The following is a 110,134-nucleotide window of genomic DNA, read 5'->3' on the forward strand; positions in this document are numbered from 1 at the left end:
GCATCCTGCGAGTGGCCGGCCTGCCCGAACTGGCCGGCCAGAATGATCGCGACGCCGGCGATGCCGGCCAGCGACGCCCACACCGCCTGGCGCCGGATTCTCTCGCCCAGCAACAAGGCTGCGAGAAAAAGCGCAAACAGGGGCGCGACAAAGCTGAGCCCGATCGCCTCGGCGAGCGGCAATCTGGCGAGACCCCAAAAGAACGAGACCAGGACGATGCCGACGACCGCGGCGCGCAGCGCATGCAGCCCCAGCACCGGAAGAGCCGGCTTCGAGCGCGGCCCCGCCGACCAGGCGGCGCCCGCGATCAAGGTCGAGACCAGGCTGCGCCACAGCACGGTGTTGTACACACCGACCGCGATGACCAGGGACTTCATCGCCGCGTCCATCCCGGACAAAAGGAAGATCGCCAGTGCGCATACGAGCACCGGGATCATTGGCGACACGGCGGCGCCGGTCAGGCTGGATCTCTTCACGGCTTGGCCCATGTGACGGTTGCTGCCGGATATCCCGGAGCGAGCGGCTGAACCAGATGGCAGCCCCGTCGATATGGCGGTCCAGCCCCGATCGACCTCGTTCCCGCCGCAATCGTCCTCAGTCGAGCTTCAGCGCCGCGACCGCGCCTTCGTTCATCAGCGGAACATAGATGGTCGAGTTGCCGTCGGTGCCGATATCGGCGCTGCCCGGCTTGAAAGTGGCGATCGCTTCCGGCGCGCCGCCGCCCTTGTAGCGATAGAGCGTGCCGGTCATGTAGGCGGTGGCATAGATCGTGTCGCCGATGGCGATGACGCCGTCGAGGTCGGCAAAGTTTTGCGCGCCCGGCAGCGGCGTCACCTTCTTGCTGGCGAGGTCGACGGCCAGCAGGCCCCCCGGCGCCGCCGTGCTGAAATCGGGCTTGATGCCCCTGCCCCAGGACGCGACGATCAGCCGGTCGCCATCGGCGAAGACGCCATTGGGCGAGGCGAGCAGCGCATCCTTGATGAACAGCTCCGGTTTGTCGCCGTCGATACGGTAGATCGTGTCGGCGAGCATATCCGTAAAATAGACCTTGCCCGAGGCATCGGCGGTCATATCGTTGAGGAAGACGGCGCCGGGCACATCGATGGTAGAGACCAGCTTGCCGCTGGCGAGGTCGACGACGCGCACCTTGGTGATGTCGGCGGCGTAGAGCTTGCCGCCGGCAATCGCCATGCCCTTGGGCGCGTCCATGCCGTCCACCCAATGGCGGCTGATGACCTTGCCGTCCAGCGACAGCAGCGACAAATAGCCGTTGCCATCAGCTTCGCCCGGATTGCCAACGATGTTGGAGACGACGATGCGCTTGTTGGCGGCATCGACCAGCGCCGATTCCGGCTGCTCGAAGCCGCCGGCGCGCCAGATCTCGCCGGCCTCGGCGGTGGCAGCCGTTGCGATGCCGGCGATGGCGAGAAAGGTCGAAGCGATGAGGTTTTTCATGATGCTCTCCTGTGTTGACGGCCAAGAGCTAGGTTTTTCGATACTTTTCCGGAAGCCAGTTCGAGCGTAGTATCGAGGAGCGATGCGAATTCGCGCAAACGAGGTGCATTCCATGAACGGGCCGATCTTCGAGGCGCTGAAACGGACATTGAAGGCCAAGGGCCTGACCTACCGGGCGCTGGCCGAGCGCATGGGCGTTTCCGAGCCGACAGTGAAGCGCATCTTTCATGAGCGCAACTGCAAGCTCGATCGGCTGATACAAATCTGCGCCGCTGCGGACGTGGAACTGGAGAATGTGCTGGGCTCGATGAACCGGGGACCGGGACCGGCCAACCACGTCGCGCCGGAGATCGAGCGGAAGCTCGCCGCGCGGCCGGCGCTGCTCTTCGTCTTCATCATGCTGTCCGAAAAATTCACGCCAGAAGGCATCATGCGCTCACAGGGTCTCAGCGAAGCATCTATGTTCCTCTACCTGCGCGACCTGGAAGAGCTTGGGCTGGTGGCGCTCGGGCGCGGCCTGTCGGCAAGATTGCTGGTCGAGACACCGATCCAGTGGGATTTCGAGGGGCCGCTGCGGCCGCATTTCGAGACGACCAACAAGAATTTTGTCGGCTGGGCGATAACCCATCTGGAACGCGAAGCGACCTTCGTCAGCTTCTCGCGGCGCATGCGGCCGGAAACGGCGGAGATGGTGCGGCGCGAGGCGGAGGAGCTGGCGGAGCGCGCCAGGCTGCTTGCCCATCACGACCAGCACACCACGCCGGAAGAGCAGCTCATCGGCTACAAATGGACCTTCGCCTTCGGCGCGACGCCGTTTCCGGCGATCATGCCGATCGGACCGCATCCGCGCGATGCCGGCGCTCGGACGGATGCCGGGGCGAAAGCAAGGCGGCCGCTGCCGGCATAGGCGTCAGGCCGCGACCGGGCCGGCTTCCTCATGCGGCGGCGCGAGGTCGTCGCGAGCCTTGCGCGCGAGCTTTCTGGCCGAGCGCTTGGGGCTGTCGCCGAACAATTCGGCGGCATCGGCAAGACAGGTCTTGCTGAGGCTTTTTTCCGCACGCTTCAGCAGCTTGCGCAGAAGCCTGGTGTCTTCGGGCGGACCGAGCGGCTCGCCAGCGGCGACGAGCAGCGCGCGCATGACGAAGACGTCATGCAGCTCGCCCAGCCGTTCGCCAAGCTTGTCAACCGCCTTGCGGCGCGCCTTGATCGGCGCCGGCCACAGGCGGCCGAGCAGCGACAGATGCATCGAATGCGTCTTGCACGCCTTGCGCAGGTCGTGAAAGTCATCGGCCTCGCCGCGCGAGCTCGCCTTATCCAGCGCCTTTTTCGCCCGCCGCAAGGCGGCGCGGGCGCCTTCGGCCAGTATGTCGGCCGCCTGCTCGGGCTGATCGGGGAGCGACAGCCTGTCGATACGCTCCAGCCCTTCCCGGCAGGCAGTGACCGCGGCGTTTATGGCAGCGTCGAGACCGGGGCCGGCATGGAGCTCGTGCTGGCGCAGCACCAGCCGCTCGCGGACGGGATCGAGCTCGCCGGCCGCGGTTTCATCCGGAAAAGCGGAGCCCAGACGGTCGATGGTCTCGATGAGAGCGGTCGCCTCGCGCGGGCCGGCAAGCAGCGCCGACACCTGCTTGTAGCATTCGTTCTCGGTCTGGCAGAACGGTTCGTCTCCGGAACGAACCAGGCGCAACAAGGCGCGCACGCCCTTAAGCCGCTTACGGCACTTGTGCAGTCCCTGCTCCGGCTTGTCGCGCGCCGTCTCGAGTTGGCCAAGCGCCTTGCCGATCTCGTCAGCCAATATGCGCCTGACCTCGCCGGTCAGCGGCAAGCGCGGATCGATGCGAAAGCTCATGCGGCTATCTCCGGAATCCCGCCGAGGGCCAGCGACGCGTTGTAAAACCTCAACTCACCGGTGACCTCGCGACCGAGCCAGTCGGGCAGCATTTCGTCAGGCACGTCCTCCGGCGTCTCCAACTCCGCGACCACCAGCCCCGAGAGCACTCCGCCGAACACATCGACTTCATAGAGATAGCCGCGGTGCCTAACATGGTGACGTGTCTTCTCGATGACACGCCCGATCGCGAAGGCCATCAATTCCTCGGCCTCGGCGAGCGGGATCGGATATTCGAATTCGTCGCGCTCGCGCGCCTTGTTGCCGAACTTCAGCGTCAGCGCGGCGGAGCCTCCGTCGCTGATGCGTACGCGAACCGTGCGTCCAGGCTGCGCGGCGACGTAGAACTGACGAATGCGGATATGCGCCTCGACCAGGCTGCGCCAGGCGGGATCAGCGACCAGGAACTTGCGCTCGACTTCCTTGCCCATGGCCGCGCACTAAAGCCCGCCCGCAGGAAGATGGCAAGCCGCGTTGGAATTCAATTTGACTTTAATCAATCGATTGATTAAATAGATGGGATGAGCAAACAAACGAACGCCAAAGGGCCGCAACGCGAAGCCTCTCCCGCCGATCAAACGCGCGCGGCGCTGGTGCAGGCCGCGCTGAAGCTGTTCGGCCGGCAGGGCTTCGACGGCACCTCGACGCGCGAGATCGCGGCCGAGGCCAAGGCCAATATCGGCTCGATCGCCTATCATTTCGGCGGCAAGGAGGGGCTGCGCGCCGCCGCCGCCGACTTCATCGTCGAGACCATCCAGGGGATCGCCGGCCAGGCGCTCGGCGCACCCCAGCCGGCGGCCCCTTCGAGCCCGGAAGCCGCCCGGGCGCAGCTCTTTGCCGCGCTGGCGCGGATGGTCGGCTTTGTCGTGGCAAGTCCCCAGGCCGGCGAGATCGTACAATTCGTACTGCGCGAGCTCTCGCATCCGACGGCGGCGCTCGACCGCATTTATGCCGGCGTGTTCGAACCGACGCATCGCCGGCTGTGCCAGATCTGGGAGCAGGCGACCGGCGAACCGGCCGAGAGCGAGGCCACGAGGCTCACCGTGTTCACCATCATCGGGCAGGTCATCTATTTCCGCATCGGACGCGAGGCGGTGATGCGCAGGATGGGCTGGCGCGAGATCGGCGACAAGGAGGCCGCCAAGGTCGTGGCGGTCGCGACCGACAACCTCAGGGCAATGCTTGCGGCGCGCGACGCAGCCGCCGGCAGGAAGGTCAAATCATGAGCTTACTCTGTTCGCTGCCGCTCGCGGCCCAGCTGTTCGGCGCCTGCGCGCCGGCCGCCCCGCTTGCCGTCGGCTATGTCGAAGGCGAATATGTGCTGCTGGCGCCGATCGAAGTCGCGCAGGTCGAGACCGTGACGGTCAAGCGCGGCGACCGTGTCGAGTCGGGCGCGCCGGTGGTGACGCTGGAAAGCGCCGATGCCAAGATCGCCGTGGCGCAAGCCCAGGCCGCGCTCGCCCAAGCGCAGGCGCAGCTTGCCGACCTCAAGGTGGGCAAGCGGCCGGAAGAGATCGCCGTGCTCAAGGCGCAGGTGGACATGGCGAAGGCGCAGGCTGCCGACGCCAAACGCAAATATGACCGCGCCAGCGATCTCTACAAGCGCGGCACCGGCACCCAGGCCGATTACGACACGGCCTCGGCTTCGCTGGAGACCGCCAACGCGCAGGTCGGCCAGGCGGAGGCGAACCTTGCCGTCGGCGGCCTGCCGGCGCGGGCCGAAACGATCAGAGCTGCCGAGAACCAGGTCAAGCAGGCGCAATCGGAATTGGGGCAGGCCGAGTGGCGCCTGTCCAAGCGCGTGCTGGCGGCGCCTTCGCCCGGCCGCATCGACGACGTGATCCGCAATCCCGGCGATACGGCCGGACCGACCGCGCCGGTGATCTCGATGCTGCCCGACGGCGCGGTAAAACTCAGCGTCTATGTGCCGGAGACGGCCTTCTCCTCGGTCAAGGTCGGCACCCTGCTCAGCGTCCGTTGCGACGGCTGCGGGCCGGATTTGAAGGCACGCGTCAGCTATGTGTCGCCCGATCCCGAGTTCACCCCGCCGGTGATCTACTCGCTCGAGAACCGGCAGAAGCTGGTCTATCTCGTCGAGGCGCGGCCGGAGGGCGATGCCCATCCGCTGCAGCCCGGCCAGATCGTCGATGTCGACCTGGCGGATATTGACAGATGAACGTCATCGACGTCCGTGGGTTGGTCAAGCGCTTCGGCGACAAGACCGTCGTCGACCATGTCACGATGGCGGTTGCCGAGGGCGAGATCGTCGGTTTCCTCGGGCCGAACGGCTCGGGCAAGACGACGACCATCCGCATCATGTGCGGGCTTTTGACGCCGGATGCGGGCGAGGGCACGGTGCTCGGCTTCGACATCCTTACCGACGCGCTCAAGATCAAGCGCGAAGTCGGGTACATGACGCAGAAATTCTCGTTCTACGAGGATCTGACGATCGGCGAGAATCTCGAATTCGTGGCGCGGCTCTACCAGCTGAAGCCGGTCGAGGAGTATGTCTCGCAAACGCTGCAGGAACTCGGCCTGACGACGCGCCGCAACCAGCTCGCCGGCACGCTTTCCGGCGGCTGGAAGCAGCGGCTGGCACTCGCTGCCTGCATCATGCACAAGCCGAAGCTGCTGCTGCTCGACGAGCCGACGGCTGGCGTCGACCCGAAGGCACGGCGCGAGTTCTGGGACGAGATCCACCGCCTGGCCAGCGGCGGGCTCACCGTGCTGGTCTCCACCCATTACATGGACGAGGCCGAGCGCTGCCACCGCATCAGCTACATCTCCTACGGCAAGATGCTGGCCACCGGCACCGTGGACGAGGTGGTGAGGAATGCCGGCCTTACCACCTTCGTGCTGCAGGGACCGCGGCTCGACCGCGTGGCCGAGGCGCTGCAGGGGCGTCCGGGCGTCGACCAGGTGGCGCCGTTCGGCGCCACGCTGCATGTCGTCGGCTCCGACAAGGCAGCCCTCGAAAAGGCGCTCGCCGATGTCGAGAAGGAGCACAAAGGGGTGACGGTGGCGCCGGGCGAGACCAGCCTGGAAGATGTCTTCATCCAGTTCATGTCCGGCTCGAAGGACAACATGGCATGAGAGATGGCGTGAGAGCGATCTTTTCCTTCTCGAGACTCGGCGCGCTGCTGATCAAGGAATTCATCCAGATGCGGCGCGACCGCATCACCTTCGCCATGATGCTGGGCGTGCCGCTGATACAGCTGGTGCTGTTCGGCTATGCCATCAACAACGACCCGAAGAGCCTGCCGGCAGCACTCGTCGCGACCAGCAGCGATCCCTACACGCGGGCGATGGTCTCGGCGCTGCAGACCACCGGCTACTATCGCTTCGACCATGTGGCGCAAAGTGCGTCGCAAGCCGAGTTCCTGATGTCGCGCGGCGACGTCGCCTTCGTCGTCACCATCCCGGCCGATTTCGCGCGACGGGTGGAGCGCGGCGACAATCCGCAGATCCTGATCGAGGCGGACGCCACCGATCCGGCGGTGGCGAGCGGTGCCATCTCGACGCTGAGCACCGTCGCCGGCCAGGCGCTGCTGAGAGCGCAAGGCATGCAGGAAGCGGCGAAGGAGGCGGCGCGCGGCCAGCTCAATGTCGTCGTGCACCGGCGCTACAATCCGGAAGGCATCTCGCAATACAACATCGTTCCCGGCCTGCTCGGCGTCATCCTGCAGATGACCATGGTGATGATGACCTCGATCGCGCTGACGCGCGAGACCGAGCGCGGCACGATGGAAAACCTTTTGGCCATGCCGTCCAGCCCGCTTGAGATCATGCTGGGCAAGGTGCTGCCTTACCTGGTGGTCGGCGCGGTGCAGGTGGTGGTGGTGCTGGCAGCGGCGAAGCTCCTGTTTTCCATTCCCTTCATGGGATCGCTGTCGCTCCTGCTCTCGGCGGTGCTGGTGTTCGTGCTGGCGCTGGTGCTGCTTGGCTACACGATTTCGACGATCGCGCGCACGCAGATGCAGGCGCTGCAGCTCACCTTCTTCTTCTTCCTGCCCTCGATCATGCTGTCGGGCTTCATGTTCCCCTATCGCGGCATGCCGGGCTGGGCGCAGATCCTTGGCGAGATCTTTCCGCTGACGCATTTCTTGCGCATCACCCGCGCCGTCATGCTGAAGAGCGCGGAACTGCCGGCTGTGGCGACCGAGATCGGCTGGCTGGTGGTGTTCGTGGCGTTGTTTGCCGGCGTTGCGCTGGTGCGGTTCCGGCGGACGCTGGATTGAGCGGCGACTGACCGATCAGGCCGCCGCCGCCATGATCTCCGCGTAGGTGCCGAAATCGACATTGCCGCCGGAAAGCACCACCGCCACGCATTTGCCGGCGAGATCGATCTCGCCGGACGCGAGCGCCGCGAGCGCAACGCAGCCGCCGGGCTCGACCACCAGCTTCAAGTACGCCATGGCGTCGCGCATGGCTTGCGCCGTGGCCTTGTCCGAGACGGCGATGGCGCCGGCGAGGTTTTTGCGGTTGATCTCAAAGGTGATGGCACCGGGCTCGGCGGTCAGGATCGCATCGCAAATAGAGGTGTGGCCGGGCTCATTCGAGACCCGGTCACCCTTGGCGAGCGAGCGGCGCGTGTCGTCGAAATGCTCCGGCTCGACCGCCCAGACTTGCGTCTGTGCCGAGGCGTCCTTCACCGCGACGGAAATGCCGCTCGACAGACCCCCGCCGCCGCAGGGCACGACAACTGCGTCCAGGCTGACGCCCAACGCCTTCGCTTGGCGCACCAGCTCCAGCCCGATGGTGCCCTGGCCGGCAATGATGGCCGGATCGTCGAAAGGCGGCACCAGCGCCATGCCCTTCTCGATATAGGGGCGAACGATGGTCATGCGGTCGTCCTTGAAGCGGTCGAAAGGCACCACCTCGGCGCCCATCTTGCGCACATTGCCGACCTTGAGCGCCGGCGCGTCCGCGGGCATGGCAATGACCGCCCTGACGCCGAACATGGCGGCCGAAGCGGCGACGCCCTGCGCGTGATTGCCGGACGAAAAGGCGACGACGCCGCGGCTGCGCTCTTCTTCGCATAAGCACGACAATTTGTTGTAGGCGCCGCGGATCTTGAAGGAACCGGTGCGCTGCAGCGTCTCCGGCTTGAACAGGATGCGGCCGCCATAGCGCTTGTTGAGCTCCGGCGATTCGATCAGCGGCGTTTCGACGATCAGCCCGGAAAGCCTGGCGGCAGCGGCGTGGATGTCGGAGATGCCGGGGAGGGCGGTCATGGTGGGCCTCGTGAGAATGATGCACATATGCTGCACGGAAAACGCCGCGGCGCGCCAACGAAAAAATGTGATGGAGACAATATTGGCGATGATAGCGTCGACGGCCGTCACCTTCGTCAGTCTCAGTCGGAGCAAGGAGCGAAGCGACGCGGGAATCCATGTCGGCACCTTCGCGATGCGGGCAGCCGAAGCAGAACGGACACTCTTCGCAGGGTCCTCCAGAGCGCGCTCTCGCTTCTGCATTCCGTGATAGCGCTCGCGGCATGATCCTCGGGTCAAGCCCGAGGATGACGAAGCGAAGGGCGGCCGCTGCTCACCCCAGCAGCGCGCGCGTCCGCTTCTTGCCGCCGAGCTTGCGCCAGCTGTTGAAACGATGCGTGGCGGCAGCAAAAGAGATCTTCATCTGCTGGGCGACCGTGTAGCGCGACTTGCCGTCGTCGAACATGCGGTAGCAGCATTCGACGCCTTCCTCGGTCAGCTTGCCGTCCAGCGTCTTGTTGTGCGGATTGGCGGGGTCGAATTTTTCGGCCTGCTGCTCGACCAGGCCTTTGAGCCGCTCCAGGTCGGCCTCGATGCTGGCGATGAGATCGAGAACCGGCTTTGGATCGAATGCGTGCGGGGGCTTCTTGTCCGTCATCCCGTGTTTCCTTCGTTTTTGGCTAATGCGTTCCATATAGGTGAACATTCGGCAATAATGAAGGGTGCGAGCGGAAAGCTGGATCGACGAATTCTGCCTGTCCCGCGGCGTTCGCGATTGACCCTCGGCAAACGATTCCCTAGTTTAGAATCGTTCTAAACTAAGGTGATTTTCTCATGCTTTCCCGTGTTTTCGGCTTTGGCCGCCGCTCCTTCGATTCGCTGTCGGAGCAGGAAATCCTGGCGCTGGCGATTTCGTCGGAGGAGGACGACGGACGCATTTACCGGGCCTATGCCGACGGGCTGGCACAAGAGTTTCCACAATCGGCCAAGGTGTTCGAGGCCATGGCGGAGGAGGAAGACGGCCACCGCGATTCCCTCATCGAGCTTCACCGCAAGCGCTTCGGCGAGCGCATCCCGCTGATCCGGCGCGAGCATGTGCGAGGCTACTACGAACGCAAGCCCGACTGGCTGGTGCGGCCGCTCGGCATCGAGCATGTGCGCCGTCAGGCCGAGGACATGGAGCGGCAGGCTTATCGCTTCTATGTCGAGGCGGCCAAGCGCACCACCGATGCGTCGACCCGGAAGCTGCTCGACGAGCTGGCGGCGGCGGAACTCGGCCACGAGAACTCCGCGCATGAACTCGAACAGGAGCACGTCCCGGGCGAGGTGAAGGAGGAGGAAGCGACAACCGAGCAGCGCCAGTTCATCCTCACCTATGTGCAGCCGGGGCTGGCCGGGCTGATGGACGGGTCGGTGTCGACCCTGGCGCCGATCTTCGCCGCCGCCTTCGCCACCCATGCAACCTTCCAGACCTTCCTCGTCGGCCTCGCCGCCTCGATCGGCGCCGGCATCTCGATGGGCTTCACCGAGGTGGCTTCCGACGACGGCAAACTTTCGGGGCGCGGCTCGCCGGTGAAGCGGGGGCTCACCGTCGGCATCATGACGACGCTGGGGGGACTCGGCCACGCGCTGCCCTATCTCATTCCCTATTTCTGGACGGCAACGATCGTTGCCGCGATCGTCGTGTTTTTCGAACTGTGGGCGATCGCCTTCATCCAGAACCGCTACATGCAGACGCCGTTCTGGCGCGCCGCCTTCCAGGTGGTGCTGGGCGGCGCGCTGGTGTTCGGAGCGGGTGTGCTGATCGGCAATGCGTGAGGGCCGACCCTCCTTCTCCCCTTGCGGGCCAATTACGCATCAGGCCCACAAGGGGAGAAGGGAGAGCCGCGTTTCACCCATTCACCATGCGGCTGTCTTCGGGCGCTTCAGCCCTTTCATTTAGCCCGTAATCGCGCACCACATGGGCGATGCGCAGACGATAGCCGGCAAAGATGCCGCCACGGCCGGCCTTCTGCGCCTGCCGGTGCTCCTCGGTGTTGCGCCAGGCCTTGACGGCTTCCTCGTCGCGCCAGAAGGACAGCGAGAGCACGCGCCTCGGATCGGTCAGGCTCTGGAAGCGCTCGACCGAGATGAAGCTATCGATGCCGTCGAGCAGGGGCTTGAGCTCGGCGGCGATGCCAAGATAGGCGTCACGTTTTCCCTCCGCCGGCTCGACTTCGAAGATGACGGCGATCATGCCTCTATCCCTTCTTTGACCGTTACGTCGGTGCGAAAGACCTGCCTCGGGCCATGCGGTGCCGAGACCAGTTTCAGGAAGATCCGGTCTTCCTTGAGAATGAATTTCTCGCGCCGCGCGAACTCATAGTTTGCCTTGCCGGCCGGGTCGGCGGCAAGCCGCGCGCGATAGGCTTCGTAGGCCGCGAGGTTCTCGATGTTGTAGGCCGCGTAAGCCGTGGTGGCCGAACCCTCATGCGGCGCGAAATAGCCGATCAGCTCGGCGCCGCTGCGCGGAATGGCCTGACCCCAGGCGCGCGCATATTGCTCGAACGCGGCCTTGCCGAAAGGGTCGATCTCGTAGCGGATGAAGCAGGTGACGGTCATTTCGGTCTCCTCGTCGATTGGCTTACTGGGTCGGTGGGCTTGCTGGCGGCGACGGTTCGACCACGGTCGAAACATCGCTTCACCGGCTGTGCTAGACGTTCTGGTGTCAGCAGCGTTTGCCGAGCTCCTTGAGCTCGCCTGAGAATAGTGCTTCCCTCACGGGAATGCTTCGATGAGGATCGAACTATGCGTGAAGGACCCGATATCGCCCGCATCGCCAGCCTGGTCGGCGACCCGGCCCGCGCCAACATGCTCAACGCGCTGATGGGCGGCACGGCGCTGACCGCGTCGGAGCTGGCGCTTGAAGCCGGCGTGTCGCTGCCCACCGCGTCCTCGCATCTGTCCAAGCTGATGGACGGCGGGTTGCTGACGCTGGCGAGCCAGGGCCGGCATCGCTACTACGGCCTTGCCGGCCCGCAGGTGGCGGGCATGCTCGAGGCGATCATCGGCGTCGCCGAGGCGGTCGGCCCGAAGCGGGTGCGGCCCGGCCCGCGCGACGCGGCCATGCGCGTGGCGCGGGTGTGCTACGACCATCTTGCCGGCGAGCAGGCGGTGGCGATGCTCGACCGTCTGGTCGACCGGAAGCTGCTGCTGCGCCAGGAGAACGAGATCAGGCTGTCGCCGTCAGCCATTTCGCATTTCGCCGCGCTCGGCATCGAGATCGACAGCAAAGCGAAGCGGCCGATCTGCCGCGCCTGCCTCGACTGGAGCGTGCGGCGCTCGCATCTGGCCGGCGCGCTGGGCGCCGCCATCCTCGACAAGGTCATCGTCAAAAAATGGGCGCGGCGCGACAAGGACAGCCGCGCCGTGGTGTTCTCGCCGAAGGGCAAGCAGGAGTTCGAGAGGGTATTTCTGGCGTGACGGACTGGCCGGCTCGGCTGTTGGCTAAGCCCGCTTGAGCGGTTTGCCCAGCTTGAAGAAATCCGCCCACGGATCGGCCTTCTTCAGCTGCTTTAGCGTCGTGGCGTCGCCGAGCGGAAACGCATTGGGCGGCAGGCCCTTCTCGATCTCCGGCCAGGTCACCGGCATCGACACCGTCGCGCCCTTCTTGGCGCGCGAGGAATAGGGCGCGACCGTGGTCGCGCCGCGGCCGTTGCGCAGATAGTCGACGAAGATCTTGCCGGTGCGCGCCTTCTTCGACAGCGTCGCCGTGTAGCGGTCGGGCGCGGCCTGCTCCAGGGCGCGGGCGAAATTATGGGCGAAGTCCTTCACCTCGTCCCATTCGGCGGAGGGCTTGAGCGGCACCAGCACGTGATAGCCCTTGCCGCCAGACGTCTTGACCAGCGTCGGCAGCGACAGGTCGTTCAGCTTGGCTCGGATATCGAGGGCGGCGGCACGCACCGCCTCGACCCCGATGCCCTCGTCCGGATCGAGGTCGAAGATGATCTGGTCTGGCTTTTCCAGTTCGTCGACGGTCGAGCCCCAGATATGAACCTCGACGACGCCGTATTGAACAAGGGCTGCAAGCCCGTCGAAATCCCTGATGAACAAGATCTCCTCGCCGTCGGTCGGATCGTTCATCCTGGCGATCTTGTCGCTCATGCCCGGTGAGGCATGTTTTTGGAAGAAGCGCTGGCCATGGATGCCGTCGGGCGCCCGCACAAGGCTGAGCGGCCGGTTGACGACGAATGGCTCAATTCGCGGCCAAACCAGGGCGTAGTGATCGAGGAGATCCTGCTTGGAGACCTTTTCGTCGGGCCACAGCAGCTTGTCGGGATGCGACAGCTTCACCGAGGTCTTCGCCGTTCCGGCCGAGGTTTTTGTCTCGGTCCTGCCGCTGCTCGCCTTTGCTCCGCTTTTTGTCTTGCCGTCGGCTTGCTTCGGCTTTTCCTGCACCACGTCCTCCGCCGGCTTGTCCTCGCGCAGCCCCTGGAACGAGGCGTGGCGGATTATATGGTCGGATGTCCAGCTGCGGAACTCCACTTCGCCGACAAGCTCGGGCTTGACCCAGACGAGGCCCTTGCCCTTCGGCACGGCGGCAGAAAAAGGCGACTTCGTCGTCTTGAGGCTGTCGAGTTTTTTCTTGAGGTCCGCAGCCACCTTGCCGGAAAAGCCGGTGCCGACGCGGCCGGCATAGTTGAGCTTGCCGCCTTCATGATAGCCGACCAGCAGCGAGCGCAGGCCGCGCCCGGTCTTGTCCGAGGGCAAGTAGCCGCCGATGACGAATTCCTGGCGCAGCGTGCACTTCGACTTGATCCAGGTGAGGCCGCGGCCGCTGCGATAGGGCGCGTCGGCACGTTTCGACACCACGCCTTCGAGACCCATGCGGCAGACATGCTGCAGCATGACGCTGCCTGGTTCCGCAAAATGATCGCTGAAGCGGACGGCGGATTGCTCCGACCGCTCGCCGAGCAGTTCGGCCAGCGCCTGCTTGCGCTCGACCAGCGGCTCGCGGCGAAGGTCCTCGCCATTGAGCCGCATCAGGTCGAAGACGTAGTAGATGAAGCGGTCGGTGCGGCCGGCCGAGAGATCCGCCTGCAGCATGGCGAAGGAGGACACGCCGCTGTCGGCCAACACGACGATCTCGCCGTCGATGATGGCGTCGCGGCATTTCAGTCCGGCAAGCTCGGCCACGACCGGACCTTCGAACTTCTTCGTCCAGTCAAGGCCGGTGCGGGTCAGCAGCCGGACATCGCTGCCGGCGATCTGCGCCTGCATGCGGTAGCCGTCGAACTTCACCTCATGCACCCATTCCTCGCCGGAAGGCGCATTCTTTTCGAGCGTCGCCAGCTGCGGCTCGACGAATTCGAGGCGTGGGGATTTTGCCTTGCCTGCAGCCGGCTTGTTGGAATGCCAGACCCTTGGTTTGGCGCCCTTGGCCGTCTTGCCTTCGCCGATCTCCTCGATGGTCAAGCCCGACTTTACCGATTGCGGCGCCTCTCCAAGTATGTCTTCACCAGGGCGGGCGGCGGCGTCATTGGATTTGATCAGCAGCCAGTTGTCGCGCTTTTCGCGCGGGCGCGGCTTCAGCCTGACCAGATGCCAGCGGCCGTTGAGCTTCTGGCCTTCGAGCTCGAAGTCGATATGGCCCTTCTTCATCCCCTTGGCCGGATCGCCGTCGGGGATCCACCGGCCTTCGTCCCAGACGAGGACGGAACCGCCGCCATATTCGCCCTTCGGAATGGTGCCCTCGAAAGACGCATAGTCGATCGGGTGGTCCTCGACATGCACCGCCAGCCGCCTCTCGTGCGGGTCGAGACTCGGTCCGCGCGTGACCGCCCAGCTCCACAACACGCCATCATGCTCGAGCCGAAAGTCATAGTGGAGCCGCGTCGCGGCATGCTTCTGGACAACGAAGATGCCGCCGGCGTCGGTCTTCTTGCTGGGCGCGAGCTGGCCGGCCGGCTCCGAGGTTTTCCGGAAATCGCGCTTGGCGTGGTATTGCTCGAGGCCGGCCATGACATCGTGCTCCTATGCGGATCTGCGCCTGGACGTAGACGCCACGGCGACCTCCCTGGCAGGCGGGTGCCATCGCAACGGCCAAGGCTCCGCTTCGGTTCCGGGCAGGCGAAAGCCGGCGGCTGTCCGCCGGCCTTTCGGGCTCACAACTAGCTATTCGGCAGCCTGCAGGTTGACCTTGCTTTCCGCGATCTCGGTGAGCTTGCGATCGGTCGCCTCTTCTTCCTTGAGGTTCTTGGCCAGCACATTGGCGCAGTCGCTGCGGCCGAGCTGCTTGGCCCAGGCGATCAGCGTGCCGTAGCGCGTTATCTCGTAATGCTCGACGGCCTGAGCCGAGGCGATCAGCGCGGCATCGAGGACCTCCTTGTCCTCCACGTCGCCGCTCACGTCGTCAGCCTCCTCGAGGATGCCGTCGATGGCGGGGCAGTTGACGGTCTTGGCCTTGACGCCATGCAGCTCGAATACCTGCTCGACCCGTTCGATGTGGCCCTTGGTCTGCGCGAGATGCTTCTCGAAACCGGCTTTCAATTGCGAATCCGTCGCCTTGTCGATCATCTTCGGCAGCGATTTCTCGATCTGTTTTTCGGCATAATAGATGTCGCGCAGCGTGTGGACGAAGAGGTCGTCCAGCGTCTTGATGTCCTTCGAAAAGAAACCCATGGCGGTTGCCTTCCATGTCTGGTGTTGTCTGGAAGTTGCGCGGCCGGTCCGCCGCCAACGCGGCCGGGTTCGGCCCCGGCCTTGATCGATCAACGTCACCGCGCAGGGCAGGTTCCTGCCGGCGGACGACGCCGCACGGAAATTTCAAGCCACCTTCGATGCGTGAAACAGAAGCGCGCCCAAGCGACATAGAGACGAAACATATGTGATGCAAAAGTCACACGAGCCGGAAACGCGACAAAAGGCGTGGAAAGACCGCGAATCAGCCGCATTCCGGCCACGATGCAACGCGTTTCGGACCAGAAATTAACATGGCGTTCACCGACTATTCACGCCTCGAGGCTATGATCCCCGCAATTCGGAAGGGACATCCGAAAACGGGACAGGGACAGGGAAAATGAACTTCTGGAACCACATCGCCGGCTATGCCGCCGCCATCCGCGAATTCGTCGCGCCGACCTATCGGCCCGAGCGCTATTACATGCGCGGCCCGGGCCCGGCCTGCGCACGCCGCGGCAACCAGCTCGGCATCGGCACGCACTGACCACGATGCTCGACAGCCGCCACAACAGCCGGATCTGCAAGCCGGTCGCCGACACCCGCGCCACGACCTATCGTGACGAGCGCCCCGCCATCATCGACGGCAGGCGTGCGACAACGCCGCGACTTTGACGCCGCCGCCGGCTGGCTTAGTGTCCCCCTAGCTTAGTGCCTAGGGGCACAAGCAGCCGGGGCCGACATGACCGACCTGTCCGAACAGAAACGTCCCCTCCTCCCAGGCCAAGCTTACGATGCCCGCCAGCCGCTGCTCGTGTTCGACGGCGTCTGTGTGTTCTGCTCGGGCTTCGTCCAGATCGTCCTCAAGATCGACCGGAACAAACGCTTCCGCTTGGCCACCGCGCAATCGCCGCTCGGCGAGGCGCTGTTTCGTGAGCACGGCCTGCCGACCGAGGATTACGACAGCAACCTCGCCATCATCGACGGCGCCGCCTTCACGAAGCTCGACAGTTTCGTCGCCGTCATGGCGGCGCTCGGCTGGCCGTGGCGCGCCGCGAGATTGCTGCTCGTCCTGCCGCGGCCGCTGCGCGACTGGCTGTACGACCGCATCGCCAAGAACCGCTATGCGCTGTTCGGCCGCAAAGACAGCTGCGAGATCCCCTCCGCCGAGCTGCGGCAGCGGCTGATCAGTTGAGATCGGAGGGTCGGATGAAGCTTCTGATTGTCGGCGGTTACGGCACCTTCGGCGGACGCATCGTGCAGTTGCTGGAGAGCGAGCCGCGTCTGACCTTGCTCGTCGCCGGCCGCTCGCTCGCCAGGCCGAGGCCTATTGCAAAGGACGAGGCGGTACCAAGGCCAGGCTCGTGCCGGTGATTTTCGATCGCGACGCGGATTTTATCGCGGCTGGCTCGAACCGGCGCAGGCTTCGAGCGCGACCGTATCCCCGGCCGTCCCGCCAAGCTCGCGACAGCCCTTGGCCGTGCACAAGGTCCAGCCTCCCCCGGTTGCGCCGGAGGCCGCGAGCACCAGCCGCGGCTGTGGCCCGATCCGTGGCGCATAGACCCACCATCCGTCCCGCAGCACCGAGCCTTCCGGCGGCTCCATGCCGGCGCCGGAGCCCTTGACGCGCGCTTCGACGACGCGCAGACCTGCCGGCGTCACCTTCCAATCCTCTTGCCAGCGCGTCCGTTCCACCGAATGCGTCCAGGACAAGGTAAAGGCGGCAACGGCAAGCGTCACCGTCTTGCCGGCTGCGAGGATGCACAGGCTCATGCAGGGCCGGCCGCGGATGCCTGGCGCGCGCGCCAGCAGTGCCAGCCGATCCAGAGCAGCGCCAGCGCCCAGCCGGTTTCGTCGGTGAGCGGCAGCGCCGCCACCAGCAGCACGCCGGCGGCGAAGGCGACCAAGCGCTCCCACCAGGCCATGCGGCGAGCGAGGAAGCCGACGGCGGCGGCGCCCCAGAGCACGATGCCCATGCAGGCTTTGGCGACGACGTAGGCGACCTCGACCGGATAGCCGAACGAAGCCGCGATCGGGCCTGCATCCTGCAGCATCAGCGCCGGCGTGTAGACGGCCATGAACGGCACGACGAAGCCGGCGATGGCGAGCTTCGTCGCCTGAATGCCGATCTTCAGCCCGCTTTCCCTGGCCATGGGCGCCGCGGCGAAAGCGGCGAGCGCCACCGGTGGGGTGAGATCAGCCATGATGCCGAAATAGAAGACGAACATGTGGCTGACGATGAGCGGCACGCCGAGCGACAGCAGCGCCGGGCCGGCGAGCGAGGAGGTGATGATGTAGTTGGGGATGGTGGGGATGCCCATGCCGAGCACCAGGCAGGTGAGCATGGTGAGCAGCAGCGACAGGAACAGATTGTTCTCGCCGATGGAGATGATCCAGCCGATGAAGGTCGAAGCGATGCCGGTCAGCGTCAGCGTGCCGATGACGATGCCGACGATGGCGCAGGCGATGCCGACCGGCAGCGCGTTCTTCGCCCCTTCGGCAAGCGATTCGACGCAGATGCGCAGCGTCTCGCGACCGCCCTTGAAAGTGACGCAGGCGACAACGAGCGCCGCGATGACGAGGCCGAGGATGTTGACGCCGAAGCGCATGAAGGAGGCGGCGGCAAGGCCGAGCGCCAGCCAGAAGACGACGCGGAAGGCGAACGGTCCGATCAGCGCCGCCAGAGGCGTGCCGAGGATCAGCACGATGGTCAGCGCCAGGCCCATGGTGCCGGCGAAGATCGGCGTATAGCCGGCGAAGAGCAGGTAAACCAGCACGGCAAGCGGCAGCACCAGCGGCCAGTGCTGCCGCACCGCATCCCAGGGATTGGGCAGCTCAGACTTGGCCATGCCGTGCAGGCCGGCCTTGCCCGCCTCCAGATGCACCTGCCAGAAACAGGCGCCGAAATAGAGCAACGCCGGAATGATCGCCGCCTTCACCACCTCGGCGTAAGGGACGTTCAGCGTCTCGGCCATGATGAAGGCGACCGCGCCCATCACCGGCGGCATGATCTGGCCGCCCATCGAGGACGTTGCCTCGACGGCGCCGGCGAAGGCCGAGCGGAAGCCGAAGCGCTTCATCAGCGGAATGGTGAACTGGCCGCTCGCCACGACATTGGCGACGCCCGAACCGGAGATGGTGCCCATCAACGCCGAGGAGAGCACGCAGACCTGGGCCGGACCGCCGCGCCAGGAGCCGACCAGGCCAAGCGCGAAATCGTTGAACAGCGCGATCATGCCGGCGCGTTCGAGGAAGGCGGCGAAGACGACGAAGATGAAGATGTAAGCCGCCGAGACATAGACCGGCGTGCCGTATATGCCTTCGGTGCCGAAGGCGAAGGTGTCGACGAGCTGGGCGAAATCGTAGCCACGATGGATGAAGGGCGGCGGCAGGTGATTGCCGACGAAGCAATAGGCGAGGAAGATGAAGGCGATCACCGCGAGCGGCAGCCCCATCAGCCGCCTTGCCGCTTCGAAGACGAGCACCACCAGCAGCGTGCCGACGATCAGGTCCGGCGTGGTGAGGAAGCCGGAGCGGCGGATGAGGTCGGCGTAGAAGACCCAGTTGTAGAGGCCGGTGCCGAAGCCGAGCGCGCCGAGCGTCCAGAACGCGGCCTTCGCCGCTACGCCGGTGGCGCGCAGGTTGGCGATCAGGCCGAAGCCGAGCAGCAGCAGGAAGCCGACATGCATGGCGCGCACCACCTGGCTGGGCAGGCTGCCATAGGCGGCGATGTAGATCTGGAAAACGGAGAAGGCGACGGCAAGCAGGAAGGCCGCCTTGCCGGCGATGCCGCCGCCGAAGCCCGGCGGCAGGCCTTCGACCTGTTCTTCGGCGACAGGGAGATGAAAAGTGGTCGAATTGCCGTCGGTCGTTGTTCCAGACGTTGCTTTGCTCATCCGACGCGCTCCATAGCAGACTGCCGCGCCATCCTCGCTTACTTGATCAGCCCTTTTTCCTTGTAATATTTCTCCGCGCCGGGATGCAGCGGCACCGGCATGCCGTCCAGCGCCTTGGCCGGATCGATCGCCTTGGCGGCGGCATGGGCGGCGGCGAGCTGGTCGAGATGCTCGAACATCAGCTTGGTCATCTGATAGGCGGTCTCGTCGGAAACATCGGCCCGGGTGACAAGGAAATTGCCGACCGCGGCGGTGGCGACATCCTCGGTCTGGCCCTCATAGGTGCCCTTGGGAATGATCACCGAAAGATAGGGCGAGCCGATCTTGGCGACGTCCTCGGCCGGCACGGCGACGACGTTGATCGGCACCGAAGTTGCGAGATCGCGGATCGAGGCGACGCCCAGGCCCGCCGATTGCAGCGTGGCGTCGAGCTGCCGGTTCTTGATCAACTCGACCGACTCTGCGAATGGCAGGTACTCGACCCGTCCAAGATCCTCATATTTCAGCCCGGCGGCAGCGAAGATGGCGCGGGCGTTGAGCTCGGTGCCGGAGGCGGGCGCGCCGACCGACAGGCTCTTGCCCTTGAGGTCGGCGAGGGTCTTGATGCCGGACTCCTTGCTGGCGACGATCTGAATATAGTTCGGATAGATGGCGGCTATGCCGCGCAGCTTGTCGAGCTTGCCGGGGAAGCCGGCTTCGGTGTTGCCTTCGGCGGCGAGCTTGACGGAATCGCCGAGCGCGAAGGCGATCTCGCCCTTGCCCTGCTGCAGCAGGTTGAGGTTCTCGACCGATGCCTTGGTTGCCTGCACCTGAGTGCGGGCGCCTTCGATGCCCTTGCCGTAGATTTCCGACAGCGCGACGCCGAGGGGATAGTAGACGCCCGACGTGCCGCCGGTCAGCACGGTGATGAATTCCTGTGCCCCGGCCGACATGGCGCCGAGGCCGAGCGACAATGCCAAAGCGCCGGCGGCAACAAATTTCGTCCTGAAATCGAGCATTTTGTTTCCTCCTCCTGATGGTCGCGCCGCGCCGCCTCTGCCGGCGCGAAGCTCGGAGTTTAGACAGGAGACGCCAAATGCCAACCCGCAATTGCAGCCATTAGACGAACGATCGAGGGGTGGCGAAAGCGTCGGCTTGCGCTCGATTGCTTTGGAGGCGAAAGATTTTCGCGGCGCCTGTCGAAATCGGCCGTGGCCGCACGACATAGGTCGGCCCGCGACGACGCGGCCTTCGAGAAAACGGAGAAGACCATGCGATACATGCTTTTGATCTACAATGACGAAGCGGCAATGGCGAATGCGCCGCGCGACAAGACCGAACAGACGCTTGCCGCCTACAGTGCCTATACCGAAGCCTTGAAGAAGTCCGGCGCGTACCTCGCCGGCGAAAGGCTGCGTCCGACCCAGGCGGCCACTTCGATACGGCTCGCCGACGGCAAGACCAATGTGCTCGACGGTCCCTATGCCGACACAAAGGAACAGCTTGCCGGCTTCTACATGATCGAAGCGACCGACATCGACACCGCTATGGAATGGGGCGCGCGCTGCCCGGCAGCCAGCACCGGCACGGTCGAGGTGCGGCCGATCTGGGAAATGACCGACTACCGGTCCTAGCAATATGGACAAGCGCCCGGAGACGGCGCGGGCGGCGGCCGAGGCGGCCGCCCGGCAGAGCTACGGCAAGCTGGTTGCCTATCTCGCTGCTCGCATGCGCGACGTTGCCGGCGCCGAGGACGCGTTGGCCGACGCGTTCGCCGCCGCACTGGAGCGCTGGCCGAAGAGCGGCGTGCCCGAAAAGCCGGAGGCCTGGCTGCTGGCTGTGGCGCGCCGCCGCGACGTCGACGCCGTGCGGCGGCGGCTGACCGGCGAGGCGGCCCGCGGCCACCTGCAGCTGATTGCCGAAGAGGCGGAGGCGCGCATGACGCACGAGGATTTGCCCGACGAGCGGCTGAGGCTGATGTTTGCCTGCGCACATCCGGCGATCGAGGCCAGCGTACGCGCGCCGCTGATCCTGCAGACCGTGCTTGGCTTCGACGCCGCAACCATCGCCTCGGCCTTTCTGGTCTCGCCGACGACGATGGGCCAGCGCCTGGTGCGCGCCAAGAGCCGCATCCGCGAGGCCGCCATCCCCTTCCGGGTACCGGAGCGGGCCGAGCTCGGCGAGCGGCTCGATGCGGTGCTGGAAGCGATTTACGCCACATTCGCCGAGGGCTGGTCGGATCCGGCCGGCACCGAGACGCGCCGACGCAACCTGGCTACGGAAGGCATCTGGCTCGGCCGGCTGGTCGCGTCGCTGATCCCGGATGAGCCGGAAACGCTCGGGCTCCTGGCGCTGATGCTTTTCGCCGACGCGCGGCGCACGGCGCGGCGCAGTCCCGACGGCGACTTCGTGCCGCTGGCTGAGCAGGACGTGGCGCTTTGGGACGACAAGCTGATCGACGAGGCGGAAGCGCTGCTCAGGCGCGCCGCGATCAGGGGAACCATCGGCCGCTACCAATTGGAGGCTGCGGTCCAGTCGGCGCACACGGCAAGGCGGCGGAGCGGCCGCACCGACTGGACCGCGATCCGCCAGCTTTACGACGCGCTGATGGCGATTGCCGGCTCGCCGGTGGTGGCGATCAACCGCGCTGTCGCGATCGCCGAAGCCGAGGGCGCAGCCGAGGGTCTTGCCGCGCTCGACGAGATCGGCGGCGATAAGCGGCTTGCCGAATACCAGCCCTATTGGGCGGCGCGGGCCGAGCTCTTAGCCAGGCTCGGCAGGACGGCCGAGGCCGCCGAGGCTTACGACCGGGCGATCGGCCTCGAGCGCGATCCGGCCTTGCGCCATTTCCTGCAGGCCGAGCGGGGGAAGCTGGTCCGCAACTGAGGCGAGACGGCGGTTCCAGCAACTAGTCCTGCGGCCACATCTCATGAGAAAGGTTCAGTTTCCGCATGATCGCATGCTGGCGCAACTTGCCCCACAGCCGTTCGATGTTCGGCCAGGCTACGCGAGCGCTCTTGGTGTCGGGATGCCAGGCCACCAGCATCACGAGATAGATGTCGACCAGCGAAAGTTCCTCACCGGCCAGCCACTCACGGCCGGCGAGCGCGCTATCGAGAATGGCAAAGCCGCGATCCATTTCCGCGATAGCCGCCTCCTTGACCACCTGCACGCTATCGGCGTCGGCCGTGTAGCGGTAGGGGTAATAGAGCCTCAGGATCGCGGGATAGAGCGCCGACGACATGAAGGCCATCCAGCGCAGGAAATCGGCGCGGGCCGGCGAGCCCGCTTGCGGCGCCAGATGCGCTTCTGGATGACGCTCGGCGAGCAGGATGCAGATCGCCGCCGATTCCGTCATCGACCGGCCGTCGGGCAACGTCAGCGCCGGCACCTGGTTCAACGGGCTGATGGCGAGGAAAGCCGGATCGGGCGGATCCTTCTTCGGCACGTCGATCTGCCGGAAAGGCGCGCCGGCCATAGCCAAGGCCGCCTCGACGACGAATCCGCCGCTGCCGGGACGCGTGTAAAGCTTGTACATAAAATCCTCCCGCCGGCCGATTCGAGGCCGGCGGCGATTTGAACCGGAAGCGGCGCCTTCCTCAAGCCGGGCTCCGCTTGCCACAGACGCTTTTTGAGCGATCCAGCTTGCATCATCCCGGGAGTGCCGCTTGTCTGCAAGCTAGCAGTGGCGCTCCCGACTTCGTCATACACGGGCGGAGCAAGGAGCGAAGCGACGCGCGCAACCCCGAGGATCAATCCCGTGACGTCCCCACGTCACAAGCTTTGCAGGTCTTTCTGCGGAGGAACAGCGGCTCCGTTAATCTCGGATAAGACAGGTGGTATCCATTCTGGACCGTGGCATTTCCTGGCCACGGTCACGGCGTGGATCCCAGGATCGACGCGACGGAGTTTCGCTCCTGCTTCGCCCTGGGACTACGACCGTGAGGGGCTGAAGCCATTCCTCGAGGGATGAGCGCCTAGGCCCCCAGCCCGTCGAACAGGATCGTCGAGAGATAGCGCTCGGCGAAGGACGGAATGACGACGACGAGGTTCTTGTCCTTGTTTTCCGGCCGCGAGCCGACGACGATCGCCGCCTGCAGCGCGGCACCCGACGATATGCCGACCGGCACGCCTTCGAGGCGGGCGACGAGGCGCGCATTGGCGACCGAATCCTCGTTCGAGACCCTGACGATCTCATCATAGATCGTCGTGTCGAGGATCTTGGGCGCGAAGCCGGCGCCGATGCCTTGAATCTTGTGCGGGCCGGGCTGGCCGCCGGAGAGCACCGGCGAGGCTTCCGGCTCGACTGCCACCACATGCAGCGAAGGCTTGCGCTTCTTCAGCACCTGGCCGACGCCGGTGATGGTGCCGCCGGTGCCGATGCCGGCCACGAAGATGTCGACCTCGCCATTGGTGTCGTTCCAGACCTCCTCCGCCGTGGTGCGGCGGTGGATTTCCGGATTGGCCGGGTTCTCGAACTGCTGCGGGATGATGGCGTTGGGCAGCGTCGCGGCAAGCTCGTCGGCCTTGGCGATGGCGCCCTTCATGCCTTTCGGGCCTTCGGTGAGCACCAATTCGGCACCGAGCAGCGCCAGCATCTTGCGACGTTCGACCGACATTGTCTCCGGCATGGTGAGGATCAGCTTGTAACCCTTGGCGGCGGCGGCGAAGGCCAGCGCGATGCCGGTGTTGCCGGAGGTCGGCTCGATCAGCGTGGTCTTGCCCGGCGCGATCTTGCCGGCCTCCTCCAGCGCCTCGATCATCGAGACACCGATGCGGTCCTTGACCGAGGCGATCGGGTTGAAGAATTCGAGCTTGGCCAGCACGTTGGCGACGATGCCCTTCTCCTTGGCGAACTTATCCAGCCGCACCAGCGGCGTGTCCCCAATCGTCTCGGTGATCGAGTTGAAGATGCGGCCGCGGCCGGGGACACGCGCGGAGGTGACGGGCTTGTTCATTGGTTTCGCTCCCAAGGCAAAGGCATAGGCAAACAGAATAAGGCTTTCAGCCGCGCAAGATAGGCTGCCCGCCGAAAATATCCGAGTGGGGCGGCTGCTGAAAACCTCCCCGCGCCGGAAATGCATTTTCCGGATCGGCCCGTTTCAGGGATGCTTTCCCGGAAACGGGGGCCGGTTGAGAATGCGGCCTATTGACGGGCCGCGATGGCGGCTGCCGCTCCCATCATGAAGCTGGCGGCGGTGCGGTTCAGCACCTTGAGCGCGCGCGGCGATCTCAGGAACCAGCGCGCCTTGGCAGCCAGCGCCAGATAGGGGACCAGCACCACGAACAGGACGACAACGGTCAGCGCGACAAGGATGCCGTAGTCGGCCGGCGTGATCGTCTTCAGGTCGACGATGGTCGGCGTGATGGCGAGATAGAAGATCATCGTCTTCGGGTTGCCGAGCGTCACCGTCAGCCCGGCGATGAAGCTCGACGCCAGGCCGCTTCTGCCCTTGCGCGCCTCGACCGTCTCGGGCGAGATGCCGCTGGTCCAGAAGCGCCAGGCAAGGAAGGCGAGATAAGCGACGCCCGCCCATTTGATGGCGAGAAACACCATGCCGAAGGTCTGGGCGACGAAGGCGAGGCCGAGCACGACGGCGGTGAGGTAGGTAATGTCGCCGAGCATTAGACCGAACGACATAGCGAGCGACGGACGGAAGCCGGAGCCGAGCGCGCGGGCAACAAGCGCCGTCACGCCGGGACCCGGAATGGCGGCGGCGACGCCGAGGGCGGCGCTGTAGGCGAGAAATCCTGTCAGTGTCATGGTTTCAACCCAGCGCTATCCCGGGATCGGGATCCAGAGCGGCAGCCTCTTACCACGGTGCCGGGGCGGCGTTAATTGCCTTGCGGCCGGATTCGGTTGCACCAGCGCCGCTTCAGGACCGGCCGTCGCCGTAGGTGACGCGCCATATCGTGCCGTTGCCGTCCTCGGTCAGGATCAGCGAACCATCGTTCGCCACCGCGACACCCACCGGCCGGCCCCAGACCGCATCGTCGGCAATGACGAAGCCGGTGGCGAAATCCTCATATTCGCCGGTCGGCTTGCCGTCCTTGAACTTCAGCCGCACCACCTTGTAGCCGGTGCGGACATTGCGGTTCCACGAGCCGTGCAGGGTGACGAAGGCGTCGCCCTTGTAGTCGGCCGGGAAGTTGCCGCCCTCGTAAAAGGCGATGTTGAGCGGCGCCGAATGTGCCTGGATCAGCACGTCCGGCACCGTGACCTTGCCGGCGAGATCGGGCCGCGCGCCTTTGTGGCGCGGATCTTCGTTGTCGCCGATATAGTACCAGGGCCAGCCATAGAAGGCTCCCTCCTTGACGGCGGTCGCATATTCGAAAGGCACGTTGTCGCCTAGCTCGTCGCGTTCGTTGACGACGCACCAGAGCGCGCCCGTAGCCGGCTGCACCGTCATGCCCGAGCAGTTGCGCAGGCCGGTGGCGACCATCCTGCGGTTCTTGCCGTCAGGATCGAAAGCGAGCACATCCGCTCGGCCTTCCTCCGCGCCCCAGGTAGCGCCGAGCGGTGCCGATCTCGCCCATTCTTCGACGCCGCCCTTCGGCCTCGCTCCCATGCCCTCCGCGGTATTCGAGCCCGAGCCGACCGAGAGATAGAGCGTTTTGCCGTCGGGCGAAAAAGCGATGTCGCGCGTCCAGTGATGGCTCGACGGGATGTCCGAGACGATCGTTTCGGGCTCGCCGGAAGCTTTGAGGTCGCCGTCGCGATAGGCAAAGCGGACGACGCTGTTGCTGTTGGCGACATAGACCCATTGCGGCTTGTCGCCCGGCGGATAGAAGGCGATGCCGTAGGGCCGGGTCAGGCCTTTGGCAAAGACCGACTTCTCGGCGGGCTTGGCGCTGCCTTCGGCCAGTCGATAGACGCGGACCTGGCTCGCCCTGCTGTCGGCAACGAAGAGATCGCCGTTCGGCGCCGTGCGCACGACACGCGGGCTGCTGATGCCCGAAGCCACCAGTTCGGCCGAAAAGCCGGGTGGAAGGGCTGGCGTGGCATCCTCGGGGCGATCGGTGACACCGCCGCCGTTCGAGGCGGATTCGGCGACATTCGGCTTCGGGAGATCGTCGGGCCTGATGAGGCGCCGCACGCCGGGCCGGTCGGCCCTCCAGTCACCGAAGGCCTTTTTGCCGGTGAGCAAGGGCTGATCGGCCTGCTGCGCGACGGCGCCGGAGGCCAGGAACAAAGCGAGGGCGGCAAGGCCGGCAATCCGTATCATGCTGTTCTCCGTTATTCGCCAACGTGCATCAGCAACCAGACAGCGAATATCGGGCAGGCTTTCCAAAAGAGAAGCCGGGCATGCGGATTTTGACGGAAAGCGCCGGCAGTTCAGCTCTCTTCGATATCCAGATCGTCGTCGAGCTGCTTTTCCAGCGCGACCAGATCGGCCGGCAGCGGCAGGCCCATGGCGCGCATTTCCCTGAGCTTCTCGCGCAGTAGCTCCTGGATCTCGTGATCGTCTTCCGGTTGGTTCACCATCTCCTCGAGCAGCAGGCTGATCTGGGCCTTGAACGATTCCAGCGCCATTTCCACCCTCCTTGCGACGTTTCCCGCTTGCCTATCTCAGCATGCGCGAAATCAACTGGGCCGTATAGTCGACCATCGGGACGATGCGGGCATAGTTCAATCGCGTCGGGCCGATGACGCCGAGCGCGCCGACGACGCGCGCATCCTTGTCGCGATAGGGCGCGACCACGAGCGACGAACCGGACAGCGAAAACAACTTGTTCTCCGAGCCGATGAAGATGCGCACGCCCGGACCTTCCTCGGCGAGGTCGAGGAGCTGCAGCAGTCCGTCCTGCGTTTCCAGATCCTCGAACAGATGGCGCAGCAATTCGAGATCGGCCTGGGCGGTGACGTTTTCCAGAAGATTGGCGCGGCCGCGCACGATGAGCCGCGCCGGCAGGCCGCTTTCGGCACCGGCCCAGACCGCGAGGCCCTTCTCGACCAGTTCCTGCGACAGCGTGTCGAGAGCCGCCCTGGTCTCGTCCTTGATGCGCGCGATCTCGACCCGGGCCTCGGCCAGCGTGCGGCCGCGGATATGGGCGTTGAGGAAGTTCGAGGCCTCGTGCAGCTGCGAGACGGTGATACCGGCCGGCAGGTCGACAACGCGGTTCTCGACATCGCCGCTCTGCGACACCAGGACGGCGAGCGCCTTGGTGGGTTCCAACTGGATGAACTCGATGTGCTTCAGAGCCACCTCGTTCTTGGCGGCGAGCACCAGGCCGGCGCCGCGCGACATGCCGGAGAGCATCTGGCTGGCCTCGGTCAGCATATGCTCCAGCGTGGCGCCCGAGCCCGAGGCACGCACCTGCGCCTCGATGACGCGACGCTCGTCGTCCGACAGATCGCCCAGCTCCATGAAGGCATCGACGAAGAAGCGCAGGCCGGTCTGGGTAGGCAGGCGGCCGGCCGAGATGTGCGGCGCGTAGATCAGCCCCAGATGCTCGAGGTCGCTCATCACGTTGCGGATGGTGGCCGGCGACAGCGACGACGGCAGGATGCGCGACAGGCTGCGCGACCCGACCGGCTCGCCGTCGCGCAGATAGGAATCGACAATCCGCCGGAAGATGTCGCGCGAGCGCATGTCGAGCGACTGAAGCACGGGCGGCTGCGATGTGGGATCGACTGCCTTGTTCATTCCAGCGAAAAAACCTCCTATCGAAAGATATAGACTTAAGCCTCCCTGGCGCAACCCGGGGGCATTTTCGCTTGCGCCGTTTTCTTGGCGCCCCGTTTCCTTGGCGCCCTTTTCCTTTGCGCCATCCGCCGCATGCGTCTACAAGCCGCCGACGAATCCAAAACCATAGGAAAGAAGGCCGAATGCGCCCCTCCAAACGCCAGCCCGACGAAATGCGCGCCATCTCCTTCGAGCGCGGCGTCTCCAAGCATGCCGAAGGCTCGTGCCTGGTGAAGTTCGGCGACACGCATGTGCTGTGCACGGCGAGCCTAGAGGAAAAGGTGCCGGCCTGGATGCGCAATTCCGGCAAGGGCTGGGTTACGGCCGAATACGGCATGCTGCCGCGCTCGACGGGCGAGCGCATGCGCCGCGAGGCCTCCGCCGGCAAGCAGGGCGGCCGCACGCTCGAGATCCAGCGGCTGATCGGTCGTTCGTTGCGCGCCGTTGTCGACCTGCAGGCGCTAGGCGAACAGCAGATCACCGTCGATTGCGACGTCATCCAGGCCGACGGCGGCACCCGCACCGCCTCGATCACCGGCGGCTGGGTGGCGCTATACGATTGCCTGCGCTGGATGGAAGCGCGCCAGATGGCCAGCGTTTCCAAGGTGCTCAAGGACCATGTCGCGGCGATCTCCTGCGGCATCCATGACGGACAGCCGGTCATCGATCTCGATTATCTCGAGGATTCCTCGGCCGGCACCGACGCCAATTTCGTCATGACCGGCAAGGGCGGCATCGTCGAGATCCAGGGCACGGCGGAAGGCGAGCCCTTCTCCGAAGAGCAGTTCTCGGCGCTGATGGGGCTGGCCAAGAAGGGTATTTCGCGGCTGGTGAGCCTGCAGCAGATGGCGGTGGCGTAGGTTTTCGAATGCCGAGCCTAGGCACCCCCTCTGGCCTGCCGGCCATCTCCCCCTCAAGGGGGAGATCGGACCTCACCTCGGCCTTCGCCAATCTTCGCCGTCGAGACACTGTCGGTGGAGCTGCCAATCTCCTCCCTTGAGGGGGAGATGCCCGGCAGGGCAGAGGGGGGTGCTTCGTGACTCCCTCCGCGATTCTGGAATCAGCGCTCTACGTCACAGATCTAACCGCTGCCGAAGCCTTCTACCGCGACATCCTCGGCCTGGATCCGCTGGGCAAGGTCGAAGGTCGCCACGTCTTCTTCCGCTGCGGCAACGGCGTGCTGCTCATCTTCAATGCCGAGGCGACGAAAATTCCGCCGGCGCCCGACGCCAAGCTGAAGGTGCCGCCGCACGGCACCGTCGGCGAAGGGCATCTTTGCTTCACCGCGACTGCGGCCGAGATCGCCGAATGGCGCAAGCATCTGGCGGCCAAGAACATCGCCATCGAAAGCGATTTCGAATGGCCGCAAGGCGGACATTCGATCTATATCCGCGACCCTTCGGGCAATTCGATCGAGTTCGCCGAACCAAGGATCTGGGGTCTCTGATGCATTCTTTGAACGAACAAAAGATCGTCGTCGCCAGCCACAATGAAGGCAAGCTGCGCGAATTCGCCGACTTGATGGCCCCGTTCGGCTTCGAGGCGAAGTCGGCCAAGGAGTACGGCCTGCCGGAACCGGACGAGACCGGCACGACCTTCGAGGAGAATGCCTATATCAAGGCCTATGCCGCGGCCAAGGCCACCGGCCTGCCGGCGCTGTCGGACGATTCGGGGCTCTGCGTCGATGCGCTCGACGGGGCGCCCGGCGTCTACACAGCCAACTGGGCCGAGACGGCGGACGGCACACGCGATTTCGGCATGGCCATGCAGCGCACCGAAGTGGCGTTGCAGGAGGTCGGCGCGACCGAGCCGGCGCAGCGCACCGGCCGTTTCGTCGCCGTCATCTGCCTCGCCTTTCCCGATGGCGAGGCCGAATATTACCGCGGCGAGGCCGAAGGCACGCTGGTCTGGCCGCCGCGCGGCACGCTCGGCTTCGGCTACGATCCAGTGTTCCTGCCCAACGGCTTCGCCAAGACTTTTGGCGAGATGAGCGCCGAGCAAAAGCATGGCTGGAAGCCCGGCCAGGCAACAGCCCTGTCGCACCGCGCCCGCGCCTTCCAGAAGTTTGCCCAGGCCCGCTTGGATTTGGCGCGGCTGGATCTGGCGCGGCTCAGGTCAAAATGATCGGAACAGGCCAGACCATGCCGCTCGACCGCAGCCCCGGCTTCGGCGTCTATATCCATTGGCCGTTCTGCGCGGCCAAATGCCCTTACTGCGACTTCAACAGCCACGTTCGCCACCAGCCGGTCGACCAGGAGCGTTTTGCGCGGGCCTTCGAGACGGAGCTCAAGACGATGCGCGCCCGCACCGGGCCGCGCGAGGTGACCAGCGTCTTCCTCGGCGGCGGCACGCCGTCGCTGATGAAGCCGGAAACGGTGTCAGCGGTTCTGGAAGCCGTAGCGAAGAACTGGACGGTGCCTGCCGGGATCGAGGTGACGCTGGAGGCCAACCCGTCCTCGGTCGAGGCGGAGCGCTTCCGCGGTTATCGGGCGGCCGGCGTCAACCGTGTCTCGCTCGGCGTGCAGGCGCTGAACGACAAGGACCTGCGCTTCCTCGGCCGGCTGCACAATGTCGAGGAGGCGCTGCACGCCATCGGGCTGGCGCGGGAAATCTTTCCGCGGCTCTCCTTCGACCTGATCTATACGCGGCCCGGCCAGACGCCGGAGGCTTGGGCTTTAGAGCTTGAGGAAGCGATCGGGCACGCCGCCGACCACCTGTCGCTCTATCAGCTCACGATCGAGGAGGGCACGCCGTTCCATGCACTCCACTCAGCGCGAAAATTCGTCCTGCCCGACAACGACCATGCCGCCGACCTCTACGCGCTGACGCAGGAGGTGACCGCGGCGCACGGGCTTCCGGCCTACGAAATCTCCAACCACGCGCGGCCGGGCGCGGAAAGCCGGCACAACCTGACTTATTGGCGCTACGGCGAATATGTCGGCGTCGGACCCGGCGCGCATGGCCGCTTCGTCGAGAACGGCCGCCGTACCGTGACGGTCGCGGAAAAGATGCCTGAGACCTGGGCCAACCTGGTCGAAGCCAGGGGCCATGGCGTCAACGGCGGCGAGGTGCTGACGCGCGCCGAAGAAGCCGACGAGTTCCTATTGATGGGGCTGCGGCTGGCCGAAGGCATCGACCTCCAGCGCTACGAGACGCTTGCCGGGCGTAGTCTGGCGAGCGACCGATTGTCGGTGCTGCAGGAAGAGGGGCTGGTGGCGCCGGTCGGCAACGCCCGCCTCCGCGCCACGACCGCCGGCATGATCGTGCTCGATGCGGTGGTGGCAGACCTCGCGCGGTGAAAAAGGTTCTCTTCGTCTGCAGCCAGAACCGCCTGCGCAGCCCCACCGCCGAGCAGGTGTTTTCCAGGCGCCGCGACCTCGAGGTCGAATTGGCCGGCACCAATCACGACGCGGACAACCCGCTGACGCATGAACTGGTCGCGTGGGCCGAGATCATCTTCGTCATGGAGAAGGCGCATCGCGTCAAGCTGCAGAGAAGCTCCGGTCAAGCCTGATGCGGGCACGGGTGATCTGCCTCGACATCCCGGACAACTATGCGTTCATGGATCCGGAACTGGTGCGGCTGCTCGAGGCGAAGGTCACTAACTTCTGGGCTGAATGGCGTCAGGCGCCAAGCATGGCGCTTCGCTCCTCGCTCCGCCTGGGATGAGGCGAGAGATCGCGAAGGGTCGCAGCTGCTCTAGGCGTCGTGCTTCTGACGCTGCTTCCCGCGATCCTTTTCCGCATGCGCGTCGCCGGAACGGCCCTGCTTCAGGTCGGTCTTGTCGCGGCGGTTCCCGTGCTGGGCGGCGATCGGATGGGAAGGAATGCCCTCGCGGGCGGTCTTGCTTTCGAGTCGTGTGATGAAAATGTCGAAGCGATTGGGCATCGTCCGGTCAGTGCTCCGTCGTGCTTTCGGTTTCGGTCGAGGCGTCTTGAACCGCGGGGCTTGGAAGCGGCTTCATCGCTTCCTTGTCCTTTGTCCTGGCGGAGGATTCCCGATCCTCCGAACCGGCAACCTTCTCCGATCCGGCAAAGCGCTTGCAGCCCGAATAATAGGGCGTGAAAGCGTCTTGAATGATCAGGCTGTCCATCCTGTCCTCCTCCTCGGGAATCAGGGGTAAAATCCGCCTTACGCGGTTTGGTTCCGCATCGTGGCAAAGGCATGGCGATTCCCTTGCGTCGCCATCACGTTTTGCAACCGCAGATCAGCCGTGGCAAACAGTGGCGCGTGGGGAGGGCCTCAATTGACCGGCGACAAACGCAGCTATGTAATCGGGCAGACCGAAATTGCGGCGCGGCCGCTGGAGCCGGCGCTCTATCTGGTGGCGACGCCGATTGGCAATCTCGCCGATGTCACGCTGCGTGCGCTGGAGACGCTGGCCGGCGCCGACATCGTTGCCTGCGAGGACACCCGCGTCTCGCGCGTGCTGCTCGAACGCTACGGCATTCGCCGGCGCACCACGGCCTATCACGAGCACAATGCGGCCGAGGCCGGGCCGAAGCTGATCGAGTCGCTCGCTGCCGGACAAAGCGTGGCGCTGATCTCGGATGCCGGCACGCCGCTGGTTTCCGATCCCGGCTACCGGCTGGTCGGCGAGGCGCTGGAGCGCGGCATCCGCGTTATTCCGGTGCCCGGACCGTCGGCGGCGCTTGCCGCGCTGACCGCTTCCGGCCTGCCTTCCGACGCCTTTCTGTTCGCCGGCTTCTTGCCGGCCAAGGCGGGCCAGAGGCTCACCAAGCTCGAAAGCTTCAGGCAGGTACCGGCGACGCTCATCTTCTATGAATCGCCGCGCCGGCTGGCCGAGACGCTTGCTGCGATGGTGCAAGTGCTTGGCGGAGCGCGCAAAGCGGCGATCGGCCGCGAGTTGACCAAGACGTTTGAGGAGATGCGAACGGGGACGCTCGGAGAGCTTGCCGATCACTACGCGGCGGCCGAGACGCCCAAGGGCGAAATCGTGGTCTGCGTCGGCCCGCCGGAGGCGGCCGAGGACCAGCCGGCCGACATCGACCGGCTGCTGTTGTCTTTAGCCGCCGAAATGCCGGCCTCCAAGGCGGCGGCGGAAGCGGCGAAGATGACCGGCGGCCAGAAACAGGCGCTCTATCGCCGGCTAATCGAGCTGAAGGCGGACGGCGGTGGCTGAGCGCACCGTCGGTCATCGGCGAAAAGCCTATCGGCGCGGCCATCGCGGCGAATGGCTGGCGGCGTTGGCGCTGATGCTGAAGGGCTATCGCATCCTTGCGCGCCGCCATCGCACAAAGCTCGGCGAGATCGACCTGATCGCCAGGCGCGGCGACCTGGTGCTGTTCGTCGAGGTCAAGGCGCGGCGCACGCTGATGGAGGCGATGGAAGCGATCGCCCACGCCTCGGAACGGCGCTTCGAGGGTGCCGCCGACCTCTGGCTGTCGCGCCAGCCGGACTATGGCCGGCTGTCGGTGCGCTTCGACATGGTGGCGGTGATGCCCTGGCGCTGGCCAGTGCATGTCGAGAATGCATTTTACGGGCGGAATTGAGGGGCTTACCCTCCCAACTCGTGGGAGGATAAGCTCACCCCCAGATCATCAGCGCCGCCAGTCCGAGCCCGCCAACCACCAGCCGCCACCAGCCGAACAGCGAATAGCCCTTGCGCGAGACGTAATCGAGCAGGAAGCGCACCACGAAAAGCGCGGTGACGAAGGCGGCGATGAAGCCGACGGCGATGATCGGCAGGTCGGCCGAGGTCAGCACGTTGCGGTTCTTGAACAGATCGAAGGCGAAGGCGCCGACCATGGTCGGCATGGCGAGGAAGAAGGAAAACTCCGCCGCCGCGCGCTTGTCGACGCCCAAGAGCAGCGCGCCGACGATGGTCGAGCCGGAGCGCGAGGTGCCGGGTATCAGCGACAGACACTGGAACAGGCCGATCTGCAGATAAAGCCTGGTCGGGAAGCGCTCGACATCGCGGTAGACGGGCTTCAGGTTCATGCGGTCGACGGCGAGCAGCACCACGCCGCCGATGACCAGCATGATGCAGATCAGGCGCGGCGATTCGAACAGGAAGGTCTTGATAAAGTCATGCGCCAGCGCGCCGATGACCGCCGCCGGCAGGAAGGCGATGAGGATGCCGATGGCGAAATGCCTTGTCAGCCGGTCATGCGGCAGTTCGAGCAGCATCTTCCAGAGGCGGCGGAAATAGACGCTCAAGATCGCAAGAATCGCGCCGAGCTGGATCAGGATCTCGAAGGCCTTGCCGGTCGAATGGAAGCCGAGGAAATGGCCGGCGAGCAGGATGTGACCGGTCGACGAGACCGGGATGAATTCGGTCAGGCCCTCGATCAGCCCAAGCAGCAGTGCTTCGACGATGGTCTGGCTTTCCATGGCAACCTCTGCTTCGAGTGACGGCTAAGGGGAAGGGCTTGCTTGTCATGGCGCGGAAGTGCCCCTATAGGTCGCAACACATGACAGTCCCTGGAATCGGGCCGCCAAGACTTACCGGCGCTCACACCAATTTGCCAGTGCGCCCTATCATCGCGGAACCATGCTGACGCTTTTTCACCACCCGATGTTCGCCACCTGCCGGTTCGTCCGCCTCGCCTTCGGCGAGTATGGCGAGGAGCTGGCCTTGATCGAGGAGAAACCCTGGACCCGGCGCAAGGAGTTTCTGGCGCTCAATCCGGCCGGCACGCTGCCGATCCTGCTGGCCGAAGGCGATGTGCCAATCGTCGGCGCCATGGTCATTGCCGAATATCTTGACGAGACACGCGGGGTGCTGAAGCGCGACAGGCGGCTGTTTGCCGAGGACCCGATGCAGCGCGCCGAAATCCGGCGACTGACCGACTGGTATCTCAGCAAGGCCGAAAGCGAGGTCACCCGCCATCTGGTGCGCGAGCGGGTGCTGAAGCCGGTGATGCCGGAGACGGCGGGCGGCGGCTCACCCGATTCGGGCGCAATCCGCGCCGCGCGCGCCAACATCCGCCAGCACATGAAATACACCAACTGGCTGGCGGGCACGCGTCATTGGCTGGCCGGCAACAAGGTGACCTATGCCGACCTCGCCGCGGCCGCGACGCTTTCCGTGCTCGACTATCTCGGCGAGATCGACTGGCGCGAGCACGCGGCGGCGCGCGAATGGTATACTCGCGTGAAATCACGGCCGTCGTTCCGGCCGCTGCTCACCGATCGCGTGCGCGGCCTGTCGCCGGTATCGCATTATGCGGACCTCGATTTCTGACACGACGAAGCTGCGCGCGCTGATCGACGCGGAGGCGCGCCGCGCCGGCTTCGACGCCGTTGCCGTCACCCGGCCGGACGCGATCCCGCTGGCTCCCGCGCGCCTGGCCGAGTTTGTCGCCGAGGGATTTCACGGCTCGATGGACTGGATCGCCGAGACGATCGGGCGGCGCGCCGAGCCTTCGACGCTGTGGCCGGAAGTGCGTTCGATCATCGTGCTCGCCATGAACTACGGTCCGGACCGGGATCCGCGCGATGTCCTCGACAAACACGATCGCGGCGCGATCTCGGTCTACGCGCACAATCGCGACTATCACGACGTGATGAAAGGTCGGCTGAAGGAAATCGCGGGCAAGATCGTCGCGCGGGCCGGCGGCGACGTGAAGGTCTTCGTCGACACCGCGCCGGTGATGGAAAAGCCGCTTGCCGAAGCCGCGGGGCTGGGCTGGCAGGGCAAGCACACCAACCTGGTGAGCCGCGAGCATGGCTCATGGCTGTTCCTCGGCACCATCTTCACCACGGCCGAGCTTGAGCCGGACAAAGCCGAGATCGACCATTGCGGCTCCTGCCGCGCCTGCCTCGACATCTGCCCAACCGATGCCTTCCCGGCGCCCTACCGGCTCGATGCGCGGCGTTGCATCTCCTACCTCACAATCGAGAACAAGGGACCGATCCCGCGCGAATTTCGCGAGGCGATCGGCAACCGCATCTATGGCTGCGACGACTGCCTCGCCGTGTGTCCGTGGAACAAATTCGCCAGCGTCGCCGCCGAGGCCAAGCTTGCCGCTCGCGAAAATCTGCGCGAGCCGCGGCTGTCGGAGCTGCTGTTGCTCGACGATGCGACGTTCCGCTCCTTTTTCTCGGGCTCGCCGATCAAGCGCATCGGCCGCGACCGTTTCATCCGCAACGCGCTGATCGCCGCCGGCAATTCGGACGATGCCTCGCTGACGCCGATCGCGCGCGGCCTAATCGACGACGGCTCGCCGCTGGTGCGGGGTGCGGCAGTATGGGCGCTATCGCGACTGATGGAGCGGCGCGATTTTGCGGAGCTCGCCGCATCGGCCTTGCAGGCCGAAGGCGATGCAACGGTGCGCGAGGAATGGCTGTCAGCGCTGCCGGTTCCCGCAAAGGACCATTGAAGAAGAGGATTTAATTGATGGGCGAGAGACGCTTCTTCATTTTCGGCGCCGGCTATTCCGGCAAGGCTTTTGCGAGAGCCAATGAAGATGGCGCGCCGATCCTTGGGACGACGCGATCGCCGGAAAAATTCGAGGTGTTGCGGCAGGCAGGCATCAATCCGTTAAGCTTCGACGGTTCGTTGACGGCGGAAATCAGCGACGCGCTTCGGCACACAACACATCTCATCGTCTCGGTCGCCCCGGACGAAGCGGGCGATCCGGTGCTCAATGCGGTCGGCGAGGCGATCCGGGCCAAGATGCCGGCGCTCCAATGGATCGGCTATCTTTCCACCGTCGGCGTCTACGGCGACCATGGCGGCGCCTGGGTGGACGAGAGCGCCGAGTGCAGGCCGGTTTCGAAGCGCTCGGTAATGCGGGTGGCGGCCGAACAGGAATGGCTGGCTCTTGGGCGGGAAATCGGAAAGCCGATAGCGATCCTGCGGCTTTCCGGCATTTACGGCCCGGGCCGCAACGCACTGGTCAATCTCGAGGACGGCACCGCGAGGCGCCTGGTCAAGCCCGGCCAGGTCTTCAACCGCATCCATTGCGACGACATCGCCGGGGCCCTGTGGCACCTGGCCGATAGGAACCGCGGCGGCATCTTCAATGTCACCGACGACGAGCCGGCGCCGCCGCAGGATGTCGTCGCCTACGCCGCCGGGGTGATGGGCGTGGAGGCGCCGCCGGAAATTCCCTTCGAAACCGCGCAACTTTCGCCCATGGCGCGGTCCTTTTACGGCGAGAACAAGCGCGTCGCCAACGCCGCGATCAAAGCGGCCGGCTACAGCTTTCGTTTGCCGAATTACCGGGTGGCGCTGGAGCGGATGTGGGCCGACGGCAACTGGCGAGACGGACAGCCGCGCAGCCCGATGAAACGCTCGTGAGCGAAGCGACGTGCATGGCGTGATATGATTCGCGCCTGAACTGCGTCGCGAATCTTTCGGATCCGCTTCGTGCGCTCCAGGTTTGATTTTATGCATGTCTTTGTCCCGAAACCGGGTCCCACTTTCGGGAGACATGTTTTAGCATGCCGCCCGAGATTGCGTCGCGCCACTGGAGAGGGGACCCGACCTGATGACGTTGCGACCGCTGCCCGACAGGAAGCTGTTCCTGACCGCCGCGCTTGCCCTGGTGACCTTAGCCGGGCTGGCGGCGGCCGCGATCTCGGCCGAACCGCGCGCAAAAGACCTGTTCGGCGCCAAGAAGCTGCCGGCGGCGGCGCAAGCGCAATCCTTCGGCTTTTACTCAAGAGGCTGCTTCACCGGCGGCGTCGGCTTGCCGGTGGACGGGCCGAGTTGGGAGGTGATGCGCCCCTCGCGAAACCGACGCTGGGGCCATCCGGCGATGATTGCGCTGATCGAGAAGCTCGCGCGAGACGCCCAGGCGGATGGCTGGCCGGGGCTGCTGGTCGGCGATGTCTCACAGCCGCGCGGCGGCCCGATGACGACCGGCCACGCCTCGCATCAGATCGGCCTCGATGCCGACATCTGGCTGACACCGATGCCGCGGCGGCCGCTGACCATGGCGCAGCGCGAGAGCATGAGCGCGACGCTGATGGTCGACGAGAAGACGCATCTGGTGAAGGACGCGCTGTGGACGCCGTCCCATACGCGGCTTTTGAAGCGCGCGGCGAGCTACCCGGAGGTCGAGCGCATCCTGGTCAATCCGGGCATCAAGAAGAAACTTTGCGACACGGTCACCGGCGACCGCTCCTGGCTGCGCAAGATCCGGCCGTTCTGGGGCCATGACTATCATTTCCACATGCGCATCGGCTGCCAGGCGGGCTCGCCCGGCTGCAAGGCGCAGGAGGCGACGCCGGCCGATGACGGCTGCGGCAAACCGCTTGCCTGGTGGTTCACCGAGGAGCCGTGGCGGCCCAACAAGAACCCGGATGCGCCGAAAGCGCGCGATCTGATGACCATGGCCAATTTGCCGAAGGAGTGCCAGGCGGTGCTTGCAGCGCCGGACGCGCCTTCTCTGGAAGCGGTCACCTATCAGGGCGACGGCGCGGCAGCGGTGGCGGCGGCCAAATCGAAAGCGACCGAGCCGGCGGAGACGATCTCCAGCGATGCGACGACGCTGCCGGCGGCGGCGAGCTCCTTTGCGCCGACGCCCAAAATCGGCATCCCAGTGCCCCGGCCAAAGCCGGGGAACTGAGGGCCGCGCCACGGCGTCCAGATGGTCGAGGCCGGCGGCGCCCCACATCCGCCTGGCTGCCGCAATGCGGGCTTTCTTCTTGCGAAGCTGGCGATTGGCGAAACCATTGGCGACAGTGCCCCTCTCCCCGTCACTGACGGGGAGAGGATGCCGACAGGCAGGGGAGGGGCGGCGCCGACGCTCGAGATAGGCACCGAAGCCGCTTTCCCTTTGCAGGACCATGCGCTAGTCAGCGACGGAGCGGGAACGAACGGGACAAAAAGCATGGTTGGCGAAGACGATACAGCGCTGCGGTTTCCGGTCCTGATCGGTGATATCGGCGGCACCAATGCGCGTTTCTCGATCGTGCTCGACGCCAATTCGGAAGCGACCGAGCCGCAAATCGTCCAGACGGCCAATTTCAAGACCATCGACGAGGCGATCCAGGCGGCGGTGCTCGACCGCTCGTCGATCCAGCCGCATTCGGCGGTGCTGGCGGTGGCCGGGCCGGTCGACGGCGACGAGATCCGGCTGACCAACTGCCCCTGGGTGGTCAAGCCGCACCAGATGTTTGCCAATCTGGGCTTGAGCGAGATCGTCGTGCTCAACGATTTCGAGGCGCAGGCGCTGGCGGTGGTGGCGCTGGGCGAAGAGCATATGGAAAAGATCGGCGGCGGGACGCCGGAGCCGAATGCCGGCCGGGTCGTGCTCGGCCCGGGGACGGGGCTCGGCGTCGCGGGGCTGATCTACGCGCTGCGCCGCTGGATACCGGTGCCGGGCGAGGGCGGGCATATGGATATCGGCCCGCGCACGCCGCGCGACTTCGAAGTGTTTCCGCATATCGAAAAGCTCGAGGGTCGCATCTCCGGCGAGCAGATCCTGTGCGGCCGCGGACTGGTCAATGTCTATCGCGCGGTGGCCAGGGCCGACGCAAAGCCGACGCCTTTCACGACGCCGGCGGAAGTTACCGCGGCCGCGCTCGCCAAATCCGATCCGGTGGCACAGGAAGCGCTGGAACTGTTCGTCACCTGCCTCGGCCGCACCGCGGGCGATCTCGCGCTGGTGTTCATGAGCCGCGGCGGCGTTTTCCTGACCGGCGGCATCGCGCAAAAAATCGTGCCGGCATTGAAAGCCGGCAATTTCCGCGCCGCGTTCGAGGACAAGGCGCCGCACAGCGCGCTGATGCGCACGATGCCGGTCTATGTCATCACCCACCCGCTGGCGGCGCTTCTCGGGCTGGCCGCCTATGCCAGAACCCCGTCGCTGTTCGGCGTTCAGACCGCCGGACGGCACTGGCGGGCATGAGCGCGCCGGTGCGGGATGGCAATCGGCCACCGCGACGAAGTTTCGCCATAGGCAAGCCGTAGCCGGGGCGCTAAGAGGGTGCCGACATGCTCCGCGACCTTTGACGAGAACCCACGAAGCGCTGCCGATTTGACATTTCAAAATCCAAACAAGCTAAAGACCCGGCCCGGCGAGGTCACGGCGGTACTGCGCCGTATCATCGCCGAGAACGGCTATGACCATCGCTGGTCCTATGCGATCGTCATCGTCTGCTCGTTATTGGTTTCCGGCGCGACCGCCTTCTCGGCCTGGGTCATGGCGCCGATGGTCAATCAGATATTCTACGAGCGGAGCAGCGACGCCGTCTGGTGGATTTGCGCCGGCTTCATGGGCGCCTTCCTCGTGCGCGGCTTCGCCGGCTACGGCCAGGCGGTGATGCTGGCCACGATCGGCAACAATCTGGTCGCCCGCTACCAGAAGCGCAGCTTCGACCAACTGATGAAGCTCGGCGTCAATTTCTTCAACGACACGCGCTCGGGTCGACTGGCGGCGCAGCTGGACGAGAATATCGGCGGCATCCGCGACCTGCTGTCGCTGACATTGATTTCGATCACTCGCGACGCAGTGACGCTCGTCGGCCTGGTCGGCCTCATGGTCTACCAGGATCCGGTGTTGTCGCTGAGCTCGCTGCTGATCGGGCCGCCGCTGATCTGGGCCGTCGTCTACATCACGCGCCGGGTGCGCAAGATCAATCGGGAATCCGTGCTGATCAATTCTCGGCTGAGCGGGTCGGTGCAGGAGGCCACCCAAGGCATCGCCATCGTCAAGGCCTTCACCCTGGAGGACGAGCTTAAGCGCCGCATCGGCAGCATGGCCGACACGGCCGAACAGCGCAGCAACAAGATTGCCCGCGTCTCGGAACGGCTGTCGCCGATTTCGGACATGCTGGCCGGCCTCGCCGTGACCGCCGTCATCGCTTATTCCGGCTATCGGGCATTGTATCTCGGTCAGCCGCCGGGCGCGGTCTTTTCCTTCATCACCGCGCTGATCTTGGCCTATGATCCGGCGCGGCGGCTGGCGCGCATGCAGGTGGCGATGGAACGCGCGCTGGTCAACGCGCGCATGATCTATGAATTGCTCGACCTCGAGCCGAAACAAAGCGACGCGCCCGACGCCGCCGAAGCGAAGATCATTTCCGGCGAAGTGACCTTCAACAATGTGACGTTCGGCTATAGCGCCGACATGCCGGTGCTGAGGGATCTGAGCTTTACCGCCGCCGCCGGCAAGGTGACGGCGATCGTCGGCGCTTCGGGCGCCGGCAAGTCGACGCTGGTGGCGCTCTTGCAGCGCTTCTATGACGTCGACGAGGGGAGCATCGAGGTGGACGGCCAGGACATCTCGAAGGTGACGAAGCGGTCGCTGCGCCAATCGATCGCCTATGTCTCGCAGGCGCCGTATCTCTTCGAAGGCACGATCCGCGACAACATTCGCTACGGCCGGCTCTCGGCCACCGACGCGGAGATCGAGCAGGCGGCGAAACAGGCCGCCGCCGACGAGTTCATCCGCCAGCAGCCGCAAGGCTACGACACGCCGGTCGGCGAAGGCGGCTCGACGCTTTCCGGCGGTCAGCGCCAGCGCGTCTCGATCGCCCGCGCCATCGTGCGCCAGGCGCCGATCCTGCTGCTCGACGAGGCTACGTCGGCGCTCGACAACGAGGCCGAAGCGCGCGTCCAGGAAGCGCTCACCCATGTCATGGAAGGCCGCACCACCATCGTCATCGCGCATCGGCTGTCGACCGTGGTCAATGCCGACCGCATCATCGTGCTGGAAGAGGGACGGCTGGTTGAGGAAGGCACACACGCCTCGCTGATGGCCGACCCGCACAGCGTCTACGCCCGCTTCCACCGGGTGCAGGGCAAGAAGGGGCTGGGGCTTGTCGATGACGCCAAGACAACCCAAACTCCGCTGCCGCGCACGCGCGCGAAGAAGACCGTCGGGAGAAGCGCATGAGCGAAACGGGCGATATGGGCCTGGTGGTGGTGGGCGCCGCCGGCCGGATGGGTCAGACGCTGATCCGCGCCATCCACTCCATTCCCGGCGCGTGCGTTGCCGGTGCCGTCGAGCGGCCGGGTTCACCGCATCTCGGCAAGGATGCCGGAGAGCTCGCCGGCATCGGCAGCATCAATGTGCCGATCGCCGACGACCCGCTGCCGGCCTTCGCCAAGGCCGACGGCGTGCTCGATTTCACGGCCCCGGGCGCAAGCGTCGAATTCGCCGGCTATGCCGCGCAGGCGCGCATCGTCCATGTCATCGGCACGACCGGCTGTTCGGCCGATGACGATGCGAAGATCGCCGCGGCGGCGCGCCACGCGACCATCATCAAATCCGGCAATATGAGCCTCGGCGTCAATCTTTTGGCGGTGCTGGTGGAGCAGGCGGCGCGCGCGCTCGATGCGCAGGATTTCGACATCGAGATCCTGGAGATGCACCACAGGCACAAGGTCGACGCGCCGTCCGGCACGGCGCTGCTGCTCGGCGGAGCGGCGGCCAAAGGACGAGAGATCGCGCTCAATGACAACAGCGTGCGTGTGCGCGACGGCCATACCGGCGTCCGCAAGGCCGGCACGATCGGCTTCGCCAGCTTGCGCGGCGGGTCGGTGGTCGGCGAGCACAGCGTGATCCTGGCCGGCACCGGCGAGCGCATCACGCTCGCCCACCAGGCCGAGGACCGGGCGATCTTTGCCCGCGGCGCGGTCAAGGCGGCGCTCTGGGGCCGAGGCAAGAAGCCGGGCCTCTATTCCATGCGGGACGTGCTCGGCCTGGGCTGAGGCGGTTTTTTCTGCTTTTCTTCCGCAATTCCGGGCTGAAAACCGCTACACACTTTTCCTGGAATTGCTCAAATCCAACCACGTATCAGGAGCAAACATGTCGGGAACTCTCGTGCTCGTGCGCCACGGCCAGAGCGAATGGAACCTGAAGAACCTGTTCACCGGCTGGCGCGATGTCGACCTCACCGACCAGGGCAATGCGGAGGCGCTTGCCGCCGGCGAGAAGCTCAAGGCGCGCGGGCTGAAATTCGACATCGCTTACACCTCGGCGCTGAAGCGGGCGCAGAAGACCTGCCAGCACATTCTCGACGTGGTCGGCCAAAGCAAGCTCGAGACCGTCCGCGACCAGGCGCTCAACGAACGCGACTATGGCGATCTCTCCGGCCTCAACAAGGATGACGCGCGCAAGAAGTGGGGCGACGAGCAGGTGCATATCTGGCGCCGCTCCTACGACGTATCGCCTCCCGGTGGCGAAAGCCTGAAGGACACCGGCGCGCGTGTCTGGCCCTATTACCTGCACGACGTGCAGCCGCATGTGCTGCGCGGCGAGACGGTGCTGGTCGCCGCCCACGGCAATTCGCTGCGGGCGCTGATCATGGCGCTGGACGGCAAGTCGGGCGAAGAGATCGTCAAGCTGGAGCTCGGCACCGGCGTGCCGGTGATCTACAAGCTCAACGCCGATTCCACCGTGGCAAAGAAGGAAGTGCTGGAGGGGTGAGGGGTTCTATCGTTCCGGCCCCGCTCGGAACGGGTGGCCGTCTCGGGACAACCGCTTCAGCTCGGAATTCCGTCTCGCCGCATCCTCTCCCCGTATAGTGACGGGGAGAGGAAAGCTCCGGCCGCCGATTTCGCCAATCGCCAGCGTCTCAAGAGGACGCCAACGCCGCGGCCAGCCCTTCTCCCCGTCCTATACGGGGAGAAGTGCCCGGCAGGGCGATGAGGGGCGGGGCCGACGCCGACAATTGCCGTCCGTGCCTGAAATGAACCCCAGCTGCCCTCTGGTCAGTCTTGAGCTCCTCGAAAAAACCGCGTTGACACGCTTCGTTTGCCCGCTTACATGAGCGCCCACCAGCCCAGATGGCGGAATTGGTAGACGCGCACGGTTCAGGTCCGTGTTCCGCAAGGAGTGGAGGTTCGAGTCCTCTTCTGGGCACCAAATTCCCGTTTCAGACGATCTGACGCGATGAGCAAAAAGCCCGGATTTTCCGGGCTTTTTTGTGCCTGCAACTCGTCTCGGGTTAAACCGTTCCTATCTTGTCTGTTAAGCCGAGGTTCCGTGATGCCCGCGCCGTTCAAGGAGTGGAAGGTTCTGCCGCATGGCAGGCTCTCTCCTGTCGACGACGATATTCTGACGGTGACCGGCGACATACCGATGCCGGTCGGCAAGCTGAAACGGCGCATGACCGTGGTGCGATTGCGCGACGGACGGCTCGTCATCTTCAGCGCCATCGCGCTCGATGACGAACAGATGCGCGCGATCGAGGCCTTCGGCCAACCGGCCTTCCTGATCGTCCCTAACGACCATCACCGGCTCGATGCAAAGCCATGGAAAGATCGCTATCCCACCCTGCAGGTGATTGCACCGGCGGGCGCGCGCAACAGCGTCGAGAAGGTGGTGCATGTCGATGCGGCACGCGGCGACTTTGGCGATCCCGACGTCAAGCTCGTCACCGTCCCCGGAACCCGTGATCGCGAAGCGGCGCTGCAAATCGTCGGACCGAACGGCACGACGCTCGTTCTCAATGATATCGTCGGCAACATCCGCGGCGCATCCGGTTTTGCCGGCTGGGCATTGCGCATGATGGGATTTGCCGGTGATGAGCCGCGTATACCCTGGCCGGTCAAGCTGACGATGGTCGGCGACAAGGCGGCACTCGCAGCGCAATTGAGACGATGGGCTGACCTGCCGGCGCTCAAGCGCATCCTCGTCTCGCATGGCTCCGTCATTGCCGATGATCCGCAGGGGGCGCTGCGCAAGCTGGCGAGGTCGCTCGGATAGCTGACAGCGTAGCGGCCACCTGCCCTTCCGGCCAGTCCCTGAACAAACCGCTTCAAACCCGCTGCCGCGGACGCTACGGTCGGGTCATGGCCCCCTCCGTCAGCCCGACCATCGCCGCCCGCCGCGACCAGATGTTCCCCGTGCTCGCCAATGCGGACATCGAGCGCATGCGCCGCTTCGGCGTGCCAAGAGCCTACGGCGCCGGCGAGCATATCGTGACGGCCGGCACGGTCTCGCCCGGACTGGTCGTCATCCTGTCGGGCAAGGTCGACATCACGCAGGCCAGCGGTCTTGGCCCGCGCGAGGCGATCATCACCTATGGTCCGGGCAATTTCATCGGCGAGCTGGCGCAGCTTTCGAGCCGGCCGTCGCTGGTCAATGCCGAGGCGACCGAGCCGGTCGAAGCCATCGTCGTCCCCTCGCAGCGGCTGCGCGATCTGATGGTGCAGGAGGCGAATCTCGGCGAGCGCGTCATGCGCGCGCTGATCCTGCGCCGTGTCGGCCTGCTCGAGAGCGGCACCAGCGGGCCGATCGTCATCGGCCGTCCCAGCAATGGCGATGTGCTGCGGCTGCAGGGTTTCCTCACCCGCAGCGGCCTGCCGCACCGCGCGCTCGATTCCGACACCGATCCCTGCGCCAAGACGCTGATCGAGCGTTTTCATGTCGATCCGCACCATCTGCCGATCGTGCTCTGTCCCAACGGCAAGCTGCTGCACAATCCCGGCGAAAGCGATCTCGCCCGCTGCGTCGGGCTGCTGCGGCCGCTCGACGCCGGCAAGATCTACGACGTTGCCATCGTCGGCGCCGGGCCGGCGGGATTGGCGGCCGCGGTCTATGCGGCCTCCGAGGGGCTGTCGACCATCGTGCTCGACTGCCGCGCCTTCGGCGGGCAAGCGGGGGCATCCTCGCGCATCGAGAACTATCTCGGCTTTCCGACCGGCATTACGGGCATGGCGCTGATGGCGCGCGCCTACAACCAGGCGCAGAAGTTCGGGGTCGAGATGGTGATCCCCGATGAAGCCAAATTGCTCGGCGCCGCCGACAACATGGCCGGCTACCGGCTGGACGTTGGCGACGGCGAGACCCTGCGCGCGCGCACCGTGGTGATCGCCAGCGGCGCGCGCTACCGTCGCCTCGACATCGCCAATATCGCGCAGTTCGAGGGCACGTCCGTGCATTACTGGGCCTCGCCGATCGAAGCACGGCTCTGCCGGGACCAGGAAGTGGCGCTGGTCGGCGCCGGCAACTCGGCCGGCCAGGCGGCCGTCTTTCTCGCCAGCCAGGTGCGCAAGGTGACGCTGTTGGCGCGGCGCGACAGCCTTGACGCCACCATGTCGCGCTATCTGGTCGAGCGGATCGTGGCGCAGCCGAACATCGAGGTGCTGACGGAAACCGAGGTCGAGGCGCTCGACGGCCATGACGGCAACCTCGACCAGCTGTGCTGGCGCAACCGGGTCACCGGCGTGGCGACGACGCGGACCATCCACCACCTCTTCCTGTTCATCGGCGCCGACCCGAACACCGACTGGCTGGCGCGCTGCGACGTGGCGCTCGACGCTAAGGGCTTCGTGCGCACCGGACCGGATGTGGCGCCGGGACACGGCCCGATGGAGACGAGCCGCAGCGGCGTGTTCGCCATCGGCGATGTGCGCTGCGGCTCGACCAAGCGTGTCGCGGCCGCCGTCGGCGAAGGCGCTCAGGTGGTGGCCGCGCTGCATGCCTATCTTGCGCGCAACGGCGGGCGTGCTGCTCAGCCCGAAAGGAGACCCTGATGGACGAATGCAGGCATACGGACGACATAAAGGATGTGGTGCCGAGCGCCCTCGGCTGCGAGGAATGCCTGAAGAGCGGCTCCTGGTGGGTGCATCTCAGACTCTGCCGCACCTGCGGCCATGTCGGCTGCTGCGACGACTCGCCCAACCGCCACGCCACCAAGCATTTCCACGCCACTCAGCATCCGGTCATCGAAGGCTACGATCCGCCCGAAGGCTGGGGCTGGTGCTATGTCGACGAGGTGTTCATCGACCTCGGCGACCGCACGACGGCGCAGAACGGCCCGATCCCGCGCTTTGTCTAGCGTGCACGGAATACCGCGAGCCTCTTGCCGGGTCGCCTACTTCACCGAGCTGGTGACGGTCCGGTCGATGACGACGTGATCGCGGTCGTTGCCGGCAAGCGCGCCGATGATCAGCAGGCTGACGATGATCGGGACGAACAGGATCGCCACACGCGCCTGCACGTAGAAGATGGCGCGCCATTCATTGCGCTTTTCGGGGCTGTCGTTCATCGCGCTCACTCTGTCCTGCCTCCCGAAGCGGGACATAGTAGCGAAGCGTTAAGCAACCTTTTCCGCAAACGTTAACCGGCGGATTTCGAACAGGCCAATCTGCCAATCGGATCAGGCAATCGGCAACGCGAACAGCCGGCCGCCGGAAGGCACGACGTCGTCGATGCCGGCTAGCCGCAGGCAGTGCCAGGCCATGGCGTGGTTGGACGAGGTGACGGGAATGCCGATGCGTTGCTCCAGTTCCGCCACCGCCTCGGCGACGCGCAGGCTGGTGCAGGAGATGAAGATCGCTTCCACGCCGGGCGCCGCCGCCATGCGCTCGGCCGCGGCCTGGATCGAGGCGAGCGAGATGCGGGCCGCCTCGCGGTCGTCGCGCCGGTCGAAAGTAGCGACGGCGGCGATATCGAGGCCGCGTCCGGTGAAATAGGTGACGAGACCCTGGTTGATCTCGGGGGCATAAGGCGTCAGCAGGCCGATGCCCTTGGCGCCGAGCGCCTTGAAGGCGGCAAGCGCGCCCGTCACCGGCGTGGTGCAGGCGACGCCCGGCCGCGCCTTCCTGATCTCGGCGAAGACGGCTTCCTCGCCGAGCGTCATGGTGGCCGAGGTGCAGCCGAAGCCGACGACGTCGAGCGGGATGCTGGGCAGGATGAGGTCGACGGTCGGCGCGATGCGCGGGCCGATGGCGCGCAGCGTGTTGGGGGTGATGTCGTTGTCGTTGAAGAGGCGGGCCTCGTAGAAGGCGACGCCCGGAATGCGCACCAACGCGCGGAACTCATGCTCCAGCGTCTGGTCGGTGGCGAGGATCGCAAGCCCGATCGCCGCGCGCGAGGCAAGGCCGCCGTCGAGTTCGGACGGAAGCACGCCCAGATCGACCGGCTTGGGATCGACCGGTCCCGAAGATTGAGGGCGGGTAGCAGCCGCGCTGATGGACATGACATTCCCCTTTTTTGCCCGATCCCCCGGGATCATGCTCTCAATTCAAAAGACCGTCCATCGAGATGGCCGGCTTGCGGCCGGCGATCAGGTCGGCGGTGATGCGCGCCGAGCCATGCGACATGGTCCAGCCGATATGGCCGTGCCCGGTGTTGAGATAGAGATTGCCGAGGCGGCGGCACCCGAATTCGGGCAGATTGTTCGGCGTCATCGGCCTCAAGCCCGCCCACATCTCGGCGCGGTCATAGTCGGCGCCCTCGGGATAAAGCTCCTGCGTCACGCCCTTCATGAAGGCGAAATCGGCCGGCCTGTGGCTGATGTCGTAGCCGGCGAATTCGGCCGTGGCGGTGACGCGCAGCCGGTCGCCGAAGCGCGACACGGCGACCAGATTGTGCTCGTCGATCGCCGCGATGGCCGGCGGCCGAGGCCGGTTGCCGATCGGAATGGTCAGCGAATAACCCTTGATCGGGTAGATCGGCAGGTTGATCCCGACGGTCTTCGCGATCAGCGGGCTGTAGGAGCCGAGCGCCAGCACATAGGCGTCGCCCTTGACGCTGCCCTTGTCGGTCAGCACCTGGGTGACGCCATCGCCCGAGGTCTCGATGCCGATGATGGTCGTGCCGGTGCGGATTTCGCCGCCGCGCTCGACGATCTTCGCGGCAAGCGCCCGGGTGAACTTCGCCGGGTCGCCGGTCTCGTCGGTCGGGGCAATGGATGCCGCCGGCGATCTTTTCCCGCGCGGAAGCCAGCGACGGGTCGAGCGCGACGATGGCGTCGCGGTCAAGCACCTTGATCAGCTGGCCGTCCGATTCCAGCAGCCGCATATGCTCGACGCCTTTATCGAGCGCCTGCTGGCTGCGATAGAAATAGAGGATGCCACGACCGTTGCGGTCGTAGTCGATCTGCTCGTCGGCAATCACCTCGTGCAGCACGCTCTGTGAATAGACGGCAAGCCGATGCTTGAGCAGCGTGTTGCGCCTGGCCTTCTCGGCCGTGCATTCCATCAGGAACAGCCATGACCAGCTGTAAAGCCTCGGATCGGCCGACAGCTTGAAGCGCAGCGCCTGATCCTTCAGCACCAGCGATTTCAACAGGACCAATGGCGCCCTGGGCGACGACCAGACGAAGGAATGTCCCGGCGCAATCATGCCGGCATTGCCCCAACTGGTCTCGGCGGCGACTTGGCTCTGGCGCTCGAGGACGACCACCTCGTGCCCGTCCTTTTGCAGCTGATAGGCGGTGGTGACGCCGACAACGCCGCCACCCAACACGATCACGCGCATCACGCCTCCGGAGATCGCATGTTGGCAGGCAGTTTAGTCGGTGGATTGCGGTCTGCAATGGCACAGGCACCGAGATGTCGCCGGGACAGCGCCCCTCTCTGGCCTGTCGGCCATCTCCCCCTCAAGGGGGCAGATCAGATGTCACGGCGGCTTTCGCAAATTACCGGCGTTGCAGCAAGGGTGAGGCGATGAAACAGCCAATCTCCCCCTCGTGGGGGAGATGTCCGGCAGGACAGAGGGGGGCGCGAAGGATCACAACGATTGATCCTCGAAGGCACTCACCCCCGCAACGCCTGCTCCAGATCCGCGATCAGATCATCGCCATCCTCGATACCGGCCGACAGCCGCACCAGCGAATCCGATATCCCGATCGCCCCGCGCTTTTCCGCGGGGATCGAGCCGTGCGTCATCAGCGCCGGATGCTCGATCAGGCTTTCGACGCCGCCGAGGCTTTCGGCGAGCGTGAAAAGCTGCGTGCGTTCGAGGAAGCGTTTGGTGCCGGCGAGGTCGCGGTCGAGGTCGACCGAGATCATGCCGCCGAAGGCGTGCATCTGGCGCTTGGCGATCTCGTGCTGCGGGTGGCTCGCCAGCCCGGGGTAGATGACGCGGCGCACGTCCTTGCGGGCTTCCAGCCACTGCGCGATCTTCAGGCCGTTGGCGGAATGGCGCTCCATCCGAAGCGCCAGCGTCTTGATGCCGCGCAGCGCCAGAAAACTGTCGAACGGGCCGGAAATGGCGCCGATGGCGTTCTGCAGGAATTTCAGCCGATCGGCCAAATCCTTGTCGTCGCCGACGACCGCCACGCCGCCGACCATGTCGGAATGTCCGTTCAAGTATTTCGTCGTCGAGTGGACGACGATGTCGATGCCGAGCTCCAGCGGCCGCTGGATGTAGGGGCTGGCAAAAGTGTTGTCGGCGACAGTCAGCAGGCCTTTGCGCCTGGCCAGCGCCGCCAGGCCTTCGAGGTCGACGACGCGCAGCAGCGGGTTGGTCGGCGTCTCGACCCAGAGCAGCTTTGTCTCAGAGCGGATCGCACTCTCGACGGCGGCGAGATCGGTGAAGTCGGCGAAGCTGACCTGCAGGCTGGCGGAACGCTTGCGCACCCGCTCCATGAGCCGGAACGAGCCGCCATAGATGTCGTCGGTGGCCACCACATGGGCGCCGGCGTCGAAAAGCTCCAGCACCGTGGCTATCGCGGCCAGGCCTGAGGCGAAGGCGAAGGCCGCGGTGCCGCTTTCGAGGTCGGCGACGGCCCGTTCGAAGGCGAAGCGCGTCGGGTTCTGGCTGCGAGCATACTCAAAACCCTTGTGCACGCCGGGTGACTGCTGGCCATAGGTGGAGGTGGCGTAGATCGGCACCATCACCGCGCCGGTCAGCGGATCGTGGCTCTGGCCGCCATGGATGGTGCGAGTGGAAAAGGCCAGGCGGTTCTTGCCGTTCGAAGTCATTTTGCGCGACGCCTCAGATGGTTGATCAGGTCGATACGGGTGATCAGGCCGATAAATTCGTCGCCCTCGAAGACGATGGCGACCTCGTTGCGGTCGAAGACGGGGAGCAGCGCGTCGAGCGTCTGGCTGGCCTGCAACGTGTGCAGGTTCGAGGTCATGGCCGTGCGCACCGGGGCGTTGAAGCGATCCCAGCGGCCGTCATAGGGGCCGTCGACCTTGGCCAGGATATCGCTCTCGTCGACGATGCCGACGAGCTTGCCGTCATCCAGCACCGGTAGCTGCGAGACATCGGAGCGGCGCATGCGGCCATAGGCGTTGAGCAGGGTTTCCTCGGGGCCAACGGTCACGATGTCACCAGTGCGCGGCGAGCGCATGACGAGGTCGCGCAGGTCGCCGTGCTGCTCTTGGTCGGCCAAGCCCTGCTCGGCGAGCCAGATGTCGTCGAAGACCTTCGACAGATATTTGTTGCCGCTGTCGCAGACGAGGGTGACCACGCGTTTGGCCGTCGTCTGATCGCGGCAGTAGCGCAGTGCCGCCGACAGAAGCGTGCCGGAGGACGAGCCGGCCAGGATGCCTTCCTTGGACAGCAGGTCGCGCACCGCCAGCATGCTCTGCTTGTCGGGGATGGAATAGGCTTTCTTGACCAGCGACAGATCGGCATTGGGCGGCACGAAATCCTCGCCGATGCCTTCGACGGTCCAGCTGCCGGCCTCTGTCATCTTGCCGGTCTTGATCAACGGCGCCAGCACCGAGCCGACCGGATCGGCAAGCACCATCTCGGTCTTCGGCGAATGCTTCGCGAAAAAGCGGCCGACACCGGTGAGCGTGCCGCCGGAACCGACGCCGACCACCACCGCGTCGACATCGCCTTCGAGTTGCGAAAAGATTTCCGGGCCGGTGGTGCTTTCGTGCGCCAGCGGATTGGCGGGATTGGCGAACTGGTTGGCATAGAAGGCGCCGGGAATTTCGGCGGCGATCTTCTCGGCCATGTCCTGGTAATATTCGGGATGGCCCTTGCCGACATCGGAGCGGGTCATGCGCACCTCGGCGCCCAGAGCGCGCAGATGCTGGATCTTCTCGCGCGACATCTTGTCGGGCACGACGAGAATGATGCGGTAGCCCTTGGGAATGCCGACCTGGGCGAGGCCGAGGCCGGTGTTGCCGGCGGTGGCCTCGACGATGGTGCCGCCGCGCTTCAGCCTGCCATCCTTCTCGGCGGCCGCGATCATCGACAGCGCGATGCGGTCCTTGATCGAGCCACCGGGATTCTGGCTCTCGAGCTTGATGAACAGCCGGCACTTGCCGGTATCGAATTTGGTGAGCTCGACCACCGGCGTCTGGCCGATCAGGTCGAGCACGGAGGCGTAAGGCGGACGCAACCGCGACAAAGCGCTTTCCGCGCCGTCCGGCGCCGCTTTCCTGTGCACGCTCATCTCGGACCCTCCATGGGAAGCAGTTCCGACGGGATCGGCCGTCACCAGTCTGCGCATGATGCCGCCGAACGCCATGCCGGGTTCGCAGATCACACGCTGTTGTCTTTTCCAGCCCTTTTCATCCGGAAAGAAGATAGATCGTGCCATTCCGGCGACGAGTGGCGGAATGGAATTTCACGGGCGGCGGGGTCCTTGCGTGGCTGTCAAGGTTGAAACGACGCCATCAAGGCGCCGTCCGTCCAAGCGGACGCGCGGCGCCATCTTGCCGGTCGGATCAAACGCTCGGGCGGTTTGCCCAACGGAGGCCGAGCAGGCCGAGCAGCGTGGTGACGAGCCCGATATAGAGCCATTCCCTCTGGCCGGTCATGAAGCTGCCTTGGACCAGCCCAAGCCCTTGCAGCGACCACAGCACGCCGATCGCCAGCACGATCAGCGCCAGTAAATTTCTGATCAGTCGCATCGGCGAAATCCCCGTCGATCCTTCACCGGAACGCGCGCGCAGTAAAGGAGTAGAAGGAAGCGAAGCAATCGCTCCCGCTTTTACTTGCGCCCCGAGGGCCGCTCCTACTCGGGACTTCCTGCAAAACCGGGTCGGCCTCCATGAAGAATACGCTGGCGCTCGCGGGAGATGTCATGACAAACTGTTTCGCGGCGACTCCAAACGTGTGCCTTTGCCATGGAACCGCCAGACGCTTGCCGCATTTCATGCCTCATTCGGCACTTACGGCGGGTTGTCTATAACGGAGCCCACCCCTAAAAGATGAATAAAACCAACCGCACCGCGCTTGTCGCGGCAACGATCGCGGCTGGCCTGATGGCTGGCGCCTCTTCCGCCTCTTCAGCCGCCGCACAATGCGGCCGCGCTTCCTGGTACGCGCTGCATTCCAGAACCGCCTCCGGCGAGCGCATGAACCCCGCCGCGCTGACTGCAGCGCACCGCAGCTTGCCGTTCGGAACCAAGCTCAGGGTCACCAACAAGAACAACGGCCGCAGCGTCGTCGTGCGCATCAACGATCGCGGCCCGTTCGTCCGGGGCCGCGTGCTCGACCTCTCCCGCGGCGCCGCCACCCAGCTCGGCTTCATCGGCTCGGGCCACACCGCAGTCTGCATGGCGCGCGTTTAAGATCTCGATGTCCGGCAAGAGGGAGCCGGACATATTTCCTACACATTGCGGCAGCGCACAGTGAGCCGGCTCCGCCATACGTGACGAGTTTTCAACAGTTTGGACCAAAGCAGCATTCGTCACGGCAATTGACGTATTGCATCGCAACAATATCTTGTTAACCTCACTGCGAGACATTCAAGGCTCGGCGCTGCTCGTCGGCCCTTTGGTCGTCAGGCAGCAGCGGGGTTCTTGATGTTCTACCAGCTCTACGAACTGAACCATGCGGCGCTGCAGCCCGCCCGCCTTTACGCAGATGCGGTGCGGTTCTTCTATTCCAACCCGCTCAATCCGGTTTCGCATACGGCGCTCGGACGCTCGGTCGCGGCAGCCGCGGAACTCTTCGAGCGCACGACGCGCCGCTACGGCAAGCCTGAATTCGGCCTGACCAAGGCGGTGGTCGACTGGAAGAGCGTCGACGTCGCCGAACGAACCGTGTGGTCGAAGCCGTTCTGCAACCTCGTCCGCTTCGAGCGCCAGCTTCCCGCGGGCCGCAAGCCCGATCCGAAGCTACTGATCGTGGCGCCGATGTCCGGCCATTATGCGACGCTGCTGCGCGGCACGGTCGAGGCGATGCTTCCTCACGCCGACGTGCACATCACCGACTGGGTCGACGCCCGCATGGTCCCGCTGTCGCAGGGCAGCTTCGATCTCGACGACTATATCGACTATGTCATCGAGATGTTCCACGCGCTTGGTCCCGATACCCATGTGATGGCAGTCTGCCAGCCCTCGGTGCCGGTGCTGGCGGCGGTGGCGCTGATGGAAAAGCGCGGCGACCCCTTCGTGCCGTCAACCATGACGCTGATGGGCGGGCCGATCGATACCCGCCGCAATCCGACCGCGGTCAATCTGCTCGCCGGGGAAAAGGGCACCGACTGGTTTCGCGAGAACGTCATCATGCAGGCGCCCTGGCCGGTGCCCGGATTCGGCCGCGATGTCTATCCCGGCTTCCTGCAGCTTTCGGGCTTCATGAGCATGAATCTCGATCGCCACATCATCGCCCACAAGGACTTCTTCATGCACCTTGTGAAAAACGACGGCGACAGCGCCGAGAAGCACCGTGACTTCTATGACGAATATCTGGCGGTGATGGACCTGACGGCGGAGTTCTACCTGCAGACGGTCGATACGGTGTTCGTCCGCCACGCCTTGCCGAAGGGCGAGATGACGCATCGCGGCGAGGCCGTCGATCCCCAGGCGATCCGCAACGTCGCGCTGTTCACCGTCGAGGGCGAGAACGACGACATTTCCGGGCTCGGCCAGACCCAGGCCGCGCATGAGCTTTGCGTGAACATTCCGGCCGACCGGCAGGCCCACTACGTGCAGCCGGCCGTCGGCCATTACGGCGTCTTCAACGGCTCGCGGTTCCGGTCGGAGATCGTGCCGCGCATTCTGGACTTCATCTCCAGCTACGGCCGCCAGACCCGCCTGGCGGCGAAGCCGAAGCTGGTCCGTTCCGCCAAGAGCTGAGCGGGAAGCGGACGCGGCTCGGCGCCGCTCAAAGCGCGTGACCTTTCCGTGCAACCAATGTTCAGGGCTGACCGGCGTCCCGACGCCGCTGTTGCCAAACTGCCGCTATGCGGGCCTGGCGGGTAACCATGCCACCAAACTAGCCGTTGTCTTCAATTGACACGGACTGTAAATCCCCCTTAACGTTTCGTTAATAAACAAGGGCGGACCCCGGGGGACAATGACTTCCTCACCGATGGCGCGGATGCTGCGTTTGTGTGCAGTCGCAGGGCTGGCGATCTCGGCCCACTGGGCGGTTCCGGCATGGGCTGCCGGCGCTATGACCACCGGCGGCCTGACCTCGCAGCCGATCGGACATTATGATTTCTGCAAGACGCATCCGAGCGAATGCAACATTCGCCCGGCCAATCTCGCGCCGGCCAAGCTGACCGATGCTCTGTGGCGCAAGCTGATCAACGTGACCGCCAGGGTCAACGCCGCCGTCAAGCCGATGAGCGATCTCGACAATTACGGCAAGGACGAGGTCTGGACCTATCCGGACAACGGCTTTGGCGACTGCGAGGACTACGTGCTGGAGAAGCGGCGCCAGCTCTACCGCATGGGCATCTCGCTTGCGGATCTCTTGATCACCGTAGTGCGCAAGCCCGACGGCGAAGGCCATTCCGTGCTGACGGTGCGCACCGACAAGGGTGACTACATACTCGACAATTTGACCGACAAGGTCCAAGCCTGGGACGAGACCGGCTACCGTTATCTCAAGCGCCAGGCGATCGACAACACCGGCCGCTGGGTGTCGATCCGCGATGGCCAGCAGCTGCTGGTCGGCTCGGTGCAGTAGATCTCGGGACCTACCTTCTCAGCGCCGCACGAATCGACGCGCTGAGGCGGCGCAGCTCCGCCTCGTCCAGCTTCTCGATGCTCTCGGCCAGAAGATTGGCCAGTTCGGTCGCGGCCGGCGACAGGCCCGACGTATCGATCCTGACCCGTGGATGCGAGGTTTCGGCGAGGCGGGCAAGGTCCTCGGCGTCGTCCCAGATGATGTTGAAATAGCCGATGATCTTCTGGATCAGCGTCCAGGTCGGCGCGCCGCGGCGGCCATGCTCGAGCGCCGACAGATAGGCGGCGCTGACGCCGATGGCCTGCGCCATCGCCTTCTGGCTGACGCCGCGCTCGGCGCGCAGCGCCCTCAGCCTTTCGCCGAACGGGGTCACAGTTGCGTCCTCATGGCCGGCGTCCTCATGCGCGCGTCCGCCTGAGCCGCACATAGAGCGCGCCCGAGCCGCCATGGTTGCGGGCGGCGTGATCGTGGCTCGAGACCAGGTGCCGGAAAGCCGGGGTCGACAGCCAGTGCGGCACCGAGCGGCGCAGGATGCCGTCGCCGCCGGACGATGAGCCCTTGCCGGTGATGACCAGCACATAGCGGATGCCGCCGGCATGGGCGCGGTGCAGGAAGGTGAGGAGCAGCGAATAGGCCTCGTCCTGCGTCATGCCGTGCAGATCGACTCTGCCCTCGATCGGCAGCCGGCCTTTTTTCAGTTTCTCGTGCGTCTGGTCGTCAAGCGAATGCGCGACGTGCTGCGGCTTCGGCTTGGCGGCAGCGGTGGGAACGCCGTTGGCCGGCGTAGGCGCCGGCGCCGGCGTCGGCTCGACAATATCGGGAATCTCGACCGCGGCCTTGCCTTTGAGGGGCCGCGTCGTACGCGCCACCAGGTTCCAGAGGATGCGATCGTCGTCGTTCCGCGTGTCGTGGCGGCGGTTCACGCGTGCCCCCTATCGAACAACCCGCGCGGGACCAGCGCATAAAAGTCGGCGACGTTGCGCACGACGCCGGCGATCTCGCCCGCGGCATCGCCCGAGCCGGCGAAGAGATCGCCTCGCGCCGCTCCGGTGATGGCCGAGCCGGTGTCCTGCGCGATCATCAGCCGCCGGAACGGTTTTCCGCCGAAAGCGGTGAGCGTCGGCGCAACAATATAGAAGGGCGTGCCGAAGGTGTGCAGCAGCCGGTCGACGGCGACCGAGCGGCCGGGCGTCAGCGGCACCTTGGCGGCGGCAATGGGACCGAGCTCCGGGTCGTCGACCGGCGCCTCACGAAAGAAGATGTAGGAGCGGTTCTGCCAGAGGATCTCGTCGACCCGCTGAGGATGCGCCTTGAACCAGGCGCGGATCGACTGCATCGTCACTTTTTCCAGCGGGATTTCGCCGGTCTCACTCAAGATCCTGCCCGGCCCGGTGAAGCGCTGGCCGGATTTTGCGGCATAGGTGACGCGGCAGAGCCGACCATCGGCCATCTTCAGCCGCGCCGCTCCCTGCACATGGATGAAGAAGGCATCGACCTTGTCGGCGAGCCAGGCAATCTCGAGGTTCCGCCCGGACAGCGCGCCGCGCTCGATGGCGCCGCGATCGAAATATTCGACCGGACCTGTCGTCGTCGCGCGCGCGAAGGCGAGATAGGGATCCATTCCGAGGGGGCGATTTTTATCGTCGATGTCGACCAGATCGGCGGGACGGGAGAGCAGCGGCACCGTGAACCGCTCCGTCCTCACCGGCGAGGCCTCGACCTCGGGCTCGTAGAAGCCGGTGACGAGGCCGGCGCCGCCGCTTTCGGCCGCCACCAAAGCCGGAGCGAAATGGCGCTCGAAGAAGGACCGCGCCTCCGACCGGTTCGCCGGCGAAACGGAGCGCGCCTCAGTATAGGCCTCGGCGAAAGCGGCGAACGCGACGCCGAGCGAACCGGTTCGATAGGGCTTGGTCAGGACGTGGAAAGCCGAACGTTTGAACGCCGCGAAGGCGGCGAGGTGATCATCCTCGTCCCAGCCGGGCAGATCGCCGAAGGATTTTTCTTTGAATGCCGAAGACAGCGACATGACAGCCGCCACCTAGAGCCGGATGATTTCATGTCGGATCGACCTGAAATCTGAATCCGGCTCCATATTAAAGAGATGGAGCATGATGGCGTCCGAAAACCGCTCCACACTTTTCGGCATCATGCTCTAGGTCAATCTTCTTCTTCCGTGGCGACCAGCTTCCAGTTCGGATCGCGCGACCGGGTATCGCGGAAGAAGGTCCAGACGTCCTTGACCTCGGCGACTTTTTCCGGATCGCCGTCGATGACGGCCCCGACCTTGTCGCGGGTCGCCGAAATCAGCTCGCTGACGATGCGCAGCGTGATATGCGCCTCGGTGCCCTTCATCTCGGCGGCGACGACATCGACCTTGTCGATGCCGACGAAGGAAGACTGGATCTTTTCCGCTTTCGCCTCGCGCTCGCCGATCGCGGCGACGAAGCTGTCATAGACCTCGCGCGACAACAGGTTCTTCAGCGTTTTGCGGTCGCCGTCGGCAAAGGCCATGACGATCATTTCGTAGGCCATCTTGGCGCCGTCGATAAAGGTCTTGGGATCGAAGGACGGATCGTTGTCCTTGATCGCGCGCAGGCCTTTGTTGAGATCGCTGTCCGGCTTGGCGAAAGCGTCGATCGCGGCATAGGTCTCCGCCGCCGGTTCCCCCGGCATGCGCTTGCGCGGCAGCGACACCACATTCTCGGACTTCTGCGCCGCATCCTGCTCGCGCGTGCGGCTTGCCGAATAAGGATCGAAGGGCGGGCGTTCGTTTCCGGTGCGACGGCCCAGCACGTTGCGAAGCTGGAAGAAGATCACAACCGCCGCAATCAAAAAGAAAATCGTGCCGAAGTCGAAGAAACCCATATCTTCCGCCAATTCGATCCCTGTCCAGGCCGGACCACCAGAGCCCCTAGAATGGCGGCGGTCGCATAGCGTTCATTACCCAAAGCATATAGAACGGCGGGCGCAATCATTCAAATCAAAGCCAGCCATACCTATCTAAAGGTCCCAGTGCCAGCGGCGATTTCCCGCGAGGCCCGCAAAAGAAGAAAGCGACCGGTCTCAATTTGCGCATTTCGTTCATTCCCCTGTTCCTGCTCCTGCTGCCGCTTCTGGAGATCGCCGGCTTCGTCATCGTCGGCCGCGAAGTCGGCGCTTTGGCGACGATCGGGCTCGTCATCCTCTCCACCATTGCCGGCAGCCTCCTGCTTCGGCACCAGGGTTTCGGCGTGATGGCGCGGGTGCGGACGGAAATGGATGCCGGGCGCGATCCAAGCCGCCAACTCGCGCATGGCGCGATGATCGTGCTGGCGGCACTCCTGCTCATCATTCCGGGCTTCATCACCGACATTGTCGCTATCCTGCTGCTCCTGCCGCCGGTGCGCGATCTTGCCTGGCGCTTGCTCAAGAACCGCATCGTGATGGCGACCAGCTTCAGCAGCGGCTTTTCGGCCCGCCGCCGCGACAGGGTCATCGATCTCGATGACAGCGACTTTTCGCGCCAGGACGACTACAAGCGCGGGCCGGATCACAATTCCCCTTGGCGGCGGCTGAAAGACGACTAGCTCTCTTCAGGGTCCGCTCGAATAGCTGTCTCATGCGCGCCGTCGCCCCAAAACGGCTGCGCAGTTTCAGGCGGCGCGCAAAACTTGTCTTGTCCTGCCGAGCATGATAGCGAACCCCCGATTTCAATCCGGTCAGCAATGCTGCCCAGGCAAAAGGACAAAGGCTAATGGCCAGCAATGATGATGCCGCGGCAGCCGCCGCCAATGGCAACGGCAAACAGGAACAGCCCTCGCTCAACGTGCTTGCGCAATATGTGAAGGACCTGTCCTTCGAAAGCCCCGGCGCGCCGAATTCGCTGCGCGGCCGCGACAAGGCCCGGGCATCGCCATCAATGTCAACGTCAACGCCAACCCGCTTTCGGACAAGCAGTTCGACGTCAATCTGACATTGAATGCCAAGGCCTCCTTCGACCAGGAAGTGCTGTTCAACGTCGAACTGGTCTATGGCGGCGTCTTCGCCATCAGCGGCTTCCCGCAGGAGCACATGCTGCCGATCCTGTTCATCGAATGCCCGCGGCTGCTCTTCCCCTTCGCGCGCCAGATCATCGCGGACGCCACCCGCAACGGCGGCTTCCCGCCGCTGATGCTCGACCCGATCGATTTCGCGCAGATGTTCCAGCAGCGCATCGCCGAGGACCAGGCCGCCAGCAAGGTCCAGGTGAGCTGAGGCGGCGCGCCACCCATCGTATCGAGAGCCCGGCTTCGCGCCGGGCTTTTTCTTGAGACGTCTGGATTAGCGACGACATTCGTTAGGTCGTCAATTTGGGGCCGAGCAAGGAGCGGAGCGACGTTAGCGCCGTTGCACTCTGCGCAAGGGTCACGGCATGGATACTCGGGTCAAGCCCGGGTATGATGAAGGGATGGCGGTTCGGCCAATCGCGTCGGTTGGCGCCGGAGCGCCCCGCTCACCCTGCGGCCACCACCTTCAGCCACAACGCCTTTTCGCCGAGCGTGCCGACCAGCCCGGCATGTGCCGCCCGATCCGCCTCGGTGAGGCGCGGCGGCAGCGCGATCGGCCTTGCGCCGATCGAAATGTCGATATCGGCGACTTCGCCGCTGCCGTTCACCTGCACGGCCACGGTTTCCAGGACCAGTGCCGCCTGCTTGCCGCCGATGAGCTCGATATAGACCTCGGCCAGCAATTCGGAGTCGAGAAGCGCCCCGTGCTTGGTGCGGCGGGTGTTGTCGATGCCGTAGCGGCGGCAAAGCGCGTCCAGCGAGTTCGGACCCATCGGATGCTTGCGGCGCGCGATCGCCAGCGTGTCGACGATGCGGCCGGGATCGATGGCCGGATGACCGAGCCGGCTGTATTCGAGGTTCAGGAAGCCAAGGTCGAAAGTGGCGTTGTGGGCGATCAGCTTGGCGCCGTCGGTGAAGGCCAGCCATTCCTCGGCGATTTCGGCGAAGGTCGGCTTGCCGGCCAGATCCGCCGCGCTGATGCCATGCACGGCCTGCGCCTCGGCGTGAATGGCGCGGCCTTGCGGATTGATGAACTTGTGGAAGGTGCGGCCGGTCGGGAAACGGTTGACCAGCTCGACGCCGCCGAGCTCGATGATGCGGTCGTCGCGCAAATCGAGGCCGGTGGTTTCGGTATCGAAGATGATCTCACGCATTCGAATCAATCCGCTCTAAAGAGCAGAATCACAAACCGGAACAAAATGGCAATGGGGACTGCTGACAGCGGCCGTCAGGAAGCGTTTTTGCCGGACTTATCCCCGGTCAATTCGCTGACGATGGCTGCCACCGCCGCACGTGCGGCATCAAAACCCTGGCCGGTGTCGACGATGAAATCCGCCTGACGGCGTTTCTCGGCGTCAGGCACCTGCTTGGCGAGGATGGAAGCGAATTTATCTTCGCTCATGCCGGGCCTGGCGAGCACGCGGGCGCGCTGGATCTCGGCCGGCGCGGTGACGACCACGACCTTGTCGACGCGATTGCGGCCGCCGGTCTCGAACAGCAGCGGAATGTCGAGCACCGCAATCGGCGCCCCGGCCGCACGATGCCGAGCCAAAAATGCATCGGCGTCGGCCCGTACCAGCGGATGGATGATCGCCTCCAGCTTTTTCAGCGCGGCGGGATCGCCCAGCACTGTCTCGGCCAGCCTTGCGCGATCCACCACGCCCGCTTTTGTCGTGCCGGGAAAGGCTCGTTCGACCAGGGGTGCTGCCTTGCCGGCATAGAGGCGATGCACGGTCTCGTCGGAATCATGCACCGGAACGCCGGCCTCGGCGAACATCTTTGCCGTGGTCGACTTGCCCATGCCGATCGATCCGGTGAGGCCGAGCACGATCATATCAATGCGCTTCGATGTCGGCGACGATCATGCGCCGCAATCGCGGCGTCACCTCAGGCCGCTTGCCGAACCAGCGCTCGAAGCCGGGCACGGCCTGGTGCAGCAGCATGCCGAGGCCATCGACCGTCTTCAGGCCGCGCGCCCTGGCGGCAGCAAGCAGCGGCGTCTCCAGCGGCACATAGACGATGTCGGTGACGATGGCGTGGCCGGGCAGACCGGCCGGATCGGCGGCGAGGGTCTCGTTGCCATGCATGCCGAGCGCGGTGGTGTTGATGAGCAGGCCGGCGTCGGAAAGCAATTCGCCAACCGCGCCGGCGCCATGCGCCGAAACCCCGGCGCCGAACCGGTCGGCGAGTTCCTCAGCCCTTGCCAGCGTACGGTTGACGATGCGGATGTCGTTGAGACCTCGGTCCTTCAGGGCGTAGATGACGGCGCGGGAGGCACCGCCCGCGCCCAACACCACGGCCGGACCATTCGCCGCCCAGCCGGGGGCGTGTTCATCGAGATTGCCGGCAAAGCCGAGAGCGTCGGTATTGCCGCCCCACAGCACGCCGTCTTCCAGCCACAGCGTGTTGACCGCGCCGATGGCTTCGGCGGCCTCGTCGCGGCGTTCGACCAAGGCGAAGGCTGCTTCCTTGTGCGGGATGGTGACATTGCCGCCGCGATAGCCATTCTCGCCGAGTGATTTCAGGAATGCTGCGAAATCCTCCGGCCGAACGTCGATCGCTTGGTAGCTGCCGTCGATGCCGTATTCCTCCAGCCAGTAGCGGTGGATCTTGGGCGAGCGGGAATGCGCGATCGGGTGGCCGGTGACGAAGGCCCGCTTCTCAACCATCGATCGCTCCCAATGCGCGCAGCTCCTTCAGCACCGGCAACAGCGGCAGGCCGACGATGGTGAAATAGTCGCCCTCGATCCTTTCGAAGAGCTGGATGCCCTCGCCCTCGATCTGGTAGGCGCCGACACTCGCCAGCGCCTTGGCGCCGACGCGCGCCAGGTGGCGGCCGATGAAGGCGGGATCGAGCTTGCGCATGGTGAGGCTGGCGATGCCGACATGGCGCCACAGCACTTCGCCATCGCGGCAGAGCACGGCGGCGCTGTTCAGCTGATGGGTCTTGCCCGACAAGGCCAGGAGATGCCTCCGCGCCCCTTCCATATCGGCCGGCTTGTGGAAGATTTCGTCGCCAAGCGACAGCGTCTGGTCGCAACCGAGCACCAGCGCGCCCGGCCGGCGCTCGCTGACCTCGGTCGCCTTGGCTTCGGCAAGGATCGAAGCGACATCCTCGGGAGACACGCCGCTGTCCTGCAAGGGCGCCTCGAGCGCGCGCTCGTCGACGTCTGCCGGCACCGCCTCGATGTCGAGCCCGGCATTGATAAGCATTGCCTTGCGGAACGGGCTGCCCGAAGCGAGGACGATTTTGCCGGCCATACTGGTTCACCAACGGTTGCGATCCGTCCAGCGCCCGTCATCCGTCTCGGCGCTATGCGCCGAGCCACCTTCTCTCAGGACGGAATGCTCACTTATATCGCCTGCCCTAGCGCGTCTTGCCCCGCAGGGCAACGATCGCCGCCGCGGTTTCCTCGATCGAGCGCCGGCTGACGTCGATCATCGGCCAGCCATGCCTGGTGCAGAGCTGACGCGCATAGGCGAGCTCCTCGGCGATGGCGGCGCGGTCGACATAGTCGGTCGGCACGTAGTTGTTGCTGTTGCCGAGGATGCGGTTCTGGCGGACATGCGAGATGCGCTCGGCCGTGGCGACGAGGCCGACGATCAGCGGCGTCGTGGCGTTAATCAGGCTGTCCGGCAGCGGCACGCCGAGCACGATCGGAATGTTGGCGGTCTTGATGCCGCGATTGGCGAGATAGATGCTCGTCGGCGTCTTGGAGGTGCGCGAGATGCCGATCAGCACGACATCGGCATCGTCCATGTTGGCCGGCAACTGGCCGTCGTCGTGTTCCATGGTGAAGTTCAGCGCATCGATGCGGCGGAAATATTCGGCGTCGAGCACATGCTGGGCGCCGACGCGCCGGCCGGCCGGCGTGCCGAGATAGGACTGGAAGACGCTGAGCACGGGCTCCAGCACCGAAACGCAGGGCAGGCCCATGGCGGCGCAGCGCTCGTCGATGCTGCGCGCGAGCTTCTGGTCGACGACGGTGTAGAGAATGATGCCGGGCTCCTCCTCGATATCCTCGAACACCTTGGCGACCTGCTTTTCCGTGCGGATCAGCGGATAGATGTGCTCGATGGCGCGCGCGTCCTTATATTGCGCGGAGGCGGCGCGGCCTGCCGCCAGCAGCGTCTCGCCGGTGGCGTCGGAAATCAGATGCAGATGGAAGAAGCTCTGGGGTTTGTTCACAAGAGTTGGTTCCAGACTGTGGGCAGATGTGGACAAGGTTGGACAGAAAGGTCGTGACGTCGAAGGCGACTGTATCAGATGCCACCTTGTCCACAATTCGCCCCGCTGTAGGCTTTGTCGGGGCGCTGGGGACAAAACCGGGGATCAACTTTTCTTGGCCGATATCATCCACAGCTCGAGGTCCGCAGCAGAAGAGCCAAGGCGCTGACTCGAAAGCCTGAATCCAGTTCGTCCCCAGATCGCTCCAAATTGAGAAAGCGGCTGCGCGACAATATGCTGACTGGCCTTTTCGAGCGGCAGGCGGGACAGGTCGCAACCACCACAACCAACAGACTCTTAGAATCAGAAGACTCTTTTAAAATAGATATTTGATTTAAGAGACCTGGAGAGGGCGAGCACTGGATGGCTGGGAAACGGATCATGCTGGACGTCCTCAAGGGCGAGACGGTTTCACCGCCGCCGCTCTGGATGATGCGCCAGGCAGGGCGTTATCTGCCGGAGTATCGCGAGACCCGGAAGCGGGCCGGTTCTTTCCTCGATCTCTGCTATGATCCGGATCTTGCCGTCGAGGTGACGCTGCAGCCGATCGAGCGCTTCGGCTTCGATGCTTCGATCCTGTTCTCCGATATCCTGGTTGTGCCCGATGCGCTGGGACGAGATGTCCGCTTCGAAGAGGGATACGGGCCGATCCTCAAGCCGATTGCGGCAGCCGAAATCGAGGGCCTGGACGGCGAAACGTTTCACGTGAATCTCGAACCGGTCTACGAAACCGTCCGCCGTCTGCGTGCGAAGCTTCCGGTGGAAACGACCTTGATCGGCTTCTGCGGCGCGCCCTGGACGGTGGCGACCTATATGATTGCCGGCCACGGCACACCGGACCAGGGACCGGCCAGGCTTTTCGCCTATCGCGAGCCGGAGGCCGTTGCGCGGCTCCTGAAGATACTGGCCGACCATTCGGCCGCCTATCTCATCCGCCAGATCGAGGCCGGCGCCGATGTGGTGGAGATTTTCGACTCCTGGTCGGGCGTTCTCGATGAAGCGTCCTTTGAGGCGTTTTGCATCGAGCCCGTTGCCGAGATTGTCCGGCAAGTGAAGGCCGCGCGTCCGGATGTTCCGGTGATCGGGTTTCCCAAGGGCGCCGGCGAGCGCTATCGCGATTACAGGAAGAAGACCGGGATCACCGGGCTCGGGCTCGACTGGACCGTGCCGCTGTCGATGGCAAAGGAATTGCAAAGCGAAGGCGCGGTGCAGGGCAATCTCGATCCGCTTCGCCTGGTTGCCGGCGGCAGGGCGCTGGCCGACGGCGTCGACGCCATCCTTCGCACGCTGGGCAACGGGCCGCTGATCTTCAATCTCGGCCACGGCATCACGCCGGAAACGCCTGTGGCACATGTCGAGGCCATGGTGAAAATGGTGCGGAGCCATCGATGACAGAGACGATCAACGAGAACAGCGCCGGCCAAGCGATGAAGCGCATGTTGATCGGCATCGTCCTGCTGGTCGTCCTGACCGCCCTGCTCTTCCTTGTGGCGCCGGACAGCTTCTATCCCTGGGCGAAGGCAATCCATGTGATTGCCGTCATCGCCTGGATGGCCGGGATGCTCTATCTGCCCCGGCTTTTCGTCTATCATGTCGACGCCGAGAAAGGCTCCGTGCAGTCCGAGACCTTCAAGGTGATGGAGCGCCGGCTGCTGCGCGCCATCATCAACCCGGCGATGACCGTGACCTGGGTGTTCGGGCTTTGGCTCGCCTGGAAGGGCTTCGGTTTCCAGGGCGGCTGGCTGCACGCCAAGATCCTCGCCGTGCTGCTGCTTTCGGGTCTGCACGGCTATCTCGCCGGCGCGGTGAGAAAATTTGCCGAGGACAAGAACGAAAAGCCGGCGAGGCACTGGCGGATCGTCAATGAACTCCCCACATTGCTGATGATCGTCATCGTCATCCTGGTCATCGTGAAGCCGTTCTGAGGCTTCCCCACACCCGGCAAAAGGCGGCTTGCTCTTTCAGGCGACCGACGATAAAAGACGGGTCTTCCTTCCCGTCATGCGCCGCCCCTTTCTCGCTTTCGGCCGCGCCCGGCATTTGTCGCATCCAGCCGATTTTTTCTCCCCAAAGCCTACCCAGAGTCCATCTAATGCAAGAAATGAAACTCGCAGAGTTCAAGAATAAGAAGCCGCCGGAGCTGATCGCTTACGCCGAATCGCTCGAGGTGGAGAACGCCAGCGTCATGCGCAAGCAGGAGCTGATGTTCGCGATCCTGAAGAAGCTCGCCATCCAGGATGTCGAGATCATCGGCGAAGGCGTGGTCGAGGTGCTGCAGGACGGTTTCGGCTTCCTGCGCTCGGCCAACGCCAATTACCTGCCAGGTCCCGACGATATCTACATTTCACCGTCGCAGATCAGGCGCTTTTCGCTGAAGACCGGCGACACGGTCGAAGGGCCGATCCGCAGCCCGAAGGAAGGCGAGCGTTATTTCGCGCTGCTCAAGGTCAACACCATCAATTTCGATGATCCGGAGAAGATCCGGCACAAGATCCACTTCGACAATCTGACGCCGCTCTACCCGACCTCGCGGCTGAAGATGGAGGTCGACAATCCCCCGACCAAGGACATCTCGCCGCGTGTGATCGACCTGGTGGCGCCGATCGGCAAGGGCCAGCGCGCGCTGATCAACGCTCAGCCGCGCACCGGTAAGACGGTGCTGTTGCAGAACATCGCGCACTCGATCACCGCCAATCATCCGGAATGCTACCTGATCGTTCTTCTGATCGACGAGCGTCCGGAGGAAGTCACCGACATGCAGCGCTCGGTCAAGGGCGAAGTCATTTCCTCGACCTTCGACGAACCGGCAGCGCGCCATGTGCAGGTCGCCGAAATGGTGATCGAGAAGGCCAAGCGCCTGGTCGAGCATGGGCGCGATGTCGTCATCCTGCTCGATTCGATCACCCGCCTCGGACGCGCCTACAACACCGTGGTGCCGTCATCCGGCAAGGTGTTGACCGGCGGTGTCGACGCCAACGCGCTGCAGCGTCCGAAGCGCTTCTTCGGCGCCGCCCGCAACATTGAGGAAGGCGGGTCGCTGACCATCATCGCCACCGCGCTGATCGACACCGGCAGCCGCATGGACGAAGTCATTTTCGAAGAGTTCAAGGGCACCGGTAACTGTGAAATCCAGCTCGACCGCAAGGTGGCCGACAAACGCATCTACCCGGCGATCGACATCCTCAAGTCCGGGACCCGCAAGGAGGACCTTCTGGTGCCGCGTTCGGATCTGCAGAAGATCTTCGTGCTGCGCCGGATCCTTGCGCCGATGGGAACGACCGATGCGATCGAATTCCTCATCGACAAGCTCAAGCAGACCAAGACCAACGCGGATTTCTTCGATTCGATGAATACCTGATCGGGCGCCGAGGGACCGGTCCTTTCTTCGGCATACAAGGCGGAGCAAGGAGCGAGGCGACGCTGCGCAGAACCCTAAGTCCACGCCGTTGTTTTTTGAGCTTTGCGGCGGTGCAGAATTCCGCACCGCCGCATTCGTCGGAAGCGCCGCGACATAGATCCTGGGTCAAACCGAGGAGACGAAGCTGTTTATTCCCGCCGCAACAGCTTCTCCAACTCGCCCGCATCCGTAACCGCCGGCAGGCATGTCTGTCCGCTGCAGAACCAGGCTCCCGGCTTGTCCGTCGGCGGCAGCACGCCGCCCGGCAAAAGCGGTTGATTCGCTTCCGTACCGATGGGCAGTACGACATCGACCCGGCGTGGATCGGAACTTCGATTCGCCACCGGAACAAGGCTTGAGGAATCAAGCTTGTCTATGATGACGAGCTTCAGCGGTTCGAGCGCCAGCGCGCACGCGTTGATGATGCCGGCCTGGCCGTAGGCTTGCTGCGCGGCGCGACCCATGGCGTGTTCGGCTGTCGTCCATGCCTTTGCCCAAAGATGGTGATCGCCGGTAAGGGACGAGAGCCGGACCAGCGCCTCGACGATCTGGCCGGTGGCGGAGGGGATTGCCTCATCGACATCGCCGCGGATACGGATCGGCACATCGACGCTGTCGGACGCCGTCAGATAATAGCCGGTCTTTTCAGGATCCTGATGCCAGCGGTCGAGCCGATCGATGAACTGCCGGGCATGGTCCATATAGGCAGAACTGCCGGTTGCCTCGAACAGCGCGATCGCCGCGTTGGTCATGGCGGCATAGTCGCTCGACAGCGCCGGGAAAAGCTTCTTGTCGCCGAGCATCGAGTGCGGCAGGCGGCCGTCCTTGCTGGCTTCGACGATGTGGGCGAAGGCCTTGACGGCGGCGTCCACCCAGTCGGCTCGCCCGAAGGAGCGGCCCGCTTCCGCGAGGGCCGCAATCATCAATCCGTTCCAATCGGTAAGCGCCTTGCCGTCGCGGCCGGGCCTGACGCGATTTTCTCTGGCAGCTAGCAAATTCGCCTTCAGCGCTGCGAGCTGAGCGTCATCGCTGATTCCCTGGCGCTGCTGTGCCTCGCTGTGGCGGATGATGGGCTTGCCTTCCCAGCCATGCGGAGCGGCGAGCTCGAAATATTGGAAGAAGCGAGCGGAATCAGCACCGAGTGCGGCTTCAACCTCTTCCCCGCTCCAGGTGTAGAACAACCCCTCCGCGCCTTCGCTATCGGCATCGAGGCTGGCGGCGAAGGCGCCGCCCTCGACGCGCATTTCCCGCAGCAGCCAGGCCACGGTTTCCTCGATTCGCTTGCGAAACAACTCATTGCCTGTTGCCGCGAAGGCCCAATTGCACATGCGGATGAGCTGGGCGTTGTCGTAAAGCATCTTCTCGAAATGCGGGACCAGCCATTCGGCATCGGTCGAGTAACGGCTGAGACCGCCGCCGACATGGTCGTAGATGCCGCCGGCGAGCATTTTTTCCAGGCTGATGAGCACGGCGTCGCGATGGGCGGTCTGGCCGTCGCGCAGCCAGGACAGCCACAGACTGTGCATGAAGGGCGCGTTGGGGAATTTCGGCGCGCCGCGCAAGCCGCCGAGATCGGGGTCGATCATGCCCTCGATGCGGCCGGCAAGATCGGCAAGCGTGCCGCGGTCGAGCACCGCCTTTCCCTTCGCGCCGGCCAGCCGCTGCTCGACATGGGTCGTCAGCGCGTCGGCGCTTTGGCCAAGGCTCTCCTGCTTCTCGCGCCAGGCCTTGTCGACCGCCTCCAGCACGTGGACAAAGCCCGGCCGTCCATAGCGCGCCTCGCGCGGAAAATAGGTGCCGCCCCAGAAAGGCTTGCCATCGGGGGTGAGGAACATGGTCAGCGGCCAGCCGCCCTGCTCGCCCATGGCATGGAGTGCCGCCATGTAGATCTGGTCGATATCCGGGCGCTCCTCGCGATCGACCTTGATATTGACGAAGAGGCGGTTCATGACGGCGGCGACGGCATCGTTCTCGAAGCTTTCATGGGCCATGACATGGCACCAGTGGCAGGCGGCATAGCCGATGGACAGCAGGATCGGCCGTCCGAGTTCCTTCGCCTCGGCAAGGGCGGCCGGAGACCAGCCCCGCCAATGCACGGGATTGTCGCTGTGCTGCTGCAGATAGGGGCTGGCCTCTTCGGCAAGCAGGTTTCGCGCGGGCAAGGTCACAATGAGCGGCTCGGCTTGGTTGATGAGCAGGCAATTCCGGGAAAGCTACGGCTGACGTCCGGAACGGCGCCTGAAAGAAGATACCTAGGGTGGTTCGGCAGGTCGGGCAAATGGCAACCTCGAAGGAAAGTATCGTAGCGCTGTCGAGCGGTCGCCTGCCCGCCGGCATCGCCGTAATCCGCATCTCCGGCCCCAAGACTCGATTCGTACTCGAAACGATTGTCGGTGGCGGTATTAAGGATCGCTTTACCACGTTGCGCAAGCTGATGGCAGCGGACGGTTCGGTCATCGATCACGGGCTTGTCGTGTTCTTTCCTGGACCTAGCAGCTTCACCGGCGAGGACGTTGGCGAGTTCCATGTACACGGCAGCCGCGCCGTTGCGGCAAAAATGCTGGAAACGCTCACGGGCTTTGCCGGCGTCAGACATGCCGAGCCTGGCGAATTCACGCGGCGCGCCTTTCTCAACGGCAAGCTCGATCTGGTCGAGACCGAGGCGCTGGCTGACCTCGTCAATGCCGAGACGGAGGCGCAGCGACGCTTTGCCGTGCGTAACGCCGAGGGCGCGCAGAGCGAGCTCTATTCGGGGTGGCGCCGGCGGTTGATCCATGCTCGAGCAATGATCGAGGCGGAAATCGACTTCGCTGACGAGGAGGATGTGCCGGGTTCGGTCTCGAAGGCAGTCTGGACCGATGTGGCGGCGATGGCCGACGAGATCGAACGCCACATTCAGGGGTTCAGGTCGGCCGAGATCATTCGCGATGGCTTCGAGGTCGTCATCCTCGGCGCGCCGAATGCCGGCAAGTCCAGTCTGTTCAACGCCCTGGCCCAACGCGAGGCGGCAATCGTCACCGACGAGCCAGGCACCACGCGCGACCTGCTGGAGGTGGTGCTGGACCTCCACGGGATGAGAGTGCGGGTGGTCGATACGGCAGGCCTGCGCGAGGCCGCCGGCAAGGTGGAGACGATCGGCATCGAACGAGCGCGTGCCAAGGCCGGTGGCGCCGACCTGGTTTTGCTGCTGGAGGATATGGTCGATCCACAGCCCGTCGGCGCGGTTCCGACAGGTGTTCCGCTCCTGAGGATCGGGACCAAAACCGATCTCATGGGAGCGCGTAGAGGGGCCTATGATTTGGCCATCTCTTCCAAGGAAGGTATCGGAATTTCGGAACTGCTGGACGAGATTGCGGGTCGCGCCGCTGCCGCAGTCGGAGGGGCCGGTGATATCTTGCCGTCGAGGCTCCGCCATGTCGAGCTGCTGGAGGAGGCGAAGGATTTTCTCTTGGCGGCGCTGTCGGGGCAAAGCCTGGAGCTGCGCGCGGAAGAGTTGCGGGTGGCCACGGACCGGCTTGGGCGAATTATCGGCGCTGTCGATGTCGAGGATATGCTCGACGTCATCTTTTCCCAGTTCTGCATCGGCAAGTGATTTACGTGGGACGCGGGGCGGCTGTGCGCTCCGGATGATTCACGTGAAACAACGGCAGGATGCGGCGGATGGTGTTTCACGTGAAACGAGTCCGGGCTCCAGACGCGTCGCGTGCTAGCCAAACGGCGCTGCTCCTCATTGCCTGCCTCGTAGAAGGCGAGGACGGCTGGCCACTAAAGCAACGGCGCTGATTCGCAGCGCTTGAGAAGTGAAAAATCGTCTGTGGGATAAGCGCCTTCCTTCCTTCGGGACGAAGTCGGACAGGCAGACCACTGGCACGCAGCCCCATCCCCGGCGATCACCTCCGCAACGGACTGCATCCTTGACAGCGGAGGCTGGCGGGGACATGTGTCAAAGCATCTCTGAAACGGATTCTTGCAATGACCAATCACTATGACGTGGTGGTGGTGGGCGGCGGCCATGCCGGATGCGAAGCGGCGGGCGCGGCTGCGCGCGCTGGCGCCAGGACGGCGCTGGTGACGCTGCGCTTCGAGACGATCGGCGTCATGTCCTGCAACCCGGCCATCGGTGGCCTCGGCAAGGGTCATCTCGTGCGCGAGATCGACGCCATGGACGGGTTGATGGGCCGCATTGCGGACGCTGCAGGCATCCAATTCCGCCTGCTGAACCGCCGCAAGGGCCCGGCGGTGCGTGGGCCGCGGACCCAGGCCGACCGCAAGCTCTATCGTCTTGCCATGCAGGCGGCGATCCGCGAGCAGGCCAATCTCGACGTGGTGGAAGGCGAAGTCCTGGACCTCGAGATCGAGGACGGTCGGGTTGCGGCCGTGCTGGTCTCCGGTGACAGGCGGCTCGCCTGCGGCGCCGTGGTGCTGACGACCGGCACGTTCCTGCGCGGGCTGATCCATATAGGAGAGAGGAAGATCGTCGCCGGCCGGATGAACGAGCAGGCGAGCCATGGGCTCTCGGCGACGATGGCGCGGGCCGGTTTCAAGCTCGGGCGGCTGAAGACCGGGACGCCCCCTCGCCTCGACGGCCGCACCATCGATTGGGCCTCGCTGGAAGGCCAGGCCGCAGACGATCAGCCGGTGCCGTTCTCGCTGATGACAGACCGCATCGCGAACCCGCAGATCAACTGCGGTATCACACGCACTACGCAGGCGACACATGAGTTGATTCGCCTCAATTTGAAGCGTTCGGCGATGTATTCTGGCTCGATCGAAGGCGTTGGGCCGCGCTACTGTCCCTCGATCGAGGACAAGATCGTCAAGTTCGGCGACCGCGAGGGTCACCAGATCTTCCTCGAGCCGGAGGGCCTCGACGACGACACCGTCTATCCGAACGGCATCTCGACCTCGCTGCCGGAAGAGGTGCAGCTCGACATGTTGAAGACGATTCCCGGGCTGGAACGGGCGACGATGCTGCAGCCGGGATACGCCATCGAATATGACCATGTCGACCCGCGCGAGCTCAAGCCGACGCTGGAGACGAAACGCGTCGCCGGGCTTTTTTTGGCGGGGCAGATCAACGGCACCACCGGCTACGAGGAAGCCGGCGCGCAGGGCCTGCTTGCCGGCATCAACGCCGCGCGCAGGGCATCGTCAAGCGAGTCAGTCGTGCTCAGCCGCACCGAAGCCTATGTCGGCGTGATGATCGACGACCTCACCAGCCGCGGCATCGCCGAACCCTATCGCATGTTCACTTCGCGGGCGGAGTTCCGGCTTTCGCTGCGCGCCGACAATGCCGACGAGCGGCTGACGCCGCTGGCCGACCGCTTGGGGATCGTCTCCTCCGAGCGGATGCAACGTTTCGGCGCGGTCAGTGTGAAGCTCGACGCTGCCCGCGCGCTGGCAAAGTCGATCGCCTTCACGCCGAATGAAGCCGCGCGGCATGGACTGGAGATCAACCGGGACGGCGTTCGGCGTTCGGCCTACGACCTTCTCGCCTATCCCGGCGTCGACATGGCCTGGCTGACGCGGATCGAGCCACGGTTTGGCGAACTCGACCCCAACACGGCAGAGCGGCTTGAGACCGAGGCGAAATATTCCGTCTATCTCGAGCGCCAACAGGCTGACGTGGCGCAGATCAGGCACGAGGAATCGCGGCTCATTCCGGAGACCATCGACTTCGCGGACGTGCCAGGCCTTTCCAATGAGCTGAAGCAGAAGATGAAGGCACGCCGGCCGCGCTCGATTGCCGACGCGCAGCGCATGGAAGGGATGACGCCAGCGGCTCTGGCGATCATTGTCGCGCATGTTCGCAATGCCGAGCTGGCTGCACGAAGGTCGGTCGCGTGAGTGGCGATGCCTGGGCGGACCTGCAGAAGGCAGCGGGTCCGGTTTCACGTGAAACATTCGAGCGGCTGCAGGCCTTCGAGCGGCATTTTCAAAAATGGAACCGCAGCATCAATCTGGCGGCGCCATCGACGCTAGACAACGTCTGGCGCCGCCACATCCTGGACAGCGCCCAGCTTGCGCGAATCGCGCCGACCGCAATGCGCTGGGTCGACCTCGGCTCGGGCGGCGGCTTTCCCGGATTGGTACTCGGTTTTCTGCTTGCAGAGCGGCCGGGCGCCACGATCGATCTGGTTGAAAGCAACCGCAAGAAGGCGTCGTTCCTGCAATCGGTCGTCGGCCAATTCGGCCTACCGGCGCGCGTGCTGGCGCGACGCATCGATGACAGCTATCCACTTGTTTCTGCACCGGAAGTCGTTACCGCGCGGGCATTGACGGCGCTTCCGGACCTGCTCGATCTTGCCGCACCCTGGCTGACCAAGGGCGCGCGTTCGCTTTTTCACAAAGGCCGGGATTACCGGGCCGAAGTGGAAGAAAGCGCTCACCGCTGGACCTTCGATCTGGTAGAACATCCAAGCATGACAGACGCTCATGGCGTCATTCTGGAAATCACCGATCTGCACCCGGCGACCCCGCAATGAATCACTGGCATCGACCCATGAAAACTGGACCGCGTATCATCACCGTTGCCAACCAGAAGGGTGGCGTCGGCAAGACGACCACGGCGATCAATCTGGCGACGGCGCTGGCCGCGATCGGGGAGCGCGTGCTGATCGTCGACCTCGATCCGCAGGGCAATGCCAGCACCGGGCTCGGCATCGAACGCAAGGATCGCACCGTCTCGTCCTATGACGTGCTGACCGGCGAGCTCGAGCTGGAGGCGGCCGCGGTGCCGACGGCGGTGCCGGGCTTGTCCATCGTGCCCTCAACCCTCGATCTGCTCGGCATCGAAATGGAGATCGCCTCGGCGCCAGACCGGGTGCTGCGCCTGCGCAATGCGCTGCGTGCGGCAGCCGCGCGCGCGGCGCCGTTCGGCTATGTGCTGATCGACTGCCCGCCGTCGCTCAATCTTTTGACTTTGAATTCAATGGCGGCGGCCGATTCCGTTCTGGTGCCGCTGCAATGCGAGTTCTTCGCGTTGGAAGGCCTTAGCCAATTGCTCGAAACGGTCGAGCAGGTGCGCGGCACGATCAATCCTGACCTCACCATCCAAGGCATCGTGCTCACCATGTTCGATGGCCGCAACAACCTCGCCAACCAGGTGGTGCAGGATGTGCGCGCGCATATGGGCGACAAGGTCTATGAGACGATCATCCCGCGCAACGTTCGCGTTTCCGAGGCGCCTTCCTACGGCAAGCCGGCAATCCTTTACGACCTCAAATGTTCCGGCAGCCAGGCCTATCTGCAGCTTGCCTCGGAAGTGATCCGCCGCGAGCGCAAGCTGCGCGCCGCCTGAATAGCGCAGGCCGAATTTCACTAATCAGTAGCCGATTCGACTCCAAAACGATCTGGACGGAATAATGAGCGAAGACCAATCGAGAAAAAGACTGGGCCGCGGCCTCGCGGCGCTGATCGGCGAGATCGATCGTCCCGTCGCGCCCGAAAAGCCGAGCGCGGTCGCGGCGGATGGCAAGGTGCCGATCGAGTTCGTCAGTCCGAACCCGAAGAACCCGCGCCGGCATTTCGGCGACGCCGAACTCACCGACCTCGCCCAGTCGATCCGAGAGCATGGCGTGGTGCAGCCGGTGGTGGCGCGGCCCTCGCCGTCGCAGCCCGGCCGCTACGAGATCATCGCCGGCGAGCGGCGCTGGCGCGCCGCGCAGCGCGCAGGGCTGACCGAAATCCCGCTCATCGTGCGCGACGTCAACGACCGCACCGCGCTGGAGCTCGCAATCATCGAGAACGTGCAGCGCGCCGATCTCAATCCGGTCGAAGAAGCGCAGGGCTATCAGCAGCTGATCGACGAGCATGGCTACACGCAGGCCGATCTCGGCCAGGTGATCGGCAAGAGCCGCAGTCATGTCGCCAACACGCTGAGGCTCCTGAAGCTGCCTGACGTCATCCGCGACATGCTGGTCGACGGCGCGTTGTCGGCCGGCCATGCCCGCACGCTGGTCACAGCCGGCGATCCGGCGGGGCTCGCCAAGCGCATCGTCGAGGAGGGGCTTTCGGTGCGCCAGGCCGAGGCGTTGGCGCAAATGCCCGCGGGACCGACACCCGCCAAAGTAAGGTCCGCGCCGAGCGCGCCGGAAAAGGATCCCGACACGCTGGCCTTGGAAAAGCTGATGACCGACACGATCGGCATGATTGTCTCGATCGAGCATAAGGCCAAGGGCGGCACGCTGCGGGTCGACTACCGGTCGCTGGATCAGCTCGATGAGTTGTGCCGGCGGCTGAAGGACGACCGATAAATTGCTGATTTACATGAAATTAGCCGACTAATAAAGTTCTCGATTAAGTTTAGATCTCGGCTGATATATTGGTGATAGGCACAACAAGGGGGCCGGCCGCTGCGCCGGCCTCTTCTTTTTTGCGGCGCCCGCGATAGCCGAAGGCGCCGGCCAATCGCCTCACAGGGGGAGGTTGGCTGATCGCCTACCTCTGCGCCAATCTCGCGCTTTCCACCGCGATGCCGAGCAGCGCCTGACGGGCCAGCGCCTTCGACAGGTCGGGCCGCTTGCGCGTCTGCAGCACAGCCGTCTGCAGCCGGTTCAGCGCGCGGCCGAGGGCTTCGCTGTTCCAGCGCTCGAGCGTCTTTTCCACCAGCTTGCGGCGCGAGAAGAAGACCGGCGGGCGCGCTCCCGCCACGACCGAGGCGGCATTGCGGCCGCCGGATTCCATCTGGCCGCGCATGACCTGGATCGCCTGCAATTGCCGCATCGCCGAGGACAGCACCAGGAAGGGATGGCCGCCGGACGCACAATGCCGGGTGAAGGCAATGTCGAAATCTCCGACCTTGCCGTCGAGCATCGCGTCGACCGCACCGTCGAAGGAGGCGCCGGAGACATCGCCGGACAAGGCGTTGACGTCGTCGAGGTCGATCTCCTTCTTGCCATGGGCGTAGAGCACCAGCTTGTCGATCTCGCCGCGCGAGGCCAGACGGTCGCCGCCGAGATTGCGGCGCAGCGCCTGGCGGGCGTCGAGCGTCATCGACATGCCGGCCTTGCGCAGCTCGTCGTCGATCACCGTGTCGAGATCGCGGGCCTCGTCGGCATAGCAGGGCAAGGCGATGGCGTTCCCGGCTGCCTCGACGATGGCCCGCAGGCCAGTGCCCTTCTTCAGGTCGCCCGCCTCGATGAGGATGAGAGCATCCGGCGCCGGCTCCGCCGTCAGCGCCTTGATGTCGTCGGCCAGCGCCTTCTGGCCGCTGGCGTTGCGGACCCAAAGCAGCCGCCGGTCGGAAAACATCGGCACGGTGCGCGCCTCGTCGAGCAGACGGCCTTCGTCGCGATCGACTTCCGCGCCATCCAGCTTGACCACTGAGAAAGGGTCGTCGAGCGGCAGCCCGGTCTTCAACGCGAAGGTCTTGGCCCGCTCGGCGACCAGGCCACGATCGGGGCCGTAAAGCAGGACGATGGCCATGGCCGGGTCCGGCCGCGCCAGCCACGAATCGACCTCGTATCCCTTCTTCTGTGCCATGCGGGGTGAGTTAGCATGAGGCGGAGACGGAGTGAACGGAGAAGCGGCCGGCCTCTCTTCATCCTCGGGCTTGACCCGAGGATCCATGCCGTGACTTTTGCCGGGGAGCGCCAGGGTGCAGAATATTCTCTAACCGCCGCAACGCGTTGACGTCGCGGCATAGATTCCAGGGTCTGCGCGCGTCGCTCCGCTCCTTGCTCCGCCCTGGAATGACGATCCTGAAGCAGAGTCTGTCACGCCCCTCTGCCCTGCCGAGCATCTCCCCCACGACGGTAGAGATTAGCTGCGTCGGCCGGCGCGCATGCCTTGATTGTCTTTTGTGGCGGCAAACGCTCCGCAAACTTCCGCCAAATTGCGCGACGCTTGCAAACATCGACAAGAAATTTCGGCGCCATATCTGCATCTTATCGGCCATGTGCCGCATCGGCTCGACGAGGCTGATGACCGGGGGGACGGCCGCCATCTCGCCCGATGAAATGGCGGCGCGGATGTGCAAGTATCGCACCGGCAACATTGGAGGACGAAGGTCATGGCCGATGCTGGAATGTTGCGCTTTCATGTTCCCGAGCCCGAGGTTCGGCCCGGCGGCACGCCCGACTTCTCGAATGTGACAATTCCCAAGGCCGGTTCGGTGCCGCGGCCGGAGGTCGATGTCGATCCGCGCACCATCCGCGACATGGCCTTCTCCATCATCCGCGTGCTTAACCGCGCCGGCGAAGCGGTCGGGCCATGGGCCGGGCTGCTCACCGACGAGGAACTGCTCGAAGGCCTGCGCCATATGATGGCGCTCAGGACCTTCGATGCGCGCATGCAGATGGCGCAGCGCCAGGGCAAGACCTCTTTCTACATGCAGCATCTGGGCGAAGAGGCGGTGAGCTGCGCCTTCCGCAAGGCACTCAAGCCTGGCGACATGAATTTCCCGACCTATCGGCAGGCTGGCCTGCTCATCGCCGACGGCTATCCGATGGTTGCGATGATGAACCAGATCTATTCCAACGAGGCCGATCCGCTGAAGGGCCGGCAGCTGCCGATCATGTACTCCTCGAAGGAGCACGGCTTCTTCTCGATCTCCGGCAATCTGGCGACGCAGTACATTCAGGCGGTCGGCTGGGCGATGGCCTCGGCGATCTCCAACGATTCCCGCATCGCCGCGGCCTGGATCGGCGACGGCTCGACCGCGGAATCCGATTTCCATGCGGCGCTGGTCTTCGCCTCGACCTACAAGGCGCCGGTCGTGCTCAATGTCGTCAACAACCAGTGGGCCATCTCCACCTTCCAGGGCATTGCCCGCGGCGGCTCCGGCACTTTCGCCGCGCGCGGTCTCGGCTTCGGCATCCCGTCGCTGCGCGTCGACGGCAACGACTATCTCGCCGTCCATGCGGTAGCCAAATGGGCGATCGAGCGGGCGCGTCGCAATCTCGGGCCGACACTGGTCGAATATGTCACCTATCGCGTCGGCGCGCATTCGAGCTCGGACGATCCGTCGGCCTACCGGCCGAAGGCGGAATCGGACGCCTGGCCGCTCGGCGACCCGATCATCCGGCTGAAGAACCATCTCATCCACAAGCAAGTCTGGACGGAACAGCGCCACATCCAGGCGGAAGCCGAGATCCTCGAAACCGTGATCGCGGCGCAGAAGGAAGCCGAAAGCCACGGCACGCTGCATGCCGGCGGCAAGCCGTCGACGCGCGACATGTTCGAGGGCGTCTATGCCGAAACACCGCCGCATCTCAGGCGTCAACGCCAGCAGGCGGGGGTCTGATCGATGCCCAGACGCACCATGATCGAGGCGATCCGCGACGCCATGGATGTCTCGATGGCGCGAGACGAGCGCGTCATCGTCTATGGCGAGGATGTCGGCTTCTTCGGCGGCGTGTTCCGCTGCACGCAGGGCCTGCAGGCCAAATACGGCAAGAACCGCTGCTTCGATGCGCCGATCAGCGAATCCGGCATTGTCGGCTCGGCGATCGGCATGGCCGCCTATGGGCTGAGGCCCTGCGTCGAGGTGCAGTTCGCCGACTATGTCTATCCGGCTTACGACCAGATCGTCTCGGAGGCGGCGCGGCTGCGCTATCGCTCCAACAACGATTTCACCTGCCCGATCGTCGTCAGGATGCCGACCGGCGGTGGCATCTTCGGCGGCCAGACGCACAGCCAGAGCCCGGAAGCGCTGTTCACGCATGTCTCCGGCCTCAAGACAGTGGTGCCGTCCAATCCGCATGACGCCAAGGGGCTATTGATCGCCGCGATCGAGGATCCGGACCCGGTCATCTTCCTGGAACCGAAGCGGCTCTACAACGGCCCCTTCGACGGCCATCACGACAACCCGGTGACGCCTTGGTCGAAGCACGAGCTCGGCGAGGTGGCGGATGGCCATTACACCGTACCGCTCGGCAAGGCGGCGATCCGCCGGCAAGGCTCGGCGGTCACCGTGCTCGCCTACGGCACCATGGTCTATGTCGCGCAGGCCGCGGCCGCGGAAACCGGCATCGATGCCGAAATCATCGACCTCAGGACGCTCCTGCCGCTCGACCTCGACACGATCGTCACCTCGGTGAAGAAGACCGGGCGCTGCGTCGTCGTGCATGAGGCGACGCTGACCTCCGGCTTCGGCGCCGAGCTCGCGGCGCTGGTGCAGGAGAACTGCTTCTACCATCTGGAGGCGCCAGTGGCGCGGGTCGCCGGCTGGGACACGCCCTATCCGCATGCGCAGGAGTGGGAGTATTTCCCCGGCCCCGCGCGGGTCGGGCGCGCGCTCGTCGAGACCATGGAAGCCTGAGGGGGCCGGACGATGGGCGAATATGTCATCAAGCTTCCCGATGTCGGCGAAGGCGTCGCCGAGGCCGAGCTTGTCGAATGGCATGTCAAGATCGGCGACCTGGTGCGCGAGGATGCGGTGCTGGCGGCCGTCATGACCGACAAGGCGACCGTCGAGATCCCCTCGCCGGTCGATGGCGAGATCCTCTGGCTCGGCGCCGAGATCGGCGACACGGTGGCGATCGGCTCGCCGATCGTGCGGCTCAAAATCGCCGGCGAAGGCAACGTGAAAGCAGGCAGCGGTGCCAAGGCCGCGCCGAAGGCAGAAGCGCCGGCCGAGCCCGTGGAGGCAAAGTCCCAACCGCTGTCGGACGCCTCGAAAGCGGCGCCGAAACCGGCACAGATCCCGGCCCAGCCTTCCGTCGCGGCACCGAAGGCTGGGCGCCCGGCGTCCGTCATCGGCGCGCCGCGCGCGGAAGGCGAAAAGCCGCTGGCTTCTCCTGCCGTCCGACTGCGCGCCAAGGAAGCCGGCATCGATCTGCGCCAGGTTGCAGGCAGCGGTCCGGCCGGGCGCATCAGCCATGAGGACATCGAGGCCTTCCTGGCGCGCGGCCCGCAGCTTGCCCGCGCCACCGGCCTTGCCCGCAAGGAAGGCATCGAGGACATCAAGGTCGTCGGGCTGCGGCGCAAGATCGCCGAGAAGATGGCGCTCGCAAAGTCGCACATTCCCCATATCACCTATGTCGAGGAGATCGACGTCACGGCGCTGGAAGAACTGCGCGCGGCGCTCAACAAAGAGAAGCGGCAAGACCGGCCGAAGCTGACGCTGCTGCCGTTCCTGATGCGGGCAATGGTCAAGGCGATCGCCGATCAGCCGAACCTCAACGCGCTGTTCGACGACGAGGCCGGCGTTATTCACCAACACGCGGGCATCCATGTCGGCATCGCCGCCCAGACGCCGACCGGGCTCGTCGTGCCGGTGGTCAAGCATGCCGAGGCGCGCGACCTCTGGGAAAGCGCCGCCGAGATCAACCGGCTTGCCGACGCGGCCAAGTCCGGCACGGCGACGCGCGATGAGCTTTCCGGCTCGACCATCACCATCACCTCGCTCGGGGCGATGGGCGGCGTGGCGACCACGCCGGTCATCAATTATCCGGAAGTGGCGATCGTCGGCGTCAACAAGATCATGGTGCGGCCGGTATGGGACGGCGCGCAGTTCCTTCCGCGCAAGATTATGAATCTGTCGTCCAGCTTCGACCATCGCGTCATCGACGGCTGGGACGCCGCGGTTTTCGTGCAGCGGATCAAGGCGTTGCTTGAGACGCCGGCGCTGATCTTCGTGGAATAGTCGTATGGATACGGACGACGTTGCCCCCTCGTCATCCTCGGGCTTGACCCGAGGATCCATGCCGCGACCTCGCCCGAAGGGCGCGGCGGACCAGAATTCTGGACCGTTGCAACGCCTTCACGTCACGGCATGGATCCTGGGGTCTACGCGCGTCGCTACGCTCCTTGCTCCGCCCCAGGATGACGAGATTCCACGGATATCGACCAATCGCCACGGTCTGCGTTCGCCAGGCCCTAACCCTCTGCCAAAATCCCCGTGCTCAGCAACGAGAAGCCCATGAAAGAGATCTCCTGCAAGCTGCTCGTCATCGGCGCCGGTCCGGGCGGCTATGTCTGCGCCATCCGCGCCGGGCAACTCGGCGTCGACACGGTGATCGTCGAGTTCGGCAAGCCGGGCGGCACCTGCCTCAATGTCGGCTGCATCCCGTCCAAGGCGCTCATTCACGCGGCGGAAGAGTTCGAGAAGGTCGCGCACATGGCCGGCGGCAAGGGGCCGCTCGGCATCGCGGTCGCCCCGCCGACGCTCGACCTGACCAAGACGGTCGCATGGAAGGACGGTATCGTTAGCCGGCTAAACAGCGGCGTCGCTGGGCTGCTGAAGAAAGCCAAGGTCAAGACAGTGCAGGGCTGGGCGACGTTCTGCGACGGCAAGACCGTCGAGGTCGAGACCGAGACGGGAAGCCAGGTGATCCGCGCCGAGGCGGTGGTGATCGCCAGCGGCTCGGTGCCGGCCGAACTGCCGTTCCTGCCCTTCGGCGGCCCGGTCATCTCGTCGACCGAAGCGCTGGCGCTGAGCGAGGTGCCGGACAAGCTCGCCGTCGTCGGCGGCGGCTATATCGGGCTCGAGCTCGGCATGGCCTTCGCCAAGATGGGCGCCAAGGTCGCCGTGGTCGAAGCCCTGCCGCGCGTGCTTGCGCAATATGATGCCGAGCTGACGCGGCCGGTGCTGAAGCGGCTCGGCGAGCTCGGCATCGAGGTGATGCTGGGTGCAAAGGCCAAGGGGCTGTCGACCAAGGGCGATGCGCTGCTGGTCGAGACGGCAGATGGCAAGAACGCCAAGATCGCCGCCGACAGGGTCCTGGTGACGGTGGGGCGCAAGCCGCTCACCGAGGGCTGGGGGCTGGAGCAGATCGACCTCGATATGGTCGGAAGATTCATCCGCATCGACGACCAGTGCCGCACCTCGATGCGGGGCATCTACGCTATCGGCGATGTCACCGGAGAGCCGATGCTGGCGCACCGGGCGATGGCGCAGGGCGAGATGGTGGCCGAGATCGTCGCCGGCCACAAACGAGGCTGGGACAAGCGCGCGATCCCGGCGATCTGCTTCACCGATCCCGAGCTGGTCACCGCCGGCCTGTCGCCGGACGAGGCGAAGGCGCTCGCCGGCGAGATCAAGATCGGACATTTTCCGTTCGCAGCCAACGGCCGCGCCATGACCAGGCAAGGCGAGGACGGGTTCGTGCGCATCGTCGCCCGCGCGGACAACCATCTGGTGCTGGGCATCCAGGCGGTCGGGCAGGGCGTTTCGGAATTGGCCGCGGCCTTTGGCCTTGCGCTCGAAATGGGCGCGCGGCTGGAGGATATAGCAGGCACCATTCATGCGCATCCGACCCAGGGCGAGGGCTTCCAGGAAGCGGCGCTGAAGGCGCTCGGGCACGCGCTGCATGTTTAGAGGGAGCGGGATCTCCCCCCTTGAGGGGGAGATGGCCGGCAGGCCAGAGGGGGTCGCCGCGCGTGAAGCGCCGACTTCCGTCTTTGGCTTTCACATGCGCTGCACTGGTTGAGAGGACCCCCCTCTGTCGCCTTTGGCGACATCTCCCCCTCAAGGGGGAGATCACAAAGCTCAGCCCGCCAGGCGGCTCGCCGTCTCGTGCTGGGCGTAGGCGCGGCCGAAGCGGTTGGCCAGAAATGCGTCGAGCGCGATGTCTTCCTGCCGGACGAAACCTTTCGCCGGCAGCGTGCCGTCGGCCAGCATGTCGAGCACGGCGCAGATGCCGGAGGCGGTGGTGATCTGGATGGCGCTGCGCACGACGTTGCCGACGCGGTGCGAATAGATCTTGTTGGCGTAGGTCTCCTGCAGCAGGCGGCCGTTGCGGCGGCCCGAGACGGTGACGAAGACGATGACGACATCCTGCAGCGTCGCCGGTAGGGCGCTCTCGAAAATGTCCTTCAGCACGTCGCGGCGGTGGCGCAGCCCGAGGTCGTTGAGCAGCGCCTTCATGATGGCGGCATGACCGGGATAGCGGATGGTGCGGTAGTTCAGCGTCCGCACCTTGCCTTTCAGCGTCTCGGCCAGAGTGCCGAGTCCGCCGGAGGTGTTGAAGGCCTCGTAGGTGACGCCGTCGAGCGAGAATTCCTCGCGCTCCTCCAGCGGGGGCACCTCGACCAGCTCGCCCTCGACGATCGCCTCGCAAGGCTCGCAATATTCGTTGATGACGCCGTCGGTGCTCCAGGTGAGGTTGTAGTTCAAAGCGTTCGACGGATATTGCGGCAGCGCGCCGACGCGCATGCGCACGCTTTCCAGCGTGTCGAAGCGGCTGGCCAGATCGTTGGCGACGATCGAAATGAAGCCCGGCGCCAGGCCGCATTGCGGGATGAAGGCGCTCTTGCCCTCGCGCGCCAGCTCCTTGACCCGACGGGTGCTGGCGACGTCCTCGGTGAGGTCGAGATAATGCACGCCCGCCTTCGCCGCAGCCTCGGCGATGCGGGTGGTGAGGTGGAAGGGCGCGGCGCTCAGCACGGCGAATTTGCCGGCAAGCGCTGCCTCAAGCGCGCCGGGCACGGCGATGTCGAGCTCCTTGCTCTCGACGCCGGCCGGCAATTCGGCTGCGGCGAGCTGGGCCGCCGAGCGGTCGACCACCGTGACGCGGTAGTCTCCCGTGGTGGTAAGCATTTCAGCGATGGTCGAGCCGATCTTGCCGGCGCCGACGACAACAATGTTTTTCATGACGATACCCCTGCCAGTTCGAATTGGCAGGAATCATCGCAGCTTGCCTGTCGAAAGGAAGCTCGGAATCTGGCAAAGTGAAGCTGAACATAGCGCAATTTGCCGAAGGGTTTCGTCGAAATGATCAGTGAAGCTGAACAGGCCCTGCTGACGCTGCTGCGCGCCAACGCGCGCGCCTCCACCGCCGAGCTGGCGAGAAAGCTCGGCGTGTCGCGCACCACGGTGCAGAGCCGGATCGAGCGGCTGGAGCAGCGCGGCATCATCGCCGGCTACGGCGTCAGGCTGTCGCCCGACTATGAGCAGGGTCTGGTCAAGGCGCATGTGCTGCTCACCGTCACGCCGAAACTCGCCGACAAGGTGGTGCGTAGCCTGGAGGCGATGCCGCCGGTCCGGACGGTGCATTCGGTGAGCGGCAATTTCGACATGATCGTCATCGTCGACGCGCCGTCGATCCGCGATCTCGACGCGCTGCTCGATCAGATCGGGGCAATGGAGGGAGTAGAGCGGACGTCGTCGTCGATCATCTTGTCGACGCGGGTTGATCGGTGAGGGCAGCGAAACTGCCAATCTCCCCCCAAGTGAGGGAGATGGCCGGCAGGCCAGAGGAGGTCGCCTCGCGTGGAGCGCCAACTCCATCTGCCGGCAGCAGGCCGAGCCCAGTCGGACCGACCCCCTCTGGCCGCTTTGCGGCCATCTCCCCCTCGAGGGGGAGATTGGCGCTACGCCCTCCGTCTCTCCGGCCCGTTGTCCAGCCACTCCAGATCGTCCGGCGACAGCGCAATATCCAGCGCCTTGAGGCTGTCCTCCAGCTCATCCAGCGTGCGCGGGCCGATCAGCGGAACGGACGGGAAAGGCTGCGCCAGGACATAGGCGAGCGCGACATGGATCGGGCTTTTGCCGAGCCTGCTTGCAAGTTCGATGGCGCGGTCGCGGCGGCCGAAGTTCTTTTCCGAATACCAGACCCGCACCAGCTCTTCATTGTCGGTGCGGTCGCGGCCGGCGCGGTCGGTGAAGAAGCCACGGCCCTGGCTCGACCAGGCGAAGTTGGGCATCTGCCGCGCCGTCAGCCAAGCTTTCCAATCGTCGGTGGAAGAGGTGATGCAGCCGGCCCAGATCGGCTCCAGCATCTCGGCCAGCGAAAAATTGTTGGAAAGCGCGCCCGGCTTCTGCTTGCCGGTGCGTTCGGCATAGGCGATCGCCGCGTCCATACGCTCCATCGTCCAGTTGGAGCCGCCGAACAGGCCGCGGATGCGGCCGGCCTTGACCTCGCGGTCCATGGCATCGACGAACTCGCCGACCGGCACGTCCGGATTGTCGCGATGCATGAAATAGATGTCGACATGGTCGGTCCGCAGCCGGTCGAGCGACTGGGCAAGCTGCTTGCCGATCACATCGGGATAGCAGAGCGGCGTGTGCGCGCCCTTGGCGATGATGACCGACTGCTGGCGCACGCCGCGATTGCTCAGCCATTGCCCGAGCAGCGTCTCGGTGTAGCCGGCGCCATAGACGAAGCCGGTGTCGAACAGGTTGCCGCCGGCTTCGAAATAGGCGTCGAGCAGGATCGAGCCCGAGGAGAAGGTGCGGAAATCCTCGAAGCCGAGCGCCAGCCGCGAGACGGGCTTCGGCAGGCCGGGAATCGCGCGTTTGCCGATGGCGGTGCCGTTGGCGCGCAGCGGCCGGCCGGAGATGGTGTTGACGCGCTTAGCCGGCTTTTCGATCTCGTACTCCAGCCCGACGGCGGCGCGCCATTTGTCGAGAACGCGCAGCGTGCCCAGGCTGTCGGCCCAGCCCATGCCCGGCCAGGCGAATTCCTGGCGGCCGGCCAGGATCGCCTCGCCGGCGGCGTCAACCTCGAAGGAATAGAGGTGGCGGGTCTCGTTGACACTGATCACCTCGCGCGTGCCGCCGGACCGGATCACCTCGATCCGGCCCGGTCCGACATCGCGGTTGCCACCGGCGAACCAGAAGTCCGGCACCTCGATTTGGCCGTTGGTGCCGAAAATGCGCAGGACATTGTCCTGGTTAAGCGAGATGCTGCACGAGACCTCGGCGACGATGCCGCCGGGGAAATGGAGCAGCGCCGAGGCCCATTCATCGACGCCGGACTGGCCGAGATGGGCCGCACCGACGACCTTGTCCGGCTCGAGGAAAGGCTTTCCCGCCGCGGCGCCGGCAATCAGCCGCGCCATCGAGACCGGGTAGCCGCCGACGTCGAGGATGCCGCCGCCGGCCAGCTCGTTGGCGTAGAGCCGGTGCTCCGGCATGAAGCCCGGCATGGCGAAGCCGAAGCTCGACTTGATCGTGCGGACCTCGCCGATGGCGCCCGATTTGATCAGCTCGACGAGCTGCAGCGTCTGCGGATGCAACCGGTACATGAACGCTTCGCCCAGGAAGGTGCCCGCTATTCGCGCCGCATGCATCATGGCGTCGGCCTCGAAGGCGGTGAGCGCCAGCGGCTTTTCGCACAGCACATGCTTGCCGGCTTCTGCCGCCTTGATCGCCCATTCGGCATGGCCTGGATGCGGGATCGAAATATAGACCGCATCGACGTCCTCGTCGGCAAGCAGCGCGTCATAGCCGTCAAGGATGCGCGCGCCCGGAAACGTCTCGGCAAGGCCCGGCTTGCCGGGATTGCGAGCGCCGAGCGCGACCAGCTCGCCGGTGCGCGACTGTGCCAGGCCGCCGGCAAAGGATTTGGCGATGCTGCCGGGTCCGAGAATGCCCCAGCGAATTTTTCCGGATGTCATGTCGAATTCTCCATGCGGTCGCCGCCACGCCTTCGCGATCGGGCAGAAAGGAAAGTCAGCGAATCCTGGCGCCTGTCTTGTCGAAGAGCAGCGAGCGCTCGGCCTTGATCGAGACGGTGAAGTGGTCGCTGCCGGCGCGCTGGCGCCTGGCCTCGCGCTCGATGATCAGCTCCTCCGGCCCGGCATCGGCGTAGACATAGCTGACCGAGCCCAGATGCTCGGCGACGTCGGCCTTGACCGGAATGTCGCAGTCGCCCTCGCCGGCCTCGAAGAAATGCTCCGGCCTGACGCCGAGCACGACTTCCGCGCCGGGCGCCGGCAAGGGGCCGCAGAGCGGCTTGCGCAGCCTGGCGCCGCCATGATTGACGAGCTCGACGGTCGCGGCGCTGTTGGACAAATCGACGACCTTCGCCGCGATGAAATTCATCTTCGGGGAACCGATGAAACCGGCGACGAAGCGGTTGGCCGGATCGTCGTAAAGGTCGAGCGGGGCGCCGATCTGCTCGACATTGCCGGCCTTGAGCACGACGATGCGGTCGGCCAGCGTCATCGCCTCGGTCTGGTCGTGCGTCACATAGATCATGGTGACGCCGAGCTCCTTGTGCAGGCGCGAGATCTCGACCCGCATCTGCACTCGCAGCTCGGCGTCGAGATTCGAAAGTGGCTCGTCGAACAGGAACACCTGCGGCTCGCGCACGATCGCGCGGCCGATGGCGACGCGCTGGCGCTGGCCGCCGGACAATTGCTTCGGCCGGCGCTGCATCAGCTCGTCTATGCAAAGGATTTCGGCGGCGCGCTTGACCCGCCGTTCGGTGTCGGCCTTCGGATTGCCGTTCATGCGCAGGCCGAAGCTCAAATTCTGCTCCACCGTCATGTGCGGATAGAGCGCGTAAGACTGGAACACCATGGCGATGCCGCGGTCGGCCGGCTCGACATCGTTGACCACCTTGCCGCCGATGGCGATCTCGCCGCCGCTGATGTCCTCCAGCCCGGCGACCATGCGAAGAAGCGTGGACTTGCCGCATCCCGACGGGCCGACGAAGACGACGAACTCGCCATCGGTAATGTCGATATTGGCGCCATGGACGACCTCGAAGGTGCCGAAACGCTTGACGACATTGGTGAGGGTGACGGCCGCCATCTCGTTCCTATCCTATTTGACCGCGCCGGCGGCGATGCCGGCGATGAAATGGCGCTGCAGCAGCACGAAGACGATCAGCATCGGCACGGTCAGCATGACGGCGCCGGCCATGATGCCGCCCCAGGACACCTTGGTCAGGCCGATCAGGGTGCCGAGCGCCACCGGCGCCGTCATCGCGCCGGGCTGGCTGTTGATCAAAAGCGGCCAGAGATAGTTATTCCACGAGGCGAGGAAGAGAATGATGGCGAGGGCCGCCAGCATCGGCCGCGCCAAAGGCAGCGCCACGAACAGAAAGATGCGCCATTCCTTCACGCCTTCGACCCTCGCCGCGTCGAACAGCTCGGCCGGCATCATCGAAAAGGCCTGGCGCATGAAGAGCACGCCGAGCGAATTGAACAGCGGCGGCACGATCAGCGCGATCCAGGTGTTGGCGAGCTGGAAGTCGCGCGCAACCATGATGAATTGCGGGATCAGCACCACGGCGTAGGGAAGTGTGATGGTGCCGAAGATGATCGCCACCACCACGCCCTTGCCGAGGAAGTCGTAGCGCGCCAGCGCCCAGCCGGCCATCGAGGTGAGCAGCACCGAGAGAAAAGTGTAGGTCACAGCCACCGAGACCGAGATGCCGATCGCGCCGACGAAATTGGTGTCGCGCTGCAGATTGTTGAAATTGTCGAGGAAACGGTCATGCGGCAGAAGCTCGATGCCGGGACTGAAGATGCCGTTGTCGGGCATGGTGGAGAACACCACCATCATCCACAGCGGGAACAGCCAGATCAGCGCCAGCGGCGTCAGGACGAGATGCAGCAGGATGCTGCGTCCGAGCCGCCTTTGCGAGCGCGAGGTCATTTCGGCTCCCTCGTCAGCCAGAGCTGCACCAAAGTGATGGCGATGGCGAGGCCCGCCATGGTGTAGGCGATCGCCGAGGCATAGCCGAAATTGAGCGAGCGGAAGCCCTGGCGGTAAAGCAGGAGGCCAAGGGTTTCAGTGCCGCCGCCCGGCCCGCCGCGTTCGGTGATCAGGAAGGGCTCGGTGAAGAGCTGCATGGTGCCGATGATCGACAGCACGGCGCAAAAGACGATGACCGGCTTCAACAGCGGCAGGGTGATGTAAAAGAACTGCTTCACCTTGCTGACGCGGTCGAGCGTGGCGGCCTCGTAGACGTCATCGGGAATGGATTGCAGGCCGGCAAGAATGATGATGGCGTTGTAGCCGGCCCAGCGCCAGGTCACCGCGATCATGATCAGTGCCATGGCCGGCGTGACGTTGGAGAACCAGTCGATCTTCTCCAGGCCGACGCTGCTCAAGAGCTTGTTGACGATGCCGAAATCGAGGCTGAACATCAGCCGGAACACCGCCGAATAGGCGACCTCGCCGACCACGACGGGGGCGAAGAACGCAAAGCGGTAGAGGCCGCGCGCCTTGAGCAGCGGCGAATTCAAAAGCACCGCCATCACGACCGCCAGCGAGATCATCACCGGAACCTGGATGACGAGGATAAGCAGCGTGTTCTTCAGCGCGTTGAAGAAGGCGGGGTCGCCGATCAGGCGGCCCCAGTTGAAGGTCGGCGCGAAGCGCCACGGCACGGTGCGGGTCGCCTGGAAGGAGATCAGGAAGGAGCTGATGATCGGCCAGATCCAGAAGATGGCGAAGATCAGGAGATAAGGCGTGAGGAAGCGATACGCGGTGGCGTTGCGGTAGCGCATCGTGTTCCTCCTCCTTCCAGTTTTGGGTCGCGCCTTCCTAGCGGGCGCGGTGTTGATCATGTGTTCAATTGCTGGAGCAGTGCCAATGGTCGATGCAGGCGCTGCCCTGTCTTGCCTTCGCCCCTTGTGGGAGAAGGTGGCCGCGAAGCGGCCGGATGAGGGGTGTTCCAGCTTGGCAACGACGGCAATCCGTCCAACACCCCTCATCCGTCTCATCCGTCTCATCCGTCTTGGCGCTACGCGCCAATCCACCTTCTCCCACAAGGGGAGAAGGAAAAGCGACGCTCACTTAACCGGCAGGCCGGTCGCAGAGGCGATCTGGCTGGCGGCGTCGTCGAGCGCGGCCTTGGCATCGGGATAGCCGCCGGCAAGATACTTGGTCTGCACGGCCCGCACGATGATCTCTGCATCGCTCTGGAACTGCGTGCCGCGGCTCGGCACGACCTTCGGCAGAGTGGCGAGGATATCCTTCCAGACCGCCTGGCCGCCCCAATAGGGCTGGCCCTGCGCGACGTAAGGATCGTCGAGCGCGGAAATCAGCGACGGCACCAGGCCGAAATCCTTCAGCATGGTGATCTGGCCTTCATTGGTCTCCAGCGTGTATTTCAGATAGGCATAGGCCGCTTCCTTGTTCTTGCTGGCCGAGGTGATGGCCAAAGAGGAGCCGCCGAGATTGGCGGCGCGCGGGCCGTCGGCGGTCAGGCTCGGCATCAGGTAGACGCCCCATTTGCCGCTTTCCTTCGGCGATTCGGTGCGGATCGTGCCCTCATACCAGCCGCCATAGACCTGGGTGGCGACCGTGCCGGCGGTGTTGTTGGTGATCTTGGTCGACCAGTCGGCGGAAGAAACGATGCCGGCGTCCTTCATTTCCTTGACCTTGGTCATGGCGTCGACGCATTTCGGCTGGTTGACCGTGATCGACTGGCCGTCCTCGGCGAAATAGGCGCAGCCCTGCTCGTTGGAGATCATGCGGAAGAATTCGGTATCGCCGTTGAAGTCGGCGTTGGTCATTGTGACGCCGGGGTTGGCGGCCTGGATCTTCTTGCCGGCGGCGATGAAATCATCCCAGGTCTTGATCGATGCGGGGTCGACGCCGGCCTTCTCGTAGAAGTCGCGGCGGTAGAAGACGGCGACCGGGCCGGAATCCCAGGGCATGGCATAGGCCTTGTCGCCAACCTCGAGCTCGGTGCGCTTGAAATCGGGGAATTTCTTCTGGTCTTCCGCGCTGTAGCCCAGCGTGTGCAGGTCGACGAAGCAGTCCGGGAACTGGCTCCAATAGTTCTCGGCCTCGCCGTTCTCGATCGAGACGATGTCGGGCAGGCCGACACCACCGGCGGCGCAGCCGGCGATCGACTTGTCATAGGTCGGCTGGTTGCCGAGGTCCTGAACGGTGACCTTGATGTCGGGGTACTTCTTGTTGAAGCCCTCGACGGTGGCCTTCAGCGACGAAGCGGCGATGTTCCAGCTCCAGATCGTGAGTTCGCCGGATTGCGCCAAAGCGGGGCCGGAGCCCAGGGCAAGCAAAAGCGCGGCGCAGGTCAGTGTGGTGCGCATTGAAATCCTCCCATTTCGTTTGCTCTCTCACCGTGAGCCTGGCTAGATTATGCGGCGCGGAAGGCTTGTCCCCGACAAAGGGAATAAGAAATTGGCGGAAAGTAAGATGCCGGAGCGTCCGTTCTACCAGCCAGGCGCGAGCAGCGTCGAAGGTCTGCCGCTGGCCTTGCAGATGTTCCACAACCAGCCGTTGGTGATGCTGAAGCCGCATTGGCACGCCCAGGTCGAGGTCAACTTCATCGTGCGCGGCAGCGTGCACTACCGCATGGCCGAGCATGAGATCGCGCTCTCGGCCGGCGACATGTGCCTGTTCTGGGGCGGGCTGCCGCACCAGATGGATGATCTCACCGATGACGCGATCTATGCCGGCGCGCATCTGCCGCTGGTGCATTTCTTCAGGCTGCATCTGCCGGCCGATGTCCGGCACCGGCTGATGACGGGCGCGACGCTGGTGACGAATGCCACCGACCAGTCCGACAACGACAATTTCAAGCGCTGGAACGAGTATGCGCGCTCGGGCGATGCGGCCAAGGCCGAACACGCCGTCAACGAGCTGCTCTTGCGGTTGGAGCGGGTGCGCTTCGAGCCGTACCGGCTGGTGCCGGCAACAGCGTCCGGACACGGGGCCGGCAGCGCCTTCGACCAGCAGTCCTCGCGCAATGTCGGGCGCATGTGCGATTTCATCGCCGAGAATTTCCTCTACGACATCGACTGCGTGAACATCGCGGCGGCGGCCGACATCCATCCGAAATACGCCATGAGCCTGTTCAAGAAATCGACCGGCATGACGCTCAACGAATATGTCAATCTGCTGCGGCTGAGCTATGCCCAGGCGCTTTTGATGCATGAGGGCGCCAATGTGCTGAAGGTCGCCATGGACTCGGGCTTCGGCTCGCTCAGCGCCTTCAACAAGTCGTTCCGCAAGCTTGCCGGCATGTCGCCCTCCGATTTCCGCAGGGCGGGCGTGCGCTGAAGCCCGCCGTCACGCGGCGGGCTCCCTCACCGCGGGGAAGTCGACGATGACGGCGAGCCCTGGATGATTGTCCTCCAGCGTGATTGACGCGCCATGCAGGTCTGCGACCGCCTTGACGAGGCTCAAGCCGAGGCCGCTACCTGGCGTCGTGCGGCTGGAATCCAGCCGGTAGAGCCGCTGAAAGACCTTTTCACGCTCGCCGGCCGGAATGCCCGGCCCATCGTCGCGGACATGGACGAGGACGCGCTCGCCCTGCGTTGTCACCGACAGCTCGATCGCTGTGCCCGGCGGACAATGCCTGAGCGCGTTCTCGACAAGGTTGGCGAGCATCTGCATCAGCAGGTCGCGGTCCCCGTGGACGTACCATTTCGTCTCCGGAACGAGCGTCGTCGACAACGATTTTCCGTCGTCCTCGGCGACGTCGGCATAGACCTCGCCGATGGTGTCGACGACACTGCCGACGTTGAGATCGACGAAGCGCGCCTTGCGCGCGCCGGCCTCGATCTGGGCGATGCGCAGCAGCGCATCGAAGGTGTCGTTGATCTGCCGGCTTTCGTTGCGCGCATCGGCCAGCTCGGCCGAAACGTCCTCGCCGGAGGCGGTCTTGTCGGCGGCCTGCTCCAGGATCATCTGCAGGCGGTTGAGCGGCGTCTTCAGGTCGTGCGCGATATTGGCGCTCACCTCCCGCATGCCGTCGACCAGGCCCGACAAGCGGTCGAGCGCTGCGTTCACCTGGGTGGACACGGCGTCGATGTCGTCGCCATTGCCGGTCAACGGGATGCGCGTGTCGAGCCGCCCGTGCGAGACGTCGACCATGGTGGCGGCAATGCCGTCGAGCCGCCGCTGGACGCGCGAGGCGAGCAGGGCGCCGCCGGCAATGGCGAGCCCGGTGATGAACAGCGTGCCCCAGCCGAAGCTCATCAGCACGATGGTCTTCAGCTCGTCTGTCTCGGCAAGCGAGAAGGCGACCGTCAGATTGTTGCCGCCGACCTCGCCGGTATAGGCGCGGTACATCGTGTCGGGCGGCACACCCGGCAATCTGGCGGCGAACATCGAGAAACCGTCGGGCAGGCCGGAGGCGGTGAAATTGCCTGCCAGACGGTTGCCGGCGGGATCGGTCAGCGACAAAAGCTGGTCCTTGTCGGGGCTGAGGTCGGCGTTGTTGTTGACCGAGGCGACAAGATCTTCCTTGTCGTTGGCTGCATAGGTCAGGGCAACGACCGAATAGGTCTCCTTGATGGACTTATCGAGCCGCCTTGCCAGCTCGGCGCTCATCAGCTGATAGACGACCGCCCCGGACAGGATGAAGGCGAGCACGAACAGGAAGGCAAAGGTCAGTGCCAGGCGGAACGGCGTGCTGCGCAGCAGGCTGGGGCGTGCTTCCTTCATCGTTTCAGGCGGGGCTCGGCCAGAACAGCCATAGCAGGGCCAGGGCCGCCACGATCCAGACGGCAATCATGAAGATCAGACCGGTCAGGCTGACCGGTCTGGTGCTGCGCGTGGCGGTGTCGCGGAATTCCCGCATGAGCCCGGCCGGAACCAGCTTTACCGCAAGCAGGATGCCGAGCGGAACGATCACAAGATCGTCCAGATAGCCGATGATCGGAATGAAATCCGGAATGAGGTCGACGGGGCTCAGCGCATAGGCCGCAACCGCGCCGGCCACGACCTTCGCGTACCAGGGGACGCGTGGATCGCGGGCGGCAAGCCAGAGCGCCACGACGTCGCGCTTCATGCGAAGCGCCCATTGCCTTGTGGAGTCCAGCATTGCCATGTCGCTTATATACGGACAGCCGGCGGGAGGCGCGAGATGCGATCGGGCATGGATCGTCAACCCTGCGCGTGCAGGCTGTAGCCGGTGTTGCGCACGGTATGGATGAGCGGCACGTCGAACGGCCTGTCGACCTTGGCCCTGAGCCGGCTGATATGGGTCTCGACGACGCTGGTCTTGGGGTCGAAATGGAAGTCCCAGACGCGCTCCAGAAGCATGGTGCGGGTAATCACCCGGCCCTCGCCGCGCATCAGCACTTCGAGCAGGCTGAACTCCCGGGGCTGTAGGTCGATGGTCTGGCCCTGCCTGGTCACGCGCCGCATGATCAGGTCCATTTCGAGGTCGGCGACGCGAAGGCTGGTCTTCTGCTCCTGCGCCGCCGGCCTCCGGCCGAGCGCGTTGATGCGGGCAAGCAGTTCGGAAAAGGCGAAGGGCTTGACCAGATAGTCGTCGCCGCCGGCCTCCAGCCCCTCCACCCGGTCGTCGACGCCGCCGATCGAGGTCAGGAATATCGCCGGCGTCTTGATGCCCGCCGCTCGCACCGCCTTGATCATCGACAGGCCGTCGAGACCGGGGACCATACGGTCGGCCACGATGACGTCATAGGCATTGCGGGTTGCCGCGGCGAGCGCTTCGTGGCCATTGCGCAGGAGATCGCAGGCGTGCCCGGCCTCGCTCAGTCCCCTGACGACGTAGTCGGCAGTCCTTGGGTCATCCTCAACCAGCAGCAGTCGCATCTTGGCCTATCGTCCGGTGTCGAGTTCAAGCGGCACGGTAGCATCGGCGAGGCCCCATTCCCACAAGCCGGACTTACGCAGGCCTGTCCGGGTCCTTACAAATTCGTAAGAATGATCGAAAATAATGGGAAGACCTCGCCGCCGGGCGCGAGAAAGGTTAGGGGAGCGCTGGCCCGGCCGGAGTGACTCAAATCGAATGGCTTACACATCGCTCAAGTCAGCGCCAAAGGCCTTCGACCAGCACAAGCGTCTGATCGTCGTCCAGGTCGCCGCAGTGACGGCCATCGTCTTGCTGCTGTTTGCCAAGCCGTTCCTCAGCGAGGGCTCGAGCGGACACGAGCTGATGGAGACGGCCGGCTTCGGCTTCGTGCTCGTCTGCTTTCTCGGCCGGCTGTGGAGCATTCTTTATGTCGGCGGCAGGAAGAACGACGAGCTGGTCGTCTCCGGTCCGTTCTCGATGAGCCGCAATCCGCTCTATTTCTTCTCGATCATCGGAGCGGTGGGTATCGGGCTGATGTTCGGATCGGTGCTGGCCGCGGCGATGCTTGGGCTTGCAAGCTTCCTCGTCTTCCGGTTCACCGCCGGCCGGGAGGCCGAGTTCCTGTCCGGCAAGTTCGGCGCCGCCTACACGGCCTATGCCGAGCGGACGCCGCGTTTCTGGCCGAATCCGATGCTCTACCGCGACGAGGACCACTGGGTCTTTTCCACCAGCGCGCTGAAAAGCACGTTCCGGGACGGTCTATATTTTCTGGCCTTCTTTCCGCTTATCGAGGCGGTCGAGCATTTTCGTATGATCGGCATGCTGCCGACCTTGTTCACAATCTACTGATTGCGATTGGGCGTTTCGCTGCCCGAGCTAAAAAGCCCGGCGATTGCACCCAAAAGAAGTCAGGGGCAATGCCTTGAGTCCGAGCTGGCGAAGCATATACCTCTTTATGACTTGGGCTGTTGGGCTGCGTGATGGACATTCGCACATCGAAACACGATACGCTCGGACGGTTGTCGGTGTTTGAACTCGACGCGTTGCGGGAAGCTTTCAAGCGATCGGTTCGCGAGAACAACGTCACGGAAATCCGGTGGGCCGAGCACGCCGAGCTTTTCGTCAAACGCGCGATCGGCAAGAAAAGTCGCGCCCTCCGAGCCTAAAGCGCGTCGCGTCGAATTGGCCCGCGCCACCCATCAGGCCGGCTTAGCCTTTGCCTCCGCCGCGCGCGCCGCGCCTCGTGCTTTCCAAAAGGATCGCCAGGCAGCCGATCAGGATCAGGACAGCGCCGAGGAGCGGCGGCAGCGCCAGAAGCTTCACGGCGCCGGCGACCAAAGCGATCAGAAGCAGTGCCAGAAGCGCAAGGCTGCCGTCGTCGACGAACATGCCGACGAGCTCCTTCAGGACGAGGCGGACGATTTTCATCGGGCAATTCCCTTCGAGCGGTTCACCATTTCACGGAAACGGCAAGCCGCTCTGTTTCTTTTTGACCGCAATTCCGGACGGAAAACCGTTTCACACTTTTCCTGGAATTGCTTTGGCAGCAGCCACGTGGGCGTTGTGCAGCCAGCGCACCATGGCGAAGGATGCCGCGGCGATGACGACGAAGATGGCAAGCAGCGCAAAATCCTCGCCCGGCCATTCGGCGCCGAGGCCTTCGCCTGTCCAGAACACGCCGAAACTGGTCAGCATCAGGCCGACCACGAATTTGAGCGCATTTTCCGGCACCCGCGCCAGCGGCCGGTGCATGGCGAGGCCGATCAGCATCACAAGCACGAATGCGGCCAGCGCTCCGAGACCGGCATAGAGCGTCTGGCCATGCGCGGTCCCGACCGCAATAACGATGAACACCACCTCGACCCCTTCGAGCAGCACCGCCTTGAAGGCCGCCACGCCGGCAAGATAGCCGGCGCGACGGTCGTTGGCGTGGCGGGTCAGCGCGTCGGTTTCCCTGGAAAAGGCTGCCTCTTCGTCGCGGAGCGCAATGATGCCGGCGCTGCGCAGGATCGCCTTGCGCAGCCAGCGCATGCCGAACAGGATAAGAAGCACGCCGACCGCGAATTGCAGGAGTGCAATCGGGATCAGCTGCAGCAGCGGTCCGAAAGCCAGCACCAGCGCCGCCAGCACGGCGAGCGCCGAGACGGCGCCTGTCAGCGCCGGCCGCCAGCCGCGCGTCACGCCGACGGCCAGCACGATGGTGAAGGCTTCGACCACCTCGACAAAGGACGCCAGGAACGAAGCGGCCACGGTGGAGAGAATGGGCGTCAGGTCATGCATGAATGGCTACCGAGGTCCGTGTTTCGCCGCCCTTTTCGGAAGGCGGGGCCGGTTCAGCCTTGTTCAACAGGCGATGATGCACAAAGTATGGCGGATGGACAAATCAGCCGTCGCCGGCTGCACATTCTCGACCGCGGCGGCGAACTTGCGCCCGTGCGCAGGCCGGTGGCATAAGGCCATGCTCATCAGAGGAAGCGGCTTCAGATGACGTTATCGGTGAGAGACCTTCCCCTGCGCACGCCGATCGACGGCCGGCACCGGCAGATGATGATCGACGGTGAGTGGCGCGATGCGGTGAGCGGCCGGACTTTCGAGACGCGCAACCCCGCCACCGGCGCGGTGCTGGGCACCGTGCCGCTTGCGGATTCCGAGGACATCGACCTGGCAGTGGCCGCCGCGCGGCGCGCCTTCGAGGGACCGTGGAGCCGCCTCAAGCCCTATGAGCGCCAGCTGCTGCTGTTGAAGATCGCCGATCTCATGGAACGGCATTGGGAAGAGTTGGCGCTTTCCGACACCACCGACATGGGCATGCCGATCACCCGCACTTTGGCCAACCGCAACCGCGTGCTCGGCATGCTGCGCTTCTATGCCGGCATGGCGACGTCGATCCACGGCCAGACGATCGGCAATTCGCTGCCCGGCGAGATCGTCTCCTACACGCGCAAGGAGCCGGTCGGCGTGGTCGGCGCGATCATTCCGTGGAATGCGCCCACCGCCGCCTCGATCTGGAAGATCGGCCCAGCCCTGGCCACCGGCTGCACCATCGTGCTGAAACCGTCGGAAGAGGCACCGCTGACGCCGCTTCTGATCGCCGACCTGATGCAGGAGGCCGGCGTGCCGCCGGGCGTCGTCAACGTTGTGACCGGCACGGGCGCGGAAGCCGGTGCGCCGCTCGCGGCGCATATGGATGTCGACAAGGTGGTCTTCACCGGCTCGACCGCCACCGGCCAGGCGATTCTGCGCGCCTCGGCCGCCAACATGAAGCGCGTGTCGCTGGAGCTAGGCGGCAAATCGCCGGTGATCGTGCTCGCCGATGCCGACATCGAGCGCGCCGTGCCGGTGGCGGCCATGTCGGTCTTCGCGAATTCCGGCCAGGTCTGCATCGCCGGCTCCCGGCTCTTCGTCGAACGGCCGATCTATGACGAATTCGTCGAACGCGTCGCGGCCTTCGCGGCAAAGCTGCGGATCGGCGACGGCGCCGACCCCGAGACCGAGATCGGACCGCTGATCTCGCCAAGACAGCTCGAGCGCGTCTCAGGCTTCATCGCGGACGGCGCGCGCGAGGGCGCGCGGCTGGTGACAGGTGGTGAGCGCATCACCAAGGGCGCGCTGGCCGCAGGCAATTTCATGACGCCCGGCGTGTTTTCCGGCGTCACCGACGGCATGCGCATCGCGCGCGAGGAAATCTTCGGGCCGATCATCTCGGCGCTGCCCTTCGACACGCTGGACGAAGCGGTGCGGCGCGGCAACGACACGCCCTACGGTCTCGGCGCCGGCGTGTTCACCAAGGATGTCGGCAAGGCGCACCAGCTCGCCAACCGGCTGCGCGCCGGCTCGGTCTGGGTCAACACCTATCACGCGATCGACCCGGCCGTGCCGTTCGGCGGCTACAAGATGAGCGGTTACGGCCGCGAGGGCGGCGCCGAGCATCTCGACGAATATCTCAACACCAAGGGCGTCTGGATCCGGATCGATTGACGGTCTGTATCCGGTCGCGTTTCGTTGAATAGCCGCATGGCTTCAACTATTTGCGTTGCGCAATTCCGAAGCGGAAAGCGGTCGCACGTTTTCCTGGTATTGCGCTGGAGCAACACAAGAGCAAGAGCGGTTGAGCGGGCCGCTCTGACTCGGAACGGAGCGCATGAAGAAGATCGGATTTCTGTCGTTCGGGCACTGGTCGCCCGCCCCGCAATCGGGCACGCGCTCGGGCGCCGACGCGTTGCTGCAGTCGATCGACCTTGCAGTCGCGGCCGAGGAGCTCGGCGCCGACGGCGCCTATTTCCGCGTCCACCATTTCGCCCGCCAGCTCGCCTCGCCGTTTCCGCTGCTTGCCGCGGCCGGCGCGAAGACCAAGCGTATCGAGCTCGGCACCGCCGTCATCGACATGCGCTACGAGAACCCGCTCTACATGGCCGAAGATGGGGGTGCGGCCGACCTCATCGCCGGCGGCCGGCTGCAGCTCGGTATCAGCCGCGGCTCGCCCGAGCAGGTGATCGATGGCTGGCGCTATTTCGGCTACGTGCCGGAAGAGGGCAAGACCGATGCCGACATGGCGCGCCGCCACGCCGAGATCCTCCTCGATCTGTTGCGCGGCGAAGGCTTTGCCCAGCCCAATCCGCGGCCGATGTTTCCCAATCCGCCTGGATTGCTCAGGCTCGAGCCGTTCTCGGCGGGCCTGCGCGAACGGATCTGGTGGGGCGCGGCCACCAACGCCACCGCCGAATGGGCGGCCAAGCTCGGCATGAACCTGCAGAGCTCGACGCTGAAATTCGACGAGGGCGGCCAGCCGTTGCACATCCAGCAGGCCGAGCAGATAAGAGCCTACCGCGCCGCCTGGAAGGAAGCCGGCCATGCGCGTGAGCCGCGAGTGTCGGTGAGCCGCAGCATCTTCGCCTTGGTCAACGACATGGACCGCGCCTATTTCGGCGGCAGCGAGGGCGAGGATCATTTCGGCTATATCGAGCCGGAAAAGCGCGCCGTATTCGGCCGCACCTACGCCGCGGAACCGGACAAGCTGGTGGAGCAGCTCAGGCAAGACGAAGCGATCGCCGAGGCCGACACGCTGCTGCTCACCGTGCCCAACCAGCTCGGCGTCGACTACAACGCCCATGTCATCGAGGCGATCCTGAAGCACGTCGCGCCGGCACTCGGCTGGCGGTGATCAATCGAGCGATTCGACGGCCGCGAGGCGAGACCAAACTCGATTTCGGGGCCATGATCGAATCGGCGCACGCGATGCTTTGAGGCACTGCCACCGGCAATCAGGTCGCTGCGCCAGTGTACCGCTCGCGCACGATCCGGGTGATGTGGACCACGTTCAGGCCGATGAAGAAGACGTTCCATGCCACGACGTTCAACATCGGGACGGGCTGACAGTAGAAGTATACTGCCAGGCAGGTTGCCGCCGTCAGGGTGAGCATTCGCAGGCGCAGCATGTCCATCGTGAAGTAGGCAATCACGTAAAGAATGTTCGCCGCGTTGATGAGCAGTTCCATGAGAGTTCCCATGTGGTGGGGCATGCAGGAAGGGGCGGTGCCCGGTTGAAACGCCGGGCACCGCCTGCCGTCAGTCGCCGCCAAATTCGGTCTTGAAGGTTTCGAAGTCGATCTGCAGGCCATTCAGCACGGCGCTCCAGTGCCGGACGTAGCCGGCATGGGCCACGGCTTCGGCGACCTCCTCGTCGGTGGCGCCGCGGTCCTTGGCCATCTTGGTTTCCAGCCAGATGCAGTAACGGCACGGAATCTGCGCCGCCACCGCGACGTTGATGAGCGACTTTACCTTCGGTTCGAGAGCGTTGTTCTTGGGTTGAAGCTCGAGACCCTTGAACATCGCCCAAGCGCCGGCGACTGCCGACTTTGGATAGGCCTTGATATGGCTCGGGACGATGCCGAGCGTCGCCTCGATTTCCTTGTAGGTCTGCTCGGCCGCCGGCAGTTCCTGCGCAACGGCGAGCGGTGCGGCAAGTACGGTAGCGATGGCGAAGCCTATGCCTGCGAGAATGTTTTTCATGATCAGTCTCCTGTTTGTTGAGATCGAAGGGATGGCCGCCCGCCCCGCGCCCCCTTTGCGCCGCGAGGCCGGAAGTCGTCCGCTGCGACCGACGGGTGTTAGCTTTCGAAGGTCAGAGCCGGGCCTCGAGGACCAAGTTGAACGGCGTCTCGAAGGCACGACGGAAACGGGTGAACCCGGCCTTGCGGAACACTTCCGCCAGCCGTGCCTCGCCGGCCTGGGCGCCCAGCACGAGGCGGCCGCCGTCCGAAATAGCGTGGGCGCAGCAGATGGTGGTGGAGGCCGCGTAATACATTCTCGCCACCGGCGAGATGTTGTCCTCGACCCGGTCATTGGCGAAAGGCTCGACCAGCATCACCGTCCCGTCCGGCGCCAGCGCCTTTGATGCATGCACTGCCGCGGCGACAGGATCGCCCATGTCATGCAGGGCATCAAAGAAGCAGATCAGATCGTAGCCGCTGCCCGGGTAGTCGTCGGCCCGCGCCTTTTCGAACGCCACGCGCCCTTCCAAGCTCTGCTTGGCGGCGCCGCGACGGGCCTCCCCCAGCGAGTCTTCGTGATTGTCGAAGCCATGGAAGCGGGAAGCCGGAAAGGCCTTTGCCATGAGCGCCGTCGAATGGCCGTGGCCGCACCCGATATCGGCGACAAGCGCACCAGTCCTGAGCTTCTCGACGACGCCCTCCAGGGATGGCAGCCATTCGCTGACGAGACTGGCCTTGTAGCCGTTCCGGTAAAAGGCGGCCACGCCGCAGGCCAGGCGTCCGTCATGATCTCCCCAGGCGATGCCCTTGCCGGTGCGGAAAGCCTCTACGGCCTTCTCTTCGTCGGCCCACATCGAAGCGGGCACCGCCCAAGCGTTGGGAATGAAGACGGCGCTGTCCTCGTCGGCGAGCACGACTTCCTGTTCGGGTGTCAACTCGTAGGTGTCGCTGACCGGGTGGTAAACGATATAGCCGCCCGCCACTTGGGAATTGAGCCATTCGCGTACGTAACGTTCGGCACAGCCGGCCCGCCCCGCGAGCGCGCGGGCACTGAGGGGTCCGAGGCCCGCCATGGCCTTGTAAAGACCGAGACGGTGGCCGAGGCTGATCATGACTCCGCCGTAGCCGGCCGAAATATCACCGATCGCTCGCGCGACGAGCGCATCGAGTTTTGCCGGATCGATCTTATGGTTGTGGGTATGCTCCATGTCCAAGTCTCCTGTCCAAGCGCTCGGGCAATCCCGAGGCAGCGGCTGAATCGCAGGAACAGGGAAGAAACTGGAGAGCGCGACTCTCCAGAATCGGGCCATTTGTGCCACTGGCCCGTCGTCAGGAGAGAAACTGGCGGCCGCGCGCGCCGGGCGCTATGGTTGCGGCACCTGCGACATGGATTAGCCGACATGCATCGTCACTTCACCACTGCCGCATCCGAGCCGCTTCACGTGAGTCTGGTGGCCATTCCAGAGGCCGTGGTGTCCACGTTGTCGGGCATCTTCGACGTGATGAATGCCTTCAAAATAATGCCGCTGCCGGGCAGCGAGCCGCGCCAGGCTCCGCCCTTCGAGATTGAGATCGTCGGCCTAGAAATGGGCGCTCTGGAACTGGCCAGCCGCGTGCCGGTCATGGTTCAGCGAAGTGTGGCGGAGGTGGATATGACCGACATCGTCATTGTTCCTTCGATCCTGCTTGGGCCGAACGGCTGGCGAAAGGACCTGCATCCGGAACTGATCGAGTGGTTCCGCGCCATGCATGGCCGCGGCGCGCTCTTGTGCTCGGCGTGCTCAGGCATCTTCCTGCTTGCCGAAACCGGTCTGTTCGATGGCGTGGACGCGACCGTGCATTATGGCTACGCCGGCGACTTCGGCCGGACGTTTCCACAAGTGCCTATCCACCCGGATCGTGTGCTGGTGGTGTCGGGCAAGCGAGAGGAGCTCATCTCCTCGGGTGCTTCCATGACCTGGCATGATCTGGTGTTGTACCTGATCGCCCGACACGCCGGCGCGACCGCAGCCCAGGCCGTGGCGCGCTCATTCGCGCTGCAGTGGCATCAGGACGGTCTTGCGCCCTACATCATCTTTGAGGGTCGCAAGGATCATGGCGATCTTGCCGTTCAGGCGGCGCAGGACTTGATCGCCACCCGATTTTCGGTCGCCAATCCCATAGAAGAGATGATCCGCTGCGCCCAGCTCACGGAGCGCACCTTCAAACGCCGTTTCACGAGTGCGACCGGCCTGAGCCCGATCGCCTATGTACAGCGCTTGAGGATCGAGGACGCCAAGCGCCGACTGGAGCGCACCGACGCGTCAATCGACGACGTCAGCTGGCAGGTCGGGTACGAAGAGCCTGCGTTCTTCCGTCGCTTGTTCAAACGTGTGACGGGGCTGGCGCCCGGCGCATACCGCAAGCGGTTCAAGATCCCCGCCTATGCGCAAAGGCATTTGCCCGACGAGAGCGTCGAACTCCGGCTGGGAAATAGCCAGCGGCAGACCTAAGCCGGGCCGACGCTGCGATATCCGCCCGGCAGGCCGCTCGGGTACGCTTCCTCCGCGAGCGTGTTGACATCCGACGAAGACAAGCAGTAGTTTTTTGCGTAATCGGTTACGTAACCGATTACGCCCATTCAGGAGGAGGAAAGTATGAGCAAGGTTTCAAATACCCGCAGGCTCGACCTGGGATCGTTCTCGCGTCGTCGGTTCCTCAAGACAAGCGCGCTGGCGGCCGGCGCGCTTGCGCTGCCGTTCGGTCCGGCGTTTGCGGCCGACAAGCCGAAGGTAGGCCTGGTCATGAAGTCTTTGGCCAACGAGTTCTTCAAGCAGATGCAGGCCGGCGCGGAGGACTATGCGGCCAAGAACAAGGACAAGTTCGATTTCGCCGCCGTCGGCATGAAGGACGAGCGCGATTTCGCCGCGCAAGTCGATGCGATCGAGAACTTCATCACCCAGAACTACAACATCATCGTCGTGGCGCCGGCCGATTCGAAGGCGATGGTCACGCCGATCGCCAAGGCGCTTAAGGCCGGCATCAAGGTCATCAACATCGACGTCGCGCTCGACGATGAGGCCAAGAAGAAGGCCGGCATCGACCTTGCCTTCTTCGGGCCGGACAACCGCGCCGGCGCCAAGCTCGCCGGCGACGCGCTCGGCAAGGCGCTGGGCAAGGGCGGCAAGGTCGTCATCCTCGAAGGCAATCCGGAAGCCGACAACGCCAAGCAGCGCAAGCTCGGCTTCGACGATTCGGTGAAGGAGCACGGCCTCGACCTGCTCGATTCCAAGACCGCGCATTGGGAGACCGAGGAAGCCAACACGCTGATGACCAACTTCCTCACCCAGCACCCGGACATCCAGGGCGTGATGGCGGCAAACGACTCGATGGCGCTCGGCGTGGTCAAGGCGATCGACGCGGCCGGCAAGTCGGGTCAGATCAAGGTGGTCGGCTTCGACAACATTCCGGCCGTCGGCCCGCTGCTCAAGGAAGGCAAGATGCTCGCCACGGTCGAGCAGTATGGCGCGCAGATGGCGGCCATGGGCATCGACTACGGCCTGCGCGAGCTTGCCGGCGAGAAGTTCTCGGGCTGGGTCAAGACCGACGTCAAGCTGATCACCGCCTGAGGCGAGCACAGGCGCCGGGACTCCCTCAGGCGCCATCCATTGGCTTGTCTCATCATCGCCGCCGGCAAGCAGCCGGCGGCGATGAGCGCCATTCAGGATTGCTGCATGGACGATGTGGTTCTTTCCCTTGAAGGGGTAGGAAAAATCTTTCCCGGCGTGGTCGCGCTGAGCGACGTCTCGCTGTCGATCGCGCGCGGCGAGACGCATATCGTCCTCGGCGAGAACGGCGCCGGCAAATCGACGCTGATCAAGCTCTTGGCCGGCATTTACCAGCCGGACAGCGGGACGATCGCCTTCAACGGCCAGCCCTATCAGCCGAAGACGCCGCATGACGCGCAGCTAAGCGGCATCCGCATCGTGCACCAGGAGCTGAACCTACTGCCCTATCTCAGCATCGCCGAGAACCTGATGCTGGAAAACCTGCCGCGCCGCGCCTTCGGCATCGTCGACCGCAAGGCGCTCAACCGGCGCGCCGTCGCGCTGCTCAAGGAAGTCGGGCTCGATGTCGATCCGAGGACGCGGGTCGAAGCGCTTGGCGTCGCGCAGATGCAGCTGGTCGAGATCGCCAAGGCGCTGAGCTACGACAGCAAGCTGCTGGTGCTCGACGAGCCGACGGCGACGCTGACGCCGCCGGAGATCGGGCGGCTGTTCGCTATCATCAAGCGGCTGAAGGCCAGGGGCGTCACCATCATCTACATCTCGCACCGGCTGCACGAAGTGTTCGAGATCGGCGACCGGGTGACAATCTTGCGCAACGGCAGGCTGGTCGCGACCCGCGACCTCCACGGCCTCAGCGTGCCGGATGTCGTGCGCATGATGATCGGCCGCGACATCGCCGACGAATTCGGCTTCGACGCCTCGATCGTGCCGGGCAAGGTCGCGCTCAGCGTCACCAATCTGAAGCGCAGCGCCGTGACGCCCGAAATTTCCTTCAACGTCCGCCACGGCGAGATCTTGGGCGTGGCCGGTCTGGTCGGCAGCGGCCGGACCGAAGCCATGCGGGCCCTGTTCGGCGCCGATCCGAGGCTCGACGGCGTCGTCGAGATCGACGGCAAGCCGGTGGCGATCACGGCGCCCAAGGATGCCGTGCGGCATGGGCTCAGCCTGCTTACCGAGGATCGCAAAGGCCAGGGCCTGCTGCTCGATCTGGCCGTGGACAAGAACATCACCATCACCGATCTCGGCAAGGTGTCGCGCCACGGGCTGGTCAACCGCCGGGCCGAAGCTGCGGCAGCGAACGATCTCATCGGCCAGCTGCGCGTCAAGGCAAGCTCGATCGAGCAGGCGGTGCGCAACCTCTCGGGCGGCAACCAGCAGAAGGTGGTACTGGCCAAGTGGCTGTTCCGCGGCACCTCGACGCTGATCCTCGACGAGCCGACGCGCGGCGTCGACATCGGCGCGCGGCGCGAGATCTACCAGCTTCTGTGGATGCTGGCGGCGGCTCAAAAAGGCATCATCATGGTGTCTTCCGACCTGCCGGAGCTCATGGGCATGTGCCACCGCATCATCGTCTTTTCCAAGAACAAAATCGTCGGCGAGGTGCCGCGAGCCGAATTCGACCAGGAGCGCATCCTGTCGCTCGCCTACCAGGAGTATGTGCGACCATGAGCGAGACGTCCGAAACCTTTGTGTCGGCGCCTGTTTCTCCCGGCAAGGCGAAGTTCCTGCGCGTCCTGATCCGCGACGCCGGCGTGCTTCTGGCGCTGGTGCTGATCACGCTGTTCTTCTCGCTCACAGCGCCTTACTTCGCCACGCCCGGCAACGCGCTGAAGATCTTCGTGCAGATCGCCATAAACACCGTGCTCGCCGCCGGCATGACCTTCGTCATTCTCACCGGCGGCATCGACCTTTCGGTCGGCTCGGTGCTGGCGCTCTGCACCGTGGTCGGCGCCACCGTCATGATTGACGAAAGCCTGTCGCCGGCCGTCGCGATCACTTTGGCGCTGCTCGCCTGCATGGCGACCGGTGCTGCCTGCGGCTTCCTCAACGGCTGGATCTCGACGCGCTGGAAGATCCCGTCCTTCATCGTCACGCTCGGCATGCTCAACATGGCGGCGGGCGCCGCGCGCGTGGTCAGCGACAATTCGACCATCACCGGGCTGCCGCAGAGTTTCGTCGATTTCGGCAATCTGATCATCGGCGGCTTCCTGCCGTCGATCTTCCTGGTCGCGGTGCTGGTGATCGCGGCCGGCTGGTTCGTGCTGCGCTTCACCGTGTTCGGCCGCATGATCTTCGCCGTCGGCACCAATGACGAGGCGGTGCGCCTCTCCGGCCACAATCCGGATTTCTACAAGGTCGCGGCCTTCACCATCAGCGGGCTGACGGCCGGCATCGCGGCCATGGTCTATCTGCTGCGCTTGAACATCGGCAGCCCGATCGCCGGCGTCGGCTACGAGCTCAATGCAATCGCCGCCGTCATCATCGGCGGCACCAGCCTCAGCGGCGGCAAGGGCTCGATCATCGGCACGCTGGTCGGCGCCTGCATCCTGCAGGTGCTCAGCACCGGGCTGCAGCTGCTTGGCGTCGGCGACAATTTCAAACCGATCGTGATTGGCCTTGTCATCGTGCTCGCCGTCATCCTAGACGCTTATCGGGAGAGGCTGTTGCGGAGGATCCGCTAGAGGGTCAGAGGGAACCATGACCACAATTGCCGATGTCGCGCGCTATGCGGGGGTGTCCGTCGCAACGGTCTCGCATGTGATGAACCGCACGCGTCATGTCGAGCCCGAGACGGCCGAGCGCGTGCGCGCCGCGATCACCGCCCTGCGCTACAGCCCGAACTCGCTGGCGCGGAGCCTGAGACGCGGGGAGACCAAGACCATCGGCCTGCTGCTCCCGGACAATTCCAACCCGTTCTTCGCCAGCGTGGCGCGCCAGATCGAGGATGCCGGCTTCGTGGCCGGCTATACGGTGATCCTGTGCAACTCGGATGGCAGCGCCGAGAAGGAAGAGCGCTATCTGTCGGTGTTGATGGCAAAGCAGATCGACGGGCTGATCTTCGCCGGTTCGTCCGACCATGCGCGGGTGTTCTCGCACCTGTCCGCCGCCCTGCCGGCGGTGCTGCTCGACCGCGAGATCCATTCTGTCCATGTCGATTCCGTGCTGGTCGACCACGATCACGGCGGCTATCTCGCCGGGCGCCATCTGGTCGGGCTCGGCCACAGCAAAATCGGTGTCATCGGCGGTCCGCGCGATTCGAGCTCCAGCCCGGCCCGCCTGCGCGGTTTTACCCGGGCGCTTGCGGAGGCAGGTATCGACCTGCCTGCCTCGTGGGTGGTCGATTCCGACTATCATTTCGCCGGCGGCCGCCTGGCGATGGAGCGGCTGATGGCGCAGGCGCCGGAGATCACGGCGGTGTTCGCCTGCAACGATTTGATGGCCATGGGCGCCATCACCGCGCTGCGCACGCGCGGCTTGCGGGTGCCCGACGACATGTCGCTGATCGGTTTCGACGACATCCCCTATGCGGTCACCACATGGCCGCCGCTGACGACGATCGCGCAGCCGGTCGAAAAGATCGGAACGCGGGCGGTCAGCCTGCTGCTCGAGCGCGTCGGCGAGCCCGAGGCGCCGTCGCGCCGCGAGGTGCTGGCGCCAGTGCTGGTGGAGAGGGAAAGCTGCGCGGCTTTGCAGAAGTAGCGTGTAATCTCCCCTCTTGAGGGGGAGATGTCGCCGAAGGCGACAGAGGGGGTCGGTCCGACTGGAGTCGGCCTGCTGCGGCAGATGGAGGTTGGCGCTCCACGCGAGGCGACCCCCTCTGGCCTGCCGGCCATCTCCCCCGCAAGGGGGAGATCACGCGCTCATTCCCTCACGCCGCCGGCTGCATGGCGGCCCTGAGCAGCATGCCGAACAGGTCGCGCGGCTCGTCGGGGTCGGCGAGCAGGTCGAGCTCCTCGTAGAGGCCGGTCGCCTGGAGCTGGTCGCGGACATAGCGCAGCGCGGAAAAATCCTCCGTGGCGAAGCCGACGGAATCGAACAGCGTGATCTGCTCCTTCGCCTTGCGGCCCTCGGCCTGGCCGGTCATGACCTGCCACAGCTCGGTCACCGGATGATCGGCCTCAAGCTGCTGGATCTCGCCCTCGATGCGCGTCTGCGGCGGAAACTCGACGAAAATGTCGGAGCGCAACAGGATATCGCGGTGCAGCTCGGTCTTGCCGGGACAGTCGCCGCCGACGGCGTTGATGTGGACGCCGGAGCCGACCATGTTGTCGGTGAGGATGGTGGCGTACTGCTTGTCGGCGGTCACCGTGGTGATGATGTCGACGCCTTCCACCGCGTCCTGCCCGGTCGAACAGATGGTGATGTCGAAGCCCTTGCCGGCGAGGTTGCGGGCGCATTTTTCGGAAGCAGAGCGGTCGATGTCGTAGAGCCGCAGCCGGTCGATGCCGAGCAGCGCCTTGAACGCGACGGCCTGGAACTCGGACTGGGCGCCGTTGCCGATGATGGCCATGGCGCGCGACCCTTTCGGTGCCAGATATTTGGCGGCAACCGCCGAGGTCGCGGCGGTGCGCAGCGCCGTCAGGATCGTCATCTCGGTCAAGAGCATCGGATAGCCGGAGCCGACATCGGCGAGCACGCCGAAGGCGGTGACGGTCTGGCGGCCTTCGCGCATGTTCTTCGGGTGGCCGTTGACATATTTGAAGCCGTAGAGGCGGCCGTCGCTGGTCGGCATCAGCTCGATGACACCGTCATGGCTGTGCGAGGCGACGCGCGGCGTCTTGTCGAACAGCTCCCAGCGGCGGAAATCCTGCTCGATATAGGCGGCAAGCTCGGTGAGGAAGCGCTCGACGCCGATGGCGAGCACCAGCTTCATCATGCGGTCGACGCTGACGAAGGGGACGATGGCAAGGCGGGACGGCTGGGTCATGGTCAAAGGCTTCCGGAATGGCTGCGGGTCGGACGGTCCATGATGCGGCGGCCCATCAGGCTGGCGGTAAGGTCGACCATCAGGGTCGCGGTACGGCCGCGTTCGTCGAGGAACGGGTTCAGCTCGACCAGGTCGAGGCTGGAGACCAGGCCGCTGTCGGAGAGCATCTCCATCACCAGATGCGCCTCGCGGAAGGTGGCGCCGCCGGGAACCGTGGTGCCGACGGCCGGCGCGATCGAGGGGTCGAGGAAGTCGACGTCGAGGCTGACATGCAGCAGCCCGTTTGCCTCTTCGATCCTGGCCAGGAAAGCGCGCAGCAGCGGGGCGATGCCGTGCTCGTCGATGGCGCGCATGTCATGCACGGTCACACCCGCGTCCTTCAGCGCGCGGCGCTCGGCCGGATCGACGCTGCGCAGGCCCATGGTGCAGACGCGGGCCGGGTCGACTGCGGCGGGCAGGTCGGGGAAATAGCCGTTGAAGCCGGGGCGGCCGCTGGCATAGGCGAGCGGCACGCCGTGCAGATTGCCGCTGGTGGTGGTGTCGAGCGTGTGGAAATCCGGGTGGGCGTCGAGCCACAGCACGAAGAGCGGCCGGCCGCGGTCGGCGGCGCGGCGCGCCACGCCGGAGACCGTGCCGGCGGAGATCGAGTGGTCGCCGCCGAGGAAGATCGGCATGGCATCCTTCGACGCGGCGTAGGCGGTCTCGGAAATCGCCGCCGTCCAGGCGGAGATTTCGGGCAGCGCCTTCAGGGCGAGATTGCCATGAGCGACAGGGCGCGCCGCCGCCTTCTCAACCGCGCCCCAGTCCTCGACCTCATGGCCAAGCTCCGACAGCACCGAGACAAGCCCTGCGGTGCGCAGCGCGCTCGGCCCCATCTCGCATCCCATCCGGCCCGCGCCGTCCTGCACCGGCGCGCCAACGATCCTGCAGCGCATCACTTCTTTCCGCTTTTGCGTTTGATTTGCCGGAGTGAACCACCGCTGCCTGGCGGTTTGAATAGGGTAAATTGGCATTTCGAAAAGGCCGATCTATCATAGTGGGCATATCGGCTGTTCGAAATGGTCAACATGGACGCGCTCGACGAGAGACTGGTGACGCTTCTGAGGCACGATGCGCGGCGCAGCGTCTCCGATCTCGCGCTCGATCTCGGCGTCTCGCGCGCGACGGTCAGGGGGCGCATGGAGCGGCTGGAAAAGTCCGGCGAGATCATCGGCTACACGGTGGTGCTGCGTGCCGACGCGGTTGACCAGAGGATACGCGGCGTGATGATGATCGAGATCGAGGGCCATGCCGCGGACCGCGTGATCAGGGCGCTCGGCGGCTTTCCCGAGGTGTCGACCATCCACACCACCAACGGCCGCTGGGACCTGGTGGTCGAGCTCGGCACCGCCTCACTCACGGACTTCGACGCCGTGCTGCGTCGCATCCGGCTGATCCCCGGGATCACCGGCAGCGAGACGAGCCTGCTGTTGGCGACGCCGAGGACGACGAGGGCGAGGCTTGGGTAGAGCGGTTCGTTTTATGGAAACGCCGAACCGCTCGACTTCCTTTTTTGCGCAATTCCGGACTGAAGGCTTCGGCGAGAGCGGCGAGCCGTTAGGGACTTTCCT

Annotated in this window: 112 protein-coding genes, 1 tRNA gene and 3 pseudogenes (1 of these 116 running past the window's edge); 60 read left to right on the forward strand and 56 right to left on the reverse strand. The window is 64.8% G+C overall.

Annotation, left to right across the window (positions count from 1 at the left end; genetic code table 11):
- A protein-coding gene (locus EJ078_RS14765) for a DMT family transporter (protein WP_127213834.1) crosses the window boundary here: on the reverse strand, positions 1 to 488 show its 5' portion. Its footprint begins 442 nt before the window's first position; 488 of the gene's 930 nt are visible here — the first part of the coding sequence; its start codon is at positions 486 to 488; its stop codon lies beyond the left edge, outside the window.
- Between the two features lie 106 nt (positions 489 to 594).
- The gene (locus EJ078_RS14770) at positions 595 to 1,455 is read right to left on the reverse strand and encodes an ATP/GTP-binding protein (RefSeq protein ID WP_127213833.1); all 861 of its coding nucleotides are present in this window, start codon (positions 1,453 to 1,455) and stop codon (positions 595 to 597) included.
- A gap of 112 nt (positions 1,456 to 1,567) precedes the next feature.
- On the opposite strand from EJ078_RS14770, the gene EJ078_RS14775 reads away from it, so the two are divergent.
- Positions 1,568 to 2,362: a helix-turn-helix transcriptional regulator gene (locus EJ078_RS14775; protein ID WP_127213832.1), complete on the forward strand. Its 795-nt coding sequence runs from the start codon at positions 1,568 to 1,570 to the stop codon at positions 2,360 to 2,362.
- Between the two features lie 3 nt (positions 2,363 to 2,365).
- Here the strand turns inward: EJ078_RS14775 and EJ078_RS14780 are convergent, their stop codons facing one another.
- The gene (locus tag EJ078_RS14780) at positions 2,366 to 3,304 is read right to left on the reverse strand and encodes a CHAD domain-containing protein (protein ID WP_127213831.1); all 939 of its coding nucleotides are present in this window, start codon (positions 3,302 to 3,304) and stop codon (positions 2,366 to 2,368) included.
- Positions 3,301 to 3,774 carry a CYTH domain-containing protein gene (locus tag EJ078_RS14785; protein WP_127213830.1) on the reverse strand — a complete coding sequence of 158 codons (474 nt, stop codon included), beginning with the start codon at positions 3,772 to 3,774 and terminating at the stop codon, positions 3,301 to 3,303. Before EJ078_RS14785 ends, EJ078_RS14780 begins: the two co-directional genes overlap by 4 nt.
- 90 nt (positions 3,775 to 3,864) lie before the next feature.
- Here EJ078_RS14785 and EJ078_RS14790 point away from each other — a divergent pair, with 90 nt between their 5' ends.
- Genes EJ078_RS14790 through EJ078_RS14805 form a run of 4 tightly spaced genes read left to right on the forward strand, consistent with a single transcriptional unit; the run spans position 3,865 to position 7,581 of the window.
- A complete protein-coding gene (locus EJ078_RS14790) occupies positions 3,865 to 4,569 on the forward strand; it encodes a DUF1956 domain-containing protein (RefSeq protein ID WP_067323437.1) in 705 nt (234 codons plus the stop codon).
- A complete protein-coding gene (locus EJ078_RS14795) occupies positions 4,566 to 5,519 on the forward strand; it encodes an HlyD family efflux transporter periplasmic adaptor subunit (protein WP_095799517.1) in 954 nt (317 codons plus the stop codon). Before EJ078_RS14790 ends, EJ078_RS14795 begins: the two co-directional genes overlap by 4 nt.
- A complete protein-coding gene (locus EJ078_RS14800; RefSeq protein WP_095825068.1) occupies positions 5,516 to 6,436 on the forward strand; it encodes an ABC transporter ATP-binding protein in 921 nt (306 codons plus the stop codon). Before EJ078_RS14795 ends, EJ078_RS14800 begins: the two co-directional genes overlap by 4 nt.
- 8 nt (positions 6,437 to 6,444) lie before the next feature.
- The gene (locus EJ078_RS14805) at positions 6,445 to 7,581 is read left to right on the forward strand and encodes an ABC transporter permease (RefSeq protein WP_127217364.1); all 1,137 of its coding nucleotides are present in this window, start codon (positions 6,445 to 6,447) and stop codon (positions 7,579 to 7,581) included.
- A 15-nt stretch (positions 7,582 to 7,596) separates the two neighbouring features.
- On the opposite strand, the gene EJ078_RS14810 is transcribed toward EJ078_RS14805, so the two are convergent.
- Complete coding sequence (locus EJ078_RS14810) at positions 7,597 to 8,577, reverse strand: threonine/serine dehydratase (protein WP_127403349.1); 981 nt, start codon at positions 8,575 to 8,577, stop codon at positions 7,597 to 7,599.
- Between the two features lie 313 nt (positions 8,578 to 8,890).
- A complete protein-coding gene (locus tag EJ078_RS14815) occupies positions 8,891 to 9,214 on the reverse strand; it encodes a hypothetical protein (RefSeq protein WP_067324609.1) in 324 nt (107 codons plus the stop codon).
- Between the two features lie 176 nt (positions 9,215 to 9,390).
- On the opposite strand from EJ078_RS14815, the gene mbfA reads away from it, so the two are divergent.
- Positions 9,391 to 10,374: an iron exporter MbfA gene (gene mbfA / locus EJ078_RS14820; protein WP_067003167.1), complete on the forward strand. Its 984-nt coding sequence runs from the start codon at positions 9,391 to 9,393 to the stop codon at positions 10,372 to 10,374.
- A gap of 73 nt (positions 10,375 to 10,447) precedes the next feature.
- Here the strand turns inward: mbfA and EJ078_RS14825 are convergent, their stop codons facing one another.
- The gene (locus EJ078_RS14825; protein WP_127216012.1) at positions 10,448 to 10,792 is read right to left on the reverse strand and encodes an antibiotic biosynthesis monooxygenase; all 345 of its coding nucleotides are present in this window, start codon (positions 10,790 to 10,792) and stop codon (positions 10,448 to 10,450) included.
- Positions 10,789 to 11,157, reverse strand: a complete 369-nt coding sequence (locus EJ078_RS14830; RefSeq protein ID WP_127216013.1) for an NIPSNAP family protein — start codon at positions 11,155 to 11,157, stop codon at positions 10,789 to 10,791. The genes EJ078_RS14825 and EJ078_RS14830 overlap by 4 nt, the downstream gene beginning before the upstream one ends.
- A 186-nt stretch (positions 11,158 to 11,343) precedes the next feature.
- Between EJ078_RS14830 and EJ078_RS14835 the strand changes: the two genes are divergently transcribed.
- Complete coding sequence (locus tag EJ078_RS14835; RefSeq protein ID WP_127216014.1) at positions 11,344 to 12,018, forward strand: winged helix-turn-helix domain-containing protein; 675 nt, start codon at positions 11,344 to 11,346, stop codon at positions 12,016 to 12,018.
- A 24-nt stretch (positions 12,019 to 12,042) separates the two neighbouring features.
- Here EJ078_RS14835 and ligD read toward each other — a convergent pair whose 3' ends face one another.
- Both ligD and EJ078_RS14845 read right to left on the reverse strand, forming a co-directional pair.
- On the reverse strand, positions 12,043 to 14,556 hold the full coding sequence (gene ligD, locus EJ078_RS14840) for a DNA ligase D (RefSeq protein WP_127216015.1): 2,514 nt from the start codon (positions 14,554 to 14,556) through the stop codon (positions 12,043 to 12,045).
- 153 nt (positions 14,557 to 14,709) lie between these two features.
- A complete protein-coding gene (locus tag EJ078_RS14845) occupies positions 14,710 to 15,216 on the reverse strand; it encodes a ferritin-like domain-containing protein (RefSeq protein ID WP_067003177.1) in 507 nt (168 codons plus the stop codon).
- Between the two features lie 397 nt (positions 15,217 to 15,613).
- Here EJ078_RS14845 and EJ078_RS14850 point away from each other — a divergent pair, with 397 nt between their 5' ends.
- The 3 genes from EJ078_RS14850 to EJ078_RS14860 all read left to right on the forward strand — a co-directional run bounded on the left by EJ078_RS14850 (position 15,614) and on the right by EJ078_RS14860 (position 16,587).
- Complete coding sequence (locus EJ078_RS14850; RefSeq protein ID WP_082953820.1) at positions 15,614 to 15,760, forward strand: hypothetical protein; 147 nt, start codon at positions 15,614 to 15,616, stop codon at positions 15,758 to 15,760.
- A 195-nt stretch (positions 15,761 to 15,955) separates the two neighbouring features.
- Complete coding sequence (locus EJ078_RS14855; protein WP_095799522.1) at positions 15,956 to 16,408, forward strand: DCC1-like thiol-disulfide oxidoreductase family protein; 453 nt, start codon at positions 15,956 to 15,958, stop codon at positions 16,406 to 16,408.
- 14 nt (positions 16,409 to 16,422) lie between these two features.
- A complete protein-coding gene (locus EJ078_RS14860; protein WP_164747375.1) occupies positions 16,423 to 16,587 on the forward strand; it encodes a hypothetical protein in 165 nt (54 codons plus the stop codon).
- Between the two features lie 21 nt (positions 16,588 to 16,608).
- On the opposite strand, the gene EJ078_RS14865 is transcribed toward EJ078_RS14860, so the two are convergent.
- Genes EJ078_RS14865 through EJ078_RS14875 form a run of 3 tightly spaced genes read right to left on the reverse strand, consistent with a single transcriptional unit; the run spans position 16,609 to position 20,107 of the window.
- Entirely contained in the window at positions 16,609 to 16,986 is a 378-nt protein-coding gene (locus tag EJ078_RS14865; RefSeq protein WP_127216016.1) for a DUF1850 domain-containing protein, read from the reverse strand.
- A complete protein-coding gene (locus EJ078_RS14870; protein ID WP_127324414.1) occupies positions 16,983 to 19,109 on the reverse strand; it encodes a TRAP transporter permease in 2,127 nt (708 codons plus the stop codon). Before EJ078_RS14870 ends, EJ078_RS14865 begins: the two co-directional genes overlap by 4 nt.
- Before the next feature lie 38 nt (positions 19,110 to 19,147).
- A complete protein-coding gene (locus EJ078_RS14875) occupies positions 19,148 to 20,107 on the reverse strand; it encodes a TAXI family TRAP transporter solute-binding subunit (protein WP_067003186.1) in 960 nt (319 codons plus the stop codon).
- Positions 20,108 to 20,359: 252 nt separating this feature from the next.
- On the opposite strand from EJ078_RS14875, the gene EJ078_RS14880 reads away from it, so the two are divergent.
- Both EJ078_RS14880 and EJ078_RS14885 read left to right on the forward strand, forming a co-directional pair.
- Positions 20,360 to 20,722 carry a YciI family protein gene (locus tag EJ078_RS14880; protein WP_095825200.1) on the forward strand — a complete coding sequence of 121 codons (363 nt, stop codon included), beginning with the start codon at positions 20,360 to 20,362 and terminating at the stop codon, positions 20,720 to 20,722.
- 4 nt (positions 20,723 to 20,726) lie between these two features.
- Positions 20,727 to 21,974 carry a DUF6596 domain-containing protein gene (locus tag EJ078_RS14885; RefSeq protein WP_067323449.1) on the forward strand — a complete coding sequence of 416 codons (1,248 nt, stop codon included), beginning with the start codon at positions 20,727 to 20,729 and terminating at the stop codon, positions 21,972 to 21,974.
- Between the two features lie 22 nt (positions 21,975 to 21,996).
- On the opposite strand, the gene EJ078_RS14890 is transcribed toward EJ078_RS14885, so the two are convergent.
- The 6 genes from EJ078_RS14890 to hrcA form a co-directional block, all read right to left on the reverse strand.
- Positions 21,997 to 22,626: a glutathione S-transferase family protein gene (locus tag EJ078_RS14890; protein ID WP_067323451.1), complete on the reverse strand. Its 630-nt coding sequence runs from the start codon at positions 22,624 to 22,626 to the stop codon at positions 21,997 to 21,999.
- A 439-nt stretch (positions 22,627 to 23,065) separates the two neighbouring features.
- Positions 23,066 to 24,046 (reverse strand): cysteine synthase A, encoded by a 981-nt coding sequence (gene cysK, locus EJ078_RS14895; RefSeq protein ID WP_095825075.1) that lies wholly within the window; start codon positions 24,044 to 24,046, stop codon positions 23,066 to 23,068.
- 188 nt (positions 24,047 to 24,234) lie between these two features.
- Entirely contained in the window at positions 24,235 to 24,852 is a 618-nt protein-coding gene (locus EJ078_RS14900) for a LysE family translocator (protein WP_095825076.1), read from the reverse strand.
- A gap of 112 nt (positions 24,853 to 24,964) precedes the next feature.
- On the reverse strand, positions 24,965 to 26,314 hold the full coding sequence (locus EJ078_RS14905) for a sorbosone dehydrogenase family protein (RefSeq protein WP_127215918.1): 1,350 nt from the start codon (positions 26,312 to 26,314) through the stop codon (positions 24,965 to 24,967).
- A gap of 110 nt (positions 26,315 to 26,424) precedes the next feature.
- Positions 26,425 to 26,622: a hypothetical protein gene (locus EJ078_RS14910; protein WP_067003314.1), complete on the reverse strand. Its 198-nt coding sequence runs from the start codon at positions 26,620 to 26,622 to the stop codon at positions 26,425 to 26,427.
- 31 nt (positions 26,623 to 26,653) lie between these two features.
- A complete protein-coding gene (gene hrcA / locus EJ078_RS14915) occupies positions 26,654 to 27,736 on the reverse strand; it encodes a heat-inducible transcriptional repressor HrcA (RefSeq protein ID WP_127215919.1) in 1,083 nt (360 codons plus the stop codon).
- 182 nt (positions 27,737 to 27,918) lie between these two features.
- On the opposite strand from hrcA, the gene rph reads away from it, so the two are divergent.
- The 5 genes and pseudogenes from rph (at position 27,919) to EJ078_RS14940 (ending at position 31,444) form a co-directional block, all read left to right on the forward strand.
- The gene (rph, locus tag EJ078_RS14920) at positions 27,919 to 28,635 is read left to right on the forward strand and encodes a ribonuclease PH (protein ID WP_067003199.1); all 717 of its coding nucleotides are present in this window, start codon (positions 27,919 to 27,921) and stop codon (positions 28,633 to 28,635) included.
- 176 nt (positions 28,636 to 28,811) lie between these two features.
- Positions 28,812 to 29,222 carry a VOC family protein gene (locus tag EJ078_RS14925; RefSeq protein ID WP_095827352.1) on the forward strand — a complete coding sequence of 137 codons (411 nt, stop codon included), beginning with the start codon at positions 28,812 to 28,814 and terminating at the stop codon, positions 29,220 to 29,222.
- Entirely contained in the window at positions 29,222 to 29,899 is a 678-nt protein-coding gene (rdgB, locus tag EJ078_RS14930; protein ID WP_127215921.1) for an RdgB/HAM1 family non-canonical purine NTP pyrophosphatase, read from the forward strand. The genes EJ078_RS14925 and rdgB overlap by 1 nt, the downstream gene beginning before the upstream one ends.
- Complete coding sequence (hemW, locus tag EJ078_RS14935; protein ID WP_127215922.1) at positions 29,896 to 31,074, forward strand: radical SAM family heme chaperone HemW; 1,179 nt, start codon at positions 29,896 to 29,898, stop codon at positions 31,072 to 31,074. Before rdgB ends, hemW begins: the two co-directional genes overlap by 4 nt.
- Positions 31,071 to 31,444, forward strand: a pseudogene (locus tag EJ078_RS14940) (low molecular weight protein tyrosine phosphatase family protein). The gene hemW and the pseudogene EJ078_RS14940 overlap by 4 nt, the downstream one beginning before the upstream one ends.
- 30 nt (positions 31,445 to 31,474) lie before the next feature.
- Here the strand turns inward: EJ078_RS14940 and EJ078_RS14945 are convergent.
- Positions 31,475 to 31,663 (reverse strand): hypothetical protein, encoded by a 189-nt coding sequence (locus EJ078_RS14945; protein WP_067003209.1) that lies wholly within the window; start codon positions 31,661 to 31,663, stop codon positions 31,475 to 31,477.
- Positions 31,664 to 31,670: 7 nt separating this feature from the next.
- Positions 31,671 to 31,868 carry a hypothetical protein gene (locus tag EJ078_RS14950; RefSeq protein ID WP_127215923.1) on the reverse strand — a complete coding sequence of 66 codons (198 nt, stop codon included), beginning with the start codon at positions 31,866 to 31,868 and terminating at the stop codon, positions 31,671 to 31,673.
- Between the two features lie 153 nt (positions 31,869 to 32,021).
- Here EJ078_RS14950 and rsmI point away from each other — a divergent pair, with 153 nt between their 5' ends.
- The gene (gene rsmI / locus EJ078_RS14955) at positions 32,022 to 32,918 is read left to right on the forward strand and encodes a 16S rRNA (cytidine(1402)-2'-O)-methyltransferase (RefSeq protein WP_127403348.1); all 897 of its coding nucleotides are present in this window, start codon (positions 32,022 to 32,024) and stop codon (positions 32,916 to 32,918) included.
- Complete coding sequence (locus tag EJ078_RS14960) at positions 32,911 to 33,288, forward strand: YraN family protein (protein WP_127215925.1); 378 nt, start codon at positions 32,911 to 32,913, stop codon at positions 33,286 to 33,288. Before rsmI ends, EJ078_RS14960 begins: the two co-directional genes overlap by 8 nt.
- Positions 33,289 to 33,322: 34 nt before the next feature.
- On the opposite strand, the gene EJ078_RS14965 is transcribed toward EJ078_RS14960, so the two are convergent.
- On the reverse strand, positions 33,323 to 34,129 hold the full coding sequence (locus tag EJ078_RS14965) for an undecaprenyl-diphosphate phosphatase (protein ID WP_095825085.1): 807 nt from the start codon (positions 34,127 to 34,129) through the stop codon (positions 33,323 to 33,325).
- Positions 34,130 to 34,289: 160 nt separating this feature from the next.
- Between EJ078_RS14965 and EJ078_RS14970 the strand changes: the two genes are divergently transcribed.
- The 12 genes from EJ078_RS14970 to EJ078_RS15025 all read left to right on the forward strand — a co-directional run bounded on the left by EJ078_RS14970 (position 34,290) and on the right by EJ078_RS15025 (position 46,483).
- The gene (locus tag EJ078_RS14970; protein WP_067003220.1) at positions 34,290 to 34,982 is read left to right on the forward strand and encodes a glutathione S-transferase family protein; all 693 of its coding nucleotides are present in this window, start codon (positions 34,290 to 34,292) and stop codon (positions 34,980 to 34,982) included.
- Complete coding sequence (gene queG, locus EJ078_RS14975; RefSeq protein WP_127215926.1) at positions 34,963 to 36,120, forward strand: tRNA epoxyqueuosine(34) reductase QueG; 1,158 nt, start codon at positions 34,963 to 34,965, stop codon at positions 36,118 to 36,120. The genes EJ078_RS14970 and queG overlap by 20 nt, the downstream gene beginning before the upstream one ends.
- Before the next feature lie 17 nt (positions 36,121 to 36,137).
- Entirely contained in the window at positions 36,138 to 37,043 is a 906-nt protein-coding gene (locus EJ078_RS14980; protein WP_127403347.1) for an SDR family oxidoreductase, read from the forward strand.
- 190 nt (positions 37,044 to 37,233) lie between these two features.
- Complete coding sequence (gene mepA, locus EJ078_RS14985) at positions 37,234 to 38,316, forward strand: penicillin-insensitive murein endopeptidase (protein ID WP_208720730.1); 1,083 nt, start codon at positions 37,234 to 37,236, stop codon at positions 38,314 to 38,316.
- Between the two features lie 264 nt (positions 38,317 to 38,580).
- Positions 38,581 to 39,600, forward strand: coding sequence for a glucokinase (locus EJ078_RS14990; protein ID WP_067003316.1), 1,020 nt, complete (start codon positions 38,581 to 38,583; stop codon positions 39,598 to 39,600).
- A 129-nt stretch (positions 39,601 to 39,729) separates the two neighbouring features.
- The gene (locus EJ078_RS14995; protein ID WP_127216380.1) at positions 39,730 to 41,589 is read left to right on the forward strand and encodes an ABC transporter ATP-binding protein; all 1,860 of its coding nucleotides are present in this window, start codon (positions 39,730 to 39,732) and stop codon (positions 41,587 to 41,589) included.
- Positions 41,586 to 42,407, forward strand: a complete 822-nt coding sequence (dapB, locus tag EJ078_RS15000) for a 4-hydroxy-tetrahydrodipicolinate reductase (protein WP_095799539.1) — start codon at positions 41,586 to 41,588, stop codon at positions 42,405 to 42,407. The genes EJ078_RS14995 and dapB overlap by 4 nt, the downstream gene beginning before the upstream one ends.
- 97 nt (positions 42,408 to 42,504) lie before the next feature.
- Entirely contained in the window at positions 42,505 to 43,125 is a 621-nt protein-coding gene (locus EJ078_RS15005) for a 2,3-bisphosphoglycerate-dependent phosphoglycerate mutase (protein ID WP_127216379.1), read from the forward strand.
- A 353-nt stretch (positions 43,126 to 43,478) separates the two neighbouring features.
- Positions 43,479 to 43,563 (forward strand) — tRNA-Leu (locus EJ078_RS15010).
- 123 nt (positions 43,564 to 43,686) lie between these two features.
- Positions 43,687 to 44,406, forward strand: a complete 720-nt coding sequence (locus tag EJ078_RS15015; RefSeq protein ID WP_127216378.1) for a hypothetical protein — start codon at positions 43,687 to 43,689, stop codon at positions 44,404 to 44,406.
- Between the two features lie 86 nt (positions 44,407 to 44,492).
- Complete coding sequence (locus tag EJ078_RS15020; RefSeq protein WP_127216377.1) at positions 44,493 to 46,178, forward strand: cyclic nucleotide-binding domain-containing thioredoxin-disulfide reductase; 1,686 nt, start codon at positions 44,493 to 44,495, stop codon at positions 46,176 to 46,178.
- On the forward strand, positions 46,178 to 46,483 hold the full coding sequence (locus tag EJ078_RS15025; RefSeq protein ID WP_067003235.1) for a UBP-type zinc finger domain-containing protein: 306 nt from the start codon (positions 46,178 to 46,180) through the stop codon (positions 46,481 to 46,483). Before EJ078_RS15020 ends, EJ078_RS15025 begins: the two co-directional genes overlap by 1 nt.
- A 36-nt stretch (positions 46,484 to 46,519) precedes the next feature.
- Here EJ078_RS15025 and EJ078_RS15030 read toward each other — a convergent pair whose 3' ends face one another.
- From EJ078_RS15030 to EJ078_RS15055, 7 genes and pseudogenes are all read right to left on the reverse strand, one after another.
- Positions 46,520 to 46,702: a hypothetical protein gene (locus tag EJ078_RS15030; protein ID WP_164746949.1), complete on the reverse strand. Its 183-nt coding sequence runs from the start codon at positions 46,700 to 46,702 to the stop codon at positions 46,520 to 46,522.
- A gap of 102 nt (positions 46,703 to 46,804) precedes the next feature.
- Complete coding sequence (locus tag EJ078_RS15035; RefSeq protein ID WP_127404109.1) at positions 46,805 to 47,626, reverse strand: aspartate/glutamate racemase family protein; 822 nt, start codon at positions 47,624 to 47,626, stop codon at positions 46,805 to 46,807.
- Between the two features lie 40 nt (positions 47,627 to 47,666).
- Positions 47,667 to 48,410 (reverse strand): FAD-dependent oxidoreductase, encoded by a 744-nt coding sequence (locus tag EJ078_RS30445; protein ID WP_245458843.1) that lies wholly within the window; start codon positions 48,408 to 48,410, stop codon positions 47,667 to 47,669.
- Positions 48,355 to 48,909 (reverse strand): annotated as a pseudogene (locus EJ078_RS30450) (FAD-dependent oxidoreductase); the annotation flags it as partial. The pseudogene EJ078_RS30450 and the gene EJ078_RS30445, both read right to left, overlap by 56 nt.
- 278 nt (positions 48,910 to 49,187) lie before the next feature.
- Positions 49,188 to 50,357, reverse strand: coding sequence for a PLP-dependent aspartate aminotransferase family protein (locus tag EJ078_RS15045; protein WP_127404110.1), 1,170 nt, complete (start codon positions 50,355 to 50,357; stop codon positions 49,188 to 49,190).
- Positions 50,354 to 51,790, reverse strand: coding sequence for a pyridoxal-phosphate dependent enzyme (locus EJ078_RS15050; protein ID WP_127216580.1), 1,437 nt, complete (start codon positions 51,788 to 51,790; stop codon positions 50,354 to 50,356). The genes EJ078_RS15045 and EJ078_RS15050 overlap by 4 nt, the downstream gene beginning before the upstream one ends.
- A gap of 274 nt (positions 51,791 to 52,064) precedes the next feature.
- Positions 52,065 to 52,250: a hypothetical protein gene (locus EJ078_RS15055; RefSeq protein ID WP_067323495.1), complete on the reverse strand. Its 186-nt coding sequence runs from the start codon at positions 52,248 to 52,250 to the stop codon at positions 52,065 to 52,067.
- A gap of 300 nt (positions 52,251 to 52,550) precedes the next feature.
- Here EJ078_RS15055 and EJ078_RS15060 point away from each other — a divergent pair, with 300 nt between their 5' ends.
- The 3 genes from EJ078_RS15060 (at position 52,551) to EJ078_RS15070 (ending at position 55,263) form a co-directional block, all read left to right on the forward strand.
- Positions 52,551 to 52,913: a septal ring lytic transglycosylase RlpA family protein gene (locus EJ078_RS15060; protein WP_066991454.1), complete on the forward strand. Its 363-nt coding sequence runs from the start codon at positions 52,551 to 52,553 to the stop codon at positions 52,911 to 52,913.
- 234 nt (positions 52,914 to 53,147) lie between these two features.
- Positions 53,148 to 54,425, forward strand: coding sequence for a polyhydroxyalkanoate depolymerase (locus tag EJ078_RS15065; RefSeq protein ID WP_127216581.1), 1,278 nt, complete (start codon positions 53,148 to 53,150; stop codon positions 54,423 to 54,425).
- Between the two features lie 220 nt (positions 54,426 to 54,645).
- Positions 54,646 to 55,263: a transglutaminase-like cysteine peptidase gene (locus EJ078_RS15070; protein WP_127216582.1), complete on the forward strand. Its 618-nt coding sequence runs from the start codon at positions 54,646 to 54,648 to the stop codon at positions 55,261 to 55,263.
- Between the two features lie 10 nt (positions 55,264 to 55,273).
- Here the strand turns inward: EJ078_RS15070 and EJ078_RS15075 are convergent, their stop codons facing one another.
- The 4 genes from EJ078_RS15075 to EJ078_RS15090 all read right to left on the reverse strand — a co-directional run bounded on the left by EJ078_RS15075 (position 55,274) and on the right by EJ078_RS15090 (position 58,128).
- A complete protein-coding gene (locus tag EJ078_RS15075) occupies positions 55,274 to 55,636 on the reverse strand; it encodes a helix-turn-helix transcriptional regulator (protein ID WP_066991880.1) in 363 nt (120 codons plus the stop codon).
- A gap of 25 nt (positions 55,637 to 55,661) precedes the next feature.
- Positions 55,662 to 56,186, reverse strand: coding sequence for a Smr/MutS family protein (locus EJ078_RS15080; RefSeq protein WP_127216583.1), 525 nt, complete (start codon positions 56,184 to 56,186; stop codon positions 55,662 to 55,664).
- Entirely contained in the window at positions 56,183 to 57,289 is a 1,107-nt protein-coding gene (locus EJ078_RS15085; protein ID WP_127216584.1) for a murein transglycosylase A, read from the reverse strand. Before EJ078_RS15085 ends, EJ078_RS15080 begins: the two co-directional genes overlap by 4 nt.
- Positions 57,290 to 57,420: 131 nt before the next feature.
- On the reverse strand, positions 57,421 to 58,128 hold the full coding sequence (locus tag EJ078_RS15090) for a Tim44/TimA family putative adaptor protein (RefSeq protein WP_066991466.1): 708 nt from the start codon (positions 58,126 to 58,128) through the stop codon (positions 57,421 to 57,423).
- Between the two features lie 203 nt (positions 58,129 to 58,331).
- Here EJ078_RS15090 and EJ078_RS15095 point away from each other — a divergent pair, with 203 nt between their 5' ends.
- A complete protein-coding gene (locus tag EJ078_RS15095; RefSeq protein ID WP_067323499.1) occupies positions 58,332 to 58,829 on the forward strand; it encodes an FxsA family protein in 498 nt (165 codons plus the stop codon).
- A gap of 167 nt (positions 58,830 to 58,996) precedes the next feature.
- Positions 58,997 to 59,496: pseudogene (gene secB, locus EJ078_RS15100) on the forward strand (protein-export chaperone SecB).
- Positions 59,497 to 59,734: 238 nt separating this feature from the next.
- Here the strand turns inward: secB and dnaQ are convergent.
- The 5 genes from dnaQ to EJ078_RS15125 all read right to left on the reverse strand — a co-directional run bounded on the left by dnaQ (position 59,735) and on the right by EJ078_RS15125 (position 63,477).
- Positions 59,735 to 60,442, reverse strand: coding sequence for a DNA polymerase III subunit epsilon (dnaQ, locus tag EJ078_RS15105; protein WP_095825105.1), 708 nt, complete (start codon positions 60,440 to 60,442; stop codon positions 59,735 to 59,737).
- A gap of 74 nt (positions 60,443 to 60,516) precedes the next feature.
- Complete coding sequence (gene coaE / locus EJ078_RS15110; RefSeq protein ID WP_127217282.1) at positions 60,517 to 61,122, reverse strand: dephospho-CoA kinase; 606 nt, start codon at positions 61,120 to 61,122, stop codon at positions 60,517 to 60,519.
- A gap of 1 nt (position 61,123) precedes the next feature.
- A complete protein-coding gene (locus tag EJ078_RS15115; protein ID WP_127217283.1) occupies positions 61,124 to 61,957 on the reverse strand; it encodes a shikimate dehydrogenase in 834 nt (277 codons plus the stop codon).
- The gene (locus EJ078_RS15120; RefSeq protein ID WP_067323506.1) at positions 61,950 to 62,549 is read right to left on the reverse strand and encodes a Maf-like protein; all 600 of its coding nucleotides are present in this window, start codon (positions 62,547 to 62,549) and stop codon (positions 61,950 to 61,952) included. Before EJ078_RS15120 ends, EJ078_RS15115 begins: the two co-directional genes overlap by 8 nt.
- A 106-nt stretch (positions 62,550 to 62,655) precedes the next feature.
- Entirely contained in the window at positions 62,656 to 63,477 is an 822-nt protein-coding gene (locus EJ078_RS15125; protein WP_127215712.1) for a pyruvate, water dikinase regulatory protein, read from the reverse strand.
- Positions 63,478 to 63,879: 402 nt separating this feature from the next.
- On the opposite strand from EJ078_RS15125, the gene hemE reads away from it, so the two are divergent.
- The 3 genes from hemE (at position 63,880) to rho (ending at position 66,874) form a co-directional block, all read left to right on the forward strand.
- Complete coding sequence (gene hemE / locus EJ078_RS15130; protein WP_208720731.1) at positions 63,880 to 64,908, forward strand: uroporphyrinogen decarboxylase; 1,029 nt, start codon at positions 63,880 to 63,882, stop codon at positions 64,906 to 64,908.
- Positions 64,905 to 65,441 carry a protoporphyrinogen oxidase HemJ gene (gene hemJ, locus EJ078_RS15135; RefSeq protein WP_095825109.1) on the forward strand — a complete coding sequence of 179 codons (537 nt, stop codon included), beginning with the start codon at positions 64,905 to 64,907 and terminating at the stop codon, positions 65,439 to 65,441. Before hemE ends, hemJ begins: the two co-directional genes overlap by 4 nt.
- A gap of 167 nt (positions 65,442 to 65,608) precedes the next feature.
- Positions 65,609 to 66,874 (forward strand): transcription termination factor Rho, encoded by a 1,266-nt coding sequence (rho, locus tag EJ078_RS15140; RefSeq protein ID WP_082953824.1) that lies wholly within the window; start codon positions 65,609 to 65,611, stop codon positions 66,872 to 66,874.
- A gap of 188 nt (positions 66,875 to 67,062) precedes the next feature.
- On the opposite strand, the gene EJ078_RS15145 is transcribed toward rho, so the two are convergent.
- The gene (locus tag EJ078_RS15145) at positions 67,063 to 69,081 is read right to left on the reverse strand and encodes a thioredoxin domain-containing protein (RefSeq protein ID WP_127215710.1); all 2,019 of its coding nucleotides are present in this window, start codon (positions 69,079 to 69,081) and stop codon (positions 67,063 to 67,065) included.
- A 110-nt stretch (positions 69,082 to 69,191) separates the two neighbouring features.
- On the opposite strand from EJ078_RS15145, the gene mnmE reads away from it, so the two are divergent.
- The 5 genes from mnmE (at position 69,192) to EJ078_RS15170 (ending at position 75,168) form a co-directional block, all read left to right on the forward strand.
- Entirely contained in the window at positions 69,192 to 70,505 is a 1,314-nt protein-coding gene (gene mnmE / locus EJ078_RS15150; RefSeq protein WP_127215709.1) for a tRNA uridine-5-carboxymethylaminomethyl(34) synthesis GTPase MnmE, read from the forward strand.
- A gap of 380 nt (positions 70,506 to 70,885) precedes the next feature.
- The gene (gene mnmG, locus EJ078_RS15155; RefSeq protein ID WP_127215708.1) at positions 70,886 to 72,760 is read left to right on the forward strand and encodes a tRNA uridine-5-carboxymethylaminomethyl(34) synthesis enzyme MnmG; all 1,875 of its coding nucleotides are present in this window, start codon (positions 70,886 to 70,888) and stop codon (positions 72,758 to 72,760) included.
- Positions 72,757 to 73,398 (forward strand): 16S rRNA (guanine(527)-N(7))-methyltransferase RsmG, encoded by a 642-nt coding sequence (rsmG, locus tag EJ078_RS15160; RefSeq protein ID WP_127215707.1) that lies wholly within the window; start codon positions 72,757 to 72,759, stop codon positions 73,396 to 73,398. Before mnmG ends, rsmG begins: the two co-directional genes overlap by 4 nt.
- A 17-nt stretch (positions 73,399 to 73,415) precedes the next feature.
- Positions 73,416 to 74,213, forward strand: coding sequence for a ParA family protein (locus EJ078_RS15165; protein ID WP_066991504.1), 798 nt, complete (start codon positions 73,416 to 73,418; stop codon positions 74,211 to 74,213).
- Positions 74,214 to 74,277: 64 nt separating this feature from the next.
- Positions 74,278 to 75,168 (forward strand): ParB/RepB/Spo0J family partition protein, encoded by an 891-nt coding sequence (locus EJ078_RS15170; RefSeq protein ID WP_127215706.1) that lies wholly within the window; start codon positions 74,278 to 74,280, stop codon positions 75,166 to 75,168.
- Positions 75,169 to 75,352: 184 nt separating this feature from the next.
- Here the strand turns inward: EJ078_RS15170 and holA are convergent, their stop codons facing one another.
- Complete coding sequence (gene holA, locus EJ078_RS15175) at positions 75,353 to 76,396, reverse strand: DNA polymerase III subunit delta (protein ID WP_127215705.1); 1,044 nt, start codon at positions 76,394 to 76,396, stop codon at positions 75,353 to 75,355.
- A 529-nt stretch (positions 76,397 to 76,925) separates the two neighbouring features.
- Between holA and EJ078_RS15180 the strand changes: the two genes are divergently transcribed.
- The 4 genes from EJ078_RS15180 (at position 76,926) to lpdA (ending at position 82,175) form a co-directional block, all read left to right on the forward strand.
- A complete protein-coding gene (locus EJ078_RS15180) occupies positions 76,926 to 78,158 on the forward strand; it encodes a 3-methyl-2-oxobutanoate dehydrogenase (2-methylpropanoyl-transferring) subunit alpha (protein ID WP_127240874.1) in 1,233 nt (410 codons plus the stop codon).
- Between the two features lie 3 nt (positions 78,159 to 78,161).
- Positions 78,162 to 79,175 (forward strand): alpha-ketoacid dehydrogenase subunit beta, encoded by a 1,014-nt coding sequence (locus EJ078_RS15185; RefSeq protein ID WP_095799561.1) that lies wholly within the window; start codon positions 78,162 to 78,164, stop codon positions 79,173 to 79,175.
- 12 nt (positions 79,176 to 79,187) lie between these two features.
- Positions 79,188 to 80,501 (forward strand): dihydrolipoamide acetyltransferase family protein, encoded by a 1,314-nt coding sequence (locus tag EJ078_RS15190; RefSeq protein WP_095825117.1) that lies wholly within the window; start codon positions 79,188 to 79,190, stop codon positions 80,499 to 80,501.
- A 276-nt stretch (positions 80,502 to 80,777) separates the two neighbouring features.
- The gene (gene lpdA / locus EJ078_RS15195) at positions 80,778 to 82,175 is read left to right on the forward strand and encodes a dihydrolipoyl dehydrogenase (protein WP_127217290.1); all 1,398 of its coding nucleotides are present in this window, start codon (positions 80,778 to 80,780) and stop codon (positions 82,173 to 82,175) included.
- Positions 82,176 to 82,346: 171 nt separating this feature from the next.
- Here lpdA and EJ078_RS15200 read toward each other — a convergent pair whose 3' ends face one another.
- Complete coding sequence (locus tag EJ078_RS15200; RefSeq protein ID WP_127247386.1) at positions 82,347 to 83,450, reverse strand: saccharopine dehydrogenase family protein; 1,104 nt, start codon at positions 83,448 to 83,450, stop codon at positions 82,347 to 82,349.
- A 120-nt stretch (positions 83,451 to 83,570) separates the two neighbouring features.
- On the opposite strand from EJ078_RS15200, the gene EJ078_RS15205 reads away from it, so the two are divergent.
- On the forward strand, positions 83,571 to 83,999 hold the full coding sequence (locus EJ078_RS15205) for an Lrp/AsnC family transcriptional regulator (RefSeq protein WP_066991894.1): 429 nt from the start codon (positions 83,571 to 83,573) through the stop codon (positions 83,997 to 83,999).
- A 170-nt stretch (positions 84,000 to 84,169) separates the two neighbouring features.
- On the opposite strand, the gene EJ078_RS15210 is transcribed toward EJ078_RS15205, so the two are convergent.
- From EJ078_RS15210 to EJ078_RS15230, 5 genes are all read right to left on the reverse strand, one after another.
- Positions 84,170 to 86,197, reverse strand: coding sequence for an aldo/keto reductase (locus EJ078_RS15210; protein ID WP_127214485.1), 2,028 nt, complete (start codon positions 86,195 to 86,197; stop codon positions 84,170 to 84,172).
- Between the two features lie 55 nt (positions 86,198 to 86,252).
- Entirely contained in the window at positions 86,253 to 87,338 is a 1,086-nt protein-coding gene (gene ugpC / locus EJ078_RS15215; protein WP_127214483.1) for a sn-glycerol-3-phosphate ABC transporter ATP-binding protein UgpC, read from the reverse strand.
- A gap of 12 nt (positions 87,339 to 87,350) precedes the next feature.
- Positions 87,351 to 88,187, reverse strand: a complete 837-nt coding sequence (locus EJ078_RS15220) for a carbohydrate ABC transporter permease (protein WP_127214481.1) — start codon at positions 88,185 to 88,187, stop codon at positions 87,351 to 87,353.
- A complete protein-coding gene (locus EJ078_RS15225) occupies positions 88,184 to 89,044 on the reverse strand; it encodes a sugar ABC transporter permease (RefSeq protein WP_127214479.1) in 861 nt (286 codons plus the stop codon). Before EJ078_RS15225 ends, EJ078_RS15220 begins: the two co-directional genes overlap by 4 nt.
- Positions 89,045 to 89,329: 285 nt before the next feature.
- The gene (locus EJ078_RS15230; RefSeq protein ID WP_127214477.1) at positions 89,330 to 90,598 is read right to left on the reverse strand and encodes an ABC transporter substrate-binding protein; all 1,269 of its coding nucleotides are present in this window, start codon (positions 90,596 to 90,598) and stop codon (positions 89,330 to 89,332) included.
- A gap of 106 nt (positions 90,599 to 90,704) precedes the next feature.
- Here EJ078_RS15230 and EJ078_RS15235 point away from each other — a divergent pair, with 106 nt between their 5' ends.
- On the forward strand, positions 90,705 to 91,571 hold the full coding sequence (locus EJ078_RS15235) for a helix-turn-helix domain-containing protein (protein ID WP_095781997.1): 867 nt from the start codon (positions 90,705 to 90,707) through the stop codon (positions 91,569 to 91,571).
- Between the two features lie 9 nt (positions 91,572 to 91,580).
- On the opposite strand, the gene EJ078_RS15240 is transcribed toward EJ078_RS15235, so the two are convergent.
- From EJ078_RS15240 to EJ078_RS15250, 3 genes are read right to left on the reverse strand one after another with little or no spacing between them, the layout of a single operon-like run.
- Positions 91,581 to 92,960: an ATP-binding protein gene (locus EJ078_RS15240; RefSeq protein ID WP_127214475.1), complete on the reverse strand. Its 1,380-nt coding sequence runs from the start codon at positions 92,958 to 92,960 to the stop codon at positions 91,581 to 91,583.
- Between the two features lie 4 nt (positions 92,961 to 92,964).
- Complete coding sequence (locus tag EJ078_RS15245; protein WP_095799568.1) at positions 92,965 to 93,345, reverse strand: YkvA family protein; 381 nt, start codon at positions 93,343 to 93,345, stop codon at positions 92,965 to 92,967.
- 56 nt (positions 93,346 to 93,401) lie between these two features.
- Entirely contained in the window at positions 93,402 to 94,079 is a 678-nt protein-coding gene (locus EJ078_RS15250; RefSeq protein ID WP_127214473.1) for a winged helix-turn-helix domain-containing protein, read from the reverse strand.
- A gap of 196 nt (positions 94,080 to 94,275) precedes the next feature.
- Here EJ078_RS15250 and EJ078_RS15255 point away from each other — a divergent pair, with 196 nt between their 5' ends.
- Both EJ078_RS15255 and EJ078_RS15260 read left to right on the forward strand, forming a co-directional pair.
- Positions 94,276 to 94,908 carry an isoprenylcysteine carboxylmethyltransferase family protein gene (locus EJ078_RS15255; RefSeq protein ID WP_095825125.1) on the forward strand — a complete coding sequence of 211 codons (633 nt, stop codon included), beginning with the start codon at positions 94,276 to 94,278 and terminating at the stop codon, positions 94,906 to 94,908.
- Between the two features lie 131 nt (positions 94,909 to 95,039).
- On the forward strand, positions 95,040 to 95,225 hold the full coding sequence (locus EJ078_RS15260; protein ID WP_127403648.1) for a hypothetical protein: 186 nt from the start codon (positions 95,040 to 95,042) through the stop codon (positions 95,223 to 95,225).
- A gap of 43 nt (positions 95,226 to 95,268) precedes the next feature.
- On the opposite strand, the gene EJ078_RS15265 is transcribed toward EJ078_RS15260, so the two are convergent.
- Together EJ078_RS15265 and EJ078_RS15270 are read right to left on the reverse strand one after the other, a co-directional pair.
- Positions 95,269 to 95,487: a hypothetical protein gene (locus EJ078_RS15265; RefSeq protein WP_066991559.1), complete on the reverse strand. Its 219-nt coding sequence runs from the start codon at positions 95,485 to 95,487 to the stop codon at positions 95,269 to 95,271.
- A gap of 90 nt (positions 95,488 to 95,577) precedes the next feature.
- On the reverse strand, positions 95,578 to 96,339 hold the full coding sequence (locus tag EJ078_RS15270; RefSeq protein WP_127214471.1) for a COG4280 domain-containing protein: 762 nt from the start codon (positions 96,337 to 96,339) through the stop codon (positions 95,578 to 95,580).
- A gap of 204 nt (positions 96,340 to 96,543) precedes the next feature.
- Here EJ078_RS15270 and EJ078_RS15275 point away from each other — a divergent pair, with 204 nt between their 5' ends.
- Together EJ078_RS15275 and EJ078_RS15280 are read left to right on the forward strand one after the other, a co-directional pair.
- Positions 96,544 to 98,037, forward strand: coding sequence for an aldehyde dehydrogenase family protein (locus EJ078_RS15275; protein ID WP_127214469.1), 1,494 nt, complete (start codon positions 96,544 to 96,546; stop codon positions 98,035 to 98,037).
- A gap of 163 nt (positions 98,038 to 98,200) precedes the next feature.
- The gene (locus EJ078_RS15280; protein WP_127214467.1) at positions 98,201 to 99,220 is read left to right on the forward strand and encodes an LLM class flavin-dependent oxidoreductase; all 1,020 of its coding nucleotides are present in this window, start codon (positions 98,201 to 98,203) and stop codon (positions 99,218 to 99,220) included.
- Between the two features lie 100 nt (positions 99,221 to 99,320).
- Here EJ078_RS15280 and EJ078_RS15285 read toward each other — a convergent pair whose 3' ends face one another.
- The 3 genes from EJ078_RS15285 to EJ078_RS15295 form a co-directional block, all read right to left on the reverse strand.
- Complete coding sequence (locus EJ078_RS15285) at positions 99,321 to 99,554, reverse strand: hypothetical protein (RefSeq protein ID WP_127403647.1); 234 nt, start codon at positions 99,552 to 99,554, stop codon at positions 99,321 to 99,323.
- Positions 99,555 to 99,624: 70 nt separating this feature from the next.
- Positions 99,625 to 100,068: a carboxymuconolactone decarboxylase family protein gene (locus EJ078_RS15290; RefSeq protein ID WP_127214463.1), complete on the reverse strand. Its 444-nt coding sequence runs from the start codon at positions 100,066 to 100,068 to the stop codon at positions 99,625 to 99,627.
- Positions 100,069 to 100,180: 112 nt separating this feature from the next.
- Positions 100,181 to 101,257, reverse strand: coding sequence for a class I SAM-dependent methyltransferase (locus tag EJ078_RS15295; protein ID WP_127214461.1), 1,077 nt, complete (start codon positions 101,255 to 101,257; stop codon positions 100,181 to 100,183).
- Between the two features lie 192 nt (positions 101,258 to 101,449).
- Here EJ078_RS15295 and EJ078_RS15300 point away from each other — a divergent pair, with 192 nt between their 5' ends.
- From EJ078_RS15300 to EJ078_RS15320, 5 genes are all read left to right on the forward strand, one after another.
- Positions 101,450 to 102,541 (forward strand): helix-turn-helix domain-containing protein, encoded by a 1,092-nt coding sequence (locus tag EJ078_RS15300; RefSeq protein ID WP_127214459.1) that lies wholly within the window; start codon positions 101,450 to 101,452, stop codon positions 102,539 to 102,541.
- A 144-nt stretch (positions 102,542 to 102,685) separates the two neighbouring features.
- Positions 102,686 to 103,657 (forward strand): sugar ABC transporter substrate-binding protein, encoded by a 972-nt coding sequence (locus tag EJ078_RS15305; protein ID WP_095799575.1) that lies wholly within the window; start codon positions 102,686 to 102,688, stop codon positions 103,655 to 103,657.
- 105 nt (positions 103,658 to 103,762) lie between these two features.
- The gene (locus EJ078_RS15310) at positions 103,763 to 105,265 is read left to right on the forward strand and encodes a sugar ABC transporter ATP-binding protein (protein ID WP_127214487.1); all 1,503 of its coding nucleotides are present in this window, start codon (positions 103,763 to 103,765) and stop codon (positions 105,263 to 105,265) included.
- Positions 105,262 to 106,278 (forward strand): ABC transporter permease, encoded by a 1,017-nt coding sequence (locus EJ078_RS15315; protein ID WP_127214457.1) that lies wholly within the window; start codon positions 105,262 to 105,264, stop codon positions 106,276 to 106,278. Before EJ078_RS15310 ends, EJ078_RS15315 begins: the two co-directional genes overlap by 4 nt.
- Before the next feature lie 16 nt (positions 106,279 to 106,294).
- The gene (locus EJ078_RS15320) at positions 106,295 to 107,296 is read left to right on the forward strand and encodes a substrate-binding domain-containing protein (RefSeq protein WP_095825134.1); all 1,002 of its coding nucleotides are present in this window, start codon (positions 106,295 to 106,297) and stop codon (positions 107,294 to 107,296) included.
- A gap of 169 nt (positions 107,297 to 107,465) precedes the next feature.
- Here EJ078_RS15320 and EJ078_RS15325 read toward each other — a convergent pair whose 3' ends face one another.
- Both EJ078_RS15325 and rocF read right to left on the reverse strand, forming a co-directional pair.
- Entirely contained in the window at positions 107,466 to 108,524 is a 1,059-nt protein-coding gene (locus EJ078_RS15325; RefSeq protein ID WP_127214456.1) for an ornithine cyclodeaminase, read from the reverse strand.
- 2 nt (positions 108,525 to 108,526) lie between these two features.
- The gene (rocF, locus tag EJ078_RS15330; protein ID WP_127214454.1) at positions 108,527 to 109,459 is read right to left on the reverse strand and encodes an arginase; all 933 of its coding nucleotides are present in this window, start codon (positions 109,457 to 109,459) and stop codon (positions 108,527 to 108,529) included.
- 132 nt (positions 109,460 to 109,591) lie between these two features.
- On the opposite strand from rocF, the gene EJ078_RS15335 reads away from it, so the two are divergent.
- Positions 109,592 to 110,032 carry an Lrp/AsnC family transcriptional regulator gene (locus EJ078_RS15335; protein ID WP_067324622.1) on the forward strand — a complete coding sequence of 147 codons (441 nt, stop codon included), beginning with the start codon at positions 109,592 to 109,594 and terminating at the stop codon, positions 110,030 to 110,032.
- Positions 110,033 to 110,134: the final 102 nt, after the last annotated feature.

The organism is Mesorhizobium sp. M1A.F.Ca.IN.022.06.1.1 (genome assembly GCF_003952605.1).
Taxonomy (GTDB): Bacteria; Pseudomonadota; Alphaproteobacteria; order Rhizobiales; family Rhizobiaceae; genus Mesorhizobium.

Coding starts and splice junctions, on each gene's coding strand:
- EJ078_RS14770 (WP_127213833.1), bottom strand. CDS start 1,455: ATGAAAAACCTCATCGCTTCGACCTTTCTCGCCATCGCCGGCATCGCA.
- EJ078_RS14775 (WP_127213832.1), top strand. CDS start 1,568: ATGAACGGGCCGATCTTCGAGGCGCTGAAACGGACATTGAAGGCCAAG.
- EJ078_RS14780 (WP_127213831.1), bottom strand. CDS start 3,304: ATGAGCTTTCGCATCGATCCGCGCTTGCCGCTGACCGGCGAGGTCAGG.
- EJ078_RS14785 (WP_127213830.1), bottom strand. CDS start 3,774: ATGGGCAAGGAAGTCGAGCGCAAGTTCCTGGTCGCTGATCCCGCCTGG.
- EJ078_RS14790 (WP_067323437.1), top strand. CDS start 3,865: ATGAGCAAACAAACGAACGCCAAAGGGCCGCAACGCGAAGCCTCTCCC.
- EJ078_RS14795 (WP_095799517.1), top strand. CDS start 4,566: ATGAGCTTACTCTGTTCGCTGCCGCTCGCGGCCCAGCTGTTCGGCGCC.
- EJ078_RS14800 (WP_095825068.1), top strand. CDS start 5,516: ATGAACGTCATCGACGTCCGTGGGTTGGTCAAGCGCTTCGGCGACAAG.
- EJ078_RS14810 (WP_127403349.1), bottom strand. CDS start 8,577: ATGACCGCCCTCCCCGGCATCTCCGACATCCACGCCGCTGCCGCCAGG.
- EJ078_RS14815 (WP_067324609.1), bottom strand. CDS start 9,214: ATGACGGACAAGAAGCCCCCGCACGCATTCGATCCAAAGCCGGTTCTC.
- mbfA (WP_067003167.1), top strand. CDS start 9,391: ATGCTTTCCCGTGTTTTCGGCTTTGGCCGCCGCTCCTTCGATTCGCTG.
- EJ078_RS14825 (WP_127216012.1), bottom strand. CDS start 10,792: ATGATCGCCGTCATCTTCGAAGTCGAGCCGGCGGAGGGAAAACGTGAC.
- EJ078_RS14830 (WP_127216013.1), bottom strand. CDS start 11,157: ATGACCGTCACCTGCTTCATCCGCTACGAGATCGACCCTTTCGGCAAG.
- EJ078_RS14835 (WP_127216014.1), top strand. CDS start 11,344: ATGCGTGAAGGACCCGATATCGCCCGCATCGCCAGCCTGGTCGGCGAC.
- ligD (WP_127216015.1), bottom strand. CDS start 14,556: ATGGCCGGCCTCGAGCAATACCACGCCAAGCGCGATTTCCGGAAAACC.
- EJ078_RS14845 (WP_067003177.1), bottom strand. CDS start 15,216: ATGGGTTTCTTTTCGAAGGACATCAAGACGCTGGACGACCTCTTCGTC.
- EJ078_RS14850 (WP_082953820.1), top strand. CDS start 15,614: ATGAACTTCTGGAACCACATCGCCGGCTATGCCGCCGCCATCCGCGAA.
- EJ078_RS14855 (WP_095799522.1), top strand. CDS start 15,956: ATGACCGACCTGTCCGAACAGAAACGTCCCCTCCTCCCAGGCCAAGCT.
- EJ078_RS14860 (WP_164747375.1), top strand. CDS start 16,423: ATGAAGCTTCTGATTGTCGGCGGTTACGGCACCTTCGGCGGACGCATC.
- EJ078_RS14865 (WP_127216016.1), bottom strand. CDS start 16,986: ATGAGCCTGTGCATCCTCGCAGCCGGCAAGACGGTGACGCTTGCCGTT.
- EJ078_RS14870 (WP_127324414.1), bottom strand. CDS start 19,109: ATGAGCAAAGCAACGTCTGGAACAACGACCGACGGCAATTCGACCACT.
- EJ078_RS14875 (WP_067003186.1), bottom strand. CDS start 20,107: ATGCTCGATTTCAGGACGAAATTTGTTGCCGCCGGCGCTTTGGCATTG.
- EJ078_RS14880 (WP_095825200.1), top strand. CDS start 20,360: ATGCGATACATGCTTTTGATCTACAATGACGAAGCGGCAATGGCGAAT.
- EJ078_RS14885 (WP_067323449.1), top strand. CDS start 20,727: ATGGACAAGCGCCCGGAGACGGCGCGGGCGGCGGCCGAGGCGGCCGCC.
- EJ078_RS14890 (WP_067323451.1), bottom strand. CDS start 22,626: ATGTACAAGCTTTACACGCGTCCCGGCAGCGGCGGATTCGTCGTCGAG.
- cysK (WP_095825075.1), bottom strand. CDS start 24,046: ATGAACAAGCCCGTCACCTCCGCGCGTGTCCCCGGCCGCGGCCGCATC.
- EJ078_RS14900 (WP_095825076.1), bottom strand. CDS start 24,852: ATGACACTGACAGGATTTCTCGCCTACAGCGCCGCCCTCGGCGTCGCC.
- EJ078_RS14905 (WP_127215918.1), bottom strand. CDS start 26,314: ATGATACGGATTGCCGGCCTTGCCGCCCTCGCTTTGTTCCTGGCCTCC.
- EJ078_RS14910 (WP_067003314.1), bottom strand. CDS start 26,622: ATGGCGCTGGAATCGTTCAAGGCCCAGATCAGCCTGCTGCTCGAGGAG.
- hrcA (WP_127215919.1), bottom strand. CDS start 27,736: ATGAACAAGGCAGTCGATCCCACATCGCAGCCGCCCGTGCTTCAGTCG.
- rph (WP_067003199.1), top strand. CDS start 27,919: ATGCGCCCCTCCAAACGCCAGCCCGACGAAATGCGCGCCATCTCCTTC.
- rdgB (WP_127215921.1), top strand. CDS start 29,222: ATGCATTCTTTGAACGAACAAAAGATCGTCGTCGCCAGCCACAATGAA.
- hemW (WP_127215922.1), top strand. CDS start 29,896: ATGATCGGAACAGGCCAGACCATGCCGCTCGACCGCAGCCCCGGCTTC.
- EJ078_RS14945 (WP_067003209.1), bottom strand. CDS start 31,663: ATGCCCAATCGCTTCGACATTTTCATCACACGACTCGAAAGCAAGACC.
- EJ078_RS14950 (WP_127215923.1), bottom strand. CDS start 31,868: ATGGACAGCCTGATCATTCAAGACGCTTTCACGCCCTATTATTCGGGC.
- EJ078_RS14965 (WP_095825085.1), bottom strand. CDS start 34,129: ATGGAAAGCCAGACCATCGTCGAAGCACTGCTGCTTGGGCTGATCGAG.
- EJ078_RS14970 (WP_067003220.1), top strand. CDS start 34,290: ATGCTGACGCTTTTTCACCACCCGATGTTCGCCACCTGCCGGTTCGTC.
- queG (WP_127215926.1), top strand. CDS start 34,963: ATGCGGACCTCGATTTCTGACACGACGAAGCTGCGCGCGCTGATCGAC.
- EJ078_RS14980 (WP_127403347.1), top strand. CDS start 36,138: ATGGGCGAGAGACGCTTCTTCATTTTCGGCGCCGGCTATTCCGGCAAG.
- mepA (WP_208720730.1), top strand. CDS start 37,234: ATGACGTTGCGACCGCTGCCCGACAGGAAGCTGTTCCTGACCGCCGCG.
- EJ078_RS14990 (WP_067003316.1), top strand. CDS start 38,581: ATGGTTGGCGAAGACGATACAGCGCTGCGGTTTCCGGTCCTGATCGGT.
- dapB (WP_095799539.1), top strand. CDS start 41,586: ATGAGCGAAACGGGCGATATGGGCCTGGTGGTGGTGGGCGCCGCCGGC.
- EJ078_RS15005 (WP_127216379.1), top strand. CDS start 42,505: ATGTCGGGAACTCTCGTGCTCGTGCGCCACGGCCAGAGCGAATGGAAC.
- EJ078_RS15015 (WP_127216378.1), top strand. CDS start 43,687: ATGCCCGCGCCGTTCAAGGAGTGGAAGGTTCTGCCGCATGGCAGGCTC.
- EJ078_RS15020 (WP_127216377.1), top strand. CDS start 44,493: ATGGCCCCCTCCGTCAGCCCGACCATCGCCGCCCGCCGCGACCAGATG.
- EJ078_RS15025 (WP_067003235.1), top strand. CDS start 46,178: ATGGACGAATGCAGGCATACGGACGACATAAAGGATGTGGTGCCGAGC.
- EJ078_RS15035 (WP_127404109.1), bottom strand. CDS start 47,626: ATGTCCATCAGCGCGGCTGCTACCCGCCCTCAATCTTCGGGACCGGTC.
- EJ078_RS15045 (WP_127404110.1), bottom strand. CDS start 50,357: ATGACTTCGAACGGCAAGAACCGCCTGGCCTTTTCCACTCGCACCATC.
- EJ078_RS15050 (WP_127216580.1), bottom strand. CDS start 51,790: ATGAGCGTGCACAGGAAAGCGGCGCCGGACGGCGCGGAAAGCGCTTTG.
- EJ078_RS15055 (WP_067323495.1), bottom strand. CDS start 52,250: ATGCGACTGATCAGAAATTTACTGGCGCTGATCGTGCTGGCGATCGGC.
- EJ078_RS15060 (WP_066991454.1), top strand. CDS start 52,551: ATGAATAAAACCAACCGCACCGCGCTTGTCGCGGCAACGATCGCGGCT.
- EJ078_RS15065 (WP_127216581.1), top strand. CDS start 53,148: ATGTTCTACCAGCTCTACGAACTGAACCATGCGGCGCTGCAGCCCGCC.
- EJ078_RS15070 (WP_127216582.1), top strand. CDS start 54,646: ATGACTTCCTCACCGATGGCGCGGATGCTGCGTTTGTGTGCAGTCGCA.
- EJ078_RS15085 (WP_127216584.1), bottom strand. CDS start 57,289: ATGTCGCTGTCTTCGGCATTCAAAGAAAAATCCTTCGGCGATCTGCCC.
- EJ078_RS15090 (WP_066991466.1), bottom strand. CDS start 58,128: ATGGGTTTCTTCGACTTCGGCACGATTTTCTTTTTGATTGCGGCGGTT.
- dnaQ (WP_095825105.1), bottom strand. CDS start 60,442: ATGCGTGAGATCATCTTCGATACCGAAACCACCGGCCTCGATTTGCGC.
- coaE (WP_127217282.1), bottom strand. CDS start 61,122: ATGATCGTGCTCGGCCTCACCGGATCGATCGGCATGGGCAAGTCGACC.
- EJ078_RS15115 (WP_127217283.1), bottom strand. CDS start 61,957: ATGGTTGAGAAGCGGGCCTTCGTCACCGGCCACCCGATCGCGCATTCC.
- EJ078_RS15120 (WP_067323506.1), bottom strand. CDS start 62,549: ATGGCCGGCAAAATCGTCCTCGCTTCGGGCAGCCCGTTCCGCAAGGCA.
- hemE (WP_208720731.1), top strand. CDS start 63,880: ATGGCTGGGAAACGGATCATGCTGGACGTCCTCAAGGGCGAGACGGTT.
- hemJ (WP_095825109.1), top strand. CDS start 64,905: ATGACAGAGACGATCAACGAGAACAGCGCCGGCCAAGCGATGAAGCGC.
- rho (WP_082953824.1), top strand. CDS start 65,609: ATGCAAGAAATGAAACTCGCAGAGTTCAAGAATAAGAAGCCGCCGGAG.
- mnmE (WP_127215709.1), top strand. CDS start 69,192: ATGGCAACCTCGAAGGAAAGTATCGTAGCGCTGTCGAGCGGTCGCCTG.
- mnmG (WP_127215708.1), top strand. CDS start 70,886: ATGACCAATCACTATGACGTGGTGGTGGTGGGCGGCGGCCATGCCGGA.
- EJ078_RS15165 (WP_066991504.1), top strand. CDS start 73,416: ATGAAAACTGGACCGCGTATCATCACCGTTGCCAACCAGAAGGGTGGC.
- EJ078_RS15170 (WP_127215706.1), top strand. CDS start 74,278: ATGAGCGAAGACCAATCGAGAAAAAGACTGGGCCGCGGCCTCGCGGCG.
- holA (WP_127215705.1), bottom strand. CDS start 76,396: ATGGCACAGAAGAAGGGATACGAGGTCGATTCGTGGCTGGCGCGGCCG.
- EJ078_RS15180 (WP_127240874.1), top strand. CDS start 76,926: ATGGCCGATGCTGGAATGTTGCGCTTTCATGTTCCCGAGCCCGAGGTT.
- EJ078_RS15185 (WP_095799561.1), top strand. CDS start 78,162: ATGCCCAGACGCACCATGATCGAGGCGATCCGCGACGCCATGGATGTC.
- EJ078_RS15190 (WP_095825117.1), top strand. CDS start 79,188: ATGGGCGAATATGTCATCAAGCTTCCCGATGTCGGCGAAGGCGTCGCC.
- lpdA (WP_127217290.1), top strand. CDS start 80,778: ATGAAAGAGATCTCCTGCAAGCTGCTCGTCATCGGCGCCGGTCCGGGC.
- EJ078_RS15200 (WP_127247386.1), bottom strand. CDS start 83,450: ATGAAAAACATTGTTGTCGTCGGCGCCGGCAAGATCGGCTCGACCATC.
- EJ078_RS15205 (WP_066991894.1), top strand. CDS start 83,571: ATGATCAGTGAAGCTGAACAGGCCCTGCTGACGCTGCTGCGCGCCAAC.
- EJ078_RS15210 (WP_127214485.1), bottom strand. CDS start 86,197: ATGACATCCGGAAAAATTCGCTGGGGCATTCTCGGACCCGGCAGCATC.
- ugpC (WP_127214483.1), bottom strand. CDS start 87,338: ATGGCGGCCGTCACCCTCACCAATGTCGTCAAGCGTTTCGGCACCTTC.
- EJ078_RS15220 (WP_127214481.1), bottom strand. CDS start 88,187: ATGACCTCGCGCTCGCAAAGGCGGCTCGGACGCAGCATCCTGCTGCAT.
- EJ078_RS15225 (WP_127214479.1), bottom strand. CDS start 89,044: ATGCGCTACCGCAACGCCACCGCGTATCGCTTCCTCACGCCTTATCTC.
- EJ078_RS15230 (WP_127214477.1), bottom strand. CDS start 90,598: ATGCGCACCACACTGACCTGCGCCGCGCTTTTGCTTGCCCTGGGCTCC.
- EJ078_RS15235 (WP_095781997.1), top strand. CDS start 90,705: ATGCCGGAGCGTCCGTTCTACCAGCCAGGCGCGAGCAGCGTCGAAGGT.
- EJ078_RS15240 (WP_127214475.1), bottom strand. CDS start 92,960: ATGAAGGAAGCACGCCCCAGCCTGCTGCGCAGCACGCCGTTCCGCCTG.
- EJ078_RS15245 (WP_095799568.1), bottom strand. CDS start 93,345: ATGGCAATGCTGGACTCCACAAGGCAATGGGCGCTTCGCATGAAGCGC.
- EJ078_RS15250 (WP_127214473.1), bottom strand. CDS start 94,079: ATGCGACTGCTGCTGGTTGAGGATGACCCAAGGACTGCCGACTACGTC.
- EJ078_RS15255 (WP_095825125.1), top strand. CDS start 94,276: ATGGCTTACACATCGCTCAAGTCAGCGCCAAAGGCCTTCGACCAGCAC.
- EJ078_RS15260 (WP_127403648.1), top strand. CDS start 95,040: ATGGACATTCGCACATCGAAACACGATACGCTCGGACGGTTGTCGGTG.
- EJ078_RS15265 (WP_066991559.1), bottom strand. CDS start 95,487: ATGAAAATCGTCCGCCTCGTCCTGAAGGAGCTCGTCGGCATGTTCGTC.
- EJ078_RS15270 (WP_127214471.1), bottom strand. CDS start 96,339: ATGCATGACCTGACGCCCATTCTCTCCACCGTGGCCGCTTCGTTCCTG.
- EJ078_RS15275 (WP_127214469.1), top strand. CDS start 96,544: ATGACGTTATCGGTGAGAGACCTTCCCCTGCGCACGCCGATCGACGGC.
- EJ078_RS15280 (WP_127214467.1), top strand. CDS start 98,201: ATGAAGAAGATCGGATTTCTGTCGTTCGGGCACTGGTCGCCCGCCCCG.
- EJ078_RS15285 (WP_127403647.1), bottom strand. CDS start 99,554: ATGGAACTGCTCATCAACGCGGCGAACATTCTTTACGTGATTGCCTAC.
- EJ078_RS15290 (WP_127214463.1), bottom strand. CDS start 100,068: ATGAAAAACATTCTCGCAGGCATAGGCTTCGCCATCGCTACCGTACTT.
- EJ078_RS15295 (WP_127214461.1), bottom strand. CDS start 101,257: ATGGAGCATACCCACAACCATAAGATCGATCCGGCAAAACTCGATGCG.
- EJ078_RS15300 (WP_127214459.1), top strand. CDS start 101,450: ATGCATCGTCACTTCACCACTGCCGCATCCGAGCCGCTTCACGTGAGT.
- EJ078_RS15305 (WP_095799575.1), top strand. CDS start 102,686: ATGAGCAAGGTTTCAAATACCCGCAGGCTCGACCTGGGATCGTTCTCG.
- EJ078_RS15310 (WP_127214487.1), top strand. CDS start 103,763: ATGGACGATGTGGTTCTTTCCCTTGAAGGGGTAGGAAAAATCTTTCCC.
- EJ078_RS15315 (WP_127214457.1), top strand. CDS start 105,262: ATGAGCGAGACGTCCGAAACCTTTGTGTCGGCGCCTGTTTCTCCCGGC.
- EJ078_RS15320 (WP_095825134.1), top strand. CDS start 106,295: ATGACCACAATTGCCGATGTCGCGCGCTATGCGGGGGTGTCCGTCGCA.
- EJ078_RS15325 (WP_127214456.1), bottom strand. CDS start 108,524: ATGACCCAGCCGTCCCGCCTTGCCATCGTCCCCTTCGTCAGCGTCGAC.
- rocF (WP_127214454.1), bottom strand. CDS start 109,459: ATGCGCTGCAGGATCGTTGGCGCGCCGGTGCAGGACGGCGCGGGCCGG.
- EJ078_RS15335 (WP_067324622.1), top strand. CDS start 109,592: ATGGACGCGCTCGACGAGAGACTGGTGACGCTTCTGAGGCACGATGCG.